Origin of the sequence: Sphingobium abikonense NBRC 16140, assembly GCF_001598335.1 — a bacterium.
In the GTDB taxonomy this organism is placed as follows: domain Bacteria; phylum Pseudomonadota; class Alphaproteobacteria; order Sphingomonadales; family Sphingomonadaceae; genus Sphingobium; species Sphingobium abikonense.
In genome coordinates, this window is record NZ_BCYT01000012.1 from 1 (window position 1) to 88,685 (window position 88,685).

The 88,685-nt window shown below is 64.0% G+C and carries 88 protein-coding genes, 1 tRNA gene and 2 pseudogenes; 47 read left to right on the plus strand and 44 right to left on the minus strand.

Annotated elements, in window-relative coordinates:
• The coding region (locus SAB01S_RS12875) for a MerR family transcriptional regulator (RefSeq protein WP_245646483.1) at positions 1–378 on the plus strand (378 nt) is incomplete at its 5' end.
• 26 nt (positions 379–404) lie between these two features.
• On the opposite strand, the gene ruvX is transcribed toward SAB01S_RS12875, so the two are convergent.
• Positions 405–878, minus strand: a complete 474-nt coding sequence (gene ruvX / locus SAB01S_RS12880; RefSeq protein ID WP_062733565.1) for a Holliday junction resolvase RuvX — start codon at positions 876–878, stop codon at positions 405–407.
• A 32-nt stretch (positions 879–910) separates the two neighbouring features.
• The gene (locus SAB01S_RS12885; protein ID WP_062733566.1) at positions 911–2,029 is read right to left on the minus strand and encodes a DUF3089 domain-containing protein; all 1,119 of its coding nucleotides are present in this window, start codon (positions 2,027–2,029) and stop codon (positions 911–913) included.
• Between the two features lie 127 nt (positions 2,030–2,156).
• Between SAB01S_RS12885 and gatC the strand changes: the two genes are divergently transcribed.
• The 3 genes from gatC (at position 2,157) to gatB (ending at position 5,632) form a co-directional block, all read left to right on the plus strand.
• Positions 2,157–2,444: an Asp-tRNA(Asn)/Glu-tRNA(Gln) amidotransferase subunit GatC gene (gene gatC, locus SAB01S_RS12890; protein ID WP_021225502.1), complete on the plus strand. Its 288-nt coding sequence runs from the start codon at positions 2,157–2,159 to the stop codon at positions 2,442–2,444.
• Between the two features lie 100 nt (positions 2,445–2,544).
• The gene (gene gatA, locus SAB01S_RS12895; protein WP_062733455.1) at positions 2,545–4,029 is read left to right on the plus strand and encodes an Asp-tRNA(Asn)/Glu-tRNA(Gln) amidotransferase subunit GatA; all 1,485 of its coding nucleotides are present in this window, start codon (positions 2,545–2,547) and stop codon (positions 4,027–4,029) included.
• 97 nt (positions 4,030–4,126) lie between these two features.
• On the plus strand, positions 4,127–5,632 hold the full coding sequence (gatB, locus tag SAB01S_RS12900) for an Asp-tRNA(Asn)/Glu-tRNA(Gln) amidotransferase subunit GatB (RefSeq protein ID WP_062733457.1): 1,506 nt from the start codon (positions 4,127–4,129) through the stop codon (positions 5,630–5,632).
• Between the two features lie 216 nt (positions 5,633–5,848).
• Here gatB and SAB01S_RS12905 read toward each other — a convergent pair whose 3' ends face one another.
• From SAB01S_RS12905 to SAB01S_RS12920, 4 genes are all read right to left on the minus strand, one after another.
• Positions 5,849–9,061, minus strand: a complete 3,213-nt coding sequence (locus SAB01S_RS12905) for an autotransporter outer membrane beta-barrel domain-containing protein (protein ID WP_062733458.1) — start codon at positions 9,059–9,061, stop codon at positions 5,849–5,851.
• Between the two features lie 115 nt (positions 9,062–9,176).
• Entirely contained in the window at positions 9,177–11,612 is a 2,436-nt protein-coding gene (locus SAB01S_RS12910) for a TonB-dependent receptor (protein ID WP_062733460.1), read from the minus strand.
• A complete protein-coding gene (locus tag SAB01S_RS12915; RefSeq protein ID WP_062733461.1) occupies positions 11,596–12,540 on the minus strand; it encodes a FecR family protein in 945 nt (314 codons plus the stop codon). Before SAB01S_RS12915 ends, SAB01S_RS12910 begins: the two co-directional genes overlap by 17 nt.
• 55 nt (positions 12,541–12,595) lie before the next feature.
• Positions 12,596–13,108: an RNA polymerase sigma factor gene (locus SAB01S_RS12920; RefSeq protein ID WP_062733463.1), complete on the minus strand. Its 513-nt coding sequence runs from the start codon at positions 13,106–13,108 to the stop codon at positions 12,596–12,598.
• A gap of 133 nt (positions 13,109–13,241) precedes the next feature.
• Here SAB01S_RS12920 and SAB01S_RS12925 point away from each other — a divergent pair, with 133 nt between their 5' ends.
• From SAB01S_RS12925 to glgX, 6 genes are all read left to right on the plus strand, one after another.
• Complete coding sequence (locus tag SAB01S_RS12925; RefSeq protein WP_174525653.1) at positions 13,242–14,447, plus strand: serine hydrolase domain-containing protein; 1,206 nt, start codon at positions 13,242–13,244, stop codon at positions 14,445–14,447.
• 110 nt (positions 14,448–14,557) lie between these two features.
• Complete coding sequence (locus SAB01S_RS12930; protein ID WP_062733464.1) at positions 14,558–17,026, plus strand: glycogen/starch/alpha-glucan phosphorylase; 2,469 nt, start codon at positions 14,558–14,560, stop codon at positions 17,024–17,026.
• Between the two features lie 20 nt (positions 17,027–17,046).
• A complete protein-coding gene (glgB, locus tag SAB01S_RS12935; protein WP_062733466.1) occupies positions 17,047–19,206 on the plus strand; it encodes a 1,4-alpha-glucan branching protein GlgB in 2,160 nt (719 codons plus the stop codon).
• Between the two features lie 52 nt (positions 19,207–19,258).
• The gene (gene glgC, locus SAB01S_RS12940; protein ID WP_062733468.1) at positions 19,259–20,518 is read left to right on the plus strand and encodes a glucose-1-phosphate adenylyltransferase; all 1,260 of its coding nucleotides are present in this window, start codon (positions 19,259–19,261) and stop codon (positions 20,516–20,518) included.
• 7 nt (positions 20,519–20,525) lie between these two features.
• A complete protein-coding gene (glgA, locus tag SAB01S_RS12945) occupies positions 20,526–21,974 on the plus strand; it encodes a glycogen synthase GlgA (protein ID WP_062733470.1) in 1,449 nt (482 codons plus the stop codon).
• A complete protein-coding gene (gene glgX, locus SAB01S_RS12950) occupies positions 21,971–23,851 on the plus strand; it encodes a glycogen debranching protein GlgX (RefSeq protein ID WP_062733471.1) in 1,881 nt (626 codons plus the stop codon). Before glgA ends, glgX begins: the two co-directional genes overlap by 4 nt.
• On the opposite strand, the gene SAB01S_RS12955 is transcribed toward glgX, so the two are convergent.
• The 3 genes from SAB01S_RS12955 to folK all read right to left on the minus strand — a co-directional run bounded on the left by SAB01S_RS12955 (position 23,832) and on the right by folK (position 25,055).
• On the minus strand, positions 23,832–24,398 hold the full coding sequence (locus SAB01S_RS12955) for an NUDIX hydrolase (protein ID WP_062733473.1): 567 nt from the start codon (positions 24,396–24,398) through the stop codon (positions 23,832–23,834). The two genes, glgX and SAB01S_RS12955, sit on opposite strands and share 20 nt — an antisense overlap.
• Positions 24,399–24,415: 17 nt before the next feature.
• Positions 24,416–24,491: transfer RNA gene (locus SAB01S_RS12960), tRNA-Lys, on the minus strand.
• Between the two features lie 42 nt (positions 24,492–24,533).
• Positions 24,534–25,055 carry a 2-amino-4-hydroxy-6-hydroxymethyldihydropteridine diphosphokinase gene (gene folK / locus SAB01S_RS12965; RefSeq protein WP_062733474.1) on the minus strand — a complete coding sequence of 174 codons (522 nt, stop codon included), beginning with the start codon at positions 25,053–25,055 and terminating at the stop codon, positions 24,534–24,536.
• A gap of 23 nt (positions 25,056–25,078) precedes the next feature.
• On the opposite strand from folK, the pseudogene SAB01S_RS12970 reads away from it, so the two are divergent.
• Positions 25,079–25,734 (plus strand): annotated as a pseudogene (locus tag SAB01S_RS12970) (uracil-DNA glycosylase).
• A gap of 120 nt (positions 25,735–25,854) precedes the next feature.
• Complete coding sequence (locus SAB01S_RS12975; RefSeq protein ID WP_245646484.1) at positions 25,855–26,526, plus strand: hypothetical protein; 672 nt, start codon at positions 25,855–25,857, stop codon at positions 26,524–26,526.
• Positions 26,527–26,597: 71 nt separating this feature from the next.
• On the opposite strand, the gene rpsD is transcribed toward SAB01S_RS12975, so the two are convergent.
• Positions 26,598–27,212, minus strand: coding sequence for a 30S ribosomal protein S4 (gene rpsD, locus SAB01S_RS12980; RefSeq protein ID WP_021225518.1), 615 nt, complete (start codon positions 27,210–27,212; stop codon positions 26,598–26,600).
• Positions 27,213–27,393: 181 nt separating this feature from the next.
• Between rpsD and SAB01S_RS12985 the strand changes: the two genes are divergently transcribed.
• Complete coding sequence (locus tag SAB01S_RS12985; protein WP_062733478.1) at positions 27,394–27,690, plus strand: chorismate mutase; 297 nt, start codon at positions 27,394–27,396, stop codon at positions 27,688–27,690.
• Positions 27,691–27,891: 201 nt separating this feature from the next.
• Here SAB01S_RS12985 and SAB01S_RS12990 read toward each other — a convergent pair whose 3' ends face one another.
• The gene (locus SAB01S_RS12990) at positions 27,892–29,034 is read right to left on the minus strand and encodes a pyridoxal phosphate-dependent aminotransferase (RefSeq protein WP_062733480.1); all 1,143 of its coding nucleotides are present in this window, start codon (positions 29,032–29,034) and stop codon (positions 27,892–27,894) included.
• Positions 29,035–29,089: 55 nt separating this feature from the next.
• Between SAB01S_RS12990 and SAB01S_RS12995 the strand changes: the two genes are divergently transcribed.
• On the plus strand, positions 29,090–29,353 hold the full coding sequence (locus SAB01S_RS12995) for a hypothetical protein (RefSeq protein ID WP_062733481.1): 264 nt from the start codon (positions 29,090–29,092) through the stop codon (positions 29,351–29,353).
• A gap of 6 nt (positions 29,354–29,359) precedes the next feature.
• On the opposite strand, the gene pgl is transcribed toward SAB01S_RS12995, so the two are convergent.
• From pgl to SAB01S_RS13020, 5 genes are all read right to left on the minus strand, one after another.
• Entirely contained in the window at positions 29,360–30,052 is a 693-nt protein-coding gene (gene pgl, locus SAB01S_RS13000) for a 6-phosphogluconolactonase (RefSeq protein ID WP_062733483.1), read from the minus strand.
• Positions 30,053–30,055: 3 nt separating this feature from the next.
• Positions 30,056–30,532 carry a YbaK/EbsC family protein gene (locus SAB01S_RS13005; RefSeq protein WP_062733484.1) on the minus strand — a complete coding sequence of 159 codons (477 nt, stop codon included), beginning with the start codon at positions 30,530–30,532 and terminating at the stop codon, positions 30,056–30,058.
• Entirely contained in the window at positions 30,529–31,527 is a 999-nt protein-coding gene (gene galE / locus SAB01S_RS13010) for a UDP-glucose 4-epimerase GalE (RefSeq protein ID WP_062733486.1), read from the minus strand. Before galE ends, SAB01S_RS13005 begins: the two co-directional genes overlap by 4 nt.
• A 67-nt stretch (positions 31,528–31,594) precedes the next feature.
• Positions 31,595–33,772, minus strand: coding sequence for a 3-hydroxyacyl-CoA dehydrogenase NAD-binding domain-containing protein (locus tag SAB01S_RS13015; RefSeq protein ID WP_062733488.1), 2,178 nt, complete (start codon positions 33,770–33,772; stop codon positions 31,595–31,597).
• A gap of 134 nt (positions 33,773–33,906) precedes the next feature.
• Positions 33,907–35,115, minus strand: a complete 1,209-nt coding sequence (locus SAB01S_RS13020) for an acetyl-CoA C-acetyltransferase (RefSeq protein ID WP_062733490.1) — start codon at positions 35,113–35,115, stop codon at positions 33,907–33,909.
• A gap of 317 nt (positions 35,116–35,432) precedes the next feature.
• Between SAB01S_RS13020 and SAB01S_RS13025 the strand changes: the two genes are divergently transcribed.
• Positions 35,433–37,103 (plus strand): MFS transporter, encoded by a 1,671-nt coding sequence (locus SAB01S_RS13025; protein WP_062733569.1) that lies wholly within the window; start codon positions 35,433–35,435, stop codon positions 37,101–37,103.
• Here the strand turns inward: SAB01S_RS13025 and SAB01S_RS13030 are convergent, their stop codons facing one another.
• Positions 37,104–37,688 carry a nucleotidyltransferase family protein gene (locus tag SAB01S_RS13030; protein WP_062733491.1) on the minus strand — a complete coding sequence of 195 codons (585 nt, stop codon included), beginning with the start codon at positions 37,686–37,688 and terminating at the stop codon, positions 37,104–37,106.
• Positions 37,689–37,841: 153 nt separating this feature from the next.
• Between SAB01S_RS13030 and folE the strand changes: the two genes are divergently transcribed.
• From folE to SAB01S_RS13055, 5 genes are all read left to right on the plus strand, one after another.
• On the plus strand, positions 37,842–38,447 hold the full coding sequence (folE, locus tag SAB01S_RS13035) for a GTP cyclohydrolase I FolE (RefSeq protein WP_062733493.1): 606 nt from the start codon (positions 37,842–37,844) through the stop codon (positions 38,445–38,447).
• Positions 38,444–39,283 carry an SDR family oxidoreductase gene (locus SAB01S_RS13040; RefSeq protein WP_062733495.1) on the plus strand — a complete coding sequence of 280 codons (840 nt, stop codon included), beginning with the start codon at positions 38,444–38,446 and terminating at the stop codon, positions 39,281–39,283. The genes folE and SAB01S_RS13040 overlap by 4 nt, the downstream gene beginning before the upstream one ends.
• 87 nt (positions 39,284–39,370) lie before the next feature.
• On the plus strand, positions 39,371–40,150 hold the full coding sequence (locus SAB01S_RS13045; protein ID WP_062733572.1) for an enoyl-CoA hydratase-related protein: 780 nt from the start codon (positions 39,371–39,373) through the stop codon (positions 40,148–40,150).
• A gap of 193 nt (positions 40,151–40,343) precedes the next feature.
• Positions 40,344–42,716: a TonB-dependent receptor gene (locus SAB01S_RS13050; protein WP_062733496.1), complete on the plus strand. Its 2,373-nt coding sequence runs from the start codon at positions 40,344–40,346 to the stop codon at positions 42,714–42,716.
• A 14-nt stretch (positions 42,717–42,730) separates the two neighbouring features.
• Positions 42,731–43,942, plus strand: a complete 1,212-nt coding sequence (locus tag SAB01S_RS13055) for a dipeptidase (protein ID WP_174525656.1) — start codon at positions 42,731–42,733, stop codon at positions 43,940–43,942.
• A gap of 14 nt (positions 43,943–43,956) precedes the next feature.
• Here the strand turns inward: SAB01S_RS13055 and mmsB are convergent, their stop codons facing one another.
• The 3 genes from mmsB to SAB01S_RS13070 are packed head-to-tail and all read right to left on the minus strand — an operon-like array spanning position 43,957 to position 47,149.
• On the minus strand, positions 43,957–44,841 hold the full coding sequence (gene mmsB, locus SAB01S_RS13060) for a 3-hydroxyisobutyrate dehydrogenase (protein ID WP_062733498.1): 885 nt from the start codon (positions 44,839–44,841) through the stop codon (positions 43,957–43,959).
• A 44-nt stretch (positions 44,842–44,885) separates the two neighbouring features.
• Positions 44,886–45,971, minus strand: coding sequence for an enoyl-CoA hydratase/isomerase family protein (locus tag SAB01S_RS13065; RefSeq protein ID WP_062733576.1), 1,086 nt, complete (start codon positions 45,969–45,971; stop codon positions 44,886–44,888).
• Between the two features lie 32 nt (positions 45,972–46,003).
• Positions 46,004–47,149: an acyl-CoA dehydrogenase family protein gene (locus tag SAB01S_RS13070; RefSeq protein ID WP_062733499.1), complete on the minus strand. Its 1,146-nt coding sequence runs from the start codon at positions 47,147–47,149 to the stop codon at positions 46,004–46,006.
• Between the two features lie 140 nt (positions 47,150–47,289).
• On the opposite strand from SAB01S_RS13070, the gene SAB01S_RS13075 reads away from it, so the two are divergent.
• From SAB01S_RS13075 to SAB01S_RS13090, 4 genes are all read left to right on the plus strand, one after another.
• Complete coding sequence (locus SAB01S_RS13075; protein WP_062733501.1) at positions 47,290–48,183, plus strand: LysR family transcriptional regulator; 894 nt, start codon at positions 47,290–47,292, stop codon at positions 48,181–48,183.
• A 90-nt stretch (positions 48,184–48,273) separates the two neighbouring features.
• A complete protein-coding gene (locus SAB01S_RS13080) occupies positions 48,274–48,903 on the plus strand; it encodes a class I SAM-dependent methyltransferase (RefSeq protein WP_062733502.1) in 630 nt (209 codons plus the stop codon).
• Positions 48,904–48,963: 60 nt separating this feature from the next.
• The gene (locus SAB01S_RS13085; RefSeq protein ID WP_062733503.1) at positions 48,964–49,896 is read left to right on the plus strand and encodes an ABC transporter ATP-binding protein; all 933 of its coding nucleotides are present in this window, start codon (positions 48,964–48,966) and stop codon (positions 49,894–49,896) included.
• Positions 49,893–50,663, plus strand: a complete 771-nt coding sequence (locus tag SAB01S_RS13090; protein WP_062733505.1) for an ABC transporter permease — start codon at positions 49,893–49,895, stop codon at positions 50,661–50,663. Before SAB01S_RS13085 ends, SAB01S_RS13090 begins: the two co-directional genes overlap by 4 nt.
• Positions 50,664–50,709: 46 nt before the next feature.
• Here SAB01S_RS13090 and SAB01S_RS13095 read toward each other — a convergent pair whose 3' ends face one another.
• The 8 genes from SAB01S_RS13095 to rpsF all read right to left on the minus strand — a co-directional run bounded on the left by SAB01S_RS13095 (position 50,710) and on the right by rpsF (position 55,600).
• Positions 50,710–51,030 carry a WYL domain-containing protein gene (locus SAB01S_RS13095; RefSeq protein WP_062733577.1) on the minus strand — a complete coding sequence of 107 codons (321 nt, stop codon included), beginning with the start codon at positions 51,028–51,030 and terminating at the stop codon, positions 50,710–50,712.
• Between the two features lie 90 nt (positions 51,031–51,120).
• Positions 51,121–52,494, minus strand: a complete 1,374-nt coding sequence (locus SAB01S_RS13100) for an MATE family efflux transporter (protein ID WP_062733507.1) — start codon at positions 52,492–52,494, stop codon at positions 51,121–51,123.
• Positions 52,495–52,549: 55 nt separating this feature from the next.
• Complete coding sequence (locus SAB01S_RS13105) at positions 52,550–53,479, minus strand: DUF808 domain-containing protein (protein ID WP_062733509.1); 930 nt, start codon at positions 53,477–53,479, stop codon at positions 52,550–52,552.
• A gap of 106 nt (positions 53,480–53,585) precedes the next feature.
• Complete coding sequence (locus tag SAB01S_RS13110) at positions 53,586–53,810, minus strand: hypothetical protein (protein ID WP_062733510.1); 225 nt, start codon at positions 53,808–53,810, stop codon at positions 53,586–53,588.
• Positions 53,807–54,139: a hypothetical protein gene (locus tag SAB01S_RS13115; protein WP_062733511.1), complete on the minus strand. Its 333-nt coding sequence runs from the start codon at positions 54,137–54,139 to the stop codon at positions 53,807–53,809. Before SAB01S_RS13115 ends, SAB01S_RS13110 begins: the two co-directional genes overlap by 4 nt.
• Positions 54,140–54,320: 181 nt before the next feature.
• Positions 54,321–54,923, minus strand: coding sequence for a 50S ribosomal protein L9 (gene rplI / locus SAB01S_RS13120; RefSeq protein ID WP_062733512.1), 603 nt, complete (start codon positions 54,921–54,923; stop codon positions 54,321–54,323).
• A gap of 13 nt (positions 54,924–54,936) precedes the next feature.
• A complete protein-coding gene (rpsR, locus tag SAB01S_RS13125) occupies positions 54,937–55,161 on the minus strand; it encodes a 30S ribosomal protein S18 (RefSeq protein WP_009821298.1) in 225 nt (74 codons plus the stop codon).
• A 13-nt stretch (positions 55,162–55,174) separates the two neighbouring features.
• The gene (rpsF, locus tag SAB01S_RS13130; protein ID WP_062733514.1) at positions 55,175–55,600 is read right to left on the minus strand and encodes a 30S ribosomal protein S6; all 426 of its coding nucleotides are present in this window, start codon (positions 55,598–55,600) and stop codon (positions 55,175–55,177) included.
• 321 nt (positions 55,601–55,921) lie between these two features.
• On the opposite strand from rpsF, the gene SAB01S_RS13135 reads away from it, so the two are divergent.
• Positions 55,922–57,322 carry a GntP family permease gene (locus SAB01S_RS13135; protein WP_062733516.1) on the plus strand — a complete coding sequence of 467 codons (1,401 nt, stop codon included), beginning with the start codon at positions 55,922–55,924 and terminating at the stop codon, positions 57,320–57,322.
• Here SAB01S_RS13135 and SAB01S_RS13140 read toward each other — a convergent pair.
• The 6 genes from SAB01S_RS13140 to SAB01S_RS13165 all read right to left on the minus strand — a co-directional run bounded on the left by SAB01S_RS13140 (position 57,319) and on the right by SAB01S_RS13165 (position 63,290).
• On the minus strand, positions 57,319–57,720 hold the full coding sequence (locus tag SAB01S_RS13140; protein WP_245646485.1) for a BLUF domain-containing protein: 402 nt from the start codon (positions 57,718–57,720) through the stop codon (positions 57,319–57,321). The two genes, SAB01S_RS13135 and SAB01S_RS13140, sit on opposite strands and share 4 nt — an antisense overlap.
• A 142-nt stretch (positions 57,721–57,862) precedes the next feature.
• Complete coding sequence (locus tag SAB01S_RS13145; RefSeq protein ID WP_062733517.1) at positions 57,863–58,234, minus strand: RcnB family protein; 372 nt, start codon at positions 58,232–58,234, stop codon at positions 57,863–57,865.
• A gap of 169 nt (positions 58,235–58,403) precedes the next feature.
• On the minus strand, positions 58,404–59,609 hold the full coding sequence (locus SAB01S_RS13150) for an ABC transporter permease (protein WP_062733519.1): 1,206 nt from the start codon (positions 59,607–59,609) through the stop codon (positions 58,404–58,406).
• Positions 59,609–60,310: an ABC transporter ATP-binding protein gene (locus SAB01S_RS13155; RefSeq protein ID WP_062733521.1), complete on the minus strand. Its 702-nt coding sequence runs from the start codon at positions 60,308–60,310 to the stop codon at positions 59,609–59,611. Before SAB01S_RS13155 ends, SAB01S_RS13150 begins: the two co-directional genes overlap by 1 nt.
• Before the next feature lie 6 nt (positions 60,311–60,316).
• A complete protein-coding gene (locus SAB01S_RS13160) occupies positions 60,317–61,849 on the minus strand; it encodes an efflux RND transporter periplasmic adaptor subunit (protein ID WP_062733581.1) in 1,533 nt (510 codons plus the stop codon).
• A complete protein-coding gene (locus tag SAB01S_RS13165; protein ID WP_062733523.1) occupies positions 61,839–63,290 on the minus strand; it encodes an efflux transporter outer membrane subunit in 1,452 nt (483 codons plus the stop codon). Before SAB01S_RS13165 ends, SAB01S_RS13160 begins: the two co-directional genes overlap by 11 nt.
• A gap of 181 nt (positions 63,291–63,471) precedes the next feature.
• Between SAB01S_RS13165 and fabD the strand changes: the two genes are divergently transcribed.
• Positions 63,472–64,407 (plus strand): ACP S-malonyltransferase, encoded by a 936-nt coding sequence (fabD, locus tag SAB01S_RS13170; RefSeq protein ID WP_062733582.1) that lies wholly within the window; start codon positions 63,472–63,474, stop codon positions 64,405–64,407.
• 75 nt (positions 64,408–64,482) lie between these two features.
• Positions 64,483–65,223, plus strand: coding sequence for a 3-oxoacyl-[acyl-carrier-protein] reductase (fabG, locus tag SAB01S_RS13175; RefSeq protein WP_062733524.1), 741 nt, complete (start codon positions 64,483–64,485; stop codon positions 65,221–65,223).
• Between the two features lie 58 nt (positions 65,224–65,281).
• On the opposite strand, the gene SAB01S_RS13180 is transcribed toward fabG, so the two are convergent.
• On the minus strand, positions 65,282–65,617 hold the full coding sequence (locus tag SAB01S_RS13180) for an ArsR/SmtB family transcription factor (RefSeq protein WP_021225558.1): 336 nt from the start codon (positions 65,615–65,617) through the stop codon (positions 65,282–65,284).
• A gap of 291 nt (positions 65,618–65,908) precedes the next feature.
• Between SAB01S_RS13180 and SAB01S_RS13185 the strand changes: the two genes are divergently transcribed.
• The 5 genes from SAB01S_RS13185 to SAB01S_RS13205 all read left to right on the plus strand — a co-directional run bounded on the left by SAB01S_RS13185 (position 65,909) and on the right by SAB01S_RS13205 (position 69,791).
• Entirely contained in the window at positions 65,909–67,051 is a 1,143-nt protein-coding gene (locus SAB01S_RS13185) for a site-specific DNA-methyltransferase (RefSeq protein ID WP_062733526.1), read from the plus strand.
• Positions 67,052–67,154: 103 nt separating this feature from the next.
• On the plus strand, positions 67,155–68,276 hold the full coding sequence (gene folP, locus SAB01S_RS13190) for a dihydropteroate synthase (protein ID WP_062733527.1): 1,122 nt from the start codon (positions 67,155–67,157) through the stop codon (positions 68,274–68,276).
• Positions 68,277–68,411: 135 nt separating this feature from the next.
• Entirely contained in the window at positions 68,412–68,891 is a 480-nt protein-coding gene (gene rplM / locus SAB01S_RS13195) for a 50S ribosomal protein L13 (protein WP_009821313.1), read from the plus strand.
• Positions 68,891–69,430 (plus strand): 30S ribosomal protein S9, encoded by a 540-nt coding sequence (gene rpsI / locus SAB01S_RS13200; protein WP_062733529.1) that lies wholly within the window; start codon positions 68,891–68,893, stop codon positions 69,428–69,430. The genes rplM and rpsI overlap by 1 nt, the downstream gene beginning before the upstream one ends.
• 178 nt (positions 69,431–69,608) lie before the next feature.
• Positions 69,609–69,791 (plus strand): CsbD family protein, encoded by a 183-nt coding sequence (locus SAB01S_RS13205; protein WP_062733531.1) that lies wholly within the window; start codon positions 69,609–69,611, stop codon positions 69,789–69,791.
• Between the two features lie 51 nt (positions 69,792–69,842).
• On the opposite strand, the gene SAB01S_RS13210 is transcribed toward SAB01S_RS13205, so the two are convergent.
• Positions 69,843–71,222 (minus strand): alanine/glycine:cation symporter family protein, encoded by a 1,380-nt coding sequence (locus SAB01S_RS13210; RefSeq protein WP_062733533.1) that lies wholly within the window; start codon positions 71,220–71,222, stop codon positions 69,843–69,845.
• A gap of 100 nt (positions 71,223–71,322) precedes the next feature.
• On the opposite strand from SAB01S_RS13210, the gene glmM reads away from it, so the two are divergent.
• From glmM to SAB01S_RS13240, 6 genes are all read left to right on the plus strand, one after another.
• A complete protein-coding gene (gene glmM / locus SAB01S_RS13215; protein WP_062733584.1) occupies positions 71,323–72,663 on the plus strand; it encodes a phosphoglucosamine mutase in 1,341 nt (446 codons plus the stop codon).
• A complete protein-coding gene (locus tag SAB01S_RS13220) occupies positions 72,663–72,887 on the plus strand; it encodes a DUF1272 domain-containing protein (protein WP_062733535.1) in 225 nt (74 codons plus the stop codon). The genes glmM and SAB01S_RS13220 overlap by 1 nt, the downstream gene beginning before the upstream one ends.
• Complete coding sequence (thiD, locus tag SAB01S_RS13225) at positions 72,884–73,645, plus strand: bifunctional hydroxymethylpyrimidine kinase/phosphomethylpyrimidine kinase (protein WP_062733536.1); 762 nt, start codon at positions 72,884–72,886, stop codon at positions 73,643–73,645. Before SAB01S_RS13220 ends, thiD begins: the two co-directional genes overlap by 4 nt.
• Complete coding sequence (rnhB, locus tag SAB01S_RS13230; RefSeq protein ID WP_062733539.1) at positions 73,638–74,237, plus strand: ribonuclease HII; 600 nt, start codon at positions 73,638–73,640, stop codon at positions 74,235–74,237. Before thiD ends, rnhB begins: the two co-directional genes overlap by 8 nt.
• Before the next feature lie 84 nt (positions 74,238–74,321).
• Entirely contained in the window at positions 74,322–74,984 is a 663-nt protein-coding gene (locus SAB01S_RS13235) for a L,D-transpeptidase family protein (RefSeq protein WP_062733541.1), read from the plus strand.
• A gap of 84 nt (positions 74,985–75,068) precedes the next feature.
• A complete protein-coding gene (locus SAB01S_RS13240) occupies positions 75,069–76,316 on the plus strand; it encodes an MFS transporter (protein ID WP_174525654.1) in 1,248 nt (415 codons plus the stop codon).
• A 118-nt stretch (positions 76,317–76,434) separates the two neighbouring features.
• On the opposite strand, the gene copD is transcribed toward SAB01S_RS13240, so the two are convergent.
• Together copD and copC are read right to left on the minus strand one after the other, a co-directional pair.
• Complete coding sequence (copD, locus tag SAB01S_RS13245) at positions 76,435–77,298, minus strand: copper homeostasis membrane protein CopD (RefSeq protein ID WP_245646486.1); 864 nt, start codon at positions 77,296–77,298, stop codon at positions 76,435–76,437.
• A 7-nt stretch (positions 77,299–77,305) separates the two neighbouring features.
• Positions 77,306–77,680 (minus strand): copper homeostasis periplasmic binding protein CopC, encoded by a 375-nt coding sequence (gene copC, locus SAB01S_RS13250; RefSeq protein WP_062733544.1) that lies wholly within the window; start codon positions 77,678–77,680, stop codon positions 77,306–77,308.
• 137 nt (positions 77,681–77,817) lie between these two features.
• On the opposite strand from copC, the gene SAB01S_RS13255 reads away from it, so the two are divergent.
• The 6 genes from SAB01S_RS13255 to SAB01S_RS13280 all read left to right on the plus strand — a co-directional run bounded on the left by SAB01S_RS13255 (position 77,818) and on the right by SAB01S_RS13280 (position 82,580).
• Positions 77,818–78,081: a hypothetical protein gene (locus SAB01S_RS13255; protein WP_245646487.1), complete on the plus strand. Its 264-nt coding sequence runs from the start codon at positions 77,818–77,820 to the stop codon at positions 78,079–78,081.
• A complete protein-coding gene (locus SAB01S_RS13260) occupies positions 78,078–78,515 on the plus strand; it encodes a periplasmic heavy metal sensor (protein WP_062733546.1) in 438 nt (145 codons plus the stop codon). The genes SAB01S_RS13255 and SAB01S_RS13260 overlap by 4 nt, the downstream gene beginning before the upstream one ends.
• Entirely contained in the window at positions 78,512–79,087 is a 576-nt protein-coding gene (locus SAB01S_RS13265; RefSeq protein ID WP_062733547.1) for an RNA polymerase sigma factor, read from the plus strand. The genes SAB01S_RS13260 and SAB01S_RS13265 overlap by 4 nt, the downstream gene beginning before the upstream one ends.
• Before the next feature lie 6 nt (positions 79,088–79,093).
• Positions 79,094–80,833, plus strand: coding sequence for a copper resistance system multicopper oxidase (locus tag SAB01S_RS13270; RefSeq protein WP_062733549.1), 1,740 nt, complete (start codon positions 79,094–79,096; stop codon positions 80,831–80,833).
• The gene (locus SAB01S_RS13275) at positions 80,830–81,738 is read left to right on the plus strand and encodes a copper resistance protein B (protein ID WP_062733551.1); all 909 of its coding nucleotides are present in this window, start codon (positions 80,830–80,832) and stop codon (positions 81,736–81,738) included. Before SAB01S_RS13270 ends, SAB01S_RS13275 begins: the two co-directional genes overlap by 4 nt.
• Before the next feature lie 143 nt (positions 81,739–81,881).
• Complete coding sequence (locus tag SAB01S_RS13280) at positions 81,882–82,580, plus strand: copper resistance protein B (RefSeq protein ID WP_169802573.1); 699 nt, start codon at positions 81,882–81,884, stop codon at positions 82,578–82,580.
• A 25-nt stretch (positions 82,581–82,605) separates the two neighbouring features.
• On the opposite strand, the gene SAB01S_RS13285 is transcribed toward SAB01S_RS13280, so the two are convergent.
• A complete protein-coding gene (locus tag SAB01S_RS13285) occupies positions 82,606–83,091 on the minus strand; it encodes an Lrp/AsnC family transcriptional regulator (protein ID WP_062733554.1) in 486 nt (161 codons plus the stop codon).
• A gap of 190 nt (positions 83,092–83,281) precedes the next feature.
• Here SAB01S_RS13285 and SAB01S_RS19030 point away from each other — a divergent pair, with 190 nt between their 5' ends.
• On the plus strand, positions 83,282–83,746 hold the full coding sequence (locus SAB01S_RS19030) for an Lrp/AsnC family transcriptional regulator (protein WP_369405244.1): 465 nt from the start codon (positions 83,282–83,284) through the stop codon (positions 83,744–83,746).
• Positions 83,747–83,833: 87 nt separating this feature from the next.
• Here SAB01S_RS19030 and traA read toward each other — a convergent pair.
• Positions 83,834–85,948, minus strand: a pseudogene (traA, locus tag SAB01S_RS13290) (Ti-type conjugative transfer relaxase TraA); the annotation flags it as partial.
• A gap of 172 nt (positions 85,949–86,120) precedes the next feature.
• On the opposite strand from traA, the gene SAB01S_RS13295 reads away from it, so the two are divergent.
• On the plus strand, positions 86,121–86,444 hold the full coding sequence (locus SAB01S_RS13295; protein ID WP_062733555.1) for a conjugal transfer protein TraD: 324 nt from the start codon (positions 86,121–86,123) through the stop codon (positions 86,442–86,444).
• Between the two features lie 16 nt (positions 86,445–86,460).
• Entirely contained in the window at positions 86,461–86,682 is a 222-nt protein-coding gene (locus tag SAB01S_RS13300; protein ID WP_062733557.1) for a conjugal transfer protein TraD, read from the plus strand.
• A 13-nt stretch (positions 86,683–86,695) separates the two neighbouring features.
• On the opposite strand, the gene SAB01S_RS13305 is transcribed toward SAB01S_RS13300, so the two are convergent.
• The 4 genes from SAB01S_RS13305 to SAB01S_RS13320 form a co-directional block, all read right to left on the minus strand.
• Positions 86,696–87,250 (minus strand): AAA family ATPase, encoded by a 555-nt coding sequence (locus tag SAB01S_RS13305; protein ID WP_062733558.1) that lies wholly within the window; start codon positions 87,248–87,250, stop codon positions 86,696–86,698.
• A 4-nt stretch (positions 87,251–87,254) separates the two neighbouring features.
• On the minus strand, positions 87,255–88,184 hold the full coding sequence (locus tag SAB01S_RS13310; RefSeq protein ID WP_062733560.1) for a nucleotidyltransferase and HEPN domain-containing protein: 930 nt from the start codon (positions 88,182–88,184) through the stop codon (positions 87,255–87,257).
• 77 nt (positions 88,185–88,261) lie between these two features.
• The gene (locus tag SAB01S_RS18725; protein WP_174525655.1) at positions 88,262–88,507 is read right to left on the minus strand and encodes an iron dicitrate transport regulator FecR; all 246 of its coding nucleotides are present in this window, start codon (positions 88,505–88,507) and stop codon (positions 88,262–88,264) included.
• A partial coding sequence (locus tag SAB01S_RS13320) for a zincin-like metallopeptidase domain-containing protein (protein ID WP_083951348.1) occupies positions 88,504–88,685 on the minus strand: 182 nt, incomplete at its 5' end. The genes SAB01S_RS13320 and SAB01S_RS18725, both read right to left, overlap by 4 nt.

Here is an 88,685-nt window from a genome sequence, read left to right on the forward strand (position 1 = left end):
CAAACGATTTCCGGGCTCGCTCGATCGGCCGGCGTCAATGTGGAGACGGTCCGCTATTATCAGCGCCGCGGGCTGATCGCGACGCCGCCGCGCGGGAAAGGCGTGCGGCGCTATGGCGCGGAGGATGTGCGGCGGCTGGGCTTCATCCGGTCCGCGCAGGCGGCTGGTTTCACGCTCGATGAAATAGCGGAATTGCTGGAACTGGACGCCGGGCAGGATCGGGCGCGGGCGCGCGAACTGGCCGCCGAACGGATCGCCGCGCTGGACGCCAGGATCAAGGCGTTGCAACAGGCGCGGTCCGCGCTGGAGCGGCTTGCCCGGAAGTGCCATGAAACGGAGGAAGGGCCGTGCCCGATCCTCACGGCCTTCGAAGCATGAGCGAATGGGAGCGGGCCGTAAGACGCCTATTCCAGTCCCGCGACCAGCCCGTCGATCGCACCCTGAAGGATGTAGCTGGCGGCGAGTTTGTCCACCAGCTCGTCGCGGCGCGCGCGGCTGGCGTCGGCTTCCAGCAGGGTGCGGGTGACCGCCTGCGTCGACCAGCGCTCGTCCCAGAGCAGGATGGGTAGGCCAAGGTCGGCGATATTGTGCGCAAAGGCGCGGCTGGCCTGCGCGCGCGGGGAGAAGCTGCCGTCGAGGTTGAGGGGAAGGCCGATGACGACGCCCTTCACCTGCTGCTGGTCGATGAAGGCGGCCAGGCCGATCTTGTCCTTGCCGAATTTGCCGCGCGTAACGGTGTAGGCGGGGCTGGCGATCGTCCAGGCCGCGTCGCAGAGTGCTAGGCCGATGGTCTTGGTGCCGACATCCATGCCGATCAGCCGCCCGCCATGGGGTAAAGCCTGTCGGAAGGCCGCGCGATCTGTCGTCACCACTGTCATGGCGGTGCCTGTGTCACCGATCGCGGCGAATGTCACTCGCCGCGAAAGGCCGCCAGCCTTTTTAGCGCATCCTCCCGCACATTGCCCCAGAACAGGCTATAGTCATAGACGTGGTAATTATTGCCCGGCAGGGTGAAGGGCCCCATGTCGACCGGCTCCCCGATCATTAGCACGCCACTGGTATCGCAGCGCGCCGGCACGATGCCGGGGACCAGCTTGGGCGGCTGGCCTTCTTCGCGAGCGTCGAGCGTCCCCTTGTTCGCGCTGGCCGGCGCCTGGCCGTTGAAGGCGCCGGTAATGGGGTTGGTGCAGAGCATGTGCGTGCCCTTGCGCGGCCGGCCGGTATAGCCGCTCTTGCGCTCAAAGCTGTCGACCACGGCGGAGGGGTCGGCCGGTTCGGCGTAGCTTTGCCAGCTGACGATGCAATGCGCTTGGTCGCGGCGCGCGCAGGCGGGCAGGCCGAGCGCGGGCAGGTCCGCCTCTATCGAAACGGGCCAGCCCACGACATAGGCGGCGACGATCCGGTCCGCGATCGGCTTGCCCGCGACTTGGTTCCGCAGCAATTCCAGTAGGTGACGCGAGCCCTGGCTATGGGCGGCAAGGATCAGCGGGCCTTGCGGGTTGGCTTTGAGGAAAGCCGCAAAGGCCTGGCGCACATCGCCATAGGCGGCCGCCAGCGCCTTGTCGCCTTCCGGTCCCTGCGTCAGGAACGCGCCATAATTGGCCTGGCGATAGCGCGGCGCCCAGATGGCGCCCGCACCGTTGAAGGCGCTGGCCTGGCTGGCGACAAAGCGGCGCGCGGTGGCGTTGGCCTCCGCATTGTCCAGTGCAGCGTTCCAGTGCGCGCTGCCGAAGGTGGTGATGTAGCTGGTGGGATGGATGAAAAAGACCGCCGCCTGGCCCCGTTCCTTGGAAACGGGCGTGCCCGCAGGCGTCCAGAGCGCCGGATTGTCCTTCGCTATGTCCGGTCGCGCGATCCACATCGTCGCGTCGGCATAGGCATCAGCCGGCAGGGGCTTGAGCGGTTCGAAAGGCTCGCGTGGCACCATCACGGCGCGGATCAGCGCATTTCCCCAAAGTGCGTAGACCGCGCTCGCGCCGATCGCCAGCACGACCAACGCCGCGACGACATAGAGGAATTTGCGCGCCACCCTTTTCTCCCCGCCCTTTTGGAACATTGCGCTCCCTTGCCACCTCATGTCTGGCGCAAGGAAGGTACCCGCGCAAGAGGCGCGAAAGCGGCTTGATGGCGGGCGGTGCCGATGGTAGCGGCAACCCATGTCGATAGACCTTCAGACCGTGAAAAAGATCGCCAGCCTGTCGCGCATTTCCGTGACTGATGCCGAGGCGGAGGCTATGGTGCCCGAACTCAACAACATTCTGGGCTGGGTGGAGCAACTGGGCGAGGTGGACGTGACCGGCGTTGAGCCGATGACCGCCGTGATCCCCAATCAGCAGCGCCTGCGCGACGATGTCGTCACCGATGGCGATGTGCGCGACAAGGTGCTGGCCAACGCGCCGCAGGCCGAACATGGCTTTTTCGCGGTGCCCAAGGTGATCGAGTGACCTTCTTTGTCGCCATTCGCCATGAATTGGTCGAAGGGCTGCACTATTCTTCAAGGAAGGACTGGGCTTCGACAGGCTCAGCCCGAACGGGGTTAGAGTTTTGACTGATCTGACTGATCTTACCGTAGCCGACATTCGCGACGGATTCCGCGCCGGCGATTTTTCGGCGCGCGAGGTGGCGGAGGCGTTCAACGCCAATGTCGCCGCGGCCAAGGCGCTCAACGCCTTCATCGTGGAAACGCCGGAAAAAGCGCTGGACGCAGCCGACGCCGCCGACAAGGCGAAGGCCGCCGGCGAAACGCTGGGTCAGCTTGCCGGCGTGCCGATCGGCATGAAGGACCTGTTTTGCACGCAGGGCGTCCAGACGACCGCCGCCAGCCACATGCTGGAAGGCTTCGTCCCAACCTATGAGTCTACCGTGTCCGGCAAGCTGTGGGCGGCGGGCGCGGGAATGCTGGGCAAGCTCAACCTCGACCAGTTCGCCATGGGGTCGTCGAACGAGACCAGCTATTATGGCAATGTCATCTCGCCTTGGCGGCGAGGCGGCGGCGATAATGCGGCGCTGGCGCCCGGCGGCTCCTCGGGCGGCTCCTCCTCGGCCATCGCCGCGCGGCTGTGCCCGGCGGCGACCGGCACCGATACCGGCGGATCGATCCGTCAGCCCGCCGCTTTCACCGGCATCAGCGGGATCAAGCCCACCTATGGCCGCTGCTCGCGCTGGGGCATCGTGGCGTTTGCTTCGTCGCTGGACCAGGCGGGGCCGATGGCGCGGACGGTGCGCGACAACGCCATCCTGCTGGAAGTCATGTCGGGCTTTGACCCCAAGGATTCGACCAGTCTCGACCTTCCCGTCCCGCAGTGGGAAGCGAATTTGTCGAGCGACCTCAAGGGGAAGAAGGTCGGTATTCCCAAGGAATATCGCCCCGAAGGCCTGGACCCGGAAATCTCCGCCTTGTGGGATCGCGGCATCGAATGGCTGAGGGATGCCGGCGCCGAAGTCGTGGACGTGTCGTTGCCGCATACGCAATATGCGCTGCCGACCTATTATATCATCGCGCCAGCCGAAGCCTCTTCCAACCTCGCCCGCTATGATGGCGTGCGCTACGGCCAGCGCGACTTGCCCGATGGGGCGGGCTTGCAGGACATGTATGCCGCGACCCGCGCCGCCGGCTTCGGGCCGGAGGTCAAGCGCCGCATCATGATCGGCACCTATGTGCTGTCGGCGGGCTTCTACGACGCCTATTATACGCAGGCGCAGAAGGTCCGGGCGCTGATCGCCCGTGATTTCGAACTGGCTTTCGAAAAGTGCGACCTGCTTCTGACGCCGACCGCGCCGAGCGCGTCTTTCGCGCTGGGCGAGAAGCAGGCCGATCCGCTGGCCATGTATCTGAACGACGTCTTTACCGTGCCGGCTTCGCTGGCAGGGCTGCCGGCGATGGCGGTGCCGGGCGGGCTGGATTCGGCGGGGTTGCCGATCGGATTGCAGATCATCGGCAAGGCGCTGGACGAGCAAACGGTGCTGAACGCATCGCTGGCGCTGGAAGAACGGGCCGGCTTCACGGCGCGGCCGGACAAGTGGTGGTAAGCAATCATTGTCATGCCAGCGCAGGCTGGCATCTTAGGCGATGTGGCACGACATACGAGAAAGATCCCAGCCTTCGCTGGGATGACGGTGTGAAAAGATGACTGAATCAACCTATCGCATCCAGGGCGCAACCGGTGAATGGGAGGTCGTGATCGGCCTTGAAGTCCATGCGCAGGTGACGTCGAACGCCAAGCTGTTTTCAGGCGCGGCGACGGCGTTCGGCGCGGAGCCCAATACGCAGGTCAGCTTGGTCGACGCGGCCATGCCCGGCATGCTGCCTGTGCCCAATCGCGAATGCATCCGCCAGGCGGTGCGCACCGGCATGGCGATCGACGCGCAGATCAACAAATGGTCGCGCTTCGACCGAAAGAACTATTTCTACGCGGATCTGCCGCAGGGCTATCAGATCAGCCAGCTCTATCACCCGATCGTCGGCGAGGGCGCGATCGACATCGTGCTGGATGAGAAAAACCCCGAAACCAGCACCAAGCGCATCGGCGTCGAGCGCATCCATGTCGAGCAGGATGCTGGCAAGCTGATGCATGATCAGCACCCCACCAGCTCCTATGTCGATCTCAACCGGTCGGGCGTGGCATTGATGGAAATCGTGTCGAAGCCCGATATGCGTTCTCCCGCCGAAGCCGGGGCGTATCTGTCGAAGTTGCGGACGATCCTGCGCTATGTGGGGTCGTGCGACGGCAATATGGACCAGGGCTCGATGCGCGCCGACGTGAACGTCTCCGTGCGCAGACCTGGCGAGCCGTTCGGCACGCGGACCGAAACGAAAAATGTGAACTCCGTCCGCTTCGTCATGGCCGTGGTCGAGCATGAGGCGAGCCGCCAGGTCGACGTGCTGGAGGCCGGTGGCAAAGTGGTGCAGGAAACGCGCCTGTACGACCCGGATCGCAATGAAACGCGCTCGATGCGGTCGAAGGAAGATGCGCACGACTATCGCTACTTCCCCGATCCTGACCTTTTGCCGCTGGAACTGGACGAGGCTTTCCTGAAGGAATGTCGCCAGTCGCTGCCAGAGCTGCCGGACGCCAAGCGGGCGCGCTATGTGAACGATCTGGGCTTGTCCGCCTATAATGCGACGACCCTGACCGCCGACGCCGACACCGCGCGCTGGTTTGAAGCGTTGTTGGCCGAAGGCGCGCGCATCCAGAAGAAGAGCGAGGGCGAAGTCGCCAAGGCGTCGGCCAACTGGCTGCTGTCGGAGCTTTATGGCGCGCTCAATCGTCTGGGCAAGTCGCTGGAAGAAAGTCCGGTCGGGCCGGAGGAGGGCGCTGAACTGCTTGCGCTGGTGGCAGACGGCACGATCAGCGGCACCATTGCCAAGCAGGTGTTCGAGATCATGCTGGAAACGGGCGCGCGCGCGCCAGCCATCGTGGAAGAAAAGGGCCTGAAGCAGACGTCCGACACGGGCGCGATTGAGGCCGCGGTAGCCAAGGTGCTGGCCGACAATGCCGACAAGGTCGCGCAATATAAGGGCGGCAAGGAAGCCCTGTTCGGCTTCTTCGTGGGCCAGACGATGAAGGCGATGCAGGGCAAGGCCAATCCTCAGGTCGTCAACGAAATGGTGAAGAAGGGACTGGCTGGCTAAGTCGATCCGATCATTTAAAGCAATGACAAAAGGGGTGCTTGGTTAAGCGTCCCTTTTTTTATGCCTACGCCGATGGGCAAAGAGAAGGGGCGCCGCCGGGGGACCAGCGACGCCCCTCTTTATGTTCGGCGCCCTTGGGGAGGGATATGTGCCGAAGCGGAAGCGGCGGACCGGGAGGGTCTGTGGGGTGTGGCCCGCCGCTTCAAAGATCAGACGTCACAGGACGAAGTTAACCGTCGCGCGAAATGAGATGGCGACGTGATTTTGTTGTTCCTCCGCGCCGAATTCGCCGCCGACGCGGAAGGTGTCCGTGCCGCCATAGAGACGCGCGCGGCCGGTCCAGCCATTGGTGCGATCTTCCGCCACCAGCGTGAACTGGTCGCCATCCTTGAAATAGGCGGTGGTGTCGCCGAGCGATCCGCCGATGATCTGACGCCGGCCGCCCTCCAGCTCCAGCCGGACCCAGCCGTCGGCAGGGTTCAGACTTCCGAAATCATAGCCGGCCGTGATCGTGCCGTTGGCGGTGGTTTCGTCGCTCGTGCGGCCCAGCACCGTCAGGTTGAAGGCATCGCCGCCACCGGTTTCGGCATAGCCATCTTCCTTGAGCCGGTAATAGTCGATGCCGACTGCCGGACGCAGGCTGAACCGGTTGAACTGCATCTGATAGGAGAGGCCGGCGGTCGCGGAATAGAGATCGCCATCCCATTCTCCGTCGGCGGTGCGCGTCACGTCGCCATTTTCGAAATGGCGGGTGCCCGAGAAGTTGATCTTGGCTGCGGACAGGCGGGCAAAGGCCAGCAGTGGCCCCCATTGGCCGCGCCAGTGCGCCGCCAGTTCATATTGATCGGAATCCACGGCATTGTTCGAACCGCTGGAATCGCTGCCGTGAATATAGGCGAAGGACCCGCCAAATGCGCCCAGATCGGTCAGATATTCGACACCGCCGCCCGCACCCCAGCCATTGATGTCGTAGGACGCCGTGCTGCCCACGCTCTTGGCGCTGCCGAAGGCGACCTGTTGCAGCCAGAAGCCCAGACGGCCGTCCTTGGTGCGGTAGATGCCATTGGGATCCGACAGGATGCGGGCGGTCGCGCGCGATCCCGACGTGACCGCTTCAAAGGTGCCGCCGGCATGGTCGGGCAGCATCTGGCGCAGATTGGCGTTCAGCGTCGTGCCGTCCGCTATGCCAAGATAGGCGTCGGCAATGTCGCTGTCATTGTCGAGCGCGTTGAAGATCGCGTCATAGGCGCGGGCCACCGACCCGCTCAGCCCCAGTTCCGCGACGCTTTTTGCTGCAATCGACAGAGTGACGGTGCCGGCGGACGTATCGCCCGTCACGCTGCCCTTGAAAATATAGGGTAGCAGGGTTTCGGTATCGAGCGCCGGTGCGCCACTGAGCGATCCGGCGCGGACGATGACATAGTCCCCTTCCGATCCGCTGACCTGAGCCAGATTGACCTTCACCTGCGATCCGCTGGCAAAGCTTGCCGCGCCCGCCACGTCGTAGAGCGTGCTGGTTCCTTCCCCTGCATCAATAGTGACGCCGATGGTGGATGTCCCGATGGCGGCCAGGGAATTCAGCGCGATTGTTCCGCCGTTGGTGGCGTTCAACATGCCGCCATTCAGCACCACGTCGATATTGCCGGCGTTACTGATCGCTCCGGACAGGCTGGACGTACCCCCCATTGTCAGCGTGCCGGAACCGTTGCCGAAGTCGACGGCGCCGATGATCGCGGCGGTGTCCGCCAGGGTCAGGTTGGCCGATCCGGTCCCGAAGCTGGTATTGCCGGTCAGCGTGGTGCTGCCGGAAAGCGCCATGCTGTCATCGCCAGCGCCCAGCGCGACATTGCCGGTGATGGTGCCGGCCGACACCATCACGCTGTCATTGCCGGCACCCAGGCGAACGTCACCGATGATGACAGGCGCGCTGGCGTCTTCGTCCGTCCTGCCTTGGGTCAATGTGACGCCGCTGTCATTGGCACTCAGATCAATCGCAATGTTGGAAGCGCCGCCCGAAGCGGAAATCGTTCCGCTGTTGCTGAGAACAGAAACGGTGCCGGAGTTGTCCACTATGGCGATGGCCGTGCCGGCTTCATCGTCTAGCGCTGCTGATGTCACGGTTCCACTGACGATCAACTGTTCGACATTTGCGCCCGCATCAATCACGATGGCACGCGCAGCGGTATTTTCTTCCGACGAGCCCGTCGCACCGATTGCGCCGCTGACTTCGATCGTCCCGGCACTGGCTCCTGACCCCAGCCGGAGGGCCGTGGCGTTGCTGTCATAGGACACCGCCGCGATCGTACCGTCTACCAATATGCCTTTGGCTATGTCGACATTGCCGCCCAGCCCGCCGATGACGAGGCCATTGGCGTCAACGCCGTCATAGATGCCATAGCCGGCTATGGTGCCGTTGACGATCAATCCGTAGCCCGATCCACCTGCGGCCACGGCGCCGATCGTCGTGTCCACATCCGCCGCGCCGACCTGAACCGAAGCGGATGATCCATAGGTCACGATCGAAGCCGACCCTTCGGTGCTGTCGGTCAGGCCGTCATCGTCGATGTCGGTGTCATCTTCATCATCGTCGTCCCCTGCGACCGGCGGCACGTCGAAGATGACGCCACCGCTGACATTGCCGGCGATCACGAGAGCCGATCCGCCCTGAAGCAAATCATCGTCGTCCAGAATATCGGTGTCGCTGGGGCGGGTGGTGTAGCGATAGCCGTTGCTGACGATCGATCCCTGGATCTTGACCGCGCCGTCCACATCGCCCAGCAGCGCCGCGCCGACGCTGTTTTCGCCCGTGGCGCTGATGGCGCCGCGCAAGGTGACGTCACCTGTCACGTCATTGGCGATCACGCCATAGCTGTTGTCGCCCACCACCGTGATCGAGCCGCTGGTCGCCAGGTCGCCGGTGAGCGCGCCATCCAGACGGATGCCGGCCGAATCATTGCCTTCGATGCTGATGGTGCCGCTATGGGTGATGTCGCCGTTATGGCCAGCGCCCGATTGCACCCAGATGCCCTTCTTGTTGCTGCCTTTTGCAAAGGGGCCATCCGTGTCGCCGTCGTCATCATCGTCTTCGGCAGTATAATCCTCTGTCAGCGTGATCGTGCCGCTGTTGGTGATGTCGCCGGTGGTGCCGGGCGCGATCAAAATGCCGGTGACGTTATCCGCGTCGTTGATCGTGATCGTGCCTGCGTTTGAAACGTCGTTATTGCTGTCTACCGTTACCCCGGTGCCGCTGGTCAGCTTGATCGATCCGGCCGACGTGATGGTGATGTCGTCCGCCGATCCGTTGGCCACGGTCGACGTCCTGACAGGCGCGGTGGTCGCTGACGTGATCTGGGTTTCCGCCGCCGCGTCCGCGCCGGCCAGTGCCACCAGAACCGGGGCGATGGCCGTACAGGCCAAAAGATGTCGCATGATGTCTCCTCTGCGTGCCGCGCTGCAGTTGTTGTGAAAGGCGCGCGTGCGCATGGGACGTCGCCGGAGCGGGCTTCCCGTCCGGCGCTGCGATGAATGGATGTTCAGGCTATCGTCAGAAGGCGAAATCAAGCCCCAAGCGCACGGTTCGCGGACGCAGCGGGGTATAATAGTCCGATCGCAGGTCGAAAGGCGTGCCGAGCGAGAAGCGATTGCCATTGCTGTCGAGCAGGTTCGTGATCGACAGCGAATATTGCAGCGGACCGTGCCGAAGGCTGGCGGTCAGGCTGGTGTCGACATAATCGCCCTGCGTCTGACCCAATATAGGCCCGACGCCCAGTCTGGATTTCCCGACATAGCGCGCCGCGCCATTGAGATGCAGGGCCATGTCGCCGTCCAAGACCATCCGATAATCGACTGCCAGACGCCCCCCCAGATTGGCGACATTGGGCAGCGACAGGGATTCGCCGTCAAACGACAATGCGCGGAGGAATTGCGCGGGCCGGCTGAGTTTGCTGTCATTATAGATGAAGCTGCCGTCGAGCGTCAGAGCCGTCAAAGGCCGCAGCACGATCCGGCCTTCCACCGTATAAATCCGGCCATCGCCGATATTGGCGGTCGTCGGCAATCCGATCCGGTCCGTCACGTCTGCCTGGATATCGCGCCAGTCGGTATAGGCGACATTGGCGCTGAGCGCGAGCGGATCGCGACCGGGCATCCCCTTGCGGAATCCCAACTCCACGGTGGACACGCGGTCATTCTGGTAACGGCGCACCCTCTGGTCATCGACGGCAAGGCCGCCGGGCCGAAAACCCTGCTGGAACCGGGCATAGAGCGTGACATCGGGAATGGCGTCCGTCAGCAGCGATGCCGAGGGCAGGAAGATCGTCTCATTGCGATCCGCCTGTGCCTCGGCGCGGGCGAGGTCGGCCGATGACAGGGCGGCAATCGGGTCCAGAGCCTCACCCGACAGCCGGCTGTTGGTCAGCCGACCGCCGACCGTGGCGATCAGCCCCCGGATCGGTTCAAACGACGCTTCACCGAACAGAGTCGCTTCCTTAACCCGATTGCGCACACCGGTCGCGGGCGCAGGCATACCGCGCCCGAACACTGGCACGTTCGGAATAATCTCCGGTAGGACCGGGGCTGTTCCAAAGGACGTCAGTGATCGGTGAATGTCCGACATGCTTTGCAGATAGGACGCGCCCAATATCCAGCCCAGACCATTGTCGAGGTCGCGAACCAGCCGGTTTTCGGTCGAGAAAATGTCGACTTTGTTATCCTGGCGAAACAGCGCCGGTGCGCCGCCGGGCTGGGTGGCGTCATAGCTTTCGGCGAGGTCATGGCGGACAAGCCCGGTGGAGGACACGAAGCGCAGATTGTCCCACTGGCGTTCGATCCGCACATTGGCGAGCAGATAGTCGGAGGAATAGGGCTGGGTGACAGCCGACGCGCCTTTCAGGCGTCCGACCGAGCGGGTCGCATATTGCGCATCATCGCCGGCAATATGTTGATAGACGCCGCTGAGGTCGATGGTCCAATCCTCGTCCGGCGCAAAACGCAGCGCGGCGCGGCCGCCCCATGTCCGCACCCGGTTGACGTCTTCCTTGTCGCGATTGACGTCATCGATATAGCCGCCTTCCTGAACGCCATAGCCGACCAGTCTCAACGCCAGCTTTTCCGCGACAATCGGGACGTTCAATGTCGCCGACAGGTCGCCCCCGGGGTTGCCATGCTGCGTGGCTGACATACCTGCCGACATCTGGCCGCCATATTCGCCCAGATTGGGCGCATTGGGCATGATCCGGATGATGCCGCCCAAGGAACCAGCGCCGTATAATGTGCCTTGCGGCCCTTCCAGCACTTCCACCCGGCCGACATCGTAAAGTTTGAGGTCAGGGTCGGGCGCTGCGTAATTGAGGCGCATGTCGCCAAGATATTGGCCGGTCGTCGCCTGGGTCGGGCCAGCCACGCCGGAATCGGCGATGGCCCGGATGAAGAGCTTGTTGCGGCCATTGCCGGCGTGCGTGGAGCTGAGGCTCGCGATCCGCGCGAGCAGCGTCGCGCTGCCATTGGCGGCTTCAGCGCTGGTGAAGACGCTGCTGTCCAGCGTTTCGACCATCCCGGCATAGCGCGGCAGAGGCGTGTCGCGCTTGGACGCGGTAACGATGATCTCGACCGGATCGGCTTCGGGCGCGGGCAGGGCGGGTATGGCAGGCGCCGCAGGGGGTCGCGAGGGCGCCTGGTTCGGCTTGCGCTCCAGGCGCCATGTGCTGCCGGCAATGCGGCGCGCCCTGACGTTCGTGCCGTCGAGCAGCCGTCTAAATGCCACGTCGAGCGACATATGTCCGTTCAGACCTTTGACCGGTAGCCCGGCCACCGACTGGTCCGACATGCCGATGCTGGCCCCCGTTTGATGGCCGAGCGCAATCGCTGCCTCGCCCAGCCTGCCGGGAGCGATGCTGATCCTGTGTCTCTCCGCCGCCTGTACGGGCGTTGCGGTCGCCGTAATGGCGGCGGCGACGAAAAGGAGGTCAGTCTTGCGGCGCATTCCCTTCCTTGGACGATGCTGGCGTCAGCATCCAACCGCCGTCCTTTGGCACGGCCGAAAGCCCCATCAATGGCGCGGCGCCGGAAAAGAACCGTGCCGGATTTTTGTCCAGCTCGATCGTGCCGGTAAAGCGCATCGCCTGCGCAGAAGCGGTCGTCGTTACGCGAATGCCGAGCGATCGGCCAATATCCTGGCCGATGTCGCGGATGGGCGCGTTGTTGTAGACCAAGCGCCCTTCGCGCCAGCTGGCGACCGCAGCGGGCGCGACATCCATGACCCGAAGGCCCTCCGCATCGTCGGCAAGCGCGCGGCCGGCTGGCAGGGCGATCGCCTCCGCCTGCGGATTGTAGATCACCTTGCCCTCGGACACGCCGATGCGGGTCGCCTTGTCGGTATGGACAATGTTGAATATCGTGCCAGCATCCTCGAAGACAGCATCGCCGACGCTGACGCGGAAGGGATCACTGGCGTCGTGTCGGACGGTGAAGGCAGCCTCGCCCCGGTCCAGCGCGGCGAAACGCGCGTCGTTGCGATCGAGGCGAAGCCGCGTATCGCCGTTGAGATCGATCGTTGTGCCATCGTCAAGCGCGATATGGCGCGTTTCGCCGGGCCGCGTGGCCACGCGGTAGATGTCGGCGCGGTTCATCGTGCCGATCGACACGGTGGCGACCAGGGCAGCAGCGATCGCCCCGCCAGCCGCCCAGCGCCAGACCAGACGGCGCGGCGGCGCTATGTCATTGGCGGGCAGGGGCAGCGTGACCGGATCAGCAGGGATGATGGCGTCCAGTTCCGCGTCCTGGGCCATCAAGGCGTCATAGGCTTGGCCGCGCGCGGGGTCGCCCTCCAGCCAGATGGTGAAGGCCTCCCAGTCGTCAAATCCCGGATCCCGCGTGCGGATCACCCACGCGAGCGCCTCCTCATTCACCATGGCTCCAGCCCTGTTCCTATTATGCCCCTTGATAGGCCTGACGCCGCCGAGCCGCTCATTCCGTATCCAGTTTCTGCTTGAGCGCGATCATCGCACGATAGGCCTTTTGCAGGTCCTTCTCCACCGTGGTCAGACTTACACCCAATTCTTCGGCGATCACCTTCTGCCCGACGCCTTCGATCCGGAAACGACGGAAGACGAGTTCGACCCTTGGCCCCAGTGCGCGCAGAATGCTTCGCGCTTCATCCAGCTGCTGGTTCAGGATCAGCCGATCGTCTACGGGGACGTCATCGCTCGGATCGGCCATGACGCCGCCCGCGCCCCCGGCCCAATCCTGCTCGCGCCGTTCCCGCCGGGTCGAGGACCGATACCGGTCGAGCATCAGATTGTTCGCCATGCGGTAGAGATAGGGCAGCGGGTCGGCCACCGGACCAAGATCTTTGGCCTCCAGCTTCATCCACATATCCTGCAACAGGTCTTCAGCGTCGTCGCCCGCGCCGCGCGCGCGCAAAAAGCGCAGCAGCGCGGCGCGGTGCGTCATGAATATCGCGGAAAGGCCGGTGGCCATGCCTGTTCTGGGTCCAATGCGTGCGATCAGGCCGGATGCCATAGAGGGGGCGACGGGGTGTTGGCAATCGCCAAGCTGTTTACGTTGCCGCAACCGTGCTTTAGCGCCGCAGGTCACGACAAGGCGATGAGGGATGCGGATGCTTGACGGGTTGGACAGGGCGGCAGCGCTAGCAGCGGGCATGGACGCGGACCGGCTGGATGCGCTCGTGACGTTTCTCGATCAACATTATGTCCAGAGCGGCAAGCTGCCCCACATGCAGTTTCTTCTGTCCCGCGATGAGGCACCGCTAATTTCGGTGACGCGCGGCGCGGCGCGGGTCGACGGGACCCCGCTGCATCCCAATGCCCTGTATCGTATCGCGTCGATGACGAAGCCGGTCACGTCGGTCGCCTTCATGATGCTGGTGGAGCAGGGACAGGTGGCACTGGACACGCCTGTCACGCACCTCATCCCCGAATTTGCCGACCTGCGCGTTGGCAATGCATGCGAAAGCCGGCCAGCGCGGGCAATGCAGATGATCGACCTGCTGCGGCATACATCGGGCCTGACCTATGGGTTGCAGCGCCAGACCGCGATCGACGCGCGCTATCGGGAGATGGGGCTGGACGAGTTTCAGCAACAGCGTACCTCGGACCAGTTCATTGCCGATCTTGCGACCTTGCCGCTGGAATTTTCTCCGGGAGAAAGATGGAATTATTCGGTGTCTACGGACGTGCTGGGCGTCGTGATCGAGCGATTGACGGGGACGGACCTGCAAAGCCATTTCGAGCGCGCCATCTTCACGCCGCTGGGCATGGCGGACACCGTCTTTGTGCTGCCGGCAGACAAGGCTGCGCGCATGACCGACGCCTGGCGGCTGGAGGAAAGCGGCCTGCGGGTTCCGGCCGATCTGGGCGCGCGGAGCAATTGGCGACGGAGCGGATGCTTTTTCTCAGGCGGGGGAGGGCTGGTGTCGAGCGTCGCCGACTATCACCGGTTCGCACGCATGTTGCTGCGCGGCGGCGAACTCGATGGCCAGCGCCTGTTGTCGGAGGAGACGGTCGCGGCGATGCGCACCAACCAATTGCCCGGCGGCAGCGATCTGGCAGGCATGTCCAGCGCGATGTTCAGCGAAGCAGACTATCAGGGTGTGGGCTTTGGCCTGGGCTTCGCCATGGGGCTGGCAAAAGGCGAATATTACTGGGGTGGTGTGTTTTCGACCTATTTCTGGATCGACCCTGTGGAACGGCTGATCGGGATATTCATGACCCAGCTTCTGCCGTCCAGCGCCTATCCCGTGCGGGCGCAAATGCGCGCGGCCGTGTCAGAAGCGATCGTCCGGTCACGGCGCGACTGACGGATCGAAAGATCGCGCGACAAGTTCTTGCTGCACCGCCGAAATGCTGATGGCGCTGGTCCTGCGGCTATGCCATCATCATGGGTGATTCAGCAGGGGGACGTCACGCCATGAACCTTGAGGGCCAGACCAAACTTCCCAGGCCCGCGCCGCGGCAGGTCGATCCCGAATTGCTGGCCCGTGAAATCGTCGAGCGACTGACCTATCGCATCGGCAAGGATGCCGCTGCCGCCAAGCCCCATGACTGGCTGCATGCCGTCATCCTGGCAATCCGCGACCGGGTGATCGACGCCTGGATCGAATCCACCCATAAAACCTATGAGGCGCAGGGGCGCCGGGTCTATTATCTCAGCCTGGAATTCCTGATCGGGCGACTGATGCGCGATGCCGCGTCCAACATGGAGATGTTGGACGATTTACAGGCGGCACTGGCTTCGCTGGGTGTCGACATCGACATCATTGCCGCGTTGGAGCCTGACGCCGCGCTGGGCAATGGCGGCCTGGGCCGGCTTGCCGCCTGTTTCATGGAAAGCATGGCGACGGTGGACGTGCCCGCTTATGGTTATGGCATCCGCTATGTAAACGGCATGTTCCGGCAGGAAATCAGCGATGGCTGGCAGGTGGAATTGCCGGAAAACTGGCTGGCGCATGGCAACCCTTGGGAATTCGAGCGGCGCGAGGCGAGCTACGAGGTCGGCTTTGGCGGTCGCGTCGATCCGGCCGAGGGGCAAGAGGCCGGCCCGCATCAGATGCACTGGCGGCCGGGCGAGCGTGTCATCGCGACCCCCTATGATACGCCGATCGCGGGATGGCGCGGCAAGCGCGTCAATACGCTGCGCTTGTGGGAGGCGCAGCCCATCGACCCGATCCTGCTCGACAAGTTCAATGCCGGCGACCATCTGGGCGCCTTGTCCGAAAGCAACCGTGCCGAAGCGCTCACCCGCGTGCTCTATCCCGCAGATTCTTCGCCTGCGGGCCAGGAATTGCGGTTGCGCCAGGAATATTTCTTCTCGTCCGCCTCTTTGCAGGACATAGTGCGCCGGCATATCCAATATTTCGGCGACATACGAACCTTGCCGGACAAGGCCGCGATCCAGCTCAACGACACGCATCCGGCAGTGTCGGTTGCTGAACTGATGCGCATCCTGCTCGACGATCATGGGCTTGATTTTGACGAAGGGTGGGACATTACCCGCCGCACCTTCAGCTATACCAATCACACCTTGCTGCCCGAGGCGCTGGAAAGCTGGCCGGTGCCGCTGTTCGAGCGCCTGCTGCCACGCCACATGCAGATCGTCTATGCGGTGAACAGCCGGCTGCTGGCGGAAGCGCGCCGGTCCGGGCAGTTTGATGACGGCGCGATCGGCGCGATTTCCCTGATCGATGAACATGGCGGCCGCCGGGTGCGCATGGGCAATCTCGCCTTTGCCGGGTCGCACAGCGTCAACGGTGTGTCGGCGCTGCACACCGACCTGATGAAGGAAACGGTCTTTGCTGACCTACACCGCCTTTATCCCGCGCGCATCAACAACAAGACCAATGGCGTTACCTTCCGCCGCTGGCTGATGCAGTGCAATCCGGGCCTCACTGCCCTTATCCGTGATGCCATCGGCGATCGGTTCCTGGACGATCCCGAAGCATTGCGCGATCTTGATCGCTTCGCCGAGGATGCGGGCTTTCAGGAGAAGTTCCTCTCGGTCAAACGCGCCAACAAGGGGGCGCTGTCCGACCTGTTGCGCAAGCGGGTCAATGCGCGGATCGACCCGGCGGCGCTGTTCGACATCCAGATCAAGCGCATCCATGAATATAAGCGCCAGTTGCTCAACATCATCGAGGCGGTGTCGCTTTATGACCAGATTCGCTCTCACCCCGAACGCGACTGGTCGCCGCGCGTCAAGCTGTTCGGCGGCAAGGCCGCGCCCAGCTATCATAACGCCAAGCTGATCATCAAATTGGCCAATGACGTGGCCCGCGCCGTCAATCACGATCCGGCGGTGCGGGGGCTGCTCAAACTGCAATTCGTGCCCAATTACAATGTGTCCATGGCGGAAATGATGATCCCGGCCGCGGACCTGAGCGAACAGATTTCGACGGCGGGCATGGAAGCGTCAGGCACCGGCAACATGAAGTTCGCGGTCAATGGCGCGCTGACCATCGGCACGCTGGATGGCGCCAATGTCGAAATGCGCGATCATGTCGGCGATGATAACATCATCATCTTCGGCCTGACCGCGCAGGAGGTGAATGAGAGGCGCGCCAATGGCTATAATCCTGGCGAGGTAATCGGCCAGAGCCGAGAACTCGGACAGGCGCTCGACGCCATCGCCAGCGGTGTCTTTTCCCCCGACGATCCTGATCGCTACAAGGCGTTGATCCAGGGCATCCATGATCATGACTGGTTCATGGTCGCGGCTGATTTTGACAGCTATTCGGCGGCGCAGCGATCTGTCGACGCCCTGTGGAAGGATGAAGCGCTCTGGGCGAAGAAGGCGATCCACAATGTAGCGCGCATGGGCTGGTTCTCGTCCGATCGAACGATCCGCGAATATGCGACCGACATATGGAAGCTGCCGGCATGACGCAGGGGCGCAGATAGGCGATGCTGACGCGGGATCAGATCGACCGATTGGTTACGGGTCGGGAGGATGATCCCTTCGCCACCTTGGGCGTGCATCCGGCCGACAAGGGCTTCACCGCCTGCGTGATGGTGCCGGACGCGACAGGCGTCACGGCTCTGACGCTGGAGGGCAAGACCGTCGGGGAATTGGCCTGCATTCATCCCGATGGTCTGTTCGGGGGCAAGGTGTCGGTGAAAAAGCGCCAGCCACTGCGATATGTCGCGCGGTATCCCGACGGCAGCGATTACGCGCTGGTCGACCCCTATGGCTATGGCCCGGTGCTGGGGCCGATGGACGACCATTATTTCGCGGAAGGATCGCACGAACGGCTGTTCGACAAGCTGGGCGCGCATGTCCTTCACCACGAAGGAATGGGCGGCACGCATTTCGCGGTCTGGGCACCTAACGCCTTGCGCGTTTCGGTCGTCGGCGACTTTAATCGCTGGGATGGGCGGCGGGGCCTCATGCGTCGCCGGGGCGATGCGGGCGTCTGGGAAATCTTCCTGCCCGAAGTCGGTGCGGGCAGTGCCTACAAATTTGAAATCCTCGGCGTGAATGGCGAGCTGCTGCCGCTCAAGTCCGATCCGTTCGCCTTTCAGTCCGAATTGCGTCCTTCCACCGCCTCAATCGTCGCGCCGCCGCCCGCGCATATATGGGGCGATGACCGGCATCGGGCGCATTGGCGGGACGCTGACCCCCGCCGCGAACCCATCGCCATCTATGAAGTCCATGCCGGATCGTGGCAGCGCGATGCCGAAGGCCATTTCCTGACCTGGGATGAATTGGCCAATCGGCTGATCCCCTATGTCGTGGGCATGGGCTTCACCCATATCGAATTTCTGCCGATCAGCGAGCATCCCTATGATCCCAGTTGGGGCTATCAGACGCTCGGCCTCTATGCGCCCAGCGCGCGTTTTGGGGATGCGGAGGGCTTTGCGCGATTTGTGGACGGCGCGCATCGCGCCGGCATTGGCGTCATTCTGGATTGGGTGCCCGCGCATTTTCCGACCGACGAACATGGGCTGGCGCGTTTCGATGGCACCGCGCTTTATGAACATGCCGACCCGCGCAAGGGCTTTCACCCCGACTGGAACACCGCCATCTACAATTATGGTCGGCGTGAAGTGGCGCAGTTTCTGGCCAATAATGCGCTGTTCTGGGCGGAGCGCTATCATGTCGATGGGCTGCGGGTGGATGCGGTCGCCTCCATGCTCTACCTCGATTATTCGCGGCAGCCGGGGGAATGGATCCCCAACGACCATGGCGGTCGCGAAAATGTCGAGGCCGTGGCCTTCCTTCAGCAGATGAACAAAGCGCTCTATGGCGCGCATCCCGGCGTCATGACGATCGCCGAAGAGTCCACCAGCTGGCCAGGCGTTTCGCGCCCTGTCGATGCGGGTGGACTGGGGTTCGGGTTCAAATGGAATATGGGCTTCATGCACGACACGCTGCGGTATCTGCAGCGTGACCCGGTGCACCGCGCGCACCATCATGACGACATCACCTTCGGGCTGCTCTACGCCTTTGACGAAAATTTCGTCCTGCCGCTCAGCCATGACGAGGTGGTGCATGGCAAATCGTCCCTGCTGCACAAGATGGCGGGCGATGACTGGCAGAAATTCGCGACTCTCCGCGCCTATTATGGCCTGATGTGGGGCTATCCCGGCAAGAAGCTGCTGTTCATGGGGCAGGAATTCGCCCAGCGCGACGAATGGAGCGAGGCACGTGCGCTCGACTGGCATCTGCTCGACCATGCGCCGCACCGGGGGGTGCAGCGCCTGGTTGCCGACCTCAACCATCTGTACAGCAGTCGCCCGGCACTTCACGCCCGCGATTGCGAGGCGGAAGGCTTCGAATGGGTGCTGGTGGACGCGCGCGCGGATTCGATCTTCGCGTGGGTGCGGCGCGCGCCCGGTGCGCTGCCGATCGTCGTCATCAGTCATTTCACGCCCGTGCTGCGCCACGCTTACCGCATGCGCCTTCCCTCCGGCGGGCGCTGGCGGGAAGTGATGAACAGCGACGCGCAGGATTATGGCGGTAGCGGTGCCGGCAATATGGGCGCGGTGACGGCTGATGAGGAAGGGTGGGCCAACATCACCATTCCGCCCTTCGCCACGTTGATGCTCGAACTGGAATTTTGACAGGCTGGCGGGCGCATTCGGGCGACCTGCCGGCGGGTGAATGGAGAGGCGGATGCAGACGAAATATCAGCCCATAGCGCGCGATGCGATGGCCTATGTGCTGGCCGGGGGGCGCGGCAGTCGTCTGGCGGAACTCACCGACCGGCGCGCGAAACCCGCGGTGCATTTCGGTGGCAAGGCCCGGATCATCGACTTCGCCCTGTCCAACGCGCTCAACAGCGGCATTCGCCGCATCGGCGTCGCCACCCAGTATAAGGCGCATTCGCTGATCCGGCACCTGCAGCGGGGCTGGAATTTCCTGCGCCCCGAGCGCAATGAAAGTTTCGACATTTTGCCCGCCAGCCAGCGTATTTCCGAAAGCCAATGGTATGAGGGCACCGCCGACGCCGTCTTCCAGAATATCGATATTATCGAAGCCTATGCGCCCGAATATATGGTCATCCTGGCCGGCGACCATGTCTACAAGATGGACTATGAACTGATGCTCCAGCAGCATGTCGACAGCGGCGCGGACGTCACGGTCGGCTGCCTGGAAGTGCCACGCATGGAAGCTGTCGGCTTTGGCGTCATGCATGTGGACAAGGCCGACGTGATCACCGACTTCGTCGAAAAGCCCAAGGACCCGCCGGCCATTCCGGGCCAGCCCGATACGGCGCTGGCGTCGATGGGAATCTATGTCTTCCGCACCCGTTTCCTGATCGAGCAATTGTGGCGCGACGCGGATGATCCGACGAGCAAGCGGGATTTTGGCGGCGATATCATTCCTTATATCGTGAAGCACGGAAAGGCGGTGGCGCATCGCTTTTCCAGCAGCTGCGTGCGCGCAGAGAGCGAATTGGAGCCATATTGGCGCGACGTGGGGACGATCGACGCTTACTGGCAGGCGAATATCGACCTGACCGACGTTGTCCCCTCTCTCGATCTCTATGACCATAGCTGGCCGCTCTGGACCTATTCGGAAGTCACGCCGCCTGCGAAATTCGTCCATAATGAAGATGGCCGGCGCGGGTCGGCGACATCGTCGCTGGTCGCTGGCGGCTGTATCGTGTCAGGGTCATCGCTGCACCGTAGCCTGCTGTTTTCTGGCGTGCGCACGCACAGTTTTTCGTCCGTGACGGACAGTATCATCATGCCCGGCTGCGAGATAGGGCGGGGCGCGCGTCTGCACAAATGCGTGGTCGATTCCGGTATCCTGATCCCGCCTGGCCTCATCATCGGGGAAGATCCGACGCTCGACGCCCAACGTTTTCGCAGAACCGACAGCGGCATCTGCCTGGTGACACAACCGATGATCGACCGTCTGGAGGTTTGACCGGTCCATGACGATGCAGCTGTTGTCCGTCGCGTCGGAAATCTATCCTCTCGTCAAGACGGGAGGGCTGGCCGACGTTGTCGGAGCCTTGCCGGCCGCACTCGCATCGCAGGGGGTGGCCGCCCGCACCCTGGTGCCTGGTTACCCGTCCGTCCTGGCTCGTCTGGGCAAGACAAAAGCGGTGCGCCGCTATGATACGCTGTTTGGAGAAAAAGCGGCCTTATTGGCAGCGAAGCTCGATGGACTGGACCTGCTGGTGCTCGACGCGCCCGCCTTTTTCGCGCGTGACGGCGGCCCCTATGGCGGCCCGGACGGCACGGACTGGCCAGACAATTGGCGGCGTTTTGCTGCACTGTCTCGCGTCGGCGCGGACATTGCCGAAGGGGCGATCAAGGACTGGCGGCCGGACATCGTCCATGTTCACGATTGGCAGGCGGCGCTAACCGCCGCCTATATGCGCTTTGGTCCGGCCCATGTCGTGCCCAAGCTGGTGACGATCCACAATCTCGCTTTTCAGGGGCGCTTTGCCGCAGACATCTTTCCCGCGCTCGGCCTGCCGCAGGAAGCCTGGGGCGTAGATGGCGTCGAATATTATGGCGGTGTCGGCTATCTGAAGGCCGGCCTGGTTTCAGCTGACGCGATCACCACGGTCAGCCCCAGCTACGCGCAGGAAATCCGGTCGCGCGACCATGGCATGGGTCTGGACGGGCTGATCAACGGGCGCATCGACCGCCTGCATGGCATATTGAACGGCGTCGATACCGACATCTGGAACCCGGCCGAAGATCCGTTGATCCCGCGCCGGTTTAGCGGCCGATCATTGGGCGCGCGGGCGGGTAATCGCCGGGCGCTGGAGGAGGCCTTCGGCTTTGATCGGGACGATGCGCCGCTCTTCATCATCGTCAGCCGGCTTACCTGGCAAAAGGGCATGGACCTGATGATCGATGCGGTTGACCATCTGGTCGGGCTGGGTGGCAAGCTGGCGTTGTTGGGGTCGGGCGACCGGGCGCTGGAGGGCGCATTTCTGGCGGCGGCAGACCGGCATCGCGGCCGGATCGCCGCGCGGATCGGCTATGACGAACCCCTGTCGCATCTGATGCAGGCGGGCGGCGACGCGATCCTCATCCCGTCGCGTTTCGAACCCTGCGGGCTGACACAGCTTTATGGGCTGCGCTATGGTTGCCTGCCGGTGGTGGCGCGGGTTGGCGGTTTGGCCGATACGGTGATCGACGCCAATGATGCGGCGGTGAACGCCGGCGCGGCGACCGGCATCGTCTTTGCCCCGAACGACCCGCTGGCGCTGCACGGAGCGATAGCCCGCATTGTTCGCCTGCACGGCAACCGGCCCATCTGGCAGGCGATGCAGCGGGCCGCCATGCGCGCTGATGTATCCTGGAACAGCAGTGCCGCGCGCTATGCGGCGCTGTATCGGGACTTGCTGGCGGAGGCCGCGTGAGCATAGGCGCCGGCGCGCCGCAGGTCACGGAGGGCGGAACGATGTTTCGCGTCCATGCGCCTGACGCCAGCGCGCTCTGGCTCTGCCTTTTCGACGCGGATGGGGGCGAAACCCGCGTGCCGATGAGGCAAAAGGGCGATGGTGTCTGGCAGATCGAGGCGGCGGGCGTCGGCGTTGGCGCGCGCTATGGCCTGCGCGCCGATGGCGCCTATGATCCGCCCGCTGGTCTGTGGTTCGACCCCGACAAACTACTGCTTGATCCTTATTCGACGTCGATCGACCGGCCCTTCATCTATAATCCGGCACTGGCCGCGCCGCGAGGGGGCGGGACAGACACCGCGCCGCTCATGCCGAAAGGGGTCGTCGAGGCGCCGCTGCCGAGCGTGACCCAGCGATCGCCCCTCTTCGCGCCGGGGGGCCTTATCTACGAACTGCATGTGCGCGGCTTTACCATGCGTCATCCTGACGTGCCGCCGGCGCAGCGGGGGACCATTGCGGCGCTTGGTCATCCGGCCGTGATCGCGCATCTCAAAGCCCTGCATGTTTCCGCGGTCGAACTCATGCCCATCACCGCCTGGATCGACGAGCGGCATTTGGGTCCACTCGGCCTCACCAACTATTGGGGCTATAATCCGGTCAGCTGGTTCGCGATCGATCCCCGGCTGGCGCCGGGCGGTATGGCCGAACTGCGACAGGCGGTAGACGCGCTGCATCAAGCGGGGATCGGCGTCGTCCTCGACATGGTCTATAATCATGATGGCGAAAGCGACCGCGATGGCCCGACGCTGTCCCTGCGCGGCCTGGACCCGCGCGGCGCATTCCGGCATGCGGCGGACGGAAGCCTGATCAACGATACCGGCACCGGCAACAGTATCGCCTGCAACGCACCGGCGATGCGCGCACTGATCCTGGCGTCGCTGCGGCATTTCGTGCAGCAGGCGGGCGTCGATGGCTTCCGCTTCGATCTGGGGCCGGCCCTCGGGCGCCTGGACCATGGCTTTGATCCGCGCGCACCATTGCTGGAAGAGATGCGGGCCGACCCGGTTCTGGCCGATCGGATATTGATTGCCGAACCTTGGGATATCGGCCCGGGTAGTTATCAGCTGGGCCATTTTCCGGACTCCTGGCTGGAATGGAATGACCGCTATCGCGACGACATGCGGCGTTTCTGGCGCGGGGACGCAGGGACGATCGGGGCCTTCGCCACCCGCCTGGCTGGATCAAGCGACATATTCCCGAACGGCCGCACTCGGACGGTCAATTTCCTCGCAGCGCATGACGGTTTCACCCTGGCTGATCTGACAGCCTATGCAGCGCGCCATAATGAAGCCAATGGCGAACAGAATCGCGACGGCCATGGCGAAAATTACAGCTGGAACAATGGCGTCGAGGGAGCGAGTGACGATTCCGTTATCCGCGCCGCACGCCAGCGCGACATGCGGGTGTTGCTGACCACGCTTTTCTGTTCGCGCGGAACGATCATGCTGTGTGCGGGGGACGAATTTGGCCGATCGCAACAGGGCAATAACAATGCTTATGCTCAGGACAACGCGATCAGCTGGATCGACTGGGAGGGCCGCGATCAGGCCCTTGAGGCGGAGGCTTTTTCTCTGGCAGCGCTGCGGGCGGATGAGGCCGATTTGCAAGGCATAACCGCCTTGACCGACGACGTTGTGGACTGGCTCGATGAAACGGGTAGCCCGCTGACCGTGGGGCAGTGGGAAGAGCCTGGACGCCGCCGGCTGGTGTTGCGCTACCGCGCCAGTGGATTGGCCATTTGCGTCAACGGCGCATCGGACGCTTGTCGCTTCAGCCTGCCGCATGGCGATATTGATGTGGCTGCGCGCAGTATTGGGGTCAGTCGACCGGAACGCTGAACAGGTCGGGTCGTCGCAACCGCAGCGCCATCAGCAGGATTGCCAGCTTTCCATCGGCGATCTCCTTGCGCGCCATCATGGTCCACAGGGCATCCAGCGACAATTCGTGCACGCTGATATTTTCCTGTTCCTCAATCAGGCCGCCGCCCGCCGCAACACGGTCCCGCGCGGCGTAGGGGGCGAGGAAATAATCGATCTTTTCCGTGACGACGCTGGGAATGCTCCAGATTTGGCCCAAATGCACCAATTCGCTCAAGCGGACGCCGGCTTCCTCCATCGCTTCGCGCCGTGTGCAATCGGCCGGGTCATCCTCCGATATGCCGGCGATCGCCTCCATCATGTCGGGCAGGCCCGCCAGCATGACGGGCGTACGCGGCATGGATACGGTAATGGCCAGGCGGCGCTCAGGATCATAGGGGAGCACGGCAACAGCACGGCGCATTTCCACCACATGCCGGTCGACTTCGATGCCATCGTCGGTGCGCAACCGCACCATGCGTAGGTTGAGCCAGCCTTCATACAGCGGGGAGGTGGAGATGATCTTCATCGCGCTCCACAAGACTGTGGTGAGTCCAGCTGGGTTCGAACCAGCGACCTACTGATTAAAAGTCAGTTGCTCTACCGACTGAGCTATGGACCCCCGAAGCGGTGGACGACGCCCTAAAGGGGGCGGCGCGGATGGTCAACCACTTGTCGGCCGCTTTGGTTTCGCTTTTTTGAGCCGCGCGCTCAGATGACGGATGGCAAGGCCGCTGCGGGGATCGCGCCAGCCCGGAGCGATGAAGGATAGCGGCGTCAGCACGAAGCTGCGGCTGCGAAAGGCGGCGTGCGGCACGGTCAGCCGGCGTTCCCGCCACATGCCCCCCGACCAGAGGATGATGTCGATATCCATGGTGCGCGCGCCCCAGCGCCGGTGGCGTCGTCTGCCTAGGCGCGCTTCCATGTCCTGAAGGCATTGCAGCAGGGCTGGAGGCGCCAGCGGGGTTTCCACCAAAATCGCGGCATTGGCATAGCGGCGCAGCGATGGACCCAGTGGCGGGGTGTCGATGATGGGCGACATGGCGATCACTCGCATCCGCGCGCCGATCAGTGCCATGGCTTCCTCGACCAGTCGCGGCGGAGTGCGGTCGGCCGACAGCGCCCGGTTCGATCCCAGCGCCAGTGCGTAGACATGGGTGCGGCCATCTGGCCTTGTATCCGCCATGAACCAGCGCCTATCTGCTGTGCGTGATAGTGAAAAGCCCCCTTGCTTCGACCGAGCCGCCGCATGATTGTCCGCGCTGTCCCCGTCTTGTCGCCTTGCGGGAGGAATGCCGGGCCCAGCATCCCGATTGGTGGAATGCACCGGTCCCCGCCTTTGGCGATCCGCAGGCGCGCATTGCGATCATCGGACTGGCACCGGGCCGGCAGGGGGCGAACCGCACCGGCAGGCCGTTCACCGGCGATTATGCCGGCGATCTGCTGTTCGCCACGCTGGCGCGCCATGGGCTGGCCGAAGGGAGCTATGAGGCCGGCCGGACGATGGCCTGGTTCTGCGGGACGTGATCATCATCAATTCCGTCAAATGCCTGCCGCCGCAAAACAAGCCGGAGCCGGCGGAAATCCATAATTGCCGCCCGTTCCTGGCCGATGGGGTGGCGGCGCTTCCCAATGCGCGCACTTTCATCGCCCTGGGCCAGATTGCGCATCAGTCAGCCGTCAAAATTCTGGGCGGCAAATTGCCCAAAGCCCGTTTCGCGCATCTGGCCGAGCATCGCATGCCCGATGGCCGCATCCTCATCGATAGCTATCATTGTTCGCGCTACAATCAGAATACCGGGCGTTTGACGGCCAAGATGTTCGACGCGGTGTTTGCGCGCGCGGTCGAGCTAGCGGCGGGATAAGCCCGCCTTATCCATTATTGAACATAATATTATCTATCTCAGCTGCAGCCGTTTGCATATATAACGGCCGATGTCGTTCGGCTCGTCGGGCGCAGGGCAGGAAGGTCGTTCATGGACTTCATGAAGATCATCGAGTCGCTGGACGAAGCACTCTACACGGTGATGGGCTGGCTGGTCTTTTATCCCATGACATTGTGGCGCGCGCTGGTGCATCCGTTGGCAATGATGGCCTATGCTGATCGCGAAGTATCGGACACGCCCGAAGACCAATATGATGATGCCATACGCCCACCGCTATTCCTGTTCCTAAGCCTGCTGATTTCCCATGGGCTGGAAACTCTGATTGCGGGGCGCAACGCGCTTTTGACGAGCAACAGAGGGTTGGAGGCGCTGGTCGATACCGATCTTGCCCTGTTGGCGTTGCGCCTGGTTCTGTTCAGCCTGTTTGCGCTGTTGATGTCCGTGTTCATGTTGCGCAGGCAGGGGCTCAAACTCACCCATTCCAATTTGCGGCGACCGTTTTACGGTCAGTGCTTCACCACCGCCCCGCTGGCACTGATGGCCGGCATCGCGACATTGCTACCCATTCTTGACGTGTCGCACGGGCGAATGGCAGGCGCCTTGCTGGGCTTTTTCACAGCCGGCTGGTATCTGGCGGTGCAGGCTCTGTGGTTTTCGACCAGATTAGGGATTGGGCGCTTGGCAGGGTTCCGGCAAGCGGCTGCGGCAATCATGGTCGCGATATTGCTGTTCACTGCCGTCGCCGTGGTAATCGGCCTGAGCGCCCGATAGGTTTTTCCCTTAACGAAAAAGGGCGGCCCCATGAGGAGCCGCCCTTTTTGTATCTCGCAGGTCCCGAGGACTTAGCGCGAATAGAATTCGACGACCAGGTTAGGTTCCATCTTCACCGGATAGGGCACTTCGTCCAGCGTCGGCACGCGGACATAGGTGACCTTGGCGGCGCCGTCGGGCGAGACATAGTCGGGAATGTCGCGCTCGGGTAGGCTCTGCGCTTCCAGGACCAGCGCCATTTCCTGCGCCTTCTTGCCCAGGGTGATCTCGTCGCCCGGCTTCACCAGACGCGAGGCGATGTTGCACTTGACGCCATTCACATAGATGTGACCGTGGCTGACGAGCTGGCGGGCCGACCAGATGGTGGGCGCGAACTTGGCGCGATAGACCAGCGCGTCGAGGCGGCGTTCCAGCAGGCCGATGAGGTTCTGGCCGGTGTCACCCTTCATGCGGGCGGCTTCGACATAGTTCTTCTTGAACTGCTTTTCGGTGATGTCGCCATAATAGCCCTTCAGCTTCTGCTTGGCGCGCAGCTGAATGCCATAGTCGGACATCTTGCCCTTGCGGCGCTGGCCATGCTGGCCGGGGCCATATTCACGCTTGTTCACCGGGCTCTTGGGGCGACCCCAGATATTCTCGCCCATCCGGCGGTCGAGCTTGTACTTGGCGCTGGAGCGCTTCGACATATGTCTTTCCTTCGATATGCTAACAACGTTGGTCCCGGTATCGCCTGTTTTCCGTATTTCAGGGACAGGGCCGCCGCTTCACCGGGATGCAGGGCCAATCGCGAAGCGGGGCCTATGACGCCAAGGGGCTGGCCTGTCAAGCCCTCGACAGGGCGGGGCGGCGGGCTTAAGCCTCCCGCCCATGAACCCCGACAGCTATACCAGCATGAGCGAAGTGCGCGCCGGCGTCGACGAGATCGACCGGCAGATCGTCGCGCTGCTCGACCTGCGCTTTGCCCATATGCGCGCGGCGGCGCGGATCAAGCCCGATCGCGGCGCGGTGCGCGACGAAGCGCGCAAGGCGCAGGTGATCGCCAATGCCCGGACTGAGGCGGAGCGGCTGGGCGCGCCTGCTGATGTCATCGCCGATCTGTGGGACCGGCTGGTCGAAGCGTCCATCGCTTATGAGATGGAGGAATTTGACCGGACACGCGGCTGAGCGCGCTTCGCACCGGCGGGCTTGATTGCGAAGTTCACACCGTGGCGGGTCCGCGCATTTGCGTCGATCGAGACCTGTGGCGTTGATTTCGCAATAGGAGATTTTTTGCGAAGTCACGCGCGTGGAGCAAGGACCAGACTGTTGGAAAGAGCTGATCGCTCAGTCTAGCATTGAGCCATCCCTGTAGGACAGGCCAGGGGCCTAGCGCCCCGTCTCTGCCTGAAACCACGGGATCATCCGCGCAATCGCATCCTCAACCCGGTCGGTGGATACGGCAAAGCTGAAACGAATGAAGCGGTGTCCGTCAACGGGGTCGAAGTCGATCCCCGGCGCGGTCGCCACCCCGGTTTCGCGCAGCAGCCGTTGGCAAAAGCCCAGGCTGTCGTCGGTCAGATGGCTGATATCGGCATAGATATAGAATGCCCCGTCGGGCGGGGCGATGCGGGCCAGGCCCATGGCGGGCAACGCATCGAGCAGCAATTGCCGGTTGCGGCGATAGCTGGCGACATGGCCCTCCAGTTCGTCCGCACAGTCGAAAGCCGCCAATCCGGCGCGCTGCGCCAGCACGGGCGGGGTCAGGAATAGATTGCCCATCCGCGCGCGCGCCGTGTCGATCAATTCCGGCGGCACGACCACCCAGCCCAGCCGCCATCCGGCCATGCTGTAATATTTGGAAAAGCTGTTCACGATCACGGCGTCGGACGCATATTGCAGCATCGAATGGGCCGGTTCGCCAAAGCTGAGGCCATGGTAGATTTCATCGGAAATGATGCGAATGCCCCGGTCGGCGCAGACGGCGGCGATCCGCTCCAGTTCAGCGGGCGGAATGACCGTGCCGGTCGGGTTGGCGGGGCTGGCGAGGACCAGGCCATCGGGCGCAGGGGCCAGCGCGTCGAGCGCGTCGGCGCTGATCTGATAGCGTTCGGCCGGGCCGCAGGCGACCTCGACCGGGTTCAGATAGAGCGCCTTCAACGTATTGCGGTAGGCGACATAGCCCGGCCTTGCGGTCGCCACCCGCGCGCCAGGCGCAAACAGGCTGGTGAGCGCCAGCACCAGCGCCGGGGATGCGCCACAGGTCAGGATGATCTGTTCGGGATCGACGGTGACAGCGTAGCGATCCTGATAATCGCGGGCCATACGCTGTTTGAGGGCAGTGCTTTCCCAATAGCCCATGGGTTCGGTGTCGAGCACATGATGCGCGACCGCGATCGCCCGCGCAGGCGCGCCGGTCGATGGCTGGCCGAACTCCATATGCAGGATCGAGCGGCCCTGTTCTTCCAGCGCATGCGCTTCCCGGCTGATGGCGATGGCATGGAAGGGGGCTATGTCGGCGACTTTATTCATGAATAACCTGCGTTAATTTCGGCAACATGGGGCTGGCCGTGGCGTTGGGCATGGCATGAGCCAGACTATATTGACCGTCCTGCAATATTATGGCGCGGGGGCAGCGACGCTCGCCGCGCTGATCGTGTCGCTAAACCTTGGCCGGCGAATCACCGGATGGGCTTTCGTGCTGTTCGTGACAAGCTCCATCGCGCTCATTGCCTGGGGATTTCTGGACAAGAACAGCGAAGGCATTGGCTGGCAGAATGTCGCCCTGCTCTTCATCAATGCGACCGGGGTGTGGCGCTATCTGATTTCCAGCCACGATCCGGCGGACTGAAAAACGTCAGTTTTCGGCGATCCAGACTTCGACCGGCACATCATCCTGCAAAAGCGCGAGGCGGATCGGCAATTCCTCGACCGGCCCGCCTTCCAGTGCGCGGTCATAGACCGCCTTCTTGGCGGCGCCGCTGATCTGGAGGAAGATATGGCGGCTCTTGAGGATCGCGCTCGCGGTCAGCGACAGGCGCTGGTGCGGCGCGGCCGGCGGGGTGGCGGCGATGGTCAGAGCATCGGTGGCAAGACCTTCGGCCAGTTCCTTGCCGTCCGGAAAGAGCGAGGCGGTATGCCCATCATCGCCCATGCCCAGCAGGATGACATCAAGCGGCCAGGGCAGGGCGGCAAGGCGGGCTTCCACATCCGGCTGGCCCGCATAAGCATCCGCAGCCTCATTTTTCATCGGCATGAAGCGGGCCTGCGCCGCCGGTCCCTGCAACAGCGTGTCGCGCACCAGCCGTTCGTTGCTGTCCGCGCTGGCCGGATCGACCCAGCGTTCGTCCACCAGCGTGACGATCAGCTTGCTCCAGTCGAGCGTGGCCTGGGCCAGCGCCTCGAGCACTGGCCGGGGCGACCGGCCACCCGACAGCGCGATGGTCGCGACCCCGCGCGCAGCGATGGCGTCAGACAATAGGGCGGCGATCCGGTCGGCGATGTCGGCGGCGGCCTGCGCCCCGTTGGCGAAGAAATATTCGGTCGGCATGGGTCACTCCGCGTCGTCAGGAAGCGTGCAAATGTCCACCCAGCTTGCCCCGGTCAAGGCCGCGAGCCGATCGGGCGTCAATTCGACCGACGCCGTGCGCGATCCCGCCGCCGGAAAGACGGTGGCGAACGCCCGGAGCGAGATGTCGCAATAGATGGGAAGGGGCGTCGTGAGGCCGAAGGGGCAGACGCCGCCGACCGGATGGCCGGTCAATTCCTCCACCTCATGCGCGCCCAGCATCCGTGGCTTCGCTCCAAGCGCGGCCTTGGCCTTGCCGTTCGACAGCCGGGCGTCGCCGCGCGCGCAGACGAGTACGACCTGATCCCCCACACGCAGCGACAGCGTCTTGGCGATGCGCGCCGGCTCGACGCCGAGCGCGGCGGCGGCCTCTATGACCGTCGCCGTGCTGACGCCCTGATCGATGATCGACACATCCGGGGCGTTTGCGGCGAAGAAGGCGCGGACGCTCGTTTCGCTCATGCGCGGTCGCCAAGCTGGCGCTCCCAGGCCAGCGCATGGGCGACGATCTGGTCCAGATCGGCATAGCGCGGCGTCCAGGGGAAGGTTTCTAGAATGGCTCTGTTGTCCGAGATCAGCTTGCCGGGATCGCCCGCACGCCGGCCGACCATGACGCGTTTGATCCGATTGTTGGTCGCCCGGTCGACCGCGTCCAGCACCTCCAGAACCGAAAAGCCCCGGCCATAGCCGCAATTGAGCAGATGGTTGCGCGTCGGCTGCGCGATCAGCGCTTCGAGGGCGAGCAGATGCGCCGCCGCGAGGTCACTGACGTGAATATAGTCGCGCACGCCCGTGCCGTCGGGCGTGTCGAAATCGGTGCCGAAGATGCTGACGCTCTCCCGCTTGCCCAGCGCCGCTTCGACCGCGACCTTGATAAGGTGGGTGGCGCCGGCGGTCGACTGGCCGGTGCGCCCCTGCGGATCGGCGCCTGCGACATTGAAATAGCGCAGCGCGCAGAAATTCATCGGATGCGCCGCCGCCACGTCGCGCAGCATATGCTCGGTCATCAGCTTGGACATGCCATAGGGGTTGATCGGGCATTGCGGCGTATCTTCCCGCACCGCCTCCACGTCCGGGGTGCCATAGGTGGCGGCGGTCGAGGAAAAGATGAAATGCGGCACGCCGACGCGCACCGCGCTTTCGATGAGATCGCGCGTCTTAGCGCTGTTGTTGTGATAATATTTGAGCGGGTTGCTGACCGACTCCGGCACCACGACGGACCCGGCGAAATGCATGATCGCGCGCACGCCATGGTCGCGCAGTGTCGCTTCCACCAGTGGCTGGTCGGCAATGTCGCCGCGCACCAGCGGGACGTCGCCGGGCACCGCCCAGTCGAAGCCGGTGACGAGATTGTCGATCACGACGACGTCATAGCCGGCATCCCTGAGCGCCAGCACGGCATGGCTGCCGATATAGCCCGCGCCGCCTGTAACCATGACCATTGGCTTGTCGCTCATAAAGAAAAGGTCTCCCCAGCTGATGCCGGGGAGACCTAGCGAAAGGGCGTTAAGATTTATAGGCCGTTCACGCGGCCGCCTTCATGGATGCGGGCTTGTAGAAGGTCGCGCCGCTCGCCGCCATGTCGCGCAGCTGTTGCGTGGGAGCAAAGCGCGGCCCGTGCGCCTCCGCCAGCCGATCAAGCGTGGCGACGACATGGGCGATGCCGACCGTGTCCATGTGGCTGAAAGGCCCGCCGGTATAGGGCGCAAAGCCCCAGCCGAAGATCGCGCCGATATCGCCATCCTCGGGCGTCTCCAGCACGCCTTCCTCGAAACAGCGGGCGCATTCGATCAGCTGGCGATAGAGGAGGCGCTCTTTCACCGCCTCCACCTCGGGTTGCTCGGCCGCGCGCGGGAACATCTCGGCAAGCGCGGGCGAGAGATGCTTTTTCGCGCCTTCGGGATAGTCATACCAGCCCTTGCCATTCTTGCGGCCAAGGCGTCCGGCGTCGGTCATCCTGACCATGATGTCGTCGGACCCTTGCGGAACATAGGCGTCACCCAGTTCCTTCTTGGCCGCGGTCATGATCTTGACGCCCAGCTCGATCGACACTTCGTCGCTGACGGCGAGCGGGCCGGTCGGCATGCCGAGTTGCTTGCCGGCATTTTCGATGAGCGCGGGATTGACGCCTTCGCCGACCAGCTCCGCGCCTTCCTGCACATAGGTGCCAAAGCTGCGCGAGGTGTAGAAGCCGCGGCTGTCATGCACGACGATCGGGGTCTTCTTGATCTGCGCCACGAAATCCAGCGCCTTGGCGATGGCCGCCGGACCAGTCTTTTCGCCCAGGATGATTTCGACCAGCGGCATTTTTTCCACCGGCGAGAAGAAATGGACGCCGATGAAATTTTCCGGCTTGCTCCATGCGTTTGCCAGCTTGGTGATAGGCAGCGTCGAGGTGTTGGACCCGAAGATGGTGTCGGCGCCCAGCACTTCCTCGACCTTCTTCGTGACTTCGGCCTTTATACCGACATCCTCGAACACCGCTTCAATGACGAAGTCGGCGCCGGCCAGGTCGGCATAATCGGTCGTCGGGGTTACGCGGGCAAGCGTGGCTTCCAGTTTTTCAGGCGTCATGCCCCGGCCGAGGCGCTTTTTCAGTACATCCTCGACATGGGCCTTGCCCTTTTCCGCATAGGCCTGATCGCGGTCGAACAGCACGACCTCCATGCCCGCCTGCGCGGCCACGGTCGCGATACCCGCACCCATCATCCCCGCGCCCAGCATGGCCAGCTTCTTCGTCGGCGCCTTGGCTTCATCCCTGGGACGGCGCGCGCCGCGTTCGGCGGCTTGCTTGTTCACGAACAGGGTGCGGATCATGTTCGACGCCTGGGGATCGGCGGCGACCTTGGCGAAATATTTGCTTTCGATCCGGATGGCGCGGTCCATCGGCAGGGTGATGCCTTCATAGACGGCCGACAGCAGCGCGATCGGCGCGTTCATGTTGCGCTGGGTCTGCTTGAGCGTCATCGGCAGCGCGCCTGCCATCGTCTGCACGAAGGCGGGGTTGAAGCCGCCCGCGCCGCCCGGAACCTTGAAGCCCTTGACGTCCCATGGCTGCGTATGCGCGCTCGGGTTGGCCTTCACCCATTCGCGCGCCGCATCGAGCGCGGTGCCCTGCGGCACGACCTGGTCTATTACCTTCATCATGGCGGCGTCGGCCGGGCGGAACATCTTGCCCTGGAGCATGTACATCAGCGAGGCCTGCACCCCCATGATGCGCGGCAGCCGCTGCGAACCGCCGCCGCCGGGGAAGAGGCCAATCAGGATTTCGGGCAGGCCCAACTGAGTCTTGGGGCTATCGCCCACGAAGCGGCGATGACAGGCGAGCGCGAGTTCGAACCCGCCGCCAACGCATGTGCCCTCGATCGCGCAGGCGATGGGCTTGCCGCAGGTTTCCAGCCGGCGAAACAGCTGGTTGAGCACGAACACCTTGTCAAAAATGTCGGCCGGGGCGGGGCGATCCCCGCTGCCGCTGCTGAGCATCGACCCGAAATATTTGAGGTCCATGCCGGCCATGAAGCCGCTGTCCTTGCCCGACGCGATGACCGCGCCCTTGATGCCGTCCTCGGATGCGATACGCGTGATCGCGGCGTCGAGGTCAGCCAGGAGGTCGGGTCCGATGACGTTCATCGATTGGTTCGGCACGTCGATCGTAAGGGTGGCGATGCCGTCGGCGTCGGTGGTGAAGTTGATGGTGTTCATGATGCAGCCTTTCCCATCTCCGTTCGTGCCGAGTAGGGTCTGAGCTTGTCGAAGACCCGTATCGAAGCATTGATCCTTCGATACGCCATTTCGACGTCGCTCAATGGCTACTCAGGACGAACGGACTATATTTCTCAAATACGCTCGATGATGATGCCGGTGCCCATGCCTGCGCCCACGCACAGGTTGACGAGCGCGGTGCCCTTGCCGGACCGTTCCAGTTCGTCGAGCGCGGTGCCAAGCACCATGGCGCCCGTCGCGCCAAGCGGGTGGCCCATGGCGATCGCGCCGCCGTTCACATTGATCTTGCTATGATCAAGCTCCATCGCCTGCATGTAGCGCAGCACGACCGAGGCGAAGGCTTCGTTCAGTTCCCACAGGTCGATATCGTCCTTGGTCATGCCGGCGCGTTGCAGCAGCTTGCCCGCGACAAATTCCGGCCCGGTCAGCATGATCAGCGGTTCCGACCCGATCGACGCCATGGCGCGGATCCTCGCGCGTGGCTTGAGGCCATATTTGTCGCCCATATCCTTGTTGCCGACCAGCACGGCCGCCGCGCCGTCGACAATGCCGCTGCTGTTGCCGGCATGATGGACATGGTTGACCTTTTCTAGTTCGGGATAGCGGAGCAGGGCCACGGTGTCGAAGCCCGGCATCTCCTCACCCAAGGCGGCGAAACTGGGCTTGAGCGCGCCGAGCGACTGCATCGTCGCGTCCGGGCGCATATGTTCGTCATGGTCGAGCACGACCTGCCCGATCACATCCTTCACCGGCACGATCGACTTTTTAAAACGTCCTTCGTCCCACGCTTGCTTGGCGCGCTGCTGGCTTTCGACGGCATAAGCGTCCACGTCGTCGCGGCTGATGCCGAACTTGGTGGCGATGACGTCCGCGCCAATGCCCTGCGGCGCGAAATAGGTCTTGTAAGCGACCGCCGGGTCCATCGCCCAGGCGCCGCCGTCCGACGCCATCGGCACGCGGCTCATCGATTCGACGCCGCCGCCGATCGCGAACATCGCTTCGCCCGAAAATATCTTGGCCGCTGCCATGTTGACCGCTTCAAGGCCCGATGCGCAAAAGCGGTTGATCTGAACCCCCGGCACGGTCTGCGCATAGTCGGCGTTGAGCACGGCGACGCGCGCAATGTCCGCGCCCTGTTCGCCCACGGGACTGACGCAGCCCAGGATGACGTCATCGACATCGGCGGTGTCGATCTGGCTGCGGTCGCGCACCGCCTCCAGCACCTGCGTCGCCAGTTGGATGGGGGTGATTTCGTGCAGCGAGCCGTCTGCCTTGCCCCGGCCCCGGGGCGTGCGGACGGCGTCGTAAATATAGGCTTCCATTGTCATTCCCTCTCCATGGGGTCCTCGTGGCGCATAGCCGGATGAACGGGATCTGCTCGCAAATGTATTTACGTTTACGTAAAGTGCAAGTGTCTAATGTCGCCGTCCTAGTCGGTCCGCTATGCCGTAACGGCAGGACAAGCTGGTGAAAGATGGATCGCGAGAATGTCGCTTTCCGTGTCACCTTTGAACCCCTCTTGGCAAAGAATCGTCAACGCCGGCACCGTGAAACCGGAAGCGTGCCGGCCCGTTATCCGACCCGAGGGATCAAGAGGCTGACGCATGACGGGTTTGACGCTGGTGACGGATTGCGCTTCATGACGGGCGTGTCCGATCCTGCTTCCGCTTCCCCAGCCTCGCCATTCTCCATTCCGGTCTTCCGGGAGATCTGGTTTGCCAGCCTTGCGTCCAATTTCGGCGGGTTGATCCAGTCGGTTGGCGCGGCGTGGATGATGACATCCCTGTCCGCGTCGCCCCTGCTGATCGCGCTCGTGCCCGCCGCGACGACATTGCCGATCATGCTATTGTCGCTCTGGGCGGGAGCGGTTGCCGACAATCTGGAGCGGCGCAAGGTGATGATCGCCTGCCAGGCGTTCATGTTGCTGGTGTCGGCGCTGCTCGCGGCGACCGCCTGGGCGGGATGGATGACGCCCTGGCTGCTGCTGGGGTTCACCTTTCTTCTGGGATGCGCCACTGCGATCAATGGCCCGGCGTGGCAGGCGTCGGTGGGCGACATGGTGCCGCGCGCCGTCCTGCCCAGCGCGGTGGCGATGAACAGCATGGGTTTCAACCTGGCGCGCAGCGTCGGGCCGGCGCTGGGCGGCGTGATCGTCGCGACGGCGGGGGCGGCGGCCGCATTCGTCACCAATGCGGTCAGCTATCTGGGCCTGTTGGCGGTGCTGGCGCGCTGGCGGCCTGAACTGCCGCCCAAATTGCTGCCGCGCGAACGGTTGGGCGTCGCCATGCTGGCTGGGCTTGGCTATGTATCCATGTCGCCCAAAATCAAGCTGGTGCTGCTGCGCGCGGGCATTTTTGGTCTGGGCGCCGCCGCCGTTTCGGCGCTGATGCCGCTGGTCGCGCGCGACTTGTTGGGCGGCGGGGCCTTGACCTTCGGCGTCACCAGCGGTGCCTTCGGAGTTGGCGCGGTGCTGGGCGCGCTGTCCAGCCGCCGCCTGCGCACTCGTTATTCGGTCGAGGCCATCGTGCGATCGGCCGCGCTTGCGCTGGCACTCGGAACGGCGATGACGGGGGCGAGCAGTTGGCTCTGGGTGGCCTTGCCCGGCTATATGCTGGCGGGCGCGGGCTGGGTGCTGGCGCTGTCGACATTCAACGTGTCGGTGCAGATGTCCGCGCCGCGCTGGGTCGTCGCGCGCGCGGTCGCCCTGTATCAGATGGTGGCGTTTGGCGGCATGGCGGGCGGCGCCTGGCTGTTTGGCTGGATCGCCGAACATCAGGGCGTGGTCATCAGCCTCTATGTCGCGGCCGGAGTGCAGTTTCTCGCCGCGATACTGGGCCTGTGGCGTCCGCTGCCCCAGATTGGCGACGACAATCTGGACCCGCGCGGCGACTGGCAGGAGCCGGACACGGCCGTCCCGGTCGAACCGCGCAGCGGCCCGATTATCGTCACCATCGAATATCGCATTCCCGCCGGGTCGGTCGTGCCCTTTCTGACGGCGATGAGCGAGCGCAAGCGCATCCGCAAGCGCGACGGTGCGCATGGCTGGCAGTTGCTCCGCGATCTGGGCGAAAGCGATCTGTGGGTCGAGCGCTATCATGTGTCGACCTGGCTCGATTATATCCGCCACAATCAGCGCCGCACCGTCGCGGATATTGCCAATAGCGAAGCCATTCAGGCCCTGCACGACCGTCCCGAACCCCCGGTCGTCCGTCGCCGGCTGGAGCGGCAGACCGGTTCCCTGCCGCTCAGTCGGTCGCCGGATGCACGGGAAATGGGGGAGGGCTGGATCGACCCGACTCGGTCGAGCTAATCAACTTGCCGTGGCGAGATCGTCGGGCGTGTCGATGTCGCGCAGGATACCGGCTGGCGCTTCGATCTGCAATCCGTGGCTCAGCAGTGCGCGTGCCCCCTGATCGCCCCGCAGCGCGAGCAATTCGGGGAAATGCTTGCGGCCGATAAAGGCCGGCGGTGACGACGAAAAGCCGTCCGTCGATGCGACCACGGATCGTATGTCCTCTGCCGCCAGGCAGATGTGATTATAGTGCGTCTGCGGCACGTCGGGCATGTCTGCGAGGCAGATGAGGATGCCGCGCACGTCCCGGTTGGGCATGACATGCCGCACCGCGCGCACGATGCTGCCCGACATACCGTCCTGCGGCCGGTCATTGACGATGATGCTGTAGCCGCGCCGGTCGAGCTTGCGATGGATGACCGGGGCTTCGTCGATCGGGCGTGTCACGGCGACGAGTTCGGCAAAGGCCATAGAGGCGATGGTTTCCAGCACATGAGCCGCAATCGGCTTGCCGCGCAGGGTGGCCATCAGCTTGTCTTCCTCGCCAAAGCGGGAGGATGTGCCAGCGGCAAGCAGCACGGCGGCAATATGTTCAGTGCGCATAGGGCGAGGCGAATGTCATGTTTATGAGGCGATCCCGTTTGCATCGCGATGTGCCACCGGGACGATGCCAAGTCCAGTATGTGGAAAGGACTGGTCAGGCTGGACCCCAATTGCCATATGCGGGGCCGATAAGCAAAGGAGCGGCAAAAGCCCATGGCATGTGACATTGATGCGGAAACCGTTGGCGCAGGCAAGGAACCCGTGCCCGCGGAGGTCAGCGAGGCCATTCGCACGCTGATCCGCTGGGCCGGCGACGCGCCCGAGCGCGAGGGCCTTATGGAAACGCCCGAGCGCGTGGCGCGGGCCTGGCGCGAATATTGCCGCGGCTATGGGGATGATCCGGCCTATCATCTTTCGCGCATCTTCCACGAAGTGGGCGGTTATGACGACATCGTCCTGCTGAAGGACATCCCGTTCCAGTCGCATTGCGAACATCATATGGCGCCGATCGTGGGCAAGGCGCATATCGCCTATCTGCCCGGCGACTATGTCGTTGGCATTTCCAAGCTGGCGCGCGTGCTCCACGCCTATGCCAATCGGTTGCAGGTGCAGGAAAGGCTGACGTCCGAAGTCGCCAATTGCATCCAGGAGCATCTGAAGCCCCAGGGGGTCGCCGTTGTCATCGAAGCGACCCATGGCTGCATGACCGGGCGGGGCGTGCGCACGCCCAATGTCGTCATGAAGACCAGCCGCATGCTGGGCGTCTTTCGAGATGACGAAAAATCGCGCGAGGAAGTGTTGAAGCTTATCGGCGCATGATCGAACCGGAGGAAACGGGGTATCGCCCGCTGGGGCGCGCACGGGCCGATGCGGAGCCGGTGGGCAAGCCGCTGGCGGCCAAGCGGCTGGCGCTGGTGACGGGCGGGCACCGGCGGCTGGGCGGGATCATTACCGCCGCTCTGGCGCGGGCCGGCCATTCGCTGGCGATCCATGGCAGCCATGACACGCGGCTCGATTCCCACCTGGCGCTGGCGCTGGAGGAGGAGGGGACGGAATGGGACGGCTTCGTCGTCGACTTCGCCGACCCCGAAGGCGCGGAGGAACTGGTGGCGAAGGTCGCCGAGCGTTTCGGACGGCCGCCCGACATATTGGTCAACAGCGCGGCGATGTTCGGTCAGGATCGGCTGGAATCCGTCACCGCCGATGACCTGATGCGCCATTATGCCGTCAATTGTGCGGCGCCGGTCATGCTGACCAAGGCGTTTGCGACCGTGCCTGCCGGCGCAGTCGACCGGTGTATTATCAATATTCTGGACCAGCGGATCGACCATCCCCATGGCGACCAGCTGGCCTATACGCTTTCGAAGCTGGCGCTGGCCGGGTTGACGCGGACCAGCGCGGCAAGCCTGGCGCCCAGAGTGCGGGTCAATGCGGTCGCGCCGGGCCTGACCATCGCGACGCCCGATTATGACGCGGCGCAGATGGAGCGGCTGGGCGAGATGATGCCGCTCGCCCGCCTGCCGCAGGCCGACGAGATCGCGCAGGCGGTTCTCTATCTGACGGAAGCAAGCGCCGTCACCGGTCAGACGCTCTACGTCGATGGCGGCGCGCACCTCAAAAGCTATGAGCGCGATTTCATGCATCTGTGCCGGTGACATTGGCACAAATGCGAGGGGGTGAAGGCTGGCGATCCGCGACGCACCGCCATAAAGCGGTCCTGAACATAGATAAGGGAGATGGCGATGACCTATGAAACGATCCTGGTGGAACAACGCGACGCGGTGACGCTGATCACGCTCAACCGGCCGCAGGCGCTCAATGCGCTCAACAGCCAGGTGCTGGCTGACCTGACTGCGGCGTTCGCGGCCTATGATGCGGACGCGACGCAGCGCTGCGCCGTGCTGACCGGCAGCGGGGAAAAGGCCTTCGCCGCGGGCGCCGACATCAAGGAAATGGTCGACAAACCGGCGGCCGACTTTTTCCTGGAGGATTTCTTTTCCGGCTGGCAGACCGGCGTCGTTGCCACGCGCAAGCCCTGGATCGCGGCGGTCAATGGCTTCGCCCTAGGCGGCGGGTGCGAACTGGCGATGATGGCGGACTATATCATCGCGGCCGACACGGCGAAATTCGGCCAGCCTGAAATCAAGCTGGGCGTGGCGCCTGGCATGGGCGGATCGCAGCGGCTGACCCGCGCGGTGGGCAAGGCGAAAGCGATGGACATGTGCCTTACTGGCCGGATGATGGGTGCGGAAGAGGCCGAGCGTGCGGGTCTGGTGAGCCGCATCGTGCCGGCGGCGCAGTTGCTGGATGAAGCGCTCAAGGACGCGGCCCTGATTGCATCCATGCCGCCAATGGCGACGATGGTGAACAAGGAGATGGTCAACATCGCCTTCGAAACCGGGCTGGCGCAGGGGCTGCTGACCGAACGGCGGCTGTTCCAGATTCTGACCGCGACCGAGGACAAGAAGGAAGGCATGACCGCTTTTGTCGAAAAGCGCGCGGGCGTCTGGAAGGGACGCTGAGACGATTTTGTTGCCATGATGCAACAGCGGACACATTTATGACGGACAGATAGCGGCTCGGCGCGCCAACCTCGTTTCAACAGGCAACTGAAGCGACTGGTGGGCGCGTCCAAGACCCGGCCAGCGACCATGGGAGAGGGGGGGCGGATCGTCGCGCCACCTGATCGGCTCGCACTAGCCAGGGAGCCTTTTCATGTCCGTCCGTTTGTCCCTTCGTCGTTCCGCGCGCGCTGCTTTGTTGCTGGCGAGCGCCACCGGTGCCTTGAGCGCAGCGCATGCGCAGGAGCCGGCCCCGGCCGACGAAGACCTGATCACCGTGACGGGCCGGCGCGTGTCGCAATCGTCGGAAGCGATCGGCGAGGACAAGATCAGCAACGTCGTCGCGGTCACGCGAGAGGCGCTGCTGTCCGCGCCGTCTGGCATTTCGGGCCTCAAGATGCTGGAGCAGCTGCCTGGCTTCAACGTCCAGACCGATGGCGCGCTGGGGTTGTATGAGTTCGGCAACAGCGTCCAGACCCGCGCCTTCAACCTCGACCAGATCGGCTTCGTGGTCGATGGCATCCCGACCGGTCGTAGCGACGCCTTTGGCGGCAGTCCGGTGTTCCGCTATGTCGACAATGAAAATCTGGGCGTCGTGGAAGCAGCGGTGGGCGCTGGCGACGTGTCCTTGCCCAGCTATTCGACGCTGGGGCCGGTGGTGCAGTATAACAGCATCGCGCCGCAGGAGGATATGGGCCTGTTCGTGTCGCAGAGCTTTGGCGACTTCAACATGAAGCGCACCTTCATTCGCGCCAGCACCGGACGCGTCGGACCGCTCAAGGCCTATATCAGCCGCACCAAGCTGGACACCGACCTGTGGCGTGGGCCGGGTTCGGTCGATCGCGAACATTGGGAAGGGCAGATCCATGCCGACCTGGGCGGCGACAGCTGGGCGCGGTTCAAATTCGTGTCGAACGACTTTTTCGACTATGATTCACCAACGCTCAGCCGCGCTCAATATAATTGCACGGTCACGAGCCTGACGGGCGCGTGCGGGCGCGACTATGCCTATATCGAAAATGTGCCGAACACGACGCCGGGCTTCGAACCGACCGTTCCGGGCGTCTATTATTCCAACAGCAATTATGCGCAGGTCTACAACCTCGCCATCAATGTGCGGAAGGACAAGCTGTATGGCGCAACCTTCCATGCCGGCATCGCCGATGGCGTCTGGGCCGAATCAACCCTCTATTGGGAGGATAAGAGCGGCTATGGCGTGTCGCCCGACACCTATGCCAATTCGCTGGCCCGCTATACCGCGCAAGCCGCTGTCGGATTGCCCGTCACCGCGCCGAAGGGCGTGGAATTTGGCCGGTCGGGCGTGGGCGGCGACCGTTATGGCATCACGACAAAGCTGCACTGGGAGATGGGCGTCAATACGGTCGAAACCGGCATGTGGGCGGAAGTCGACAAATATCATCGCACGCAGGCGCGCTATAACACCGTCGATGGCGCTCCCGATGGCGCGCCGCTGCTCGACGAGCTTGTCTATCTGCGGCGCGATTATCGCTCGAAGCGCGATACGCTCCAGATATTCCTGAAGGACACGCTCAAGCTTGCCGACGAGCAACTGGTGCTGGACCTTGGCTTCAAGGGCCTGATGATGGATTATCGCTATGATGGCTATCGCGACTTTGCCGACTATTATCTGACGGTGGGCGGCGTTGCGGTGCCGGGCTATGGCCGCAGCGTCAATCGCGCCCAATATCGCGACATGTTCCTGCCGATGGCGGGCCTGCTCTACAAGATTGACGGCCGCACCCAGGTCTTTGCCTCCTATGCCGAGAATATGGCGCTGCCCAAGGGGATGGACGACATTTATTCCGCCATCCGCGCCGGCGGCGCGCTGGTGCCGCAGCCGGCGCCGGAGCGTTCGACCAATATGGAGGTGGGCATCCGCACAAACCAGGGCCAGCTTTATGCTTCGCTCGCCGGCTATTACACGAAGTTCAAGAACCGCATCCAGTCGATCACGACGATCCTGCCGGGCAGCGGCGGCGCGGCGACCGAGACATTTTACCAGAATGTCGGCCGGGTGCGCGCCTATGGCGTCGAATTCAGCGGCACCTACAAGCCCGCCTTCCTCAATGGGCTGGCCTATGGCAACCTCAACGTCACCTATAACAACGCCAAGTTCAAGGATGACATCCCCGCCGCCACGCCGATCGAGATTGCGGGCAAATATATCCCCGACAGCGCGAAATGGATCGTCGGCGGCGGCGTGACGATCGAGCCGGCCAGCTGGCTGGTGGCCAATATCTCGGGCAAATATACCTCGAAGCGCTGGTCGACCTTTACCAACACGCCAGGGTCCAGCGTGCCGGGCTTTACCGTGTTCAGCGCCTATATCGACATTGGCGACGGCTGGACCTTTGGCCCGATCAAGAGCGTGAAGGCGCGGTTCAACATCGACAATCTGTTCGACAAGGATACGCTGTCCTACATTTCCTCGTCCGTGACCGGCGACGGTTTCTTCCGCCCGCTCAGCCCGCGCACCTTCCAGTTCACGCTGACGGGGGAAATCTGATGCGGATGATGAGGATGGGGGCGGCGCTGATGGCGCTGCTCCCGACGGCCGCGATGGCGCAGGGACCGGTGGTGTCGAAGCAGACCTACCAATTGCATCAGAAGTTGCTGACGCTCGACAGTCATCTCGACACGCCGGCCTCGCTCGACCTGCCCGGCTGGTCGATCGACGAAGAACATGACGTGCTGCATGATTTCACGCAGGTCGACCTGCCGCGCATGAAGAAGGGCGGGCTGGATGGCGGCTTCTGGGCGATCTACACGCCGCAGGGTCCGGTGACGATCGAAGGGTTCCGCAAGGCGCGCGACTTTGCGATCCTGCGCGGCCTGTCGATCCGCAATATGGTGGCGGCCGATCCCGCCAATTTCGCGCTCGCGACAGAGGTGAAGGATGCCGCGCCCATTGCCGCCAAGGGCAAACGGATCGTCTATATGTCGATCGAAAACGCCTATCCGCTGGGCGAGGATGTGTCGTTGCTCGACACATTCTACGCCATGGGCGTCCGCGTGGTGGGGTTTGCCCATTTTGCGCATAACCAGTTCGCCGACAGTTCGACCGACCCGTCCGGCAAGCCGCGCTTTGGCGGGCTGTCGCCGCTGGGCAAGGAACTGCTCAAGGAAATGAACCGCATCGGCGTCGTGCCCGATGCCTCGCACAGCAGCGACCAGGTGCTGGACGATCTGCTGACGCTCTCGACGACCCCGGTGCTGCTCACCCATTCGGGCTGCAAGGCGGTCTATGACCATCCGCGCAATATTGACGACACGCATTTGAAGGCGCTGGCGGCCAAGGGCGGGGTCATCCAGATGAACGCCTATGGCGCCTATCTGCGCGCGTCCAAGCCGAACCCTCAGCGGCAGGAGGCGTTAAAGGCGCTCTATGGCCAGATGCGCGAAGGCGCGAAACTGTCAGCGGAAAAGCGCGCCGAACTGCTGGCGAAGCGCCAGGAGATCGACCGCCTCTACCCCGATACCGACCGGCCGAGCTTTGACGGTTTCATGAAGCATATGCTCCATGCGCTGGAGGTCGTCGGCCCGGATCATGTCGGGATCGGCGCGGACTGGGATGGCGGCGGCGGCGTCGTCGGCATGGAGGATGTGGTCGACCTGCCCAAGATCACCGCCGCCCTGATCAAGGCCGGTTACAGCGAGGCGGACGTCCAGAAAATCTGGTCAGGCAATGTCCTGCGCGTGCTGGCGGCGGCGGAGGCGGGGAAAGCCCAATAGGCGCGCGTTCGCGTCTATTTCCCCTCCAGCATCTCGATCATCAGGGAGAAGTCGCGCGCGGCCTCTCCCTGGTTGGCGAGCATCTGGTAGAGCGCCTCGGCCGCGTTGCCCATCGGCACCGACGCGCCGACGGATGCGGCCGCCGCGCCCGCCAGTTTGAGGTCTTTCAGCATCAAGCCCACGGCAAAGCCGCCCTGATAGCCATTGTCGGCGGGCGTTTGCGGACCAACGCCTGGCACGGGGCAATAGCTGGTCATCGACCAGCTCTGGCCCGACGACACGCTGCTGATATCGTAGAAGGTCTGCGGGTCGAGCCCCAGCTTCTTTGCCATGGCAAAGGTTTCGCACGTCGCCACCATGGTCGCGCCCAGCAGCATGTTGTTGCAGATTTTGGCCGCCTGCCCATTGCCTGCGCCGCCCGCGTGGATCACTGCCTTGCCCATGGCGGACAGGATCGGCCTGGCGCTGTCGAAGGCCGTATCGGTGCCGCCCACCATGAAGGTGAGTGTGCCGCCATTGGCCGCGGCAATGCCCCCCGATACCGGCGCGTCCACCATGGCGAACCCGGCGGCGAGAGCCGCTTCGCTGACGCGCCGCGCGGTGGCGACGTCGATGGTGGAGCAGTCGAGGAACAGCGCGCCGGGCCTGGCCGCACCGAATATCTCGCCGGTATAGACCGCCTCGACATGGGTTCCGGCCGGCAGCATGGTGACGACGGCGTCGGCCCCCGTCGCCGCGTCGGCGGCACTGGCCGCGCGCACCGCGCCATGGCTCTCGGCCCTCGCCAGCGCCTCTTCCGACAGGTCGAAGGCGCGCACGGCATAGCCGTTCTTGAGCAGGTTGGCGGCCATGCCGCCACCCATATTGCCAAGGCCGATGAAGGCGATCGTCTGGGTCATGTCGGCATCCTCTCTGCGGTTATGGCTCTCTGTGATGTTGGGGATCAGGCGTCGGCGACGTCGGGCAGGGGCGTCCAGCTTTTGTCGGCGGGCAGCGGTTCGAAGATCGCGTCGATCATCGCGTCGCTCACCTCTTCGAGCGTCGCCGGGTTCCAACGCGGCGCATTGTCCTTGTCGACGATCACCGCCCGCACGCCTTCGACGAAATCGGGGCGGCGGATGACGGCGCAGGCGATGCCATATTCCATCGCCATATTGTCGGCGAAACTGGGCTGGGCCGCGCCTTCGACCAACTGGCGCAGCGCGACCTTGATCGTCTGAGGCGATTTGGTGCGCAGGGTCGACAGCTGCTTTTGCGCCCATTCGCCTCCGTCGGCTTCCAGTGCCGCGACGATCTCCTCGGCCCTGTCGGACGCGAACAGCCGGTCGATATCGGCGCGCGACGCGACGAGCTTTGACGCGGGCGGCTGGGCGCTGGCGGCGTCGAGCACGAGCGTCAGGTCCCACGGGTTGGTGAGGACGCGCGCCTTGACCGCGTCCAGCGCTTCGGACGGCATATAATGGGTGGCGATGCCTATAGCGGCGCAATCGGCGCCATCGATCCGCGCCCCGGTCGCGGCGAGCCAGGCGCCGACGCGCCCCGGCAGCCGCGGCAGATACCAGCCGCCGCCCACATCGGGAAACAGGCCGATGCCGGTTTCGGGCATGGCGAAGGTGGTGCGTTCGGTCGCCACGCGGTAACGCGCGGGCAGGGACAGGCCCACGCCCCCGCCCATGACGATGCCGTCCATGAAGGCGACGATCGGCTTTTCATAGACGAACAACAGATGGTTCATCCGATATTCGATGCTGAAGAAGCGCTCGGCCTCCACGCAATCCGTCTTTGCGCTGTTGGCGATGAGGGCGATGTCGCCCCCGGCGCAGAAGCCGCGCGACAATTTGGGATCGCCATCGGGCGCGGGCAGATGGTCGATCATGACCGCGACCACGCGGTCGTCCTTCGCCCAGCCGAGCAGCGCGTCGATGATGGCGACGCACATTTCGGGCGTGAGCGCATGGATCGCCCTGGGCCGGTTCAGCCGGATGCGGCCGACGCCATTTTCGATGAAGGCCAGCACCGGGTCCGTCATGTCGATCTCCTGCTGATGGGGCGTTGCAGCCATCATCCCTGCCGCAGCATGTCGCGCGCAACGATCATGCGCATCACCTGGTTGGTGCCCTCCAGGATCGAATGGACGCGCAGGTCGCGCCAGAAGCGTTCGACCGGATAGTCCATCAGATAGCCATAGCCGCCATGCAGTTGGAGCGCGCGGTCGACCACCGACGATCCGGTGTCGGTCGCCAGCCGCTTGGCCATGGCGGCAAAGCGCGTCTTGTCGGGCGCATTTTCCGTCACCTTGACGGCAGCCGCATAGAGGAGGGTCCGCGCGGCCTCCAACTCGGTCAGCATGTCGGCCAGCATGAATTGCGTATTCTGGAAATCGGCGATCGCCTGGCCGAACTGCTTGCGTTCCTTGGTATAGCGCACGGCTTCGTCGATGCAGCGCTGCGCCCCGCCCAGCGAGCAGGCGCCGATATTGAGCCGTCCGCCATCCAGCCCCATCATGGCGATGCGAAAACCTTCGCCCTCCGCCCCGACGAGATTGTCGACCGGCACGCGCACGCCGTCGAAATTCACCTGCGCCGTGGGTTGCGAATGCCAGCCAAGCTTGCGTTCCTGCGCGCCGAAACTGACGCCCTCCATATCCTTTTCGATGACGAGGCAGCTGATCCCCTTGGGACCGTCCTCACCCGTCCGCACCATGACGACATAGATTTCGTTCTCGCCGCCGCCGGAAATAAACTGCTTGGACCCGGTGACGACATAATGATCGCCATCGCGCACGGCCTGCGTCTTGAGCGCGGCGGCGTCCGATCCCGATCCCGCTTCGGTCAGGCAATAGCTGCCGATGCGGTCCATCGGGATCATGGAGGGCAGATATTTGTCCTTGACCGCCTGGCTGCCGAAGCGGTCGATCATCCATGCGGCCATGTTGTGAATCGAGATGAAGGCGCTGGTCGACGGGCAGCCATAGGCCATCGCTTCCATGATGAGCGCGGCCTCCAGCCGGCCAAGGCCGATGCCGCCCGACGCTTCCGACACATAGATGCCGCCAAAGCCAAGCTCTGCGGCGGATTTGATCGTGTCGCGCGGGAAGATATGTTTTTCGTCCCATTCGGCGGCAAACGGGGTGATGGCGTCGGCCGTGAAGCGCTGCGCCATGTCCTGGATCGCGCGCTGGTCTTCGGTCAGATCAAATTGGGTCATGCTCTCCTAGCTCCGCGCCTGTTCCGTCATGTCGGTCTGCGCGCCATGATCTTCGTCTTTGCCGGCTGTAGCAATGCCGCATCCTTGCCAGCAATGGGGAAGTTGTGCATCAATATGCTGCAAATTTGCCGGGAGTGTCGATGTTCGACTGGGACGATCTGCGCGTGTTCTTGGCGGTCGCCCGTGCGCGCAAGATCGCGCCTTCCGCGCGCGCGCTGGGCATCGACGCGACCACGATTGCGCGGCGGCTGTCACGGCTGGAAAAGGCGCTGGGCGCGGACCTGTTCGAAATGGGCGGGGGCGAACGGACGCTGACGGCCAGCGGGCAGGCGCTGCTGCGCCATGCCGAAGGGGCCGAAAGCGCGGCGCTGGCGGCGATGGAGGAGGTGAAGGGGCAGGAACATCGCCTGAGCGGGCAGGTGCGCCTGTCGGTTGCCGAAGGGTTCGGAACATGGGTGCTGGCGCCGGGCATGGGCGCGTTCAACCGACGGCATCCCGGCATAAGGCTGGACCTGGTGACGGCATCGGGTTTTCTAAACCCATCGAACCGGGAAGCCGACATGGCGGTCATGCTGGCGCGTCCGCAGCGCGGCCGGCTGACGGTGCGGCGGCTGGGCGATTATCGCCTGCACCTTTATGCCGCGCCCGCCTATCTGGACCGAGCGGGGCATCCGGCCGCGTCAAGCGACCTGCGCCGGCATGTGCTGGTGGGCTATGTGCCCGAATTCATCTTCTCGCCCGAACTGGATTATCTGGATGAGGTAGAGGCGGGACTGGAGGCGCAGTTGCGCGCGACCAGCATCAACATGCAGCAGCGGATGATCGCGGAAGGGGCGGGCATAGGGGTGCTGCCCGATTTCATCGGCCGGCGCGATCCGGCTCTGACCGCGATCATGACCGACACGGTGGAAATCACCCGCAGCTTCTGGCTGGTGATGCATGGCGACCTGCGCCATCTGGCGCGGATCGGCGCGGTCGCCGACTGGTTGCAGGAACGGGTCGACCTGCTCAGCGGGCAGCGCCCTGCGTCATGATCCGTCACGCAGACCGCGAAAGCTGATCGACGCGGGCGCACGACGCCGCTAAGGGAGTCGCGATGGATAGAGAGCGGTCGCATTTCGCCCATGCAGCATAGGTCCAAGCGCAGCCGGGCGATCGCCTTGCCCAACAGCGAGTTGCGCACGCGCGCCACCGAATATCTGGATTTCCTGGCCGCTTGGGTGAAGAAGCCCCGGCAGACCGCCTCGGTCGTGCCGTCCAGCCGCTATCTGGCGCGGCTGATGGTCGAGCAGATCGACCCTGCCGGTGGGCGGGTGCTGGAACTGGGCGGCGGGACGGGCGTCTTCACGCGCGCTATCCTGGAAACCGGACTGCCGGCGGATCATTTGGAAGTGGTGGAGATCAACCCGGCCTTCGCACGCGGGTTGCGGCGTCATTTTCCTTCGGTTTCGGTGCTGGAAACGCCAGCGCAGATCGTGTCCACGGCGACGGCCGGCGCGCCGGGCGACTATCAGGTCGTGGTAAGCGGCCTGCCGCTGCTGGCGATGGACCGCCATGTCCATGCCGACATCCTGTCCGAAGCGTTCCGCATGCTGCGGCCGGGCGGCTGTTTCGTGCAGTTCACCTATTCGATGCGCCCTCCGGTCAACCGCGAGATACTCGACGCGCTGGGGCTGGATGTGGTGCGCGACGGGCACACCGTCCGTAACTTCCCGCCCGCGACCGTTTTCCGGTTCTTCCGCCGCGGACAATAGGTTGCATAAGGCCATCGGCCTCCTATCTTCGCCGCAACGCGAAAAGGGGGACCGCCTGTCATGGCATCCATTATCGACATAAGCGGCCTGACCAAACGCTATGCGTCGGGCTTCGAGGCGCTCAAGGGCGTCGATCTTTCGATTGAGGAAGGCGAGATTTTCGCGCTGCTCGGCCCCAATGGGGCGGGCAAGACGACGATGATCTCGATCATCTGTGGCATCGCGCGGCCAACCGGCGGGACAGTGCAGGTCGCCGGGCACGACATCGGGCGGGATTATCGCGGCGCGCGCAGTGCGATCGGACTGGTGCCGCAGGAATTGAGCACCGACCAGTTTGAACGGGTGATCGACACCGTGACGTTCAGCCGCGGGCTGTTTGGCAAGCCGCGCAACGACGCCTATGTCGAAAAAATCCTGCGCGACCTGTCCCTGTGGGACAAGCGCCATGCGAAGATATTGGAGTTGTCGGGCGGCATGAAGCGCCGCGTGATGATCGCCAAGGCGCTGAGCCATGAGCCGCGCGTCCTGTTCCTGGACGAACCAACGGCGGGGGTCGATGTCGAATTGCGGCGCGACATGTGGAAGCTGATCGGCGAACTGCGCCAGACCGGCGTCACCATCATCCTGACGACCCATTATATCGAGGAGGCCGAGGAAATGGCCGACCGCGTGGGCGTCATCAATCGGGGCGAATTGATGCTGGTCGAGGAAAAGACCGCGCTCATGAAGAAGCTGGGCAAGAAGACGCTGACGATCGTGCTGGTCGATCCCATCGCCGCGCTGCCGCCGGAGCTTTCGGACTGGGACCTCAGCCTCCATGCCGAAGGGCAGGAGATCGAATATGTGTTCGACGCGCAGGCGGAGCGGACGGGCGTGTCGTCGCTGTTGCGGCGTCTGGGCGACCTGGGCCTGGGCTACAAGGACCTCAACACGCGGCAAAGCAGCCTGGAAGATATTTTTGTCAGCCTGGTCCATCAGGAGAAGGCCGCATGAGCATCCAGAATCTGCGCGCCATCGCCGCCATCTACAAGTTCGAGCTTCACCGGTTCCGCCGCACGCTGCTGACGGGCCTACTGGTGCCGGTCATCACCACCTCGCTCTATTTCGTGGTGTTCGGCGGGGCGATCGGGTCGCGCATGAACGAGATTGACGGCATCCCCTATGCCGCCTTCATCGTGCCCGGCCTCATCATGATGTCGATGTTCACCGAAAGCATCTTCAACGCCAGTTTCGGCATCTACATGCCCAAATTCACCGGCACCATCTATGAACTCCTGTCCGCGCCGGTGTCCGCCGCCGAAACGATCATCGCCTATGTCGGCGCGGCGGCGACCAAGTCGCTGATCGTGGGCGGGATCATATTCCTGACCGCGCATCTGTTCGTGGACATACAGGTCATGCACCCGCTGGCGATGGTCGCCTTCATGATACTGATCGCGGTCAGCTTCTGCCTGTTCGGCTTCATCCTGGGCATTTGGGCGCAAAGTTTCGAGCAGTTGCAGGTCATTCCGCTGCTGCTGATCATGCCGATGACGTTTTTGGGCGGCGCTTTTTATTCGGTCCACATGCTGGCCGAACCATGGCGCACGATCACGCTGTTCAACCCGATCGTCTATCTGATCTCGGGCTTTCGCTGGACCTTTTTCGGCAAGGGCGACGTGGGCATTGAATTCAGCCTGATTTTCGTCGCGGGGATGCTGGCGCTGTGCCTGGGCATCATCGGCTGGATGTTCCGCTCAGGCTACCGGCTGAAGAAATGAGGGCTGGGGGAGGGGAGCGGCCGGTCGCTCCCCTTCGTCGATCGGATCAGGCGGCGGCGCTTTCTGGCGCGACGGCGAACAGGGTGACGCCCTTATATTTGTCGTCGCCATCATTATAGAGGCCGTACATCGCCTCGAACGTGTCATTGAGCACCTGGATATCCGACAGACCCGCCAGCTTGAACGTGCCAAGCTTCAACTCGCGGGGCGGGCGGCCGTCGCGGTCAGTCGTCACGGCGTCGATATACATCTCGTCATGACGGGTATAAAGAATGTGCGGGGCGAGGGTGACGACCATCTTGTTGTAGGTCACCTTCAGGCACTTCTGGAGCGCGATCGCTTCAAAAATCTCGGTCGGGGCTTGCATGATGGGCATTCCCTGACGGATTTTCGCGATTCTTTCAATTGCTTTGTGCGCCGCACCATTTCCTTCCGTGCAATCGACGCGGCGAACCGTTCAATTCCGCGGCAGGAGGTTCAGTCGTTCGCGCAGGCTCCAGCGCGCGACCAGCAGCACCGCCGCAGCGCAAAGGCCGCTCGCAAGGCCGAGCCAGATGCCGACGCCTTCCATCTTGAAGGGGAAGGCGAGCAGCGTTCCAACGCCAATCCCGACCACCCAATATCCAATCAGCGCAAAGACCATCGGCACGCGCGTGTCCTGCACACCGCGCAGGACGCCCGCGCCGACAGCCTGCGCCGCGTCGGCCAGCTGAAACAGGGCCGCGACGGCCAGGAAGCTGACGGCCAGGCCTATGGTCCGGGCATTGGCCGGGTCCGACAGGTCGAGGAAGGCGGATACCAGCGTGCGGGGCATCAGAATAAGCAAAGCAGCCGCGCCAAAGGCAAAACCGGTGCCGATGGCCAGCGCCAGCCAGCCCGATCGCCCGACGCCGGCCCGGTCGCCACGTCCATAAGCGATGCCGACGCGCACGGTCGCGGCCTGGCCAATGCCCATCGGCACCATGAAGACGAGCGCGGCGATCTGGATCGCGACTGCATGGGCGGCCAGCGAATCCCGGCCGATCAGTCCCATCAAGAAAGCCGACGCGTTGAACACGCTCGTTTCAAAACCCAGCGTGATGGCGATGGGCAGCCCCAGCGCCCAGACCTGGCGATGCCGCTCCCGATCCGCGGACCAGAAACGGCCCATCAGCCGATAGCGCCGGAAGCGCCGATCGATCAGGATCACGGCGAGCAGTCCGAGGAACAGGAAGCTGGACGACAGGGTGCTGGCCAGCCCGGCGCCAAACAGGCCAAGCGCCGGCAGGCCCAGATGGCCGAAGATCAGCGCCCAGCCCGCCGCGACATTGAAGGGGATGGCCGCAAGCATGATGACAAGGCCCCACACCGGTCGTTCCAGCGCGGCGATGAAGTTGCGCAGCGTGGTGAAGCCCAGGAAGGGGAGCAGCGCCCATTGCAGGCCGCGCATCAAGTCGCCCGCGCCGCGCGCCAGATCCGGCTGCTGCCCCAGCGCCAGCAATATGCCCTCGCAATGCCAGAGGATGACCCAGGAGGGGATCACGAAGAAAAGGGCGGCGCGCAGCGTCTGGTGCACGGTGCGGCGCACGTCGCGCACGCTGTGGCGGCGGCGGCCCCGTTCGCTGGCGATCAAGGGGGAAGCGGCGGTGACAAGGCCCATGCCGAAGATCAGCAGGGCATGGAACAGGTTGATGGCGAGCGCGCCCGCCGCGACGCTTTCCGCGCCCCGGCGACCGAGCAGCAGCAGGTCGCTGGCGGCGATGGCGGACCAGGCGATATTGCCCGCGATCATCGGCAGGGCCAGCAGGATCAGGGCGCGGGCTTCGGCGCGCCAGGGTTGGGCGGATGTCATGGCGATGTCTGGCGAAGATGCGGGTCTGTCCGCTCAATCCCTCAAAAATATGGCGTCAATGCTTCTTGAACAGGTGCAGCACGGCGACGATGATGCCGCCGACCACAAGCCCGACGATCGCACCGCCGATGGCGTTGACGATCCAGTCGGCGGCGGCGCCCACGGCGGGAAGCGCATGCGCCGCCGCTACGGCCAGATGATGGATGGCACCGGGCACCAGATCCAGGTGAAATTCGTGCAGGCCATGGACGATCAATCCTCCCCCGACCCACAGCATGGCGGCGGTGCCGACGACGCCGAGCACCGACATCAGCACCGGCATCGCCTTGACCAGCCCCCGGCCCAGCGCCTGCGTGGCGGCCGATGACCGCTGCGCCAGATGCAGGCCGATATCGTCCATCTTCACGATCAGCCCGACCACGCCATAGACGCCCGCCGTGATCAGCAATGCGACGACGACCAAGACAACAGCCTGTTCCCAGATCGGCTCGCCCGCCACCGTGCCGAGCGAGATGGCCATGATCTCACCCGACAGGATGAAATCTGTGCGGATGGCGCTGGACACTTTTTGCTGTTCCAGTTCGGCGGAGCTATGGGTCTGGATCGCCTCCTGCGCCACGTCATGGCCCTTGCCCATGGCCTCGATCAGCTTTTCGACCGCCTCGAAGCAGAGGAACGCGCCGCCCGCCATCAGAAGCGGGGGCAGCAGCCAGGGCGCAAAAGCCGACAGCAGCAGCGCGGCCGGCAACAGGAACAGCAATTTGTTGCGCAGCGATCCCTTGGCGATTTGCCAGATGATCGGCAGTTCACGATCGGGGCTGAGGCCCATCACGTAATTGGGGGTGACGGCGGTGTCGTCGATGACGACGCCGGCCGCTTTCGAGCTTGCCCGACCCGTCGCGGCTGCCACGTCGTCAAGCGAAGTCGCAGCCAATTTGGCGATGCCCGCCACGTCGTCGAGCAGCGCGATCAGACCCGAAGGCATGATTAAAGATCCCCTGTTGCAGGCGGCATAGGCGCCGCCTGTCCGGCCGCTTCCTTACTGAGCAGCGCGCAGGGGGGCAATGGGCCTCATCATTTGAACAGCCGGGTCAGAAATTGCCCGGCGGATCGCTGGCGGGGAAGCTTTCGTCGACTTGCTCGTCGACCTTGTCCCAGCCCGATTCACCGCCCTGCGGCCCTGCGTCGCGCACGACGCCCGAGGAGCCGACTGGCCCCCGATCATCGACCTCTCCGCCACCCATCCAGTCGCGCCAGCCCTTGACCGCAAAATAGCCCAGGCCCGTGACGATCCCCAGTTTCAACAGCCCCTTCATGATCGTGTCTCCTTTTCGTTATGGACATGAACCCAGTCCGCGCGGTCATGGCTGACGGCATCGGGCGTCAGGCGCATGTCGCCTTCCTCGTCGGTTCCCAGCGGTGGTTCGGTTTCGGACGCCGTCTGCGCCAGTGACCAGCGCTCGCGCAGCGCGGCGTCGATCATCGCCGCCCAGGCGGACCCGTCGCCCGCTTCGCGCATCGCGGCGTCGGGTTCCTTGAGGATCGCAAGGATGCTCGCGGCGTCCTCCACGCGGGCAGGCCAGTTTTCGGGCTGATCCGCCGCCAGATGGCGCGCGAGGCGTTCGATGAGGGGGCGGTTTTCCATGTCTGTCGAACGTCCGGTCGCCGGGGCTGTTCCGAAAGTCGTTTCGCCTGCGCGCACAATTGGGCACGGAACGCCATGGGGATTAACCTGTCTTGTTGTCTTGGTAAGCTGCGGCAGGACCGGGCAACAAAAAAGCCGCCCGTCGCCGGGCGGCTTTCTCGTTTCGATCCTGTAAGGAACCTCAGGCTTCGGTTTCGGCCGGGGTTTCTTCTTCGGTGTCCGCGGCGATTTCGCCGGGCTCCGCATTGGGATCATAATCTTCGGTGAAGCCGGTTTCGTCCTTTTCGAACATTTCGGCCATCACGTCGACGCCCTGCGCCTGCAGCTCGGCCTCTTCGGGCGAGCGCGCGACGTTGACGGTGATCGTCACCGCAACTTCGGGGTGCAGCGCGACCTTGACGTCGAACACGCCCAGCGTCTTGATCGGGCGTTCCAGCACGACCATCGCCTTGGTGACGTTGGTGATGCCGTCGGCGTGCAGCGCGTCCACCACGTCACGAACCGCGACCGATCCGTAGAGCTGGCCGGAGTTGGACGACTGGCGGATGAGCACGATCTGCTTGCCATTGACGCCTTCGGCCGCCTTTTCAGCGTCGCTGCGACGGGCGGCGTTTTCAGCTTCGATGCGGGCGCGGTTGGCTTCGAACACGGCCTTGTTGGCATTGTTCGAGCGCAGGGCCTTCTTGTTGGGCAGCAGGAAGTTGCGCGCATAACCGTCCTTGACGGTCACGACGTCGCCGATCGCGCCCAGCTTCTCGATGCGTTCGAGGAGAATGATTTCCATGGGTCTTTCTCCCTTACTTCACGATGTAGGGCAGCAGGCCCAGGTGACGGGCGCGCTTGATGGCCGAAGCCAGCTCGCGCTGCTTCTTGGCCGAAACGGCGGTGATGCGGCTGGGGACGATCTTGCCGCGCTCGGACACGAAGCCCTGAAGCAGACGGACGTCCTTGTAATCAATCTTCGGCGCATCCTTGGCGGCGAAGGGGCAGCTCTTGCGGCGGCGGAAAAACGGGCGTGCCATGATCTAGATCTCCTTATTCGCCAGCGTTCGCGTCTTCGCGCTCGCGGCGCGGGCCACGATCGCCATCACTGCCGCCGCGGTCGCCACGCGATCCACGATCGCCACGATCGGAACGTTCCTGCTTGCGCATCATCACCGACGGGCCGGTTTCCAGCTCGTCGACCTTGACGGTCATGTAGCGGATGATGTCTTCGTTGATCTGGGTCTGGCGCTCCAGTTCCGCGACGACGCCGGCAGGGGCGTCGATGTTCAGCATCACATAATGCGCCTTGCGGTTCTTGGCGATCTTGTAGGCCAGGCTGCGCAGGCCCCAGGTTTCAACCTTGGTAACCTTGCCGTCCATGTCCTCGACGATCTTGGTGGCGGTTTCCGCCAAAGCGTCGACCTGCGCCTGTGCCAGATCCTGGCGCGCAAGGAAGACGTGCTCATAAAGAGCCATGTCATTGCCTCATCTGTTGGCCGATCGCTGACGCCCACCCCATGTGGAACGCCCCTCCGGCTGTCGTCTCAAATGCATTCAATCCCGCAGGGCCGACTCACCCCGGTCCTGTTGGAAGCGGCGCCTATGACGCAAAGGCCGGGGAAAGGCAAGGTGCGTTTATGCAGCCTAACCCTGCCGATATCCGTTCGTCCTGAGTAGCCACTGAGCTTGTCGAAGTGGCGTATCGAAGGATAGATTGGCGCGCGACCCTTCGATACGGGTCTTCGACAGGCTCAGCCCCTACTCAGGGCGAACGGCGTGAGAGTGGGGGGAGAGGAAATGCCAATCGCGATCGCAGCCCTGTCACTGATCCTGCTGATGATCGCGGCCTATCGCGGCATGAGCGTCATCGTCATGGCGCCGCTGCTCGCCATGCTGGCGGTGTTGCTGACGGACCCGGCGGCGGTGCCGGCGGCCTTTTCGGGCCTGTTCATGGAAAAAGCGGCGAGTTTCCTGAAACTCTATTTTCCCGTTTTCCTGCTCGGCGCCTTGTTCGGCAAGCTGGTGGAGATTTCGGGTTTTTCCCGCGCCATCGTGACGGCGGTAATCGGGTTCATCGGCGCCGGGCGCGCCGTCCCGGCGATCATGATCGTCACGGCCCTGCTGACCTATGGCGGCGTGTCAGTCTTCGTCGCGGTGTTCGCGGTCTATCCGTTCGCCGCCGAAATGTTCCGGCGGGCCGATATCCCCAAGCGCCTGATCCCCGCCACAATCGGCCTTGGCGCACTGACATTCACCATGGATGCGTTGCCTGGCACGCCGCAGATCCAGAACATCATTCCGGCCAGCTTCTTTGGCACCACGGCCTGGGCCGCGCCCATTTTGGGGCTGATCGGGTCGGCCTGCATCGTCGCGACGGGCCTTGCCTATCTTGGCTGGCGGCGGCGCAGCCTGATGGCGGCGGGGGAGGGCTATGGCGCGCCGGAGCAACTGGTCAACGAACCCGACCAGCAGGAAGGGGGCGCGAGCGTGCACCCGATGATCGCCCTGCTGCCGCTGCTGGTCGTGGGAGTTGGCAATTTGCTGCTCACCATGGCGATCCCGCGCTGGGCAGGAGGAGACGCGGTGACACTGGCGCTCCCCGGCATGGCCGATCCCGTGACAGTGCAAGTGGCGCAGATGGCAGCGCTCTGGGCGGTGGAGGGCGCGCTCTTGCTGGGGATCGGCACCATTTTGCTCTTCGCCTTCGCTACGGTGGCGCGGCGCTTTGCCGAAGGATCGAAAGCGGCTGTCGGCGGCGCGCTGCTCGCCGGCATGAACACGGCGGTGGAATATGGGTTCGGCGCGGTGATCGCGGCGCTGCCGGGCTTCCTGATGGTGAAGGAAGCGCTGCGCGCGATCCCCAACCCGCTGGTCAACGAAGCCATCACGGTGACGTCGCTCGCCGGGATCACGGGGTCGGCATCGGGTGGCCTGTCGATCGCGCTGGCGGCGATGGCGGATCAGTTCGCCGCAGCAGGCGACGCCGCCGGCATTCCACGCGAAGTGCTGCACCGGGTCGCGTCCATGGCGTCGGGCGGGATGGACAGCCTGCCGCATAATGGCGCGGTCATCACCCTGCTGGCCGTCACGGGCCTGACCCATCGTCAGGCCTATAAGGATATTTTCGCGCTAACGCTCATCAAGACGATGACCGTCTTCGTCGTGATCGCCGTCTATTATCTGACCGGGCTGGTCTAGCCCCGGTGCATCTCGGCCGACCCGATGAAATGCGCGCGGGTCGATGGTCCGGCATGGTCCAGCAGCTTGGCGACCTTGTCCTTCAGCGCTGAAGCGGGCTGGAAGGGGTCGTCATAGGCCATGCCCCATTCGCCGAACTCGCGCGCCTCGATCGGCACATCGCGCAATTTGACGATCGCACTATGCCGCCCATCGCGCGCGACCCGTTGATAGATGCGCTCGACGGCATCCCTGGGGCCTTCCAGCACCTGGAGGAAGCGCTTGCTGTTGAACAGCAGCAGCCCGGTGACGCCGTCGACGCGATTGCGATCCTCGGCATCCCTGGCGATGGCGGCGCATTGCACGGCCGAAACCGGCCCGGTCGCACTGCTGATATACATGATCTGATGCAAGGACATGACCCAATCTCAAGAAAATGGCCCCCCGACCATCATCCATTTACCGGGAAAACCCTTAAAAATAGGTGTTTGATTTCGATCAGCAAAAAGCCCGGAGGCGGCGACCTCCGGGCTTTTCAAAAAGGGGGAATGGGGTTGAAGGTTAGCGGATGGCGCCGCCGACAACCGCGCCGATGATACCGCTGGTGATCGCGATCAGGACGGCGTCATTGCCCGAGCGGACCCACTGATAGCCGCGTGGCGGTGCGCTCAGCCGATAATCGCGATAATTGTTCACGACGCGATAGTTGCTGGCGTAGCGGCGATCGAAGCGCTGGCCCTTCGCCCAGCGACGGGCTGGCGTCGCCTTGCGGACCGTCGTCTTCTGTTTCACGACGGTGCGGCCGTTCGGCTTTTGCTTGACGACTTTGCGCGTTACTTCCTGCCGGTGCGGCGCGGCCTGCGCCTGGGCGGTGATGATGGGGCTTGCGACCAGCGTGGTGGTGGCCAGGGCCATGATGATCTTCTTGAACATAGTCTGCTCCTTTGCCTGTAATCGGGCGCCGCGTTCCGGCGTCGAAAACAGATTTAGGAACCACTTGTCGCGACGATGTGTCCGGGGGGCGGCTATTTTGTCGAAAAATGTAACAGCATGACAAATAAGCTGAATATCGGTTCATCTGGCGCAATCGACGCCGCTGCGCCTATTCGTGGCGCAGCGCGTCGATGGGATTGAGCGCGGCGGCCCGGCGGGCGGGGAAATAGCCGAACACCACGCCGATCGCGGCGGAAAAGAGAAAGGCGATAAGGTTCACCTTGACGTCGAAGAGGAAGGGCACCTGCATCAACGGCGCGATGGCGATGGATGCGACCAGCGCCAGCAATAGGCCGATGAGGCCGCCAAGGCACGACAGCACGATCGCTTCGACCAGAAACTGCATCAGTACTTCGCGCGCGACCGCGCCGATGGCGAGGCGAATGCCGATTTCGCGCGTTCGTTCCGTCACGGACACCAGCATGATGTTCATGATTCCGATGCCCCCGACCAGCAGCGAGATGGCCGCCACCGCGCCCACGATCTGCGTCAGGATGGTGGTGGTGCCGGTCAGGGTATCGCTGATCTGCTTTGTGTCGAAGACGTTGAAATTATCCTCCGTGCCCGGTTTGATCTTGCGCCGCTCGCGCATCAGTTCCTCCAGGCTGGCCTGCACGGTCGCCGTGTCATAGGCGTCATCGACCGCGACCATGATCTGGCTGACGTCGCGGTCGCCGGTGAAGCGCCGCTGGACGAAGCGGATCGGCATGACGACGACATCATCCTGATCGCCAAAGCCGCCTTGGCCGCGCGTCGACAGGACGCCGATCACCTGGCAGGACACGCCCTTGATGCGCATGCGTTTGCCCAGCGGATCATTATTCTGGAACAGGTTGGTGCGCACGGTATTGCCGATAATGCAGACAGGCTTTCCGGCCTCTTCCTCCTCCGGCATGAAGAGGCGCCCGTCGGCGACCTTCCACTGCTGCACTTCGGAATAGGCCGATGTCGTGCCATAGACGGTGGTCGACCAGTTATTGCCTTCATAAATGGCGGTGCCGCTCGACTGGACCAGCGGGGCGACCGCGCGCACGCCGGTCAGCTGGTTCTGGATCGCGGTCAGGTCCGCTTCCTTGAAATCGGGCGGGCGCGGTCCGCCGCCGCCACGGCCAAAGCCCTGACCGGGGCGCAATTGCAGCACATTGGCGCCCAGCGAGCTGATCTGTTCGCGCACCGCCGCCGTCGCGCCATTGCCCAGCGTCACCATGGTCACGACCGCCGCGACGCCGATGATGATGCCCAGCGTCGTCAGGAAACTGCGCAGCTTGTGCCGGTTGATCGCGCGGAAGGCGAGGATGATGGTGGTGCCCAGCATTATGCGCTTGCTCCTGCGTCCACCCGTTCGACCAGCCCGTCCTTGAAATGGACGATGGTGCGGGCAAAGGCCGCCATGTCCGGCTCATGTGTCACCATCAGCACGGTGATGCCGCTGTTGCGGTTGAGGTCGGTCAGCAATTCCATGATCTCGATCGATCGTTCGGAATCAAGATTGCCGGTCGGTTCGTCCGCCAGCAGCACATCGGGCTGGGTGACGATCGCGCGGGCGATGGCGACGCGCTGCTGCTGACCGCCGGACAGTTCGGCGGGCGTATGGTCCCACCAGGGCTTGAGGCCCACCTTGTCCAGCGCCGCCATGCCCATGTCATAGCGCGTCTTCTTGTCCTCGCCGCGATAGAGCAGGGGCAGCTCCACATTTTCCAGCGCGGTCGTGCGCGAGAGCAGATTAAAGCCCTGGAACACGAAGCCGAGATAGCGGCGGCGCAGCAGCGCGCGCTGGTCGCGGTCGAGCGCTTCGACATGACGGCCCTTGAACAGGAAGGCGCCGCCCGACGGCACGTCCAGGCACCCCAATATGTTCATCGTGGTGGACTTGCCGGAACCCGAAGGCCCCATGACCGCGACGAAATCCCCCTGTTCGATGTCCAGGTCTATGCCCTTGAGCGCCTGAAAGGCGGTTGGCCCTTCGCCATAGATTTTGGTGACGCCGCGCAGCGAGATGATGGGATTGTCCGCCATGACGGGTCAGGTTCCGCTCTGCCGCCCGGTGCCGCGCGTCGCGGCGGGTTCGCTTTGGCCTTGCGCGGGCGCGACCGGCGCGGCGTCGCCCGAATTGCCGAGCTTGCCCATGGTCGCCGGGCTGCCATCGGTCGATGGATTGCGCCCTCCTTGGCCCGTCGCCTTGTCCTGCGCGCCTGCGGCGTCGGTCTTCTGGTCTTCAGCCGGCGCTTCCTGGCCCGCCGCCAGTTGCCCGGTGATGACCTTCATCCCCGGTTTCAGGTCGCCGCCGGTGATGACGGTGCGCGATCCGTCGCTGGCGCCGACGACCACCTGGACCGGCTTGGGATTGCCGTCCTCGCCCAGAATATAGACGGTCTGGCTGCTGCCCGCGCCGAAATTGACCTGGCGGCTGCCGCCGCGGCGGAAGCGGCGCGGGCCGGGCAGCACGCTGGTGATGCCACCGCCGTCCGACGCGCCGCTGCTGGGCTTGAAGCGCAGCGCGCTGTTGGGGACGAGCAGCACGTTGCGCAATTCCTGCGTCACAATGTCTGCCGCCGCGGTCATGCCGGGACGCAGGATTTCGTCCTGATTGTTCACCGACAGGACCGCCGTGTAGGCTACCACCGTGCCGGTGCTGCTGCTGGAACTGGTCGAGGAGGACGATGAGGAGCTGGAACTGCTCGATGCGTTCGATCCGACATTCACGCGCGTGACCTTGGCCGGAAAGCTGCGGCCGGGAAAGGCGTCGACGGCGAACGTGGCGGACTGGCCTTCCTTCACCTGGCCGACATCCGCCTCGTCCACCGCGACTTCGACCTCCATCTGCGTCAGGTCTTCGGCGATGGTGAAGAGAACCGGCGCGTTCAAGGACGCGGCGACCGTCTGTCCCGGCTCGATATCGCGCGACAGCACGACGCCGGTGACGGGCGACACGATCTGCGCGATCGACAGGTTGGTTTGGGCGCTCGACAGCTGGGCCTGCGATGCCGTGACCTGCGCCTGGGCAGAGCGCAGATTGGCGATCGCGCTCTGATAATCGGCGCGCGCGGCATCCAGCTCCGTTTTCGCCGGCACGCGGCCGCCCGACAGCTTGAACACATTTTCCTGTCGGTCGAGCGTTGCCTTGGCCAGCGCGACCTGCGCCTGCGCCTGCGCGACGCTGGCCTGCGACGACGCCACCTGCGCGCGGTTCTGATTGACCGTGTCGACCAGGCGCCGCGTGTCGAGCTCGGCCAGCTTCTGCCCGCGCGTCACCCGGTCGTTCACATCGACATAGACCTGCGTGATCTTGCCCGATTGTTCGGAGCCGACATCGACCTGATTGATGGGTTTGAGGTTCCCGGTTGCCGACACCGTGACGGTCAGATTGCCCTGCCGCACCTCGCGCGTGGCGTAATTGGGCTTGTCATCGCCCCCGAAGCAGCGGGCGATCAGCAGCACGGCAATCAGCAGCACTATGCCGATGCCGCCGCGTATCACCCATTTGCGCCACGGCTTTTCCGGCTTCGCGCCAAGGAAGTCATTGAGATCCTGATCGGTGGTCATATCATTGCTCATCGGGGCGGTCGTCCATGCTCTGCCAGCCGCCGCCCAGCGCATTGTAAAGCTGGGCGATGGCAAGGGCTTCGTCGGCTTGCGCGGAAGCCAGGCTGTTGCGGGCGTTCAAAAGCGTGTTTTCGCTGTTCGACAATGTCTGGAAGTCGATCAGCCCCGCCTGATACTGGCTGCGCGCCAGGATCGCGGCATTGTTCGATGCGTCATAGGCGACGGCGAATTCCGCCTTGCGCGCGCGGGCGCTGGCAAGGGAGGCCATGGCGTTTTCGACATCCTCCAACGCGGTCAGCACGCTTTGCTTGTAAGCGGCGAAGGCGGCGTCGGTCGCGGCCTTTTGGGCGCGGACCTGCGAGGCCAGGCGCCCACCATCGAAGATGGTCTGCGCGACATTGGCAAAGACGCCGCCGGTGATGAGATCGAATAGCTGGCTGAAGGCGTTAGACGTGGTGCCGATATTGCCGCTGATGCCGAGCGAGGGATAAAGCTGCGCCTCCGCGACGCCGATCCGCGCGGTCGCGGCCGCGAGCGCGCGTTCGGCGCTGCGCACGTCCGGGCGCTGGCGCAGCGTGTCGGCCGGGATGCCGGTCGCGATGTCCGTTGGCGGCTGGGGAATGGGGGCGGGCGTTTCCAGCGTCCGGGTCGCATCGCCCGGCGCCTGTCCCGTCAGGACGGCGATGCGGTTGAGGCTGCTCTTGAGGCTGGCCTCCAGCTGCGGGATGGTGGCGTTGGTCTGGGCCAGCTGCGCGCGGGCCTGCTGTTCGTCGAGCGAGGAGACGAGGCCCGCCTGCAACCGCCAGCTGGCGATCTGATAATTGTCGCGCTGCACCGCCTGGGTTTCGCGCGCTACCTTGAGCTGCGCCTGCGCCAGCCGCGCCTGGACATAATTGTTCACCAGTTCGGATATGACCGTCATGCGCACGGTGGCGAGGTCGAAGCCCGACGCTTCCAGATCGGCGCGCGCCGCTTCGCGCCCGCGTCGCAATTCGCCGAACAGGTCCAATTGCCAGCTGGCGTTGATCCGGGCCGAATAGCTGCTCGACCAGTTGCCGCCGCCGCCGCCGATCGGGTTGCCATTGGCGTCCAGACGGCCGCCGGCGTCCTGGCTGCTGTAATTGCGCCCGCCCGTCGCGGAACCGCTCAATTGCGGCAGCAGGCTGGCGTTGGACTGGATCAGGCTTTCGCGCGCCTGCCGCAGCCGCGCCTGCGCCTGCACGACGTCCAGATTATTGGCCACCGCCTGGTCGATGAGCGCGCTCAAGGCCGGGTCGTTAAGGCGCGTCCACCATTGGCCAAGCTCCGCTTCGCTGAGCGCCGCGCCATCGCCCGCGCTATAGGCGGCCGGCACGCCCAGCGCGCCCATTTGCGGCGCGCGGTAATCCGGGCCGGCGGCGCAGGCGGATAGCGTCAGGGCCGTCCCGCTGATCCATGCTAGGCGATATCGCACCTTTTCCTTGCACTCCGTCGTCGTTAAAGGGGCCGCTTCATGCCGATCCCTTGAGGGGCCGGCGACCGCATGCGCCCTGACTGCCGCAGGGGTGTGTACGGCTCAACGACATTTATGTCTCAAAGTGTAACGGCAGTGGGAAACGGCGCTTTTGCGAGCGCTTCGGGCTTCGAGGTGAATGATGCGGGCATTTCTATTTCCGGGACAGGGCAGCCAGTCGGTCGGCATGGGCAAGGCGTTGGCGGATGCCAGCGGCGCGGCGAAGGAGCTGTTTCAGGAGGTGGACGAGGCGCTGTCGCAGCATCTGTTTCGCATCATGGTGGAGGGGCCGGACAGCGACCTGACGCTCACAGAAAATGCGCAGCCCGCGATCATGGCCAACGCCATCGCCACGCTGCGCGTCATGCAGAAGGAAGGCGGCTTTTCGCTTGCTTACAAGGGCGATTATGTCGCCGGGCACAGCCTGGGCGAATATAGCGCGCTGTGCGCGGCCGAGGCGTTCGATATCGGCACCACAGCGCGCTTGCTGAAATTGCGGGGCCAGGCGATGCAGGCCGCCGTACCGGTGGGCGAGGGCGCGATGGCCGCGCTGCTGGGCGCGGATATCGACAAGGCGCAGGCGCTGGCCGACGCTGCCGCGCAGGGCGAGGTCTGCACCGTCGCCAATGACAATGATCCCTCGCAGGTGGTGATTTCCGGCCATCGCGGCGCGATCGAGCGTGCGGTGGCGATGGTGAAGGATCATGGCATCAAGCGCGGCGTGCTGCTGCCTGTGTCCGCGCCCTTCCATTGCCCGCTGATGCAGCCAGCCGCCGAAGCGATGGAGGCGGCGCTGGCAAATGCGGCGATCAACGCGCCGCTGCTGCCGGTCTACGCCAATGTCCTGGCCGCGCCGGTCGCCGACACGCAGGAGATCAAGGCGCGCCTGGTCGAGCAGGTTACGGGCCGCGTGCGCTGGCGTGAATCCGTGGCGGCGATGTGGGACGCGGGCGTCACGGACTTCGTGGAGGTCGGCGGCAAGGTGCTCGGCCCGATGGTCAAGCGCATCGCGCCCGACGCGACCGTGCGCAGCATCGTGACGATGGACGACATCGAAGCGGCTTTGGCTTCGTTCTGATCTTTTTATTCGCGCGGAGGCGCGAAGACGCTCTCTGCGCTTTTGCCCCAATAAAATATCATGGAGTTGACTGATATGTTCGACCTGACAGGCATGACCGCGCTGGTGACGGGCGCTTCGGGCGGCATTGGATCGTCGATCGCCAAGGCGCTGGCGGCGCAGGGCGCGACGCTGGCGCTGTCCGGCAGCAATGAAGGCAAGCTCAAGGCCTTCGCCGCGGAACTGGGTGGCGACCACAAGACGGTCGTCTGCAATCTGTCCGACCCGGCGTCGGTCGATGCGCTCGTGCCCCAAGCAGTCGAGGCGCTGGGCGGCAAGATCGACATTCTGGTCAACAATGCCGGCATCACGCGCGACAATCTGATCCTGCGGATGAAGGACGAGGAATGGAGCCAGGTGATCCAGGTCAATCTGGAAGCAGCCTTCCGCCTGTGCCGCGCGGCCGCCAAGCCGATGATGAAGGCGCGCTTTGGCCGCATCATTTCCGTCACATCGGTCGTGGGCGTCACCGGCAATCCCGGCCAGGCCAATTATTGCGCGTCCAAGGCAGGCATCATCGGCATGTCCAAGTCGCTGGGGCAGGAACTGGCGAGCCGTGGCATCACCGTCAATTGTGTCGCGCCCGGCTTCATCCGGTCGGCCATGACCGATGCGCTGAACGACGCGCAAAAGGGCGCGATCCTGGTCAAGATTCCGGCCGGCGATCTGGGCGGTGGCGATGATATCGGCGCGGCGGTCGTCTATCTCGCCAGCAAGGAAGCGGGCTATGTCACGGGCCAGACGCTGCATGTGAATGGCGGCATGGCGATGATCTGACCACGCTGGGGAGGGGTATGGTAAAGCATGCCCCTTCCGCCGATTACCGGGGGGAGGATCAAGCCTCGATCCCCTCCAGCGCGGTAAAACGCTGCGACCACAAGGCCCCATAGACCGCCATCCACTGCACCACGGGGGCCAGGCCCTTGGCCCGCGCGGCATAGAAAGTTTCGCGGCCCGCCCGACGGACGGTCACGAGTTCCGCGCGCTTCAGCTTGGCCATGTGGCGCGACACCATCGGCTGCGATACGCCCGACACGGCGGTTAGAGCATGAACGCTCTGTTCCCCTTCACGCACCAGATGTTCCAGCAGGGCGCGGCGGGTGCCGTCCGACAGTGCCTTGAACTGCGCGTCGATGGTCGCGCCACGGTCTTCCCGGTTCGTCTTCGTCATGCTTCTTTCATAATCAAATGGTTATGGAATGGGCAAGTGCGCGTGCGATGGGACGCCTTCCTGTGGCGTTAACCAAAAAAATTTGCCCGCCCTTTTGGGGTGAGTCTTTTGAGTCACACCGCCCGATATGGAGTCCGGCGAGGGGTGAACGACTCAATATCTTGTGGGTCCCCGCTTCGTTCTCCCCATCATTAACGAATAGGCGAAGGGCGTGCCCTAAGCTACTGATCTTGACGCCGGACTCCGCAGGACTCATCGCATGATCCTCAAGGAATATAGGGGGCAAGCAGCATGGGTGTCATGGAACGGGTCGCGGCGCCGCGACGAAAAAAGGCAGTCGCCGCGGTCATAGCGGAGGCGCCGCCGATTCCGGTCGATACCCTGCTGCGTGGGGACTGCATCGCGCAGATGGCGGCGCTGCCCGACAAATGCATCGACATGATTTTCGCCGACCCGCCCTATAATCTGCAACTGGGCGGCGACCTGTTCCGGCCCGAAGGCAGCCGGGTCGATGCGGTCGACAATGACTGGGACAAGTTCGACACGCTGGGGTCCTATGATCGCTTCACCAAGGCGTGGCTGCGCGAGGCGCGGCGCATCCTGAAACCCAATGGCACCATCTGGGTGATCGGCAGCTATCACAACATCTTCCGCGTCGGCTCTGCGCTCCAGGATGAAGGTTTCTGGATCCTCAACGACATCATCTGGCGCAAGGCCAACCCCATGCCCAATTTCAAGGGCACGCGCTTTACGAACGCGCATGAAACGCTGATCTGGGCCAGCCAAGGCGAGGATGCGAAATATACGTTCAACTACAAGGCGATGAAGACGCTGAACGATGAATTGCAGATGCGGTCCGACTGGGTGCTGCCGATCTGTGGCGGGCAGGAGCGGTTGAAGCGTAACGGGACGAAGGCGCATCCGACGCAAAAGCCGGAGTCGCTGCTCTATCGCGTGCTGCTGTCCTGCACCAAGCCGGGTGATGTGGTGCTCGACCCCTTTTTCGGCACCGGCACCACCGGCGCGGTGGCCAAGCGGCTTGGTCGACGCTGGATCGGCATCGAGCGCGAGGAGGACTATATCGAGGTCGCGCTGGAGCGGATCGCCGATGCGCTGCCGCTTGATGAATCCGCGCTCACCATCATGCAAAGCGCGCGTAGCCAGCCCAAGGTCGCGTTCGGCACGCTGGTGGAAACCGGATATCTGAAGCCCGGCGCGATCCTTACCGACACCAAGCGTCGCTGGCAGGCGCAGGTGCGGGCCGACGGTTCGCTGGCGGTCGGGACCGACAGCGGCTCCATCCATAAGATGGGGGCGACGCTGCAAGGCGCGCCGAGCTGCAATGGCTGGACCTTCTGGCATTATGAGGCGGAGGGCGGCTTGAAGCCGATCGATGCCCTGCGCCAGACTTATCTGCTGGCGAACGAGCCGTAATTCGCGCACATCCGTTCGCCCTGAACTTGTCGAAGGGCTTCACTTTTCTTCAAGGAAAGAACGGGGCTTCGACAAGCTCAGCCCGAACGGAGTTTATATGGCTATGCTGCCCACCATCCCCGCCGACGCGCGTCTCTATCTCAAGCCTTCATGGTTCGTGCCGACGCCGATCGGACTGGATGATGGCACGGCGGCGCGGATGGGCAATGGGCTGATCTGGTTTCAGGGCTATGAGCTGACCGCGTTCAGCGGCGCGCAGCGGATCGCGCGGACAACCATTCCCGTGGCGGATTTCGAGGCTGCGGTGGCATCGCTGCCCGACCCGCTGGCCCAGCGCGCGCAGCGGCTGGCCGCCAACATCTCCGCGCTGCGTCCGCCGATGGTCCTGCGCGATCGCACGATCCGGTTCGACGCGCCGCAGGTGATGGCAATCCTCAACATCACGCCGGACAGTTTTTCCGACGGCGGCACGCATATGGGCGACCCCCAGGCGACGGCCGACGCGGGCTTTGCCATGGCGGCGGCGGGCGCGGCGCTGATCGACGTGGGTGGGGAATCGACGCGGCCCAAGGCGACAAAGATATGGGAGGGCGATGAAATCAAGCGGGTCGTGCCCGTCATCGAACGGCTGGCCGCCTCCGGCGTGCCGGTGTCGATCGACACGCGCAAGGCTGCGGTGATGGAAGCGGCGCTCGGCGCCGGCGCGGGCATCGTCAACGATGTGAGCGCGCTGGCGCACGATCCGCGCAGCCTGGAGGTGGTGGCGCGCGCCGGTTGCCCCGTCATCCTGATGCACGCGCCATCGACCGGCGATGACCCGCATCATAATCCGGCCGGCTATGGCGATGTCGTCGCCGACGTCTTTGACCATCTGGAGGCGCGGATTACAGCCTGCCTGAATGCCGGGATCGCGAGGGATCGGATCATGGTCGATCCCGGGCTGGGCTTTGGCAAGAGCCTGTCTGAAAATCTGGCGCTGGTGAACGGCCTTGCGACATTCCAGGGGCTGGGCGTGCCGCTGCTGTTCGCTGGCAGCCGCAAGCGGCTCATTGGCGCGCTGTCCAACGAAGCGCCCGCCGCTGATCGGCTGGGCGGATCGGTCGCGCTCGCTTTTCGCGCGGCGCAACTGGGGGCGCAGATGGTGCGGGTGCATGACGTCAAGGAAAGCGTTCAGGCGCTGCATCTGTGGCGCGGCCTGGCGGACGCGGGCCTCAGCGCCATTTAGCAACGGGTATCATTTTACCCGTCAGCAAAGCCGCGCATTTGCTTGACTTGCGTGTCGAGACTCGTCATTAGCGCCCCACTTCCGGATGTCGGCTTCGATGTCCGGTTTCATTTTTCTTGTTTGGAGATTGGCACCATGAAGGCGCTGATGAAGACCACCAAGCCGGCGACCCCGGCAACGGTCGAAAAGAAGTGGATCCTGATCGACGCGGAAGGTCTCGTCGTCGGCCGCCTCGCTTCGACCGTGGCGAATATCCTGCGCGGCAAGCACAAGCCGTCCTTTACCCCGCATGTCGATTGCGGCGACAATGTCATCATCATCAACGCGGGCAAGGTGAAGTTCACCGGCCGCAAGATGACCGACAAGGTCTATTACAAGCACACCGGCTATGCCGGCGGCATAAAGGAAACCACGCCCGCCAAGATCCTGGAAGGCCGTTTCCCCGAGCGCGTCCTGGAAAAGGCCGTCGAGCGCATGATCCCCCGTGGTCCGCTGGGCCGCCAGCAGATGCGCAACCTGCGCATCTTCGCCGGCGCCGAGCATAATCACGAAGCCCAGAACCCCGAAGTGCTCGATTTCGCATCGCGCAACCGCAAGAACAAGGTGGGTGCATAATGTCCGATAACCGTCAGTCCCTGTCCGACCTCGCGTCGCTGACCGCCAACGCGCCCGCCACCGCCGCGCCGGCCGCCGCCGCCGAAGGCGAAGCGCCTGCCGCTGCGCCGGTTGCGCCCTCGGCTCCGCTGCGCCAGCAGGAAATCGACGCACTGGGCCGCGCCTATGCGACCGGCCGCCGCAAGGATGCCGTCGCCCGCGTGTGGGTGAAGCCCGGCACCGGCAAGATCACGGTCAATGGCCGCGACCAGGAAATCTACTTCGCCCGTCCGACCCTGCGCCTCGTCATCAACCAGCCCTTCGGCGTGACCGATCGCGTTGGCCAGTATGACGTCGTCTGCACCGTCAAGGGCGGTGGCCTGTCGGGTCAGGCCGGCGCGGTCAAGCATGGCATCGCCCAGGCGCTCAGCAAATATGAGCCGGCGCTGCGCAGCGCGGTCAAGGCCGAAGGCTTCCTGACCCGCGACAGCCGCGTCGTCGAGCGTAAGAAGTACGGCCGGGCCAAGGCACGCCGCAGCTTCCAGTTCTCGAAGCGCTAAGTTTCCAGAACAGAAGAATTCGGGAAGGGGCTGGTTTTCCAGCCCCTTTTTTCATGCGTCATGGAAGATTGCCTGATTATCCAGATCGAAGAATAGCCTTCGTTGCGCATCCGGATCGACTGCAACCTTTGTTCATGTTCGTCCGTTTTCATGGGGAATTCAGCAAAGGAGAAGTCACATGGGCGAACTGACCGATAAGGCGAAGGCCGTGGCGAACAAGGCCGCCGGCGCGACCAAGGAAGCGATCGGCAAGGCGACCGACAATGAACGTCTGGAAGCCGAAGGCAAGGCGCAGCAGGCCAAGGGCACGGCGCAGGACGTGTCGGGATCGGTCAAGGGTGCGTTCGGCGACAAGGTCTGAGCCGCGCTACCGATTTGAAGGTGAACCCCGCCTCGAAAGAGGCGGGGTTTTTCATGTCGCTCCGTCTTGCTGGTGCGCCAGATAGTCTTTGACATCGCGCCGTAATTCGTCGGCGCAGAGGTAGAGCGCGATGACATTGGGGATCGCCATCAGGAAGAAGCTGCTGTCGACAATGCCGACCACGCGGCCCAGGTCGATGGCAGCGGCGGGTGGCAGGGCGACGATGTAGAGAACCTTGTAGGTCCATTGCGCTTTCGGCCCGTTGCCGAACAGATAGCCCCAGGCCTGCAAACCGTAAAAGCCCCAGGCGACGAGCGTGGAATAGGCGAAGAGGAACACGACCACCGCCAGCAGCCACGGGAACCAGGGCGACACCTGCGCGAACGCTGCGGAGGTGATGGCGATGCCCTCCAGTCCGCTGTTCCAGGTACCGGCCGCGACAAGGGCGAGGCCGCCCAGCGCGCAGACGATCATCGTGCCCAGCAGCGGTTCCAGCAGCGCCACCAGCCCTTCGGACACCGGATGCTGGGTCCGCGCGAGGCTGTGCGCCATCACCGCAGACCCTACGCCCGCCTCGCTGGCGAAAACAGCGCGGCGCATCCCCGCGACGAATGCGCCGACCGCGCCGCCGGTCGCTGCGTCGCCCGACCATGCCCCGTTCCAGATCAGCGTCAGCGCGGCGGGGATATCCGCGACATGCAGGATCAATATCGCAAAGACGCCGCCTAGATAGACAGCAACCTTGAGCGGGGTAAGGCGCTTGGACACTTCGCCCAGCCAGGCCGCGCCGCCCAGCGTCACCAGGGCAACCGCTCCGGCGATGAAGACGCCATAGGCCCAGCCATTGGTCATGCCGGTGACGACCTGAACCTGCGCGAAGCTCTGGTTCACCTGCACCATCGGGATAGCGCCGAACAGCGCGAAAAAGGCATAGGAGCCGCCCAACGCCAGCCCGACCCTGGGCCACCCGCGCGCGGCGCCAACGGCTTTCAGAACATACATCGGCCCGCCATGCACATGGCCGCGATCGTCGAACACGCGATATTTGAGGCCCAGCGTGACCTCCGCCATCTTCACCGTCATGGCGAACCAGCCGATGATGAACATCCACAGGATCGCGCCAGGCCCGCCCATGGTCAGCGCGACCGCGACCCCGGCAATATTGCCAAGGCCGATCGTGCCCGACAGGGCGGTGGATAGTGCGCCCCACTGGCTGACATCGCCCTTCGCCTCGCCCTCCTGTGGCTGGGTCCGCAGGATACGAACCGCGCGGCCGACCTGTCTGATGTTGGGAAAGCCGAGCCAGAGGGTGAAGAACAGCATCGGCAGCGCCAGATAGAGCACGATGAGTTCGATCTGCGTGCCCAGCAATGGCACCTTGAAAAACACGGCACCCGACAGGCCGTCGACGAAGGCATTGAAATTTTCCATCGCGTCCGGATGCCGCCGGGCGGGTGGAATGTCGATCAAAGATTGCTATGGGCGGGTAAGGATGGACTCCGCGCGTGCGGCCCCAAGCGACGAGGGACAAGTGAGCAGGCAATATTTTGGCACCGACGGCATACGCGGACGGACCAACCAATGGCCGATGACCCCGGACCTGGCGATGAAGGTCGGCATGGCGGCAGGCACCCATTTCCAGCGCGGCAGCCATCGCCACCGCGTGGTGATCGGCAAGGATACGCGCCTGTCGGGCTATATGGTGGAAAATGCGTTGGTGGCGGGTTTCACGGCGGTCGGCATGGACGTGGTGCAGTTCGGCCCGATCCCGACGCCCGCTGTCGCCTTGCTTGCCCATTCGATGCGCGCCGATCTGGGGGTCATGATATCGGCCAGCCACAACCCCTTTTTCGACAATGGCATCAAGCTGTTCGGGCCGGATGGGTACAAGCTGTCGGACGAGGATGAACTGAAAATCGAGGCGCTGCTGGATCAGACGATCGAACTGGCGGCGTCCAAGGATATTGGCCGCGCCCGCCGCGTGGAGGATGCGCGCGGGCGCTATATTCACGCGGTCAAGTCCAGCTTTCCCGCCGACCTGCGGCTCGACGGACTCAAGATCGTGGTCGATTGCGCCAATGGCGCCGCCTATCAGGTCGCGCCGTCGGCCTTTTGGGAATTGGGCGCGACCGTTGTCGCGATCGGCGTCTCGCCCAATGGCACCAACATCAATGACAGCTGCGGTTCGACGTCGCCGATGCTGTTGCAGGAAACCGTCGTGTCCTCGGGCGCGGACATCGGGATCGCGCTGGACGGTGACGCGGACCGGTTGATCGTCGTGGATGAAAAGGGGCGGCTGGTGGATGGCGACCAGATCATGGCGCTGATCGCCGCCAATTTCGCCGCAGCGGGCACGTTGTGCGGCGGCGGGCTGGTCGCGACGGTCATGTCGAACCTCGGCCTTGAGCGGTTTCTGGCGGACAAGGGCATCGCGCTGGAGCGTACCAAGGTCGGCGATCGCTATGTGCTGGAGCGCATGCGTGAGGGCGGCTTCAATGTCGGGGGCGAACAGTCAGGGCATATGATCCTGTCCGACTATGCGACGACGGGCGACGGCACGGTCGCGGCGCTTCAGGTACTGGCCGCACTGGTGCGATCGGGCAAGCCCGCGAGCGAGACGCTCCATAAATTCGATCCCGTGCCGCAATTGCTCAAAAATGTCCGCTTCGCCGGTGGCAAGCCGCTGGAGCATGACGATGTGCAGCACGTCATCGAGCAGGCGGAAGCCGAACTGGCGGGCGTCGGGCGTCTGGTCATCCGCCCGTCCGGCACAGAGCCTGTCATTCGCGTGATGGCGGAGGGGGATAGCGAGGACCAGGTGCGCGATGTCGTCGATCGCATCTGCGCCGCGGTGGAAAAGGCAGCTGCCTGATGCTTGAGATGCGGCCCGACTGCGAACGGTGCGGCGTGGATTTGCCGGCCGATGCGCCGGGTGCGTTCATCTGCTCGTTCGAATGCACATATTGCGCGGCCTGCGCGGAGGCGCTGGATGACCGATGCCCCAATTGCGGTGGTGAATTGATGGATCGCCCGACGCGCACCGGCAAGGCGCTGGCGGATTACCCTGCCGCGCAGGAGCGCCGCCACAGGTCATGAAACCCGCCCGTATCCTCATCATCGCCGGGTCGGACAGCGGCGGTGGCGCCGGAATCCAGGCCGACCTCAAGACCGTGACCCTGCTGGGCGGATTTGGCATGACGGCGATCACCGCTATAACCGCGCAGAACACGCTGGGCGTGCAGGCCGTGCATCCAGTGCCGACCGACATGGTACTAGCGCAGATGGAAAGCTGCATCAGCGACATTGGCGTCGATGCGGTGAAGATCGGCATGATCGGATCGGCGCAGACGGCGCTTGCGGTCGCGGACCGGCTGGAAGCGCTGCGGGACGTGCCGATCGTGTTCGATCCGGTGATGGTGGCGACCAGCGGGTCCTTGCTGGCGGATGACGCCACGATCGCCGCGTTCGAGAGGCTGATGGCTCTGGCGACGCTCATCACGCCCAATATTCCTGAATTGGCGGCGCTAGGTGGGGAAGAGATCGCCGCGCGCTTTGGCGCCCATGTTCTCGCCAAGGGCGGTCATGGCGAAGGGCCGACGCTCACGGACCGTCTGCTGGCGCCGGACCGGGTGCTCAAGGCCTGGAGCAACCGGAAAATCGAAACGATGCACACGCACGGAACCGGCTGCACGCTGGCGAGCGCGATCGCGACGGGGCTGGGCCAGGGTATGAGCCTGGTCGACGCTATCGAGCGCGCGCGCAAATATGTGCGCGAGGCTTTGGCGCTCGCGCCTGGTTATGGCAGCGGCCATGGCCCGATGGGCGCACCCATTGGGTTTCACGCCCATGCCTGATTTTTCGCGTGAACTCCTGCATCATCCTGGCCTGGTCGCCGGTGTGGACGAGGCGGGCCGGGGACCATTGGCCGGCCCGGTCGTCGCTGCCGCCGTTATCCTGCGTGCGGACGATTGCCCAGAGGGGCTGAATGATTCCAAGCAGCTGACCGCCAAAAGACGGGCGGAACTGGAGACGCAGGTGAAGGCGCGCGCGCTGTGCTGGGGCATCGGTGTCGCGAGCGTCGCGGAGATAGACGACCTCAATATCCTGTGGGCGACGATGTTGGCCATGACGCGCGCGGTCGAGGCGCTGAACGCGGATTGCGCGCATGTGCTGGTCGATGGCAATCGCTGCCCCCAATGGCGCTGGGCATCGACGGCGGTGGTGGAGGGCGACGCCAAATGCCTGTCGATCGCGGCAGCCTCCATCCTGGCGAAGGAGGAGCGGGACCGCATGATGATCGCGGCGGCCGCCGATCATCCGCATTATGGGTGGGAGAGCAACAAGGGCTATGGCAGCGCGCGCCATCTTGCCGCGCTGCGTGAACATGGGCCGACGCCGCTCCATCGCCGCAGCTTCGCCCCGGTGGCGCAACGCCTGCTTCTCTGAGCCCAAGCTGTGCCTTGCCGGGACGGTTGCAATCGCCTGATCTGACGGGGTGGCAATGCGGCGTCACATGGTTAATAAAAGCTTATGCGCGCGCATCGGCTGCTTCCCCTCCTGTTTATGTTGCTCATCGGCGTGCCCGCCCATGCGCCTGCCCAGGATTTGAGCCAACATCTGACACAGAATCTGGCGCTTTCACCGGGCGGCTATCGCTGGCTGGAAGATGGCGGCGATGGACCGCTCTACATGATCATCAGCATCGAAAAGCAGCGCGTCCATGTCTATCGTGGGGATCGGTTGATCGGCGCCGCCAGCGTCTCGACAGGCATGAAGGGGCATCGGACGCCGACCGGCGACTATCCCATTTTGCAAAAGCGGCCGTGGCATCGCTCCAATCTTTACAGCAATGCGCCCATGCCCTTCATGCAGCGGCTCACTTGGGATGGCATCGCGCTGCACGCCGGGCATAATCCCGGCTATCCCGCAAGCCATGGCTGTATTCGCCTGCCTTATGCCTTTGCGCGGCAGCTGTTTGCCTTGACGCGCATCGGAACGCCGGTGGAGGTGACGCAGGCCCGGCTGAACCCCGCGATCCAGCTCGACGAACTCGTCATCGCCGATCCGGGCAGCGCCATGGTCAGTTTCGATTCCCGGCCTCCGACCGGCGTGAGCGGTTTTGCGGCCGTCCCCGCAGCTATCCCGCAACTGGATGTCGATCCCGCCATCTTCCTGCCGCGCCTCACGCGCTGACGCCCTTATTTGCCTTGGCGGGACTTTGTCCGCACAAGGAGGGCGAACCGAAAAAACGATGAGGCGCCGATGCAGGCCAGTGGCATGTCCAACCGATCTCTGGCCGTGGCGATCCTGTCGACCATCGTCGAATGGTATGATTTCACCCTTTATCTCTATATCGCAACGCTGCTGTCCCGCATCTTCTATGGCGGCGGGGCGAGCGGCCTGGGGGAAGCATTGGCCGGCTTTGCCCTTGCCTATGCGATGCGGCCGTTGGGTGCGATCGTCTTTGGCCATATCGGGGATCGCTACGGCAGGCGGCTGACGATGCTGCTCTCCATGAGCATGATGACCGCAGCGATGCTGGCGACCGCACTGCTGCCCACCTACGCGCAGATTGGTTCGGCGGCCGGATGGATGCTGCTGGCGCTGCGCTGCCTGATGGCCTTTTCGGTCGGGGGCGAGTATACCGGGGTCGTCGCCTATCTGCTGGAAGGGGCGCAGGCCGAACGGCGCGGTTTCGTGACCTCTCTGGCATCGGCCGCCAGCGAGATTGGGGCGCTGCTGGCGGCGGGCATTGCGGCGGCGACGGTCGCGCTGCTGGACGATGTTGCGCTGATGGCGTGGGGCTGGCGCATTCCCTTCTTTGTCGGGGCGGCGATGGCGGGGGTGATCGTGCTTGCGCGTTCCACGATCGAGGAATCGCCCGACTTTCTGCGACAGCAGCGCGAACGGAAAGTGCCGGGCAATCCGCTGCGGGACAGCCTGACCCATCAGCGGATGGCGATCATGCGCGGCTTTGCCATATCGGCGCTGGGGTCGATCACCTATTATGTCGGGATCACTTATGTGCCGAGCTTCTTGACTGGCACGGGCGCGATGCGGGAGGGGGCGGCGCTCTGGCTATCGACGGCTGCGGCGCTGGTGGTGATCCTGGTTACTCCCTTCGTCGGCGCTCTGGCTGACCGCGTCGGTCGCCGGCCGGTTCTGCTCGCGCTGGGGCTGGCCGGGGCCGTGCTGCCCGTGCCGATGTTTTTCCTGATGGCGCAGGCCGGGGGCGGGGCGCTGCTGGGGGCGGTGCTGCTCGCCGCTTTGGGCGGAGAGGTGAGCGCGGTCGGCGCAGTGACGACGGCCGAACAGTTCCCCGGCGAAGGGCGGCTGACCGGCCTTGCGCTGGGCGCGACGACCGCGACCGCGATATTCGGAGGGCTGACGCCCTGGATCGCGCATCTGCTGATCGCGCGCACGGGGTGGACGCTGGCCCCAGGCGCTATGATCGCGCTGGTCGCCCTGTTCGTGCTGCCGATGCTGCTCCGCCTTCCGGAGACTGCGCCAGCGCGTTTGCCATGATCAGAAGGATATAAGTCTGGCGGCGCCAGACAAGCGTGCCCTTCAACGTCTTTTTATGTCGCGGCCTGAAAAGGGCGGGCGCCGCTAGCCGGCACTTTCTGGCCAGGCGCGCCGAAACTTACGCCAGCGGGTCTAGCGTGCCGAGCCATGCCACCAACGCGACGATCGCCACGGCTGTGCTGGTTTCGAGCGCCAGCGACAGGCGAAGCCAGCCGATGGCCTGCTGATCGTTCCCGCCTTCCAGGCGCGGGGTCAGCCACCAGCGATTGGCCGCAGCAAGTAGCAGCATGAGGCCGAACAGCACCAGCTTCATGGTCAGGAGCAGGCCGTAGCGGGCCTGCAGCATCGCTGACAGTTGATCCCATCCCACAATCATGACGGCGTTGACAGCGCCGCTCAGCACCAGCGAGACAACGATCAGGCTGCCCATCACGGCAAAGCACGACAGCATCCTTGCCATATGCCGCATGTTCGCCGTGGTGGGATGATGGGTCAGCAGGGATTGAAGGAGAACGACGAGCGCGCCGATCCACGCGGACGCCGCCCATATGTGAACAATATCGGCGGCCCGATGAACCTGGCCGGCCATATTCTCTGTCGCGCCGGCATGGCCGGTCCAGGCAAGCGTCGCCGCCGCCACCGCCGCGGGGAGCAGCGACAGGCGCACACGGCCCGCTAAGACAAATGCCAGCACAAGGAGAAGCGCGCCGCCCCGGACGGCGAGCACCGTGCCGATGGGCGTCATCGTCAGCACGATATGCAGGGTGGACCAGTCGGGGGGCAGGATGGGCGCCCCCGTCATCGTCGCGGTACTCGCCAGCAGCCAGAAGGCCGACAAGGCAAGGCCGCCGAGCGCCAGCGCGGCGACGTGGCGCGGGCGTCCCGCCATGCCCATGACCCACCAGAACAGCGGCAGGCCCATGAGCAGGGCCAGGTCGATCATCAACGCGAAGCGCGCCGCGACAAATGCCCCCTCGGTCACGATCCGGTTACTTGACCGTGAAGCTGTAGCCGCCTTCCATCTTGTGCTGGTCGGCGCCGACGATATGCCATTTAAGATCATAGGTGCCGGCAGGCAGTGGACGCGGAAGGGTCAGAACCATCGTCTTGCCTTCTACGCTGGTCTTGAAGCCCTTGATGGGCATCGGCGGATGATCGGCCATGCCCGGCATCGCGGTCATGGTGAGGTCGGCGCCGCTCATCGGAGCAAGGAAGGTTTCGGAAAAGGTCAGCGTCAGCTTGGAAGGCTTGGATACGGTTGCGTTGGCGGCTGGGTTCGACGAAACCAGCTTGCTGTGGGCAGCGGCCACGCCCGGCAGGGCAATGGCGATGGCGGCAGCGAGAGAAAGATAGGTCCGGGTCATGGAAGTCTCCATCGGGGGTGTTCAGCCGGTTTACGCGCCCGCTTGCGCTACCCCTCGGCTCCTGTGCATATTTTCTTGGCGTGCCCGACGAGGGATGGCGCCCGGACGCGCGTATGCCAGGCATGAGTGGAGACAGGATGATGGCCGATCTGGATCATTGGCTCGACGCGGTTCGGTCGGAGCCGTCAGACGGGCGCCTTGCGCAGATGGACGCCGCGGTCATGGAAGGGCTTGCGCGCCATCGCGACCGCATGACGGCGCGGCGTAGCCTGATGCTGGCGGGACTGCTGGCGGTCGGGATCGGCTGGGCAGGCAGCCTTGTCCCCGGCGCGCCCGCGCAGGCGGCATCGCTTCCCATCGGCATGTCGGATTACGCGCCATCGAGCCTGCTCGGCCAATGACGTTCGGCCGCTATGTGCTCGTCGCGGTGGTGGCCTTTGCCGCTGCCCTGGCCGCCGTGCTGTTGGCGCGCACATGGCTGGCGCCGCCGCCCCGCGTCGAAAGCCAGGTCCATGCCCTGCTGCACGAAAAGCTGGATCTCGATCCGGCGCAGGAGGCGCGCATCCACCAGCTTGAGCAAGGCTTTGCCGCGCGGCGCGCGGCGCTGGAGGCGGAAATGCGCGCCGACAATCAGCGGATGGCGAGGGCGATCGAAACCGAACATGGCTATGGACCGCAGGTCGCGGCCGCCGTCGACCGGACGCATCATGTGATGGGGCGTTTGCAGAAGGAGACGCTCCAGCACATCTTCGCGATGCGCGGCGTCCTGCGGCCCGATCAGGCGGCGCAATTCGACGCCGCCATCGTCAAGGCGCTGACACAGCCCGCCCGGTGACGCTGGCCGACGCCGACGACCGGGCGCTTGCCGCGCGCGCGCAGGCAGGCGAGCAGGCGGCCTATGCCATGTTGATGGCGCGGCATCGCGATGCCGTCTGGCGTCTTGCGCGTGGGCATGTGGGCGATGCGGACGAAGCGCTCGACATCACGCAGGACGCTTTCGTCGCCGCCTTTGCCGCGATCGGCCGGTATGACGGATCGCGTCCGTTCCGGGCGTGGATGGCGCGGATCACGCTCAACAAATGCCGGGACTGGGCAAGACGGCGCGCCGTTCGGCGCTTCTTCACGCTGGCAAAACCGATCGACGACGCGGTGCATGTTGCTGACCTGACGGCATCGCCCGAAGACGCACTGGCGTCGGCCGAGGGCGTCACTAGGATCAATGCCGCCATCGCGGCGCTGCCCTTCAATCTCAAGGAGGTGCTGTTGCTCCGCACCATCGAGGCCATGAGCCAGGCTGACACCGCCATTCTTCTGGGAATCAGTGAGAAGGCCGTCGAAACCCGGCTATATCGCGCGAGGGCGAAATTGACCGAAATGTTGAGGGGTGGCGACGACGACCGCGTATAGAGAGGCATGACCAGCCTTGCCTTAGACCGACGCACCCTCATCCGGGGTGCGGCCGCCCTTTCCATGGTCCGCGCTTTTCCCGCCTGGGCGCAGAGCGGTTCCGCCGGCCTCCGCCCGGCGCCCGACATGCTGTCGGGGGACAGGATCGAATTGACCGTCGGCACAAGCCATTTCGCGACCGGAGGGCGTTCCGCCCACGCCGTCACCATCAACGGCACCCTGCCCGCGCCGCTCATTCGGTTGAGGGAGGGGCAAAATGTTCAGTTGGCCGTGACCAACCGGCTGAAGGAGGACACGTCGATCCACTGGCACGGGTTGATCGTGCCGTTCCAGATGGACGGGGTGCCCGGCATCAGTTTTCCGGGCATCCGCCCCGGCGAGACGTTCACATATGACTTTCCGATCCGTCAGTCGGGGACCTACTGGTATCACAGTCATTCGGGGATGCAGGAGGCGATGGGCCATTATGGTCCGATCGTGATCGACCCGGCCGGTCCTGACCCCGTGCAGTCGGACCGGGAGCATGTGATCGTCCTGTCCGACTGGTCGCCGGTCCATCCGCACAAGCTGATGCAGCGGCTGAAGCAGATGGGCGGCTATTACAATATGCAGAAGCAGACGCTGGCCGGGCTGCTGCAGGGCAGGGACCAGAGCCTCAAGGACCGGATGGACTGGGGCAAGATGCGGATGGACCCCACCGACATTTCAGACGTCACCGGGTCGACCTACAGCTATCTGGTGAACGGCCATGGCACGCCGGAAAACTGGACCGGTCTGTTCGCGCCGGGCGAGCGGGTGCGGCTGCGCATCGTCAATGCGTCCGCCATGACCAATTTCAACGTGCGGCTGCCCGACCTGCCCATGAGCGTGGTGCAATGTGACGGCCAGCATGTGCAGCCGGTCGAAACCGACGAATTCCAGATCGGGATCGCGGAAACCTATGACGTGATCGTCCGGCCCATCGAGGCGAAGCCCTACGCCCTGGTCGCCGAGGCGATCGACCGGTCCGGGCTTGTCCGCGCCACGTTGGCGCCGCAGGTCGGGATGATCGCGCCGATCCCGCCCCTGCGCCAGAGGCCGCTGCTGACCATGAAGGACATGGGCATGGATATGAGCGGCATAGACATGGGGCAGAACGGCGTAATCGACCTCAGCCAACCCGCCAACGACAGCATGGCGGGCCATTCGATGAAGATGCTCGATCCGTCGGTCGCGCCCGACGTACCGATGGGACCGGGGGTCGCCACCCTGTCGTCCATGCCGGCTGACAGGACCGCCGACCGACCCACGGGCCTGGAAGATGTCGATCACCGCGTCCTCACCTATGCGGATCTCAAGGCGCTGGAACCCAACAGCGATACCCGCTCGCCGACCCGTTCGCTCGACATTCACCTGACCGCGAACATGGAGCGCTATATGTGGTCGTTCGACGGGGTGAAGCTGTCCGACCGCGCCGAACCCATCGCCTTTCGCCACACGGAGCGGGTGCGCGTGACGCTCATCAACGACACGATGATGCCGCACCCCATCCATATTCACGGCCATTTCTTCCAGCTCGTGACCGGGGAGGATGCTGCCGCCAATCCGCGCAAGCATACCGTCAACGTCCTGCCGGGGGGAAAAGTGAGCTTCGACCTTACCGCCGACGCCATCGGCGACTGGGCGTTCCATTGCCACATGCTGATGCACATGCATGCGGGCATGATGCGGGTGGTAACGGTCCGGCACGAAGGGGGTGCGGCATGAGGCGCGCGCTTGGGCTATTCCTGCTAGCCGTCGCGCTGCCGGCGAAGGCGCAGACCATGGACCATAGCCAGATGGACCATGGCGCGCATGAGATGCCGCAGAGCGAGACATCACCGGCCGCTGGTGCCCATGCCGGGCATGACATGGGCGGTGCGGACAGCACCGTCCCGAAAGGCACGCCGCCGCCCGCCCCCACCGATCATGCCGCCGATGCGATCTACGACCCTGCGGTCATGGCGCGCGCCCGCGCCGCTCTGACGCACGAGCATGGCGGCATGACCTATTCCCAGTTGATGATCGACCGGCTGGAATATCGGGCGCAGGACGGTCGCGACGGCTATCATTGGGAAGGCGAAGGCTGGATCGGGGGCGACATCAATCGGCTCGCGATCAAGTCGGAAGGCGAGGGCGAAGTTGGCGGACGGCTGGAAAGCGCTGAAGTGCAACTTCTCTACAGCCGCGCGATCGACCCGTGGTGGAACGTCGTCGGTGGCGTTCGGCAGGACTTCCGGCCCCAGCCCGACCGGACGTACGCGACGATCGGGATCGAAGGGCTGGCGCCTTACTGGTTCGAGGTGGAGGGACAGTTATTTCTGTCGAACAAGGGCGATGCCCATGCGCGGCTGGAGGCGAGCTATGACCAGCGCATCACGCAAAGGCTGATCCTGCAACCGGCGATGGAAGTGAATCTGGCTGTGCAGGATGTACCTGAACTGGGGATCGGGTCGGGCCTTTCCGATGTCGAACTGGGACTGCGGCTGCGTTACGAGTTCGCGCGCGAGTTCGCCCCCTATGTCGGTGTGAACTGGGAGCGCAAGTTGGGTGATACGGCTCGCTACGCTCGTCTGGAGGGCGAGAAGCCGGCGGCGACAAGTCTAGTGGTGGGACTGCGCTTCTGGTTCTAGGACGGCCCGCGGCATAAGCTGCCGCGCGCCAGCAATATTTCGTCATGCAAATGACAAAGTTGGCGGCGCTTCGCACGATAGCGCCGTGTGCCGATCCCTAAAGTCCGTCCATGTCACGACACAGGATCGGACCGAGGCGGATTGTGACGAGCGTCGCCATGGCGGTGCTCTGTCATGCCTTTGGCGTTCCGCGTGCGGCTGCCCAGGATGAAGGGGCATGGGCGCTGTCAGGCGGCTTCGACCTCATCGAAACCCGTTCGGGGTCGGATGGCGACGTATTCTTGCTGGACGGGAGTTTTTCCTACGGCAACGCGACCGACCAGATCATGCTGATGACGCAGGGCGGCGGAGCGCTTCAGCCGCAGTTCGACGAAGTCCAGATGCGTCTTTTCTACGGGCACACGGTGGGCAATACGACCTGGCTGGTCGGCGTGCGCAAGGATTTCAAGCCGCACCCGCGCGATCTTCATGCCACGGTGGGGGTGCAGGGGACGGTAGGCACCCGCCTCAGTTGGGAAACATATGTTTTTCTATCCGATGACGGGCAGGTGACCGGCGAAGGTCAGGTAATCTATCAGTTGCCGATCACCGGCCGGCTGTATCTGGAACCCCGCGTGGCGGCGGCATGGTCGGCGACTAGCGATAGAGGGCAGGGCGTCGCATCGGGCTTGAGCGAAGGTGAGGGTGCGCTTCGCCTTCGCTATCGCCTGACGCCGAAGATCAATATCTATGCCGGTGTTGCGCACGAACGGCTGCTGTCGGGCACGCGGCGGCTGGCGCGCGCATCAGGCGATACATTGCAATCGACCATGGCAGTGATCGGGTTCGGTTTCAGTCTGTAGCGCCCAGCCTGCGACCGCCCGATCGTCAGGTGTCGGCACCGAACAATTGGTCGACCGGATAGCCGTCGCGCAGGATTGGCGAGCCAAGCACGATATAGCTGAAATATTTTTCTATCCCGGCGTCGCTGTCCAGCAGGTTTTCGATGATGCGCTGATAGTGGCTGACGCTGCGCGCGACAACTTTGAGGAAATAGTCGTAGCCGCCGCTGACATGATGACATTCGACGATTTCGCGCACTTCGCGCGCGCGAGTGAGGAAGCGGTCGAAGTCGGCGACGCGGTGATCGGCCAGCGTGATCTCGGTAAAGACCATCAGATAGTCGCCGAGCTTTTCCAGCGCGACGCGCGCGCCGTAGGACCGGATAAAGCCGGCATCTTCAAGTCTCTTGAGGCGACTGAGACATGGGCTGGCCGACAGGCCGATCGCATTCGCCAGCCCGACATTGGTGACGCGGCCATGTTCCTGAAGATAGGACAATATCTTGAAGTCGAGCCGATCAAGTCTATCCATAGCACGCTCCGCGCCAACACCTGGCCGCTTTGAGCGTAAGGCAAATTCAACGGCAGATTATGCCGGTGAGATCGGGTAGCCGCAATTTTCATTCACATGACCTGCGCCAACCGCAGAAAGACCCGTGCATATGGCGCATGATCGCCGACATCAGTCAGTGATGACGTTGGGCGGGGTGCGAAGAGCAAGCATGAAACTCGACCGGATCGACATCAAAATTCTGCGCAGGCTGCAAACGCATGGCCGGATCAGCAATGTGGAACTGGCCGAAGCGGTAGGCCTGTCCGCCAGTCCGTGCCTTGCGCGGATCAAGAAGCTGGAAGCGGCCGGGATCATCGTGGGGTATGAAGCGCGGTTCGACCTGGCGAAGCTCGGCAATTTCGTGACAGCCTATGTGCAGGTGATCCTGAAGAACCACCGGCGGTCCGAAGCGCAAAGGTTCGAGAAAGCGGTGCTCCGTTTTCCCGAAATTGCCGAGTTTCACATGGTCAACGGGAAGTTCGACTATCTGATGAAGATCATTGTTCCCGGTTTCGACGGACCCGGGCGCATCATGCAACAAATGTGGCAGGCGGACCTCGGCATCCAGAGCTATTCGGTGTTCATCGTGTCCGGCACCCCGATTCAGAATGCATCGGTGCCCATCGACGAATGATGACTGGGAAATACACCAAATTCGGGAGAAATTGCTTCCGATCATTTGATCCGCGGTGAAAATGTCGGAATCCGCGGCGCTATTTAAATCATCCTGGCTATAATGCAGATCGACGCGTTCCCGATGGCGCGACAGCGCGACATAGGCAGCATGACGATCAAGCCCCGGCGTCGCCAGTACATGGACTCGGTCGACGGTCATGCCCTGTGCCTTATGGATGGTGGCGGCATAGCCATGATCGACATGAGCATAATCCTTCAGGTCGAAGGTGACGCTTCGCCCGTCATCGGTGCGCACGCGCATCGCGATTCCGCTGACCTGTTCGATCGTGCCGAGCGTGCCGTTCTTCACCTCCAGGCTGCGCTCATTCTTGAGGAACATGACGCGGTCGCCTGCCGCGAACGACCGGCGTCCGCGTTCGACGACGAGATCAATGTCGCCGCCCAGCATCTGCGCTGCCCGCATCCGGTCGCGCGCTGCGGTGTTCAGTTCGCGCACTTCATCATTGGTATGGGTGAGGATGATGCGGCTGGCCTGTGGTGTGGCCTGCCGGTCTTTGTCCCAGCGGTCGATCAGCGCATTGCGCGCGGCCTCGCGCGCCTCGGCGGCATGGACATGCCCAGCCTCCGTATAGGCGGCCAGTGCTTCGCCGGTGCGGCCGGTCGCGAGCTGTCGCGTGGCGTCGCGCTGCCAGTCTTCGGACTGGCGGCGGATAGTGGTGATTTCCACTGCGCCATGCCGCTCGGCAATCGAGCGGAACGCCGCACCTGCTTCGATCGCCTAGAGCTGTTGCGGATCGCCGACCAGTACGACTTTGGCACCGCGCTTCTCCGCCTCGCGGATCACCCGTTCCATCTGCCGCGTTCCGATCATCCCGGCCTCGTCGATCACAAGGACGGATTTGTCGGTCAGCAGCTCGCGGCCTTGGCCCCATTGATGTTCGAGGCTGGCGATGGTGCGCGAGGCTATGCCCGAGCCGCTTTCCAAATTTTCGGCGGCGATCCCGGACAGCGCCGCGCCGTGGATAGAATAGCCCGCCGCTTCCCATGCTTCGCGCGCTACGCCGAGCATCGCGCTTTTGCCCGTGCCGGCATAGCCGACGACGCTGGTGATGCCGCGCGCGGCGGTCACATGCACCAGCGCGTCGCGCTGTTTGGGCGAAAGGCGCAGGCCGCGCTGTTCGGCCGCGCCGATCGCCCGTTCCAGATGCTGGTCGGCAACAGCATGGTGACGGCGCGCATCGAGCGTTGCAGTGGCGCGTTCGAGCCGCTGTTCGGTCTCCAACATCGCGCGCGACGTGAAGCGATCGTCGCCGCGTCCATCCTTGCCCAGTTTTACTAGCTCGGGCGACGCCCGCACCGCTGCCATTACTTGGTCGAACTGGTCCCTTCCTTCGCTATGCCGGTGCACGAACATCGCAACGTCGCGAGTGGTGAAGGTAGACTGGCTGTGGGTTATCGCGTCGAGCGCGATGCTGGGGTCGGCGAGGATCTTGTCGCCATTGGTGCGCGCGATGACGTGGTGTTCTTTGAGCCGTTCGCTGTCGCGCCCCTGCGTAACCATGCGCGACGCAGCGGGTCCGATCTTGTGCTGGGGCTCCAGATCGATGCCCTGCGCTTCCAGGCTGCGGTGATCAACGCGTGTGTCGATATCGAGTTCGGCAAGGCGCTGATTGACGTGCTCTGCCCAGGCTTCGCGCCAGTGGGTGAGAAGCTCGGTGCGGTTCCAGTCGCGGACCTTGGCGCCGAACCCGTCTTCGCCGACCGAACGAAGTCCGAGCATTACATGGGCATGGGGCTTTGCGAGTCCATCGGCACCGATATCCCAATGGACATTGAGATCGGCAACCATGCCGCGATCGACGAATTCGCGCTGGATGAACGACCGCGGCAGTTCGATGCCGTCGGCCTTTTGCATCTCGCGTGGGATCGCGAATTCGATTTCGCGGGCAAGCTGCGCATCTTTCCGCAGCTCGGCGGCCTCCACGTCATTCCACAGCCGCTCGCGGTCGCGCCAAGCCTCGGGCGCGTTTTCAGGCAGCAGCACTTCGCTGCGTACGACGCCGGCCTTGTTGGAAAAGTCATGGTCGCGGCCGAGCCGCTGATCGTGCAGCCGCGACGCCGAGCGATAGGCGGCAGCCGCCACCGCGCTCGACCCAGCCGCGCGTGAAATGACTTTGGCCGAGAAGTGGTAGATCGCCATGGCGACACACCAGATACGCCTAAAAGCGCACGTCGGCACGACGTATAAGCGCGCCCTCGAACGATTTCATCGCTCTCGGGACCGGGAAATCTCACGAAGTTTCAGTCTATTGGCGCGGATTGGCTGTGACGATATCTGGTCTGTCCGACCGACACAAGGGAAGGGCAGAACCATGCGCAAACCCCGAGCCTATGATGCGGATCTGAAAGCGCTCGCCGGCACGGCGCGGCAACTGAAGACACGCAAACAGAACCAGCTTGGCGAGCTAGTGATAGCGACCGGCGCTGATACGCTGGGCGTAGAGGAACTGGCCGGCGCGTTGCTCGATGCAGCAGGCACCGATGCAGCGACGCGGGAGGCGTGGCGCAAACGGGGCGCCGCCTTCTTTCAGCGCGAACGGCACGGCGCTGGCCGTCGCGCTGGCCGCGAGCCGGGCGGCACTGCGGCGAGTGACCGAGGCGCGAAATCGACTCCAGGCGAGGCAGGCTCGGCATGATCGTCGTGACTGGCAGGTGAAACGGCGCGAGCGTACTCGGCAGCTGATTGAGCTGGGCGGGCTCGTCGCGAAGTCTGGCCTGGTCGAGCTGACACAGGATGATCGCACCGTGATCCTGGGCCTGTTGACGGAGGCGGCATCGCGGCTGCGCGATGGGAATCGCGAGCAAATGCTGACGCTGTGGCGACGACGCGGTCGGCGCGCTTTTGCGCAGGCCGAAGCGCAGGATCGCGAATAGACGCCGGCGCTGTTCAGCTGGTACGCGCGCTAAGGAAATCGAGGACGAAATCGGCGCGAGCCGGGACCGGTATTTTCGGAAGAAGCACGACGTCATAGCCGAAGCGCGGATAGGCGTCGCGCAGACGGTCATATTCCTCGATCGCCGCGCCGATGTCGTGGCGGCGATCGGCGTCGTTCTCGAATATCTCCGGCCAAGGCGGGGTCAGAAAAACGCGGTGGTGATAGCGATGCGCGTGGCACAGTGGCTCGGCATGCCGTTCGACGCTGACATGGTCCAGCGCTACGGCGGCATCGACCAGACTACGGTCGAAGAACACCCAGCCGGGATGCCGCGCGGCGTTTTCGCGATCCTGTAGGGCCACTTCGATGGCGCGCTGGGCGAACGCCGCAAGGTCGATCCACGGGAGTGCCGCGCCGCCGCGTGCGATTTCTTCGGCAATGATGCGGCGCCCGGGCTCTTCCACGACAGCGTGTCCACGCCTTGCCAATTCATCGATCAGCGTTGATTTGCCTCCGCCCGAGCATCCGGAAATGACGACGAACCGCGAGGCGGGATCGGTATCCATCGGCTTATCCGGCCTGCCGCGCCGTCGCCTCCAACTGGGCAATGCGCTCCGAACAAATCTCATGCACGACGCGGCCCAGTTCCTCAACCCGCTCGCCTAGCCACGTCAGTTCGTCAGCGCTGATCCGGTAGTGCTTCGAATAGCGCGCCTTCACATAGGCTTCCTTCAGCTTCTCGAACATGCCGCGCTGCTTGCGATTGTCGCCCGGCCAGACGTAGGCCAGACGCCGGTCGAGCCTCTCGGCCTGCGTGCGCAGGAACGCGAGATTGTGAACGTACGGCGTGTAGAACGTCACAACGAGCAAGGCCGTATGATATAATCGTTCTGTTGCTTGATGCAGCTGGAACGCCGCGTTGTTAAATCGCTGCTGCGCGAGGTTGAAACGAAAATTGTCGAAAAACTCGCCGCCGCTCGGATACCACTCGTCGAAATATTCCTTGGCCATGGTGAGCGCCGCGTGTGGCGACTTCGGCTTGGGCTGGTGCAGTTCGCTGTCGTCGCTCTGATAGAGCGCGATGCCATCTCGGGCGACGTCCATGAAGAAATAGCGGCCATGGGCGAGGCCGTCGTTCACCTCCTGCAGGCTGTGGACGATGAAATTGACCGGAGTCTTGATGCTGCCGGTGATACCAAACTCACGCATCAGCCGGTCATCGACATTCGCCCAATATTTGATGCGGTCGGTCAGGCGCTTGTCGTTGACGATGATCAGCAGTTCATAGTCGGACTTGTAGCCCTTGGCGGTATGCGGCTCGTCGATCCAGTTGCCGCGCGCATAGCTGCCGTACAGGATGACCTTGAGGATGCGGCCCTTCTTCTTCCACTCGTGGCTGGCGAGCGCGAAGGCGTCGTCGAACTCCTCGAAGACGATCTGCACCACGCGCTCCAGCTCGCGCTGCTTGGCAGGCGGAAGATGATCGAGATTGCTGCGCATGGCGGAAGCTACCCTGTCGGGCTTGCCGCCCGATGGCAAGCCACCCGGCGGCAAGCGGTGTGTTCGAATGCCGGCGATCACCAAGGCCAGAAGCGCCGCCACCACGGTTCCGGCGTATCGATAATCCGCATGAAGAGGGTGAGGGCTGCGGCAAATTCCGCCTCCACCTCTTCCGCGCTGATGCCGTGGCGTTCGCCAAGCGTCGGATAGTCGATCTCCTCGAACCGCATCGCCCAGAAGATCGCGCGCTGCCGTTCGGTCATCCGACGCAGGGCACGGAAGCCCCGGCGCCGGAAGGCATGGGGTGGAAGCCGCTCGGTCATGACCGCGCCTCCCCACCGGAAAGGAGGAAGTCCGCCGCCATGCTCGCCGCACTGGCAGCCCGGAAAATCGCCTTCTCGTCACCGCGCAGCACCGCGAGCCACGAGCCGATATAGTCACTGTGTCGGACGGTGGGCACAATGCCGAGCGACGCGCAGGTGAACGCCGCCGCCATCTCGG

What these genes read in the sequence shown, in the direction of transcription:
- ruvX (WP_062733565.1), bottom strand. Translation starts at nt 878, where the DNA reads ATGACAGTGGTGACGACAGATCGCGCGGCCTTCCGACAGGCTTTACCC.
- gatC (WP_021225502.1), top strand. Translation starts at nt 2,157, where the DNA reads ATGTCGATAGACCTTCAGACCGTGAAAAAGATCGCCAGCCTGTCGCGC.
- gatB (WP_062733457.1), top strand. Translation starts at nt 4,127, where the DNA reads ATGACTGAATCAACCTATCGCATCCAGGGCGCAACCGGTGAATGGGAG.
- SAB01S_RS12905 (WP_062733458.1), bottom strand. Translation starts at nt 9,061, where the DNA reads ATGCGACATCTTTTGGCCTGTACGGCCATCGCCCCGGTTCTGGTGGCA.
- SAB01S_RS12910 (WP_062733460.1), bottom strand. Translation starts at nt 11,612, where the DNA reads ATGCGCCGCAAGACTGACCTCCTTTTCGTCGCCGCCGCCATTACGGCG.
- SAB01S_RS12915 (WP_062733461.1), bottom strand. Translation starts at nt 12,540, where the DNA reads ATGGTGAATGAGGAGGCGCTCGCGTGGGTGATCCGCACGCGGGATCCG.
- SAB01S_RS12920 (WP_062733463.1), bottom strand. Translation starts at nt 13,108, where the DNA reads ATGGCCACCGGCCTTTCCGCGATATTCATGACGCACCGCGCCGCGCTG.
- SAB01S_RS12925 (WP_174525653.1), top strand. Translation starts at nt 13,242, where the DNA reads ATGCGGATGCTTGACGGGTTGGACAGGGCGGCAGCGCTAGCAGCGGGC.
- SAB01S_RS12930 (WP_062733464.1), top strand. Translation starts at nt 14,558, where the DNA reads ATGAACCTTGAGGGCCAGACCAAACTTCCCAGGCCCGCGCCGCGGCAG.
- glgB (WP_062733466.1), top strand. Translation starts at nt 17,047, where the DNA reads ATGCTGACGCGGGATCAGATCGACCGATTGGTTACGGGTCGGGAGGAT.
- glgC (WP_062733468.1), top strand. Translation starts at nt 19,259, where the DNA reads ATGCAGACGAAATATCAGCCCATAGCGCGCGATGCGATGGCCTATGTG.
- glgA (WP_062733470.1), top strand. Translation starts at nt 20,526, where the DNA reads ATGACGATGCAGCTGTTGTCCGTCGCGTCGGAAATCTATCCTCTCGTC.
- SAB01S_RS12955 (WP_062733473.1), bottom strand. Translation starts at nt 24,398, where the DNA reads ATGAAGATCATCTCCACCTCCCCGCTGTATGAAGGCTGGCTCAACCTA.
- folK (WP_062733474.1), bottom strand. Translation starts at nt 25,055, where the DNA reads ATGGCGGATACAAGGCCAGATGGCCGCACCCATGTCTACGCACTGGCG.
- SAB01S_RS12975 (WP_245646484.1), top strand. Translation starts at nt 25,855, where the DNA reads ATGAAGATCATCGAGTCGCTGGACGAAGCACTCTACACGGTGATGGGC.
- rpsD (WP_021225518.1), bottom strand. Translation starts at nt 27,212, where the DNA reads ATGTCGAAGCGCTCCAGCGCCAAGTACAAGCTCGACCGCCGGATGGGC.
- SAB01S_RS12985 (WP_062733478.1), top strand. Translation starts at nt 27,394, where the DNA reads ATGAACCCCGACAGCTATACCAGCATGAGCGAAGTGCGCGCCGGCGTC.
- SAB01S_RS12990 (WP_062733480.1), bottom strand. Translation starts at nt 29,034, where the DNA reads ATGAATAAAGTCGCCGACATAGCCCCCTTCCATGCCATCGCCATCAGC.
- SAB01S_RS12995 (WP_062733481.1), top strand. Translation starts at nt 29,090, where the DNA reads ATGAGCCAGACTATATTGACCGTCCTGCAATATTATGGCGCGGGGGCA.
- pgl (WP_062733483.1), bottom strand. Translation starts at nt 30,052, where the DNA reads ATGCCGACCGAATATTTCTTCGCCAACGGGGCGCAGGCCGCCGCCGAC.
- SAB01S_RS13005 (WP_062733484.1), bottom strand. Translation starts at nt 30,532, where the DNA reads ATGAGCGAAACGAGCGTCCGCGCCTTCTTCGCCGCAAACGCCCCGGAT.
- galE (WP_062733486.1), bottom strand. Translation starts at nt 31,527, where the DNA reads ATGAGCGACAAGCCAATGGTCATGGTTACAGGCGGCGCGGGCTATATC.
- SAB01S_RS13015 (WP_062733488.1), bottom strand. Translation starts at nt 33,772, where the DNA reads ATGAACACCATCAACTTCACCACCGACGCCGACGGCATCGCCACCCTT.
- SAB01S_RS13020 (WP_062733490.1), bottom strand. Translation starts at nt 35,115, where the DNA reads ATGGAAGCCTATATTTACGACGCCGTCCGCACGCCCCGGGGCCGGGGC.
- SAB01S_RS13025 (WP_062733569.1), top strand. Translation starts at nt 35,433, where the DNA reads ATGACGGGCGTGTCCGATCCTGCTTCCGCTTCCCCAGCCTCGCCATTC.
- SAB01S_RS13030 (WP_062733491.1), bottom strand. Translation starts at nt 37,688, where the DNA reads ATGCGCACTGAACATATTGCCGCCGTGCTGCTTGCCGCTGGCACATCC.
- folE (WP_062733493.1), top strand. Translation starts at nt 37,842, where the DNA reads ATGGCATGTGACATTGATGCGGAAACCGTTGGCGCAGGCAAGGAACCC.
- SAB01S_RS13040 (WP_062733495.1), top strand. Translation starts at nt 38,444, where the DNA reads ATGATCGAACCGGAGGAAACGGGGTATCGCCCGCTGGGGCGCGCACGG.
- SAB01S_RS13045 (WP_062733572.1), top strand. Translation starts at nt 39,371, where the DNA reads ATGACCTATGAAACGATCCTGGTGGAACAACGCGACGCGGTGACGCTG.
- SAB01S_RS13050 (WP_062733496.1), top strand. Translation starts at nt 40,344, where the DNA reads ATGTCCGTCCGTTTGTCCCTTCGTCGTTCCGCGCGCGCTGCTTTGTTG.
- SAB01S_RS13055 (WP_174525656.1), top strand. Translation starts at nt 42,731, where the DNA reads ATGGGGGCGGCGCTGATGGCGCTGCTCCCGACGGCCGCGATGGCGCAG.
- mmsB (WP_062733498.1), bottom strand. Translation starts at nt 44,841, where the DNA reads ATGACCCAGACGATCGCCTTCATCGGCCTTGGCAATATGGGTGGCGGC.
- SAB01S_RS13065 (WP_062733576.1), bottom strand. Translation starts at nt 45,971, where the DNA reads ATGACGGACCCGGTGCTGGCCTTCATCGAAAATGGCGTCGGCCGCATC.
- SAB01S_RS13070 (WP_062733499.1), bottom strand. Translation starts at nt 47,149, where the DNA reads ATGACCCAATTTGATCTGACCGAAGACCAGCGCGCGATCCAGGACATG.
- SAB01S_RS13075 (WP_062733501.1), top strand. Translation starts at nt 47,290, where the DNA reads ATGTTCGACTGGGACGATCTGCGCGTGTTCTTGGCGGTCGCCCGTGCG.
- SAB01S_RS13080 (WP_062733502.1), top strand. Translation starts at nt 48,274, where the DNA reads ATGCAGCATAGGTCCAAGCGCAGCCGGGCGATCGCCTTGCCCAACAGC.
- SAB01S_RS13085 (WP_062733503.1), top strand. Translation starts at nt 48,964, where the DNA reads ATGGCATCCATTATCGACATAAGCGGCCTGACCAAACGCTATGCGTCG.
- SAB01S_RS13090 (WP_062733505.1), top strand. Translation starts at nt 49,893, where the DNA reads ATGAGCATCCAGAATCTGCGCGCCATCGCCGCCATCTACAAGTTCGAG.
- SAB01S_RS13095 (WP_062733577.1), bottom strand. Translation starts at nt 51,030, where the DNA reads ATGCAAGCCCCGACCGAGATTTTTGAAGCGATCGCGCTCCAGAAGTGC.
- SAB01S_RS13100 (WP_062733507.1), bottom strand. Translation starts at nt 52,494, where the DNA reads ATGACATCCGCCCAACCCTGGCGCGCCGAAGCCCGCGCCCTGATCCTG.
- SAB01S_RS13105 (WP_062733509.1), bottom strand. Translation starts at nt 53,479, where the DNA reads ATGCCTTCGGGTCTGATCGCGCTGCTCGACGACGTGGCGGGCATCGCC.
- SAB01S_RS13110 (WP_062733510.1), bottom strand. Translation starts at nt 53,810, where the DNA reads ATGAAGGGGCTGTTGAAACTGGGGATCGTCACGGGCCTGGGCTATTTT.
- SAB01S_RS13115 (WP_062733511.1), bottom strand. Translation starts at nt 54,139, where the DNA reads ATGGAAAACCGCCCCCTCATCGAACGCCTCGCGCGCCATCTGGCGGCG.
- rplI (WP_062733512.1), bottom strand. Translation starts at nt 54,923, where the DNA reads ATGGAAATCATTCTCCTCGAACGCATCGAGAAGCTGGGCGCGATCGGC.
- rpsR (WP_009821298.1), bottom strand. Translation starts at nt 55,161, where the DNA reads ATGGCACGCCCGTTTTTCCGCCGCCGCAAGAGCTGCCCCTTCGCCGCC.
- rpsF (WP_062733514.1), bottom strand. Translation starts at nt 55,600, where the DNA reads ATGGCTCTTTATGAGCACGTCTTCCTTGCGCGCCAGGATCTGGCACAG.
- SAB01S_RS13135 (WP_062733516.1), top strand. Translation starts at nt 55,922, where the DNA reads ATGCCAATCGCGATCGCAGCCCTGTCACTGATCCTGCTGATGATCGCG.
- SAB01S_RS13140 (WP_245646485.1), bottom strand. Translation starts at nt 57,720, where the DNA reads ATGTCCTTGCATCAGATCATGTATATCAGCAGTGCGACCGGGCCGGTT.
- SAB01S_RS13145 (WP_062733517.1), bottom strand. Translation starts at nt 58,234, where the DNA reads ATGTTCAAGAAGATCATCATGGCCCTGGCCACCACCACGCTGGTCGCA.
- SAB01S_RS13150 (WP_062733519.1), bottom strand. Translation starts at nt 59,609, where the DNA reads ATGCTGGGCACCACCATCATCCTCGCCTTCCGCGCGATCAACCGGCAC.
- SAB01S_RS13155 (WP_062733521.1), bottom strand. Translation starts at nt 60,310, where the DNA reads ATGGCGGACAATCCCATCATCTCGCTGCGCGGCGTCACCAAAATCTAT.
- SAB01S_RS13160 (WP_062733581.1), bottom strand. Translation starts at nt 61,849, where the DNA reads ATGAGCAATGATATGACCACCGATCAGGATCTCAATGACTTCCTTGGC.
- fabD (WP_062733582.1), top strand. Translation starts at nt 63,472, where the DNA reads ATGCGGGCATTTCTATTTCCGGGACAGGGCAGCCAGTCGGTCGGCATG.
- fabG (WP_062733524.1), top strand. Translation starts at nt 64,483, where the DNA reads ATGTTCGACCTGACAGGCATGACCGCGCTGGTGACGGGCGCTTCGGGC.
- SAB01S_RS13180 (WP_021225558.1), bottom strand. Translation starts at nt 65,617, where the DNA reads ATGACGAAGACGAACCGGGAAGACCGTGGCGCGACCATCGACGCGCAG.
- SAB01S_RS13185 (WP_062733526.1), top strand. Translation starts at nt 65,909, where the DNA reads ATGGGTGTCATGGAACGGGTCGCGGCGCCGCGACGAAAAAAGGCAGTC.
- folP (WP_062733527.1), top strand. Translation starts at nt 67,155, where the DNA reads ATGCTGCCCACCATCCCCGCCGACGCGCGTCTCTATCTCAAGCCTTCA.
- rplM (WP_009821313.1), top strand. Translation starts at nt 68,412, where the DNA reads ATGAAGGCGCTGATGAAGACCACCAAGCCGGCGACCCCGGCAACGGTC.
- rpsI (WP_062733529.1), top strand. Translation starts at nt 68,891, where the DNA reads ATGTCCGATAACCGTCAGTCCCTGTCCGACCTCGCGTCGCTGACCGCC.
- SAB01S_RS13205 (WP_062733531.1), top strand. Translation starts at nt 69,609, where the DNA reads ATGGGCGAACTGACCGATAAGGCGAAGGCCGTGGCGAACAAGGCCGCC.
- SAB01S_RS13210 (WP_062733533.1), bottom strand. Translation starts at nt 71,222, where the DNA reads ATGGAAAATTTCAATGCCTTCGTCGACGGCCTGTCGGGTGCCGTGTTT.
- SAB01S_RS13220 (WP_062733535.1), top strand. Translation starts at nt 72,663, where the DNA reads ATGCTTGAGATGCGGCCCGACTGCGAACGGTGCGGCGTGGATTTGCCG.
- thiD (WP_062733536.1), top strand. Translation starts at nt 72,884, where the DNA reads ATGAAACCCGCCCGTATCCTCATCATCGCCGGGTCGGACAGCGGCGGT.
- rnhB (WP_062733539.1), top strand. Translation starts at nt 73,638, where the DNA reads ATGCCTGATTTTTCGCGTGAACTCCTGCATCATCCTGGCCTGGTCGCC.
- SAB01S_RS13235 (WP_062733541.1), top strand. Translation starts at nt 74,322, where the DNA reads ATGCGCGCGCATCGGCTGCTTCCCCTCCTGTTTATGTTGCTCATCGGC.
- SAB01S_RS13240 (WP_174525654.1), top strand. Translation starts at nt 75,069, where the DNA reads ATGTCCAACCGATCTCTGGCCGTGGCGATCCTGTCGACCATCGTCGAA.
- copC (WP_062733544.1), bottom strand. Translation starts at nt 77,680, where the DNA reads ATGACCCGGACCTATCTTTCTCTCGCTGCCGCCATCGCCATTGCCCTG.
- SAB01S_RS13255 (WP_245646487.1), top strand. Translation starts at nt 77,818, where the DNA reads ATGATGGCCGATCTGGATCATTGGCTCGACGCGGTTCGGTCGGAGCCG.
- SAB01S_RS13260 (WP_062733546.1), top strand. Translation starts at nt 78,078, where the DNA reads ATGACGTTCGGCCGCTATGTGCTCGTCGCGGTGGTGGCCTTTGCCGCT.
- SAB01S_RS13270 (WP_062733549.1), top strand. Translation starts at nt 79,094, where the DNA reads ATGACCAGCCTTGCCTTAGACCGACGCACCCTCATCCGGGGTGCGGCC.
- SAB01S_RS13275 (WP_062733551.1), top strand. Translation starts at nt 80,830, where the DNA reads ATGAGGCGCGCGCTTGGGCTATTCCTGCTAGCCGTCGCGCTGCCGGCG.
- SAB01S_RS13285 (WP_062733554.1), bottom strand. Translation starts at nt 83,091, where the DNA reads ATGGATAGACTTGATCGGCTCGACTTCAAGATATTGTCCTATCTTCAG.
- SAB01S_RS19030 (WP_369405244.1), top strand. Translation starts at nt 83,282, where the DNA reads ATGAAACTCGACCGGATCGACATCAAAATTCTGCGCAGGCTGCAAACG.
- SAB01S_RS13295 (WP_062733555.1), top strand. Translation starts at nt 86,121, where the DNA reads ATGCGCAAACCCCGAGCCTATGATGCGGATCTGAAAGCGCTCGCCGGC.
- SAB01S_RS13305 (WP_062733558.1), bottom strand. Translation starts at nt 87,250, where the DNA reads ATGGATACCGATCCCGCCTCGCGGTTCGTCGTCATTTCCGGATGCTCG.
- SAB01S_RS13310 (WP_062733560.1), bottom strand. Translation starts at nt 88,184, where the DNA reads ATGCGCAGCAATCTCGATCATCTTCCGCCTGCCAAGCAGCGCGAGCTG.
- SAB01S_RS18725 (WP_174525655.1), bottom strand. Translation starts at nt 88,507, where the DNA reads ATGACCGAGCGGCTTCCACCCCATGCCTTCCGGCGCCGGGGCTTCCGT.